Annotated in this window: 111 protein-coding genes, 6 tRNA genes and 1 riboswitch (2 of these 118 cut by a window edge); of the genes, 82 read left to right on the forward strand and 35 right to left on the reverse strand. The window is 60.2% G+C overall.

From position 1 onward, the window contains the following. The 7 genes from dapE to dapC form a co-directional block, all read right to left on the reverse strand. Positions 1–239 carry the beginning of a succinyl-diaminopimelate desuccinylase gene (dapE, locus tag ACPJXG_RS08895; protein ID WP_425253987.1) on the reverse strand. The gene continues 898 nt to the left of window position 1, outside the view, so 239 of the gene's 1137 nt are visible here — the first part of the coding sequence; its start codon is at positions 237–239; the stop codon falls past the left edge of the window. 40 nt (positions 240–279) lie between these two features. After that, on the reverse strand, positions 280–636 hold the full coding sequence (locus ACPJXG_RS08900) for an ArsC family reductase (RefSeq protein WP_425253988.1): 357 nt from the start codon (positions 634–636) through the stop codon (positions 280–282). 138 nt (positions 637–774) lie between these two features. Continuing rightward, positions 775–1383, reverse strand: coding sequence for an RES family NAD+ phosphorylase (locus ACPJXG_RS08905; protein ID WP_425253989.1), 609 nt, complete (start codon positions 1381–1383; stop codon positions 775–777). Positions 1384–1393: 10 nt separating this feature from the next. Beyond that, positions 1394–2110 carry a hypothetical protein gene (locus ACPJXG_RS08910; protein WP_425253990.1) on the reverse strand — a complete coding sequence of 239 codons (717 nt, stop codon included), beginning with the start codon at positions 2108–2110 and terminating at the stop codon, positions 1394–1396. 109 nt (positions 2111–2219) lie between these two features. After that, entirely contained in the window at positions 2220–3767 is a 1548-nt protein-coding gene (locus tag ACPJXG_RS08915; RefSeq protein ID WP_425253991.1) for an FAD-dependent oxidoreductase, read from the reverse strand. A gap of 122 nt (positions 3768–3889) precedes the next feature. Further along, a complete protein-coding gene (gene dapD, locus ACPJXG_RS08920) occupies positions 3890–4717 on the reverse strand; it encodes a 2,3,4,5-tetrahydropyridine-2,6-dicarboxylate N-succinyltransferase (RefSeq protein WP_131687277.1) in 828 nt (275 codons plus the stop codon). A gap of 17 nt (positions 4718–4734) precedes the next feature. Continuing rightward, complete coding sequence (dapC, locus tag ACPJXG_RS08925; protein ID WP_425253992.1) at positions 4735–5964, reverse strand: succinyldiaminopimelate transaminase; 1230 nt, start codon at positions 5962–5964, stop codon at positions 4735–4737. Positions 5965–6150: 186 nt separating this feature from the next. On the opposite strand from dapC, the gene tsaB reads away from it, so the two are divergent. From tsaB to ACPJXG_RS08945, 4 genes are read left to right on the forward strand one after another with little or no spacing between them, the layout of a single operon-like run. Further along, on the forward strand, positions 6151–6876 hold the full coding sequence (gene tsaB / locus ACPJXG_RS08930; protein ID WP_035820375.1) for a tRNA (adenosine(37)-N6)-threonylcarbamoyltransferase complex dimerization subunit type 1 TsaB: 726 nt from the start codon (positions 6151–6153) through the stop codon (positions 6874–6876). Further along, entirely contained in the window at positions 6873–7370 is a 498-nt protein-coding gene (rimI, locus tag ACPJXG_RS08935; RefSeq protein ID WP_051958832.1) for a ribosomal protein S18-alanine N-acetyltransferase, read from the forward strand. Before tsaB ends, rimI begins: the two co-directional genes overlap by 4 nt. Next, positions 7367–8242 (forward strand): uracil-DNA glycosylase, encoded by an 876-nt coding sequence (locus ACPJXG_RS08940; protein WP_278316489.1) that lies wholly within the window; start codon positions 7367–7369, stop codon positions 8240–8242. Before rimI ends, ACPJXG_RS08940 begins: the two co-directional genes overlap by 4 nt. After that, a complete protein-coding gene (locus ACPJXG_RS08945; RefSeq protein WP_423221858.1) occupies positions 8238–9173 on the forward strand; it encodes a DUF1853 family protein in 936 nt (311 codons plus the stop codon). Before ACPJXG_RS08940 ends, ACPJXG_RS08945 begins: the two co-directional genes overlap by 5 nt. Before the next feature lie 62 nt (positions 9174–9235). Here the strand turns inward: ACPJXG_RS08945 and lplT are convergent, their stop codons facing one another. Continuing rightward, the gene (lplT, locus tag ACPJXG_RS08950) at positions 9236–10498 is read right to left on the reverse strand and encodes a lysophospholipid transporter LplT (RefSeq protein ID WP_278316487.1); all 1263 of its coding nucleotides are present in this window, start codon (positions 10496–10498) and stop codon (positions 9236–9238) included. Between the two features lie 247 nt (positions 10499–10745). Between lplT and alr the strand changes: the two genes are divergently transcribed. The 4 genes from alr (at position 10746) to fliD (ending at position 15360) form a co-directional block, all read left to right on the forward strand. Continuing rightward, complete coding sequence (alr, locus tag ACPJXG_RS08955) at positions 10746–11837, forward strand: alanine racemase (RefSeq protein WP_425253993.1); 1092 nt, start codon at positions 10746–10748, stop codon at positions 11835–11837. Positions 11838–11916: 79 nt separating this feature from the next. Beyond that, on the forward strand, positions 11917–13293 hold the full coding sequence (radA, locus tag ACPJXG_RS08960; RefSeq protein WP_425253994.1) for a DNA repair protein RadA: 1377 nt from the start codon (positions 11917–11919) through the stop codon (positions 13291–13293). Positions 13294–13424: 131 nt separating this feature from the next. Continuing rightward, positions 13425–13745, forward strand: coding sequence for a PilZ domain-containing protein (locus ACPJXG_RS08965; RefSeq protein WP_425253995.1), 321 nt, complete (start codon positions 13425–13427; stop codon positions 13743–13745). A 229-nt stretch (positions 13746–13974) separates the two neighbouring features. Then, complete coding sequence (fliD, locus tag ACPJXG_RS08970) at positions 13975–15360, forward strand: flagellar filament capping protein FliD (protein WP_035820362.1); 1386 nt, start codon at positions 13975–13977, stop codon at positions 15358–15360. Here the strand turns inward: fliD and ACPJXG_RS08975 are convergent. Beyond that, entirely contained in the window at positions 15357–16127 is a 771-nt protein-coding gene (locus ACPJXG_RS08975) for an AraC family transcriptional regulator (protein WP_425253996.1), read from the reverse strand. The two genes, fliD and ACPJXG_RS08975, sit on opposite strands and share 4 nt — an antisense overlap. A gap of 130 nt (positions 16128–16257) precedes the next feature. On the opposite strand from ACPJXG_RS08975, the gene ACPJXG_RS08980 reads away from it, so the two are divergent. Beyond that, positions 16258–17493, forward strand: coding sequence for an MFS transporter (locus tag ACPJXG_RS08980; protein WP_425253997.1), 1236 nt, complete (start codon positions 16258–16260; stop codon positions 17491–17493). Between the two features lie 32 nt (positions 17494–17525). Then, positions 17526–18020 (forward strand): ribonuclease E activity regulator RraA, encoded by a 495-nt coding sequence (rraA, locus tag ACPJXG_RS08985; protein WP_099400446.1) that lies wholly within the window; start codon positions 17526–17528, stop codon positions 18018–18020. Here rraA and ACPJXG_RS08990 read toward each other — a convergent pair. Then, positions 18017–18223 carry a DUF4952 domain-containing protein gene (locus ACPJXG_RS08990; protein WP_425253998.1) on the reverse strand — a complete coding sequence of 69 codons (207 nt, stop codon included), beginning with the start codon at positions 18221–18223 and terminating at the stop codon, positions 18017–18019. The genes rraA and ACPJXG_RS08990 overlap by 4 nt on opposite strands. Next, on the reverse strand, positions 18210–18593 hold the full coding sequence (locus ACPJXG_RS08995; RefSeq protein WP_176390012.1) for a MerR family transcriptional regulator: 384 nt from the start codon (positions 18591–18593) through the stop codon (positions 18210–18212). The genes ACPJXG_RS08990 and ACPJXG_RS08995 overlap by 14 nt, the downstream gene beginning before the upstream one ends. A gap of 80 nt (positions 18594–18673) precedes the next feature. Between ACPJXG_RS08995 and ACPJXG_RS09000 the strand changes: the two genes are divergently transcribed. The 6 genes from ACPJXG_RS09000 to ACPJXG_RS09025 all read left to right on the forward strand — a co-directional run bounded on the left by ACPJXG_RS09000 (position 18674) and on the right by ACPJXG_RS09025 (position 25731). Then, complete coding sequence (locus ACPJXG_RS09000) at positions 18674–19111, forward strand: hypothetical protein (protein ID WP_425253999.1); 438 nt, start codon at positions 18674–18676, stop codon at positions 19109–19111. Positions 19112–19213: 102 nt separating this feature from the next. Continuing rightward, positions 19214–21031: a DUF4153 domain-containing protein gene (locus ACPJXG_RS09005; RefSeq protein WP_425254000.1), complete on the forward strand. Its 1818-nt coding sequence runs from the start codon at positions 19214–19216 to the stop codon at positions 21029–21031. Between the two features lie 602 nt (positions 21032–21633). Then, the gene (locus ACPJXG_RS09010) at positions 21634–21954 is read left to right on the forward strand and encodes a toxin-antitoxin system YwqK family antitoxin (protein WP_425254001.1); all 321 of its coding nucleotides are present in this window, start codon (positions 21634–21636) and stop codon (positions 21952–21954) included. Positions 21955–21957: 3 nt separating this feature from the next. Then, a complete protein-coding gene (locus ACPJXG_RS09015) occupies positions 21958–22482 on the forward strand; it encodes a hypothetical protein (protein ID WP_425254002.1) in 525 nt (174 codons plus the stop codon). Between the two features lie 328 nt (positions 22483–22810). Further along, positions 22811–23950, forward strand: coding sequence for a hypothetical protein (locus ACPJXG_RS09020; RefSeq protein WP_425254003.1), 1140 nt, complete (start codon positions 22811–22813; stop codon positions 23948–23950). Then, a complete protein-coding gene (locus tag ACPJXG_RS09025) occupies positions 23947–25731 on the forward strand; it encodes an ATP-binding protein (protein ID WP_425254004.1) in 1785 nt (594 codons plus the stop codon). The genes ACPJXG_RS09020 and ACPJXG_RS09025 overlap by 4 nt, the downstream gene beginning before the upstream one ends. A gap of 592 nt (positions 25732–26323) precedes the next feature. Here the strand turns inward: ACPJXG_RS09025 and ACPJXG_RS09030 are convergent. Continuing rightward, on the reverse strand, positions 26324–27541 hold the full coding sequence (locus ACPJXG_RS09030) for an MFS transporter (RefSeq protein ID WP_425254005.1): 1218 nt from the start codon (positions 27539–27541) through the stop codon (positions 26324–26326). A gap of 59 nt (positions 27542–27600) precedes the next feature. On the opposite strand from ACPJXG_RS09030, the gene ACPJXG_RS09035 reads away from it, so the two are divergent. From ACPJXG_RS09035 to ACPJXG_RS09055, 5 genes are all read left to right on the forward strand, one after another. Next, positions 27601–28596, forward strand: coding sequence for an AraC family transcriptional regulator (locus tag ACPJXG_RS09035; protein WP_425254006.1), 996 nt, complete (start codon positions 27601–27603; stop codon positions 28594–28596). A gap of 210 nt (positions 28597–28806) precedes the next feature. After that, on the forward strand, positions 28807–29118 hold the full coding sequence (locus ACPJXG_RS09040) for a hypothetical protein (RefSeq protein ID WP_152598724.1): 312 nt from the start codon (positions 28807–28809) through the stop codon (positions 29116–29118). Positions 29119–29383: 265 nt separating this feature from the next. Beyond that, on the forward strand, positions 29384–29968 hold the full coding sequence (locus tag ACPJXG_RS09045) for a LysE family translocator (protein ID WP_425254007.1): 585 nt from the start codon (positions 29384–29386) through the stop codon (positions 29966–29968). A 10-nt stretch (positions 29969–29978) separates the two neighbouring features. Continuing rightward, the gene (locus ACPJXG_RS09050) at positions 29979–31421 is read left to right on the forward strand and encodes a PLP-dependent aminotransferase family protein (protein ID WP_425254008.1); all 1443 of its coding nucleotides are present in this window, start codon (positions 29979–29981) and stop codon (positions 31419–31421) included. 58 nt (positions 31422–31479) lie between these two features. Beyond that, positions 31480–31878 carry a VOC family protein gene (locus ACPJXG_RS09055; protein WP_425254009.1) on the forward strand — a complete coding sequence of 133 codons (399 nt, stop codon included), beginning with the start codon at positions 31480–31482 and terminating at the stop codon, positions 31876–31878. Between the two features lie 22 nt (positions 31879–31900). On the opposite strand, the gene motA is transcribed toward ACPJXG_RS09055, so the two are convergent. Together motA and ACPJXG_RS09065 are read right to left on the reverse strand one after the other, a co-directional pair. After that, positions 31901–32764 carry a flagellar motor stator protein MotA gene (gene motA, locus ACPJXG_RS09060; RefSeq protein ID WP_035820336.1) on the reverse strand — a complete coding sequence of 288 codons (864 nt, stop codon included), beginning with the start codon at positions 32762–32764 and terminating at the stop codon, positions 31901–31903. 42 nt (positions 32765–32806) lie between these two features. Continuing rightward, positions 32807–33727, reverse strand: coding sequence for a LysR family transcriptional regulator (locus ACPJXG_RS09065; RefSeq protein ID WP_425254010.1), 921 nt, complete (start codon positions 33725–33727; stop codon positions 32807–32809). A 97-nt stretch (positions 33728–33824) separates the two neighbouring features. On the opposite strand from ACPJXG_RS09065, the gene ACPJXG_RS09070 reads away from it, so the two are divergent. Further along, a complete protein-coding gene (locus tag ACPJXG_RS09070; RefSeq protein ID WP_425254011.1) occupies positions 33825–34994 on the forward strand; it encodes a mandelate racemase/muconate lactonizing enzyme family protein in 1170 nt (389 codons plus the stop codon). Positions 34995–34996: 2 nt separating this feature from the next. On the opposite strand, the gene ACPJXG_RS09075 is transcribed toward ACPJXG_RS09070, so the two are convergent. Beyond that, the gene (locus tag ACPJXG_RS09075) at positions 34997–35701 is read right to left on the reverse strand and encodes a hypothetical protein (RefSeq protein ID WP_425254012.1); all 705 of its coding nucleotides are present in this window, start codon (positions 35699–35701) and stop codon (positions 34997–34999) included. 176 nt (positions 35702–35877) lie between these two features. Here ACPJXG_RS09075 and ACPJXG_RS09080 point away from each other — a divergent pair, with 176 nt between their 5' ends. From ACPJXG_RS09080 to ACPJXG_RS09115, 8 genes are all read left to right on the forward strand, one after another. Then, positions 35878–36936 (forward strand): DUF4105 domain-containing protein, encoded by a 1059-nt coding sequence (locus ACPJXG_RS09080; protein WP_425254013.1) that lies wholly within the window; start codon positions 35878–35880, stop codon positions 36934–36936. Positions 36937–37015: 79 nt separating this feature from the next. Beyond that, positions 37016–38269 carry a DEAD/DEAH box helicase gene (locus ACPJXG_RS09085; RefSeq protein WP_425254014.1) on the forward strand — a complete coding sequence of 418 codons (1254 nt, stop codon included), beginning with the start codon at positions 37016–37018 and terminating at the stop codon, positions 38267–38269. An 81-nt stretch (positions 38270–38350) separates the two neighbouring features. After that, positions 38351–38815 (forward strand): hypothetical protein, encoded by a 465-nt coding sequence (locus ACPJXG_RS09090; RefSeq protein WP_099400460.1) that lies wholly within the window; start codon positions 38351–38353, stop codon positions 38813–38815. A 149-nt stretch (positions 38816–38964) separates the two neighbouring features. Continuing rightward, entirely contained in the window at positions 38965–39807 is an 843-nt protein-coding gene (locus ACPJXG_RS09095) for a response regulator (protein WP_176389515.1), read from the forward strand. After that, a complete protein-coding gene (locus ACPJXG_RS09100) occupies positions 39804–40136 on the forward strand; it encodes a hypothetical protein (protein ID WP_425254015.1) in 333 nt (110 codons plus the stop codon). Before ACPJXG_RS09095 ends, ACPJXG_RS09100 begins: the two co-directional genes overlap by 4 nt. Then, positions 40133–40972 (forward strand): HDOD domain-containing protein, encoded by an 840-nt coding sequence (locus ACPJXG_RS09105; protein WP_425254016.1) that lies wholly within the window; start codon positions 40133–40135, stop codon positions 40970–40972. Before ACPJXG_RS09100 ends, ACPJXG_RS09105 begins: the two co-directional genes overlap by 4 nt. 14 nt (positions 40973–40986) lie before the next feature. After that, positions 40987–42450, forward strand: coding sequence for an ATP-binding protein (locus ACPJXG_RS09110; RefSeq protein WP_425254017.1), 1464 nt, complete (start codon positions 40987–40989; stop codon positions 42448–42450). Then, positions 42447–43778, forward strand: coding sequence for an HD domain-containing phosphohydrolase (locus ACPJXG_RS09115; RefSeq protein WP_425254018.1), 1332 nt, complete (start codon positions 42447–42449; stop codon positions 43776–43778). The genes ACPJXG_RS09110 and ACPJXG_RS09115 overlap by 4 nt, the downstream gene beginning before the upstream one ends. A gap of 86 nt (positions 43779–43864) precedes the next feature. Here the strand turns inward: ACPJXG_RS09115 and ACPJXG_RS09120 are convergent, their stop codons facing one another. Continuing rightward, the gene (locus tag ACPJXG_RS09120) at positions 43865–44206 is read right to left on the reverse strand and encodes a hypothetical protein (protein WP_425254019.1); all 342 of its coding nucleotides are present in this window, start codon (positions 44204–44206) and stop codon (positions 43865–43867) included. A gap of 7 nt (positions 44207–44213) precedes the next feature. Between ACPJXG_RS09120 and ACPJXG_RS09125 the strand changes: the two genes are divergently transcribed. The 5 genes from ACPJXG_RS09125 to ACPJXG_RS09145 all read left to right on the forward strand — a co-directional run bounded on the left by ACPJXG_RS09125 (position 44214) and on the right by ACPJXG_RS09145 (position 52395). After that, positions 44214–44486, forward strand: a complete 273-nt coding sequence (locus tag ACPJXG_RS09125) for a hypothetical protein (RefSeq protein ID WP_425254020.1) — start codon at positions 44214–44216, stop codon at positions 44484–44486. A gap of 802 nt (positions 44487–45288) precedes the next feature. Next, a complete protein-coding gene (locus tag ACPJXG_RS09130) occupies positions 45289–47034 on the forward strand; it encodes a S41 family peptidase (RefSeq protein WP_425254021.1) in 1746 nt (581 codons plus the stop codon). 238 nt (positions 47035–47272) lie between these two features. Further along, positions 47273–48439, forward strand: a complete 1167-nt coding sequence (locus ACPJXG_RS09135; RefSeq protein WP_425254022.1) for a lanthionine synthetase LanC family protein — start codon at positions 47273–47275, stop codon at positions 48437–48439. A gap of 12 nt (positions 48440–48451) precedes the next feature. Beyond that, a complete protein-coding gene (locus ACPJXG_RS09140) occupies positions 48452–51610 on the forward strand; it encodes a lantibiotic dehydratase (RefSeq protein ID WP_425254023.1) in 3159 nt (1052 codons plus the stop codon). A gap of 305 nt (positions 51611–51915) precedes the next feature. Then, positions 51916–52395 carry a transposase gene (locus ACPJXG_RS09145; protein ID WP_425254024.1) on the forward strand — a complete coding sequence of 160 codons (480 nt, stop codon included), beginning with the start codon at positions 51916–51918 and terminating at the stop codon, positions 52393–52395. Between the two features lie 146 nt (positions 52396–52541). Here the strand turns inward: ACPJXG_RS09145 and ACPJXG_RS09150 are convergent, their stop codons facing one another. The 5 genes from ACPJXG_RS09150 to ACPJXG_RS09170 form a co-directional block, all read right to left on the reverse strand. After that, complete coding sequence (locus tag ACPJXG_RS09150; protein ID WP_425254025.1) at positions 52542–53876, reverse strand: ATP-binding protein; 1335 nt, start codon at positions 53874–53876, stop codon at positions 52542–52544. 87 nt (positions 53877–53963) lie between these two features. After that, positions 53964–54644: a hypothetical protein gene (locus ACPJXG_RS09155; RefSeq protein WP_425254026.1), complete on the reverse strand. Its 681-nt coding sequence runs from the start codon at positions 54642–54644 to the stop codon at positions 53964–53966. Then, positions 54641–55651 carry an MlaD family protein gene (locus ACPJXG_RS09160; RefSeq protein ID WP_099400466.1) on the reverse strand — a complete coding sequence of 337 codons (1011 nt, stop codon included), beginning with the start codon at positions 55649–55651 and terminating at the stop codon, positions 54641–54643. The genes ACPJXG_RS09155 and ACPJXG_RS09160 overlap by 4 nt, the downstream gene beginning before the upstream one ends. A gap of 52 nt (positions 55652–55703) precedes the next feature. Beyond that, positions 55704–56519 carry an MlaE family ABC transporter permease gene (locus ACPJXG_RS09165; protein WP_099400686.1) on the reverse strand — a complete coding sequence of 272 codons (816 nt, stop codon included), beginning with the start codon at positions 56517–56519 and terminating at the stop codon, positions 55704–55706. Between the two features lie 72 nt (positions 56520–56591). Further along, on the reverse strand, positions 56592–57458 hold the full coding sequence (locus tag ACPJXG_RS09170; RefSeq protein WP_219307014.1) for a LysR family transcriptional regulator: 867 nt from the start codon (positions 57456–57458) through the stop codon (positions 56592–56594). A gap of 115 nt (positions 57459–57573) precedes the next feature. Here ACPJXG_RS09170 and ACPJXG_RS09175 point away from each other — a divergent pair, with 115 nt between their 5' ends. Continuing rightward, positions 57574–58944 (forward strand): MFS transporter, encoded by a 1371-nt coding sequence (locus tag ACPJXG_RS09175; RefSeq protein WP_425254027.1) that lies wholly within the window; start codon positions 57574–57576, stop codon positions 58942–58944. Positions 58945–58951: 7 nt separating this feature from the next. On the opposite strand, the gene ribB is transcribed toward ACPJXG_RS09175, so the two are convergent. Next, positions 58952–59599: a 3,4-dihydroxy-2-butanone-4-phosphate synthase gene (ribB, locus tag ACPJXG_RS09180; RefSeq protein ID WP_425254028.1), complete on the reverse strand. Its 648-nt coding sequence runs from the start codon at positions 59597–59599 to the stop codon at positions 58952–58954. A gap of 95 nt (positions 59600–59694) precedes the next feature. Continuing rightward, a riboswitch (FMN riboswitch) is annotated at positions 59695–59845 on the reverse strand. Positions 59846–60030: 185 nt separating this feature from the next. Between ribB and ACPJXG_RS09185 the strand changes: the two genes are divergently transcribed. The 5 genes from ACPJXG_RS09185 to ACPJXG_RS09205 all read left to right on the forward strand — a co-directional run bounded on the left by ACPJXG_RS09185 (position 60031) and on the right by ACPJXG_RS09205 (position 66953). Continuing rightward, entirely contained in the window at positions 60031–62865 is a 2835-nt protein-coding gene (locus tag ACPJXG_RS09185; protein WP_425254029.1) for a M16 family metallopeptidase, read from the forward strand. Positions 62866–62960: 95 nt separating this feature from the next. Next, positions 62961–63158, forward strand: a complete 198-nt coding sequence (locus tag ACPJXG_RS09190) for a hypothetical protein (RefSeq protein WP_010399555.1) — start codon at positions 62961–62963, stop codon at positions 63156–63158. Positions 63159–63302: 144 nt separating this feature from the next. Beyond that, on the forward strand, positions 63303–64886 hold the full coding sequence (locus ACPJXG_RS09195; protein WP_425254030.1) for a methyl-accepting chemotaxis protein: 1584 nt from the start codon (positions 63303–63305) through the stop codon (positions 64884–64886). An 87-nt stretch (positions 64887–64973) separates the two neighbouring features. Beyond that, positions 64974–65843, forward strand: coding sequence for a ThiF family adenylyltransferase (locus ACPJXG_RS09200; RefSeq protein ID WP_176389525.1), 870 nt, complete (start codon positions 64974–64976; stop codon positions 65841–65843). Continuing rightward, entirely contained in the window at positions 65844–66953 is a 1110-nt protein-coding gene (locus ACPJXG_RS09205; RefSeq protein ID WP_425254031.1) for a nitroreductase family protein, read from the forward strand. A gap of 14 nt (positions 66954–66967) precedes the next feature. Here the strand turns inward: ACPJXG_RS09205 and ACPJXG_RS09210 are convergent, their stop codons facing one another. The 3 genes from ACPJXG_RS09210 to ACPJXG_RS09220 form a co-directional block, all read right to left on the reverse strand. After that, a complete protein-coding gene (locus tag ACPJXG_RS09210; protein ID WP_425254032.1) occupies positions 66968–67966 on the reverse strand; it encodes an EDSAP-1 family PEP-CTERM protein in 999 nt (332 codons plus the stop codon). A gap of 107 nt (positions 67967–68073) precedes the next feature. After that, entirely contained in the window at positions 68074–69054 is a 981-nt protein-coding gene (locus ACPJXG_RS09215; protein WP_425254033.1) for an EDSAP-1 family PEP-CTERM protein, read from the reverse strand. A gap of 188 nt (positions 69055–69242) precedes the next feature. Further along, positions 69243–70475 carry a glycosyltransferase gene (locus ACPJXG_RS09220; RefSeq protein WP_051959585.1) on the reverse strand — a complete coding sequence of 411 codons (1233 nt, stop codon included), beginning with the start codon at positions 70473–70475 and terminating at the stop codon, positions 69243–69245. A 138-nt stretch (positions 70476–70613) separates the two neighbouring features. Here ACPJXG_RS09220 and ACPJXG_RS09225 point away from each other — a divergent pair, with 138 nt between their 5' ends. From ACPJXG_RS09225 to ACPJXG_RS09240, 4 genes are all read left to right on the forward strand, one after another. Then, positions 70614–70787 (forward strand): hypothetical protein, encoded by a 174-nt coding sequence (locus ACPJXG_RS09225; protein WP_176389529.1) that lies wholly within the window; start codon positions 70614–70616, stop codon positions 70785–70787. Between the two features lie 239 nt (positions 70788–71026). Then, the gene (locus tag ACPJXG_RS09230) at positions 71027–71164 is read left to right on the forward strand and encodes a hypothetical protein (protein ID WP_219307004.1); all 138 of its coding nucleotides are present in this window, start codon (positions 71027–71029) and stop codon (positions 71162–71164) included. A gap of 129 nt (positions 71165–71293) precedes the next feature. Further along, complete coding sequence (locus tag ACPJXG_RS09235; protein WP_035820282.1) at positions 71294–71662, forward strand: hypothetical protein; 369 nt, start codon at positions 71294–71296, stop codon at positions 71660–71662. An 83-nt stretch (positions 71663–71745) separates the two neighbouring features. Next, positions 71746–72204 (forward strand): acyl-CoA thioesterase, encoded by a 459-nt coding sequence (locus tag ACPJXG_RS09240; RefSeq protein ID WP_034750191.1) that lies wholly within the window; start codon positions 71746–71748, stop codon positions 72202–72204. Between the two features lie 57 nt (positions 72205–72261). Here the strand turns inward: ACPJXG_RS09240 and ACPJXG_RS09245 are convergent, their stop codons facing one another. From ACPJXG_RS09245 to ACPJXG_RS09270, 6 genes are all read right to left on the reverse strand, one after another. Then, entirely contained in the window at positions 72262–73473 is a 1212-nt protein-coding gene (locus tag ACPJXG_RS09245) for an ISL3 family transposase (RefSeq protein WP_425254727.1), read from the reverse strand. Between the two features lie 168 nt (positions 73474–73641). Continuing rightward, the gene (locus ACPJXG_RS09250) at positions 73642–75048 is read right to left on the reverse strand and encodes a DEAD/DEAH box helicase (RefSeq protein WP_035820280.1); all 1407 of its coding nucleotides are present in this window, start codon (positions 75046–75048) and stop codon (positions 73642–73644) included. Positions 75049–75428: 380 nt separating this feature from the next. After that, a complete protein-coding gene (locus ACPJXG_RS09255; protein WP_099400476.1) occupies positions 75429–75950 on the reverse strand; it encodes a helix-turn-helix transcriptional regulator in 522 nt (173 codons plus the stop codon). Positions 75951–75955: 5 nt separating this feature from the next. Further along, positions 75956–76234 (reverse strand): hypothetical protein, encoded by a 279-nt coding sequence (locus tag ACPJXG_RS09260; RefSeq protein WP_425254034.1) that lies wholly within the window; start codon positions 76232–76234, stop codon positions 75956–75958. Between the two features lie 72 nt (positions 76235–76306). Next, positions 76307–77095, reverse strand: coding sequence for an enoyl-ACP reductase FabI (gene fabI / locus ACPJXG_RS09265; protein ID WP_176389533.1), 789 nt, complete (start codon positions 77093–77095; stop codon positions 76307–76309). A gap of 100 nt (positions 77096–77195) precedes the next feature. Further along, the gene (locus ACPJXG_RS09270; protein WP_034779271.1) at positions 77196–78608 is read right to left on the reverse strand and encodes a transglycosylase SLT domain-containing protein; all 1413 of its coding nucleotides are present in this window, start codon (positions 78606–78608) and stop codon (positions 77196–77198) included. 338 nt (positions 78609–78946) lie between these two features. Here ACPJXG_RS09270 and ACPJXG_RS09275 point away from each other — a divergent pair, with 338 nt between their 5' ends. Together ACPJXG_RS09275 and ACPJXG_RS09280 are read left to right on the forward strand one after the other, a co-directional pair. Next, complete coding sequence (locus ACPJXG_RS09275; RefSeq protein ID WP_035820273.1) at positions 78947–79519, forward strand: DUF1415 domain-containing protein; 573 nt, start codon at positions 78947–78949, stop codon at positions 79517–79519. After that, complete coding sequence (locus tag ACPJXG_RS09280) at positions 79519–79713, forward strand: DUF1289 domain-containing protein (protein ID WP_425254035.1); 195 nt, start codon at positions 79519–79521, stop codon at positions 79711–79713. Before ACPJXG_RS09275 ends, ACPJXG_RS09280 begins: the two co-directional genes overlap by 1 nt. A 106-nt stretch (positions 79714–79819) precedes the next feature. Here the strand turns inward: ACPJXG_RS09280 and ACPJXG_RS09285 are convergent, their stop codons facing one another. Further along, positions 79820–80326 carry a DUF1993 domain-containing protein gene (locus ACPJXG_RS09285; RefSeq protein WP_425254036.1) on the reverse strand — a complete coding sequence of 169 codons (507 nt, stop codon included), beginning with the start codon at positions 80324–80326 and terminating at the stop codon, positions 79820–79822. Between the two features lie 259 nt (positions 80327–80585). Between ACPJXG_RS09285 and ACPJXG_RS09290 the strand changes: the two genes are divergently transcribed. Beyond that, positions 80586–83702 carry an EAL domain-containing protein gene (locus ACPJXG_RS09290; RefSeq protein WP_425254037.1) on the forward strand — a complete coding sequence of 1039 codons (3117 nt, stop codon included), beginning with the start codon at positions 80586–80588 and terminating at the stop codon, positions 83700–83702. A gap of 17 nt (positions 83703–83719) precedes the next feature. Continuing rightward, positions 83720–85993, forward strand: a complete 2274-nt coding sequence (locus ACPJXG_RS09295) for a molybdopterin cofactor-binding domain-containing protein (protein WP_425254038.1) — start codon at positions 83720–83722, stop codon at positions 85991–85993. Positions 85994–85996: 3 nt separating this feature from the next. Here the strand turns inward: ACPJXG_RS09295 and ACPJXG_RS09300 are convergent, their stop codons facing one another. Next, positions 85997–86428, reverse strand: coding sequence for a thioredoxin family protein (locus tag ACPJXG_RS09300; protein WP_425254039.1), 432 nt, complete (start codon positions 86426–86428; stop codon positions 85997–85999). Between the two features lie 278 nt (positions 86429–86706). Here ACPJXG_RS09300 and ACPJXG_RS09305 point away from each other — a divergent pair, with 278 nt between their 5' ends. Beyond that, positions 86707–87624: a 23S rRNA (adenine(2030)-N(6))-methyltransferase RlmJ gene (locus ACPJXG_RS09305; protein ID WP_034749665.1), complete on the forward strand. Its 918-nt coding sequence runs from the start codon at positions 86707–86709 to the stop codon at positions 87622–87624. Between the two features lie 76 nt (positions 87625–87700). Here the strand turns inward: ACPJXG_RS09305 and ACPJXG_RS09310 are convergent, their stop codons facing one another. Further along, the gene (locus tag ACPJXG_RS09310; protein WP_425254040.1) at positions 87701–88450 is read right to left on the reverse strand and encodes an SAM-dependent methyltransferase; all 750 of its coding nucleotides are present in this window, start codon (positions 88448–88450) and stop codon (positions 87701–87703) included. 18 nt (positions 88451–88468) lie between these two features. Further along, positions 88469–89077, reverse strand: a complete 609-nt coding sequence (locus ACPJXG_RS09315) for a Maf-like protein (RefSeq protein WP_425254041.1) — start codon at positions 89075–89077, stop codon at positions 88469–88471. 221 nt (positions 89078–89298) lie between these two features. Here ACPJXG_RS09315 and ACPJXG_RS09320 point away from each other — a divergent pair, with 221 nt between their 5' ends. From ACPJXG_RS09320 to ACPJXG_RS09475, 32 genes are all read left to right on the forward strand, one after another. Beyond that, positions 89299–89796: a YceD family protein gene (locus ACPJXG_RS09320; RefSeq protein ID WP_034779242.1), complete on the forward strand. Its 498-nt coding sequence runs from the start codon at positions 89299–89301 to the stop codon at positions 89794–89796. A gap of 202 nt (positions 89797–89998) precedes the next feature. Next, positions 89999–90181: a 50S ribosomal protein L32 gene (rpmF, locus tag ACPJXG_RS09325; protein ID WP_034749653.1), complete on the forward strand. Its 183-nt coding sequence runs from the start codon at positions 89999–90001 to the stop codon at positions 90179–90181. A gap of 210 nt (positions 90182–90391) precedes the next feature. Further along, on the forward strand, positions 90392–91459 hold the full coding sequence (plsX, locus tag ACPJXG_RS09330) for a phosphate acyltransferase PlsX (RefSeq protein WP_076566622.1): 1068 nt from the start codon (positions 90392–90394) through the stop codon (positions 91457–91459). Between the two features lie 15 nt (positions 91460–91474). Next, entirely contained in the window at positions 91475–92473 is a 999-nt protein-coding gene (locus ACPJXG_RS09335) for a beta-ketoacyl-ACP synthase III (protein WP_425254042.1), read from the forward strand. 94 nt (positions 92474–92567) lie between these two features. Continuing rightward, positions 92568–93509, forward strand: coding sequence for an ACP S-malonyltransferase (gene fabD, locus ACPJXG_RS09340; protein ID WP_425254043.1), 942 nt, complete (start codon positions 92568–92570; stop codon positions 93507–93509). Between the two features lie 53 nt (positions 93510–93562). After that, positions 93563–94306, forward strand: coding sequence for a 3-oxoacyl-ACP reductase FabG (gene fabG, locus ACPJXG_RS09345; protein ID WP_035820245.1), 744 nt, complete (start codon positions 93563–93565; stop codon positions 94304–94306). Positions 94307–94484: 178 nt separating this feature from the next. Beyond that, positions 94485–94724 (forward strand): acyl carrier protein, encoded by a 240-nt coding sequence (gene acpP / locus ACPJXG_RS09350; protein WP_008449912.1) that lies wholly within the window; start codon positions 94485–94487, stop codon positions 94722–94724. A 29-nt stretch (positions 94725–94753) separates the two neighbouring features. Beyond that, on the forward strand, positions 94754–96004 hold the full coding sequence (gene fabF / locus ACPJXG_RS09355) for a beta-ketoacyl-ACP synthase II (protein ID WP_035820244.1): 1251 nt from the start codon (positions 94754–94756) through the stop codon (positions 96002–96004). A gap of 136 nt (positions 96005–96140) precedes the next feature. Next, positions 96141–96644 carry a hypothetical protein gene (locus ACPJXG_RS09360; protein ID WP_425254044.1) on the forward strand — a complete coding sequence of 168 codons (504 nt, stop codon included), beginning with the start codon at positions 96141–96143 and terminating at the stop codon, positions 96642–96644. A 66-nt stretch (positions 96645–96710) separates the two neighbouring features. Beyond that, positions 96711–97334, forward strand: a complete 624-nt coding sequence (gene rpoE, locus ACPJXG_RS09365; protein ID WP_035820241.1) for an RNA polymerase sigma factor RpoE — start codon at positions 96711–96713, stop codon at positions 97332–97334. A gap of 72 nt (positions 97335–97406) precedes the next feature. Further along, positions 97407–97712 carry an RseA family anti-sigma factor gene (locus tag ACPJXG_RS09370; protein WP_425254045.1) on the forward strand — a complete coding sequence of 102 codons (306 nt, stop codon included), beginning with the start codon at positions 97407–97409 and terminating at the stop codon, positions 97710–97712. Between the two features lie 237 nt (positions 97713–97949). Then, entirely contained in the window at positions 97950–99452 is a 1503-nt protein-coding gene (locus tag ACPJXG_RS09375; protein WP_402718816.1) for a DegQ family serine endoprotease, read from the forward strand. Positions 99453–99510: 58 nt separating this feature from the next. Beyond that, a complete protein-coding gene (locus tag ACPJXG_RS09380) occupies positions 99511–99756 on the forward strand; it encodes a glutaredoxin family protein (RefSeq protein WP_035820236.1) in 246 nt (81 codons plus the stop codon). A gap of 318 nt (positions 99757–100074) precedes the next feature. Beyond that, the gene (gene lepA, locus ACPJXG_RS09385; RefSeq protein WP_099400486.1) at positions 100075–101865 is read left to right on the forward strand and encodes a translation elongation factor 4; all 1791 of its coding nucleotides are present in this window, start codon (positions 100075–100077) and stop codon (positions 101863–101865) included. A 3-nt stretch (positions 101866–101868) separates the two neighbouring features. Further along, positions 101869–102786, forward strand: a complete 918-nt coding sequence (lepB, locus tag ACPJXG_RS09390) for a signal peptidase I (protein WP_425254046.1) — start codon at positions 101869–101871, stop codon at positions 102784–102786. 74 nt (positions 102787–102860) lie between these two features. Beyond that, on the forward strand, positions 102861–103676 hold the full coding sequence (rnc, locus tag ACPJXG_RS09395; RefSeq protein ID WP_425254047.1) for a ribonuclease III: 816 nt from the start codon (positions 102861–102863) through the stop codon (positions 103674–103676). Position 103677: 1 nt separating this feature from the next. Beyond that, entirely contained in the window at positions 103678–104580 is a 903-nt protein-coding gene (era, locus tag ACPJXG_RS09400) for a GTPase Era (protein ID WP_046683972.1), read from the forward strand. Between the two features lie 28 nt (positions 104581–104608). After that, positions 104609–105442 (forward strand): DNA repair protein RecO, encoded by an 834-nt coding sequence (recO, locus tag ACPJXG_RS09405; RefSeq protein ID WP_425254048.1) that lies wholly within the window; start codon positions 104609–104611, stop codon positions 105440–105442. Positions 105443–105484: 42 nt separating this feature from the next. Next, positions 105485–106246: a pyridoxine 5'-phosphate synthase gene (pdxJ, locus tag ACPJXG_RS09410; RefSeq protein WP_425254049.1), complete on the forward strand. Its 762-nt coding sequence runs from the start codon at positions 105485–105487 to the stop codon at positions 106244–106246. A 22-nt stretch (positions 106247–106268) separates the two neighbouring features. Beyond that, positions 106269–106664 (forward strand): holo-ACP synthase, encoded by a 396-nt coding sequence (gene acpS, locus ACPJXG_RS09415; protein ID WP_176389542.1) that lies wholly within the window; start codon positions 106269–106271, stop codon positions 106662–106664. A gap of 24 nt (positions 106665–106688) precedes the next feature. Continuing rightward, entirely contained in the window at positions 106689–108569 is a 1881-nt protein-coding gene (uvrC, locus tag ACPJXG_RS09420) for an excinuclease ABC subunit UvrC (protein ID WP_425254050.1), read from the forward strand. An 81-nt stretch (positions 108570–108650) separates the two neighbouring features. Continuing rightward, positions 108651–108764, forward strand: coding sequence for a hypothetical protein (locus ACPJXG_RS09425; protein ID WP_425254051.1), 114 nt, complete (start codon positions 108651–108653; stop codon positions 108762–108764). A 126-nt stretch (positions 108765–108890) separates the two neighbouring features. After that, entirely contained in the window at positions 108891–109475 is a 585-nt protein-coding gene (gene pgsA / locus ACPJXG_RS09430) for a CDP-diacylglycerol--glycerol-3-phosphate 3-phosphatidyltransferase (protein WP_034749601.1), read from the forward strand. Positions 109476–109638: 163 nt separating this feature from the next. Beyond that, positions 109639–109714: transfer RNA gene (locus ACPJXG_RS09435), tRNA-Gly, on the forward strand. Positions 109715–109806: 92 nt separating this feature from the next. Further along, a tRNA-Gly gene (locus ACPJXG_RS09440) sits at positions 109807–109882 on the forward strand. Between the two features lie 71 nt (positions 109883–109953). Then, positions 109954–110029: transfer RNA gene (locus tag ACPJXG_RS09445), tRNA-Gly, on the forward strand. A gap of 55 nt (positions 110030–110084) precedes the next feature. After that, a tRNA-Gly gene (locus tag ACPJXG_RS09450) sits at positions 110085–110160 on the forward strand. A gap of 83 nt (positions 110161–110243) precedes the next feature. Then, positions 110244–110319 (forward strand) — tRNA-Gly (locus ACPJXG_RS09455). Between the two features lie 41 nt (positions 110320–110360). Further along, a tRNA-Cys gene (locus ACPJXG_RS09460) sits at positions 110361–110434 on the forward strand. A 408-nt stretch (positions 110435–110842) separates the two neighbouring features. After that, entirely contained in the window at positions 110843–111724 is an 882-nt protein-coding gene (locus ACPJXG_RS09465) for an ATP-binding protein (RefSeq protein WP_425254052.1), read from the forward strand. 12 nt (positions 111725–111736) lie between these two features. Continuing rightward, entirely contained in the window at positions 111737–112975 is a 1239-nt protein-coding gene (locus tag ACPJXG_RS09470) for a hypothetical protein (protein WP_425254053.1), read from the forward strand. Continuing rightward, positions 112968–113206, forward strand: partial view of a hypothetical protein gene (locus ACPJXG_RS09475; protein ID WP_425254054.1) — the 5' portion only. 1561 nt of this gene lie beyond the right edge of the window; the window shows 239 of its 1800 coding nt (coding positions 1–239); it begins with the start codon at positions 112968–112970; its stop codon lies off the right edge, out of view. The genes ACPJXG_RS09470 and ACPJXG_RS09475 overlap by 8 nt, the downstream gene beginning before the upstream one ends.

The raw sequence follows: 113206 nt of genomic DNA on the forward strand, positions 1-113206 counted from the left end.
CATTGCTCGACGGGACCGGTCGGCACCACGTCCGTATGGCCGGCAAAGACGAACACGGGCGACGTCGTGCCGCGGCGCGCCCACAGGTTGGTGACGTCGTTCGACTGTATCGTCTCGCAGACAAAGCCCAGCGGCGTGAGGATGTCGATCAGGTGCTGCTGGCAGCCCTTGTCGTCGGGCGTGACCGAGGACAGGGCGATCAGTTTTTCGGTCAGGGCGAGGGTTTTGGAGGTGGTCATGGGTATGGTCGTGCCGGCAACATCGTGGTCAACTAGGGGGTTACAGCGAGAAAATGGTTTTGTACTGCGCATCCGAAAACGCGACGCTGAACTTGCCATCCTTGTCCAGCACAGGGCGCTTGATGATGGACGGGTTTTCCAGCATCAGCTCCAAAGCGCTGGCCGCATCGACGGTGGACGCCTTGCGCTCGTCGGACAGGGCGCGCCAGGTCGTGCCTTTCTTGTTGACCAGCACATCCCATGGCAATTGCGCCAGCCAGGCCTCGACCGTGGCGCGTTCCAGGCCCTGCTTCTTGAAGTCGTGGAAGGTGAAATCGAGTTGCTGCGCGGCCAGCCAGGTGCGGGCCTTTTTGACGGTATCGCAGTTGGGGATACCGTAGAGTGTAATGGTCGTCATGGGTAGGGCTAAGGGGAATGAATGCGGTTCGCTTGATCGCGGCGCTTGCGCCAGGGAAAAATACGATGTTAGCCGACATTATACAGTCGATGCGCTGTCGATGCGGCAGTGCAACAAGGTTGCATGATCCTGGCAGATTCAGTGCCAGGCGCTGCGGATGCCAAGCAGTGTGGCGACCTGGCCGAAGTCCGGATGGACAGAAAGCGGCGTGGCGGACTTCATCGCGAGCTTGGGCGCGGCGCGGTGGAACAATACCAGCGCCGTTTCATCATTCTTGTGGCGTGACATGTAGAGCATGCCGTCGACCGCGTCCGGATGCGCATGGATGGCGGCCGACCAGGCCTTGGTCGTTTGATACGACGACGTGCCGCTGAGCCCCGCATGGCCACCCAGTTGCCTGAGGGCGGCACCAGTCAGATCAGCCACGATAAGCGGTTTGCCGGCCAAGCGAATCACAAAGCGTGCCTGTATCACGGCCAGCTCGATCACGAAGCGGTTATGGATGGGTTTGCGGTCATGCAGCAAGGTTTCGGCAAGCGCCACAGCCAGCGACGTGCCCAGGTAGCAGGTGCCGAAGCGGGCCGCCGCCTGTGGGTGGGGATCGTCGAAGCGGTAGGTGTTCGCCCTGCCGAAATACGGTTCGCCCGTGGCGTGGCCGGACACACGGTACAGCGCTGCGGGATCGCAGCGCACCGTCTGTAGCGCTGCGGGCAGTTGCGGCAGACGGGGCAGGCGCAAGGTTGCCACGGCCGCGCGGTTATTCGTCAGCGTAGGCGCGGGCGGCCGCCATCACGGCATCGAGTTTGCCTTTGGCCAGGGCTTCCAGCGGCGACTTGCCGCCCAGCGACAGGCGCGGAGCGATAAAAAAATCCCATTTGGCGGTGCCCGGCAAGTCGCCGAGGATTTTGCTGATTTTTTCCAGGATGTGTCGGTCGTGGCGGGGATCGGCGAAAAATGCCGGATAGACATATTCGCCCGAAGCGCCGCGCAAGGCGAACAGGCGTCTGGCTTTGAGTGCCGCACTGAGCGCCTGCGGCGTGACTTCCAGCCGGGCGCGCAGTTCGGGGCCAGACAGCAAGCTGTGCGAGGCCAGGTCTTTTTGACGCTGCTGCCGCTCCTGCTCTTCCAGGCCGCGCATGAATTGCCGGGTATTGATGTGTCCTGCATGCGCGCCGATATCAGAGGCCCGGTTCAGCTCGCGTTCGGCGACGATATCGAGGTCGCGCCGCATTTGCGCCAGCAGCGCGGGCCGGTCGTCGCGCGGCACGGCGTCCAGCAGCGATGCATAGGCTTCCTGGAACGTATCTTGTGCAATGTTAAAACGCAAGCCCGTGGCATTGGGAGCGAGTGCATTCGCCAGCTGCCTGGCCAGCGATGGCGCGGCTGAAGCATGCCCGCTGCCGGTGGCGGCCTCATCAATCGTGCTGGTGTCGCCATCGCTGACAGGGGAGCGTGTGTTCGATGTGTTCGACATGGCTGTCTCCTTGAAACGCATGTTTCAGCATAGGACACGAAGTCAAACAAAGCAAACAAAGCAAGGAAATTAAATTCCCCACTTTGATTTGCCACAAACCTTGGCTGGCCTACACAGGCCGTGGCGCCGCCTTGCTCGAGTCGGCCGGACCGAAATGCAGGCCCAGCCGCAAGGCCAGGGCGCGCAAGGCGCCGCTTTCCTGCAGGTGCAAGGCCAGCGCGATGTGGCCGTCGGGGCGCACCAGGTAGGCCGCGTCGCGGCCCAGGCCGGCCAGTTTGGCGGCGACATTGAAGGTGTAGCAGTGTACGGGCAGTTTCAGCACGCGCGCCTCGTCCAGCAGTTCGGGCGCCGCTTCGCCATAGATGTGCAATTGCCAATCCATGCTGCGCAGGGCCGTAAAATTGTCTTGCGTGCCGTCGGAAAACCACGGCAGGCGGTCGCCCCCGCGCAGGTATTCCGCGTGGCCTGCGGACAGGGCGCTGTCTTCATAGCTGATCTGGATTTGCGACACGGTCTGGAACAGCAAACGGCGCGCCCGCGCGAAGCCCGAGAGGAAGGGCAGCGCGTGCGGCACCAGCCAGCGCCGCAGGAATTGCCCGGCGATGCCTTGCGCGACGATGGCCTGGAAGGCGCGGTCGGTGGTGGCGACGAGCTTGCGGGCAAACACGATGCGCTCGCTTTCATAGGTGTCGAGCAGGGCGTCGTTGCTTTGTCCGCGCAGCTTTTGCGCCAGTTTCCACGCCAGGTTGACGGCGTCGCCCAGGCCCGTGTTCATGCCCTGGCCGCCCACGGGGCTGTGCAAATGGGCCGCGTCGCCGAGGATGAAACAGCGGCGTTCGCGGAACTGCCCCGCCACCCGGTGGTGGACTTTATACGTGGAAAACCAGTTGATTTGTTCGACCTGGATATTCAGCAAACTTTCCACCTGTTCCCGCACGTCGTCGAAGACGGGTGACGGCGCGCCATCGGGACGGTCGGGCAGGATGCCGATCAGGCGCTGCATGCCGCTGGTGCGCACGGGCAACATCAGCGCAAACGAGTTCGCGCCCAGATGGGCGTGCAAATCCGTGTTCTTGCCCGCCACTTGCGCGTCGGCCACGTAATACAGGTGGTCGTAGGTGCCGCCGGAGAATTCAAAGCCGGCGATTTCGCGTACCTTGCTGCGGGCGCCGTCGCAGCCACAAATATAGTTAAACGTGCAATATTGACGTTCGCCATCTTTCAGCAGGATGGCTTGCACTTCGCTATCGTCCTGCGTCCACAGGTCCAGCGCCACGTTCCATTCCACGTGCACGCCGGCAGCCGCCAGCTTGCTGATGAGGAAGCGTTCATGCTCGTCCTGCGGCAGGCTCAGCACAAAAGGGTAGGGGCTCAGCCCTTCGCCGATCTCGCCCAGCGCCAGTTTCACCAACTCCTCGCCACCTTCATGGATGTGCATGGCATTGATCTTGATGCCCAGGCTGACCAGCTCGTCGGCAAAGCCCAGCTGCTGGTAAAACTCCAAGGTGCGCGCATGCACGGCCATGGCCCGCGACGCCTGGCCCGGACCGCTATTCTTGTCGATGATGCGGCAATCGACACCATGGCGCGCCAGGCGCAAGGCAAGCATGAGGCCGGTAGGACCGGCGCCGACGATCAGGACGGGAGGTGTATTCATGCCATCCAGTATAGGACAGGATGGGGGATGGCTCCACGACGATTGAAGTTGCCAGTCGGAAATGAAAATGTCCCGCCAAAGCGGGACATTCAGGGTGCTGCGTGCGCCTCGCGGCGCAGTGATTAAATCCCGCGCAGCAACTCGTTGATACCGGTCTTGGCGCGGGTTTTTGCGTCCACGCGCTTGACGATCACGGCGCAGTACAGCGAGTACTTGCCGTCTTCCGAAGGCAGGTTGCCGGACACCACGACGGAACCGGCTGGCACGCGGCCGTAGGTGACTTCGCCCGTGGCGCGGTCGTAGATCTTGGTCGACTGGCCGATGTAGACGCCCATCGAGATGACCGAGTTTTCTTCGACGATCACGCCTTCGACGATTTCCGAACGGGCGCCGATGAAGCAGTTGTCTTCGATGATGGTCGGGTTCGCTTGCATAGGTTCCAGCACGCCGCCGATGCCGACGCCGCCGGACAGGTGGACGTTCTTGCCGATCTGCGCGCAGGAGCCGACGGTGGCCCAGGTGTCGACCATGGCGCCTTCATCGACGTAGGCGCCGATGTTGACGTAGGACGGCATCAGCACGACGTTCTTGGCGATGAAGCTGCCGCGGCGGGCGACGGCTGGCGGCACCACGCGGAAACCGCCCTTGGCGAAGTCTTCCTTGGTGTAGTTGGCGAACTTGGTCGGGACTTTGTCGTAGAACTGCATCGTGCCGTCGGACGGCAGGACGACATTGTCTTCCAGGCGGAACGACAGCAGCACGGCTTTCTTGACCCACTGGTTGACCACCCAGTCGCCCGAGGTTTTCTCGGCCACGCGGATGCTGCCGTTGTCCAGGCCATTGATGACGTGGGAAACGGCGTCGCGCAGTTCGGCCGTGCCGTTGCCTGGATTGATTTCGGCGCGGTTTTCCCAGGCCTGGTCGATGATGGTTTGCAGTTGTTGGCTCATGATGATGTCTTGTTTATTTAGTTGGTTGATGCGGATGCGGAAAGCTGCTGGCAGAATTTTACTATGCGCAGTGCGGCTTCCAGCCCTTCGGCCGTTTCGGCCACCAGGGCCATGCGGATACGGTTGCGGCCCGGATTGATGCCGTGCGCGTCGCGCGCCAGGTAACTGCCAGGCAATACCGTCACATTATATTCGGCGTACAGGCGTTGCGCGAATTCGGTGTCGGACAGTCCCGTGCGGCTGACGTCGGCCCACAGGTAGAAGCCGGCGTCCGGCAATTGTACGTCCATCACCGATTGCAGCAGTGGCGTGATGGCGTCGAACTTGGCGCGGTACTTGGCGCGATTTTCCTCGACATGGGTTTCGTCGTTCCAGGCCGCGACGGAGGCCGCCTGCACGGCGGGGCTCATGGCGCCGCCGTGGTAGGTTCGGTAGAGCAGGAATTTTTTCAATACTTCGGCATCGCCGGCCACAAAGCCCGAGCGCATACCCGGCACGTTCGAGCGCTTCGACAGGCTGGAAAACACCACCAGGCGCGCATACGGGCGCTCGATGGTGGACAGGCCCAGCATGTGCGCCGCCTGCAGCGCGCCCAGCGGTGGCGTGTCGCCGTGGTAAATCTCGGAATAGCACTCGTCGGCGGCGATGACGAAATCGTAGCGTTCGGACAGGGCGAACAGGTGTTCCCAGTCCGTCAGAGTCAGCACGGCGCCAGTCGGGTTGCCCGGCGAACACAGGAACAGCAACTTGACCTTTTCCCACACGCTGGTCGGTACGCTGTCGTAGTCGCAGCCGAAATTGCGCGCCGGGTCGGAATTGACGAAATACGGTTCGGCGCCGGCCAGATAGGCCGCGCCTTCATAGATCTGGTAGAACGGATTCGGGCTGATCACGAGCGAACCGGCCGATGGATCGATTACCGTTTGCGCCAGCGCAAACAGCGCTTCGCGCGAACCGTTCACGGGCAGGATTTGTGTGGCAGGATTGAGCTTGGGGATGCCATAGCGGCGCTCGAGCCAGCCGGCGATGGCGCTGCGTAACGCTTCCGAACCGATGGTGGTCGGATAGCTGGCCAGGCCGTGGATATTGTCGGTCAATGCCTGCTCGATGAAGGCCGGCGTCGGGTGCTTGGGTTCGCCCATGCCCAGGCTGATGGGCGCATATTCGGGATTGACCGTCACGCCGGCAAACAGCTGGCGCAGCTTTTCAAACGGGTATGGTTGCAGTTTAGCAAGAAGTGGATTCACGGAACGGACCAGGGCAAGAGTGGGGTGATAGTGTCGCGTATGGATTGCCGGGCATGGCGCAATGACGCCGGTCAAGCAATCAGCTTAGCCTTTTATTATAGCCGTCCTCGCGCACGGGCTGTGCAAGTAGGCTGTTGTTGACCTGCACGGCATGCCGCTTCCGGGCCTGGCAAGGTAAAATACGCTATGTCTACCTTACTTCCCACCCTGCTTGCTATTGAAACTTCGTCCGAACTCGCCTCCTGCGCCTTGTTGCGCGGCGATGTCGTCCTGTCCCGCGCCTCGTCGGGCGTGCGCACGCATTCCCAGTCCATCTTGCCCATGGTGCAGGAATTGCTGGCCGAAGCGGGCGTGACCCTGGCCGACGTCGACGCCGTCGCCTACGGCTCCGGCCCCGGCTCGTTTACGGGCGTGCGCACGGCTTGCGGCATCGCGCAAGGCCTGGCCTACGGCGCCAATCTGCCCGTCGTTCCCGTCGTCACGCTCGACGCCATGGCCCTCGCGTGCCACCAGCAGCATGGCGCGCAACGCATCGTGACCGTGCTCGACGCCCGCATGAGCGAAGTGTACTGGGCGCAATACGATTACCAGGATGGCTTGCAGATTGTTTCGCCACCGGCCCTGAGCGCGCCGGCCGGCGTGGCGCCGCAAGGCGAGGTCACAGGTTGCGGCAACGGTTTTAGCGCCTATGCCGACGCCCTGGCCGCGCTGCCATGTGCCGCCAGCGCGGACGCGGCCATCATGCCGCACGCCGTGCAAGTGGCGCAGCTGGCGCGCATCGCATTTACTTCCGGGCAGTTCGTGACGGCGGCCGAGGCGCAGCCTTTGTATTTGCGCAACAAGATCGCCTACACGAGTGCGGAACGCCTCGACATGCAGGCCGCCAAGGCCGCTGCGGAGTCGGCGCAATGATGGAAGCGGGCAAGGACAAGGACAGCGCGGCAGGCTGGGACTTGCTGCGCCTCGACTATCAGCCGATGCAGGAAGCGGACCTGTTTGAAGTGCTGGCGCTGGAACAGCGCGTGTATCCGCATCCCTGGACGCATGGCAATTTCGTTGATTCGCTCAAGAGCGGCTACCCTGCCTGGGTGCTGCGCGACGTGGATGGCACCTTGCTTGGCTACTTCTTGCTGATGCTGGTTGTCGACGAGGCGCACTTGCTCAACGTGGCCGTCGAGGGCGCCATCCAGGGTCAGGGACTGGGTCGCTTCCTGCTGAACCAGTCCTGCGCCTGCGCGCGTCAGCTGGGCATGGAATCGATGCTGCTGGAAGTGCGCCCGTCGAACGTGCGCGCGCTCGACATCTACCAGCGTTATGGATTTGAACAGATCGGCCGGCGCAAGGGATACTATCCGGCCAGTAACTCGCAACGTGAGGACGCCATCGTGATGCGTTATACCTTATGAGCCGCAGCGCCGTTTTCCTCGATGAAATGGGCGTCGGTCCCCTGTGGCGCTTGCGCCAGGGTGCCGCAGCCGAGGCCGTTGATGTCGTCGAAGCTCCCGTGGAGGTGGAAGTCGTCGTGGCGGCGCCTGTGGCAGAAGCCGTAGAAGCCGTGAATGAGGTGGTTGCTGAGGCGGTCGCCGAGGTGCCGGCCGAAGCGCCAGTCGCTGTTGCCGTGCTGCCAGTTCCCGCCGCCGAGCCGGACGACACGGCCTGGTTCGACGATGCGCCACCACCTCCGCCCGTCAAACAGTTGAGCGATGCCGATATCGCCGCCCTCGACTGGGATGGTTTGACGGCGGCCGTCGCCAAGTGCGCGCGCTGCGACTTGTGCAAGACGCGCAAGGGCGTCGTCATGGGCCGTGGCGACCGCCAGGGTGCCTGGCTGATGCTGGCCAGCAGTCCCTCGCGCCTGGAAGAGCGCGAAGGGCGCGCCTTGCCGGGCGAGCAGGGCAAATTGCTCGACAATATGCTCAAGGCCATCGAAGTCGACGCCGGCAGCGGCGTGTACATCACGCACTTGCTGAAATGCCGTCCGCTCGACGAGGCGGGGCAGGAGCGCCTACCCACTGAATCGGAGTCCGCCGCTTGCCGTCCGTACTTCGAGCGCGAACTGGCCCTGCTGCAGCCGCGCACCATCGTCACCCTGGGTTCCATGGCCGCCGCCGGCATCAATCCCGGCGAAAAGCCCGTGCGCGGCACGGTGCGCCAGCTGGGCAATGCGTCCGTCGTGGCCACCTTCCATCCGGAAATGTTGCTGCAGGACGAGACGGGCAAGGCCAAGGCCCGTGCCTGGACCGACCTGTGCCTGGCGAAAAGCACGCACGGTGATTGAGGCGGACGTCGGCAGCTTCCAGGCCCGTTTCGAGCGCCGCTGGGGACATTTGACGCATCCTCGCGTGCGCGCGCTGGCCTGGCTGCTCGACTCGCCCGATTTGCTCGATCCGTCCAGCCCCCACTGGGGCGGACGCATCGCCAGCCTTGCGCCCGTCACGCCTGCCGTGGCTGTCTGGCTGGGGGCGCTGCAGGATGACCCGTCGCCGCTCGATGCGGCGCTGGGGCCGAAATTCTATTCTCGCCTGGGCCTGTATGCTGAAAAGCTGCTGGCCTTTTATTTCGAGCAGCACGGCGTGCTCGCTGCGCATGGCTTGCAAGTGCAGGTCAACCGCAACGACACGGTGGGCGAATTCGATTTTCTGCTGCATGATGGAGATGGCTTGCTGCACTGGGAATTCGCCACCAAGTTCTACCTGCTCGAAGGCGCGCCCGATCCGGGTGTCTTCAACCACTTGATCGGCCCCAACCTGGCCGATACCCTGGGCTTGAAGATGCGCAAGATTCTCGACAAGCAATTGGCCTTGTCCCGCCATCCGGCCGCACAAAGCTTGCTGTCGCAGCCCGTGCGCGCGGCGCAGGCGCTGGTCAAAGGCTGGCTGTTTTATGCACCGGGCGCCACGCCCGCCATGGACGGTATTTCCCCGGAACATGGACACGGCTTCTGGTGCACGCCGGCGCAACTGCCGCAGCAGCGCTACGTCGTGCTGCCGCGATTGCAATGGCTGGCGCCATTCAAGGGGCGCGACGAGGAAGTGCTGGACGTGGATGCCTTGCGGGCGCGCTTGTTTGATCTGGCGCAACCGGTGATGGTGGCCACAGTGGATACTATCGAAGGCTGGGAAGTGGAGCGCACGCGCGGTTTTGTCGTGCCCGCTACCTGGATTGAGCAGGCTGCCGCGCGGCGGATTACCGGCGCGCTACCAGCTTAGGTCGTGTAGGTCGTGTAGGTCGGATTAGCGGCGGCACGCCGCGTAATCCGACACCACTCTAATTAATGTTTCTGCTCGCCAATCAGCGACAGATTGTCGTGCTCCAGCTGGTTCAGCTTGTGCCTGCGCATGATCATGTACATGGTGCCGGCGACGAACAGGCCGAACAGGGTGATGATGATGTTCAGCGGCAGGTGCAGACGGATCATGATGGAGTACACGGCCAGCATGGTCAGAATCGACAGGTTTTCGTTGAAGTTCTGCACGGCGATGGAATGACCTGCGCTCATCAGCACGTGGCCGCGGTGTTGCAGCAGCGCATTCATGGGCACGACGAAGAAGCCGGACAGGGCGCCGATCAGTATCAGCAGCGGGTAGGCGATCCACACGGAATGCACTTGCGTCATCATCATGACGATGACGCCCATGGCGATGCCCAGCGGAATGACGGTCAGCGATTTGCGCAGCGGAATGAAGCGCGCCGACAGCACGGCGCCGGCGGCCACGCCGATGGCGACCACGCCCACCAGGCTGGTCGCCTTGTCGAATGGCATGTTCAACGATTGCTTGGCCCACTCCAGCACGATCAGCTGCAAGGTGGCGCCGGCGCCCCAGAACAGGGTCGTCACGGCCAGGGTGATCTGGCCCAGCTTGTCTTTCCACAGGATGGAATAGCAATTGGCAAAATCGGTAATCAGTTTGATAGGATTGCGTTCCTGGTGCGGATACACGCAGCCCGTGTCGGGAATCTTCAGGTTGGCCAGGGTTGCCAGCACATAAATGCCGACCACCACACACAGGGCCGCTTCCGTCTTGTTGGTGATGCCCGTGTCGATCAGGGGGAAGTCGAAGGACAGCAGCATGTCGGACACGTGGCCGCTGACGAGTGCGCCGCCCATGACGGTGCCGAGGATGATGGAGGTGACGGTCAAGCCTTCGATCCAGCCATTCGCCGCCACCAGTTTTTCCGGCGGCAGCAGTTCCGTCAGGATGCCGTACTTGGCGGGCGAGTACACGGCCGCGCCAAAACCGACGACGGCGTAGGCCAGCAGCGGGTGTACGTGGAAGAAGACGAGGGCGCAGCCGAAAATCTTGACCATGTTGGCGATGAACATGACCTTGCCTTTTGGCAAAGCATCTGCGAAGGCGCCGACAAAAGCGGCCAACAGCACGTAAAACAGCACGAATGACAGTTTGAGTAGCGGCGTGATCCACGCCGGTGATTTCATGGACACCAATAAATCGACGGCGACAAAAAAGAGGGCGTTATCTGCCAGCGAGGAAAAGAACTGCGCCGCCATGATGGTATAAAAACCACGATTCATTCTGGAATGCCTGAAATCATATCTGGCTTGCTTTATACCACGAAAAAACGGCAAACCCCAAGTTTGGAAGGGGCTGCTTTGCATACTCTTGTCTAAGTGAACCTTAATTTTTCTGCCGTAGAAAAATACACATACATGTAAGCATTTTATAAATGATGTCCTCTGCACACGACCGTCGGCGACTGCCATGTCACCATACGGTGCATCCGGTAAAATACGGCTTTCCCACTCGCCGTACACGAAGCATATGCCCAGGCCCCTCATCGCCACCATCCATCTCGATGCCATGCAACACAATCTGGCGCGCGCCCGTGCCGGCGCCCGCGGCGCCAAGGTGTGGGCCGTCGTCAAGGCGAACGCCTATGGTCACGGCCTGGAACGGGCCATGCGGGGCTTTGTCGAAGCCGATGGTCTGGCGCTGGTCGAGGTCGACTACGCCGTGTGCTTGCGCGAGCTGGGCTGGACCAAGCCCATCTTGCTGCTGGAAGGGTTTTTCGACGCCAGCGATTTGCTGGTCATGGCGCAGCACAAACTGAATGGCAGCGTGCATTGCGAAGAACAGATCGCGATGCTGGCAGCGGCGCGCCTGCCGCACTCCATCGATGTGCACCTGAAAATGAACACGGGCATGAACCGCCTGGGTTTCACGCCGGATGCCGTGGCGGGTGCGTATGCGCGCCTGCGCGCCATCCCGCACGTCGGCACGATCACCCTGATGACGCACTTCGCCAATGCGGACGAGGCGGCGCCCGCGCGCTTGCCGTTGGAGCAGCAGATGCTGCGTTTTGAAGCCGGTGCGGCCAGCATTGGCACAGCCTTGCCGCGCAGCCTGTGCAATTCGGCCGGCCTGCTGATGCACCATCTGGACAGCGACTGGGTACGTCCCGGCATCATGCTGTATGGCGGCACGCCCAGTGGCGCTCCAGGCGGCACGTCGGCGCAGGCGTTTGGCTTGCTGCCCACCATGACCTTGCGCAGCAGCATCATCGGCATCCAGGATATCGCCGCTGGCGACGTGGTCGGCTATGGCAGCCGTTACGAAGCGGCCGGCAATATCAAGGTGGGCGTGGTGGCGTGCGGCTATGCGGACGGTTACCCGCGCCACGCGCCCGAAGGCACGCCCGTGCTGGTCGACGGCGTGCGCACTGGACTCATCGGCAGGGTGTCGATGGACATGCTGATGGTCGATCTGACGCAGGTTCCTGGCGCAAAAGTCGGCAGTGCCGTCACCCTGTGGGGCCAGGGCATGCCGATCGACGAGGTGGCCCTGGCCGCCGGCACCATCGGCTACGAGCTGATGTGCGCACTGGCGCCCCGCGTTCCGGTGATCGAGGCGTGACCTCGCCGCCTTGTTTGTATATACTGTGAATCTACTGTATATATAAACAGCATTATTCCTTACCCGGGCAAAGTACACCATGGCAAAAGTCAAGACCGTCTACACCTGCAGCGACTGCGGCGCCGTCAGCAATAAATGGATGGGGCAATGCACCTCGTGCAATCAGTGGAATACCATGGTGGAAAGCCTGCCCGAAACGGGCGGCAACAACCGCTATTCGAATCCGCAGCACATGTCGCTGGCCCAGACGGCGCCCGTGCTGTCGCTTGACGATATCGACGCCATCGACGTGCCCCGTTTCGGCACGGGCATCGAGGAATTCGACCGCGTGCTGGGCGGCGGCATGGTGGCTGGCGGCGTCGTGCTGATCGGCGGTGACCCCGGCATCGGCAAGTCGACCCTGCTGCTGCAGGCGCTGGCGAACATGTCGCACCACAAGCGCGTGCTGTACGTCAGCGGCGAAGAGTCCGGCGCCCAGATCGCCCTGCGCGCCAAGCGCCTCGTCATCGACGCCAAGGAACTCAAATTGCAGGCCGAGATCCAGCTGGAAAAGATACTGTCCACCTTGAACGACCTGAAACCGGAAGTGGTGGTGATCGATTCGATCCAGACCGTGTATTCGGACGCGCTCAGCTCGGCGCCCGGTTCCGTGGCGCAAGTGCGCGAATGCGCTGCCCAGCTCACGCGGGCGGCCAAGCAGACGGGCGTGACCATCATCTTAGTCGGCCACGTGACGAAAGAGGGCGCGCTGGCCGGCCCCCGCGTGCTCGAGCACATCGTCGACACGGTGCTGTATTTCGAGGGTGACGCCCATTCCAGCTTCCGTCTCGTGCGCGCCATCAAGAACCGTTTCGGCGCCGTCAACGAACTGGGTGTGTTTGCCATGACGGAAAAGGGCTTGAAGGGGGTGTCGAACCCGTCCGCGCTGTTCCTGTCGCAGCACGATAACCAGGTGCCCGGTTCCTGCGTGATGGTGACGCAGGAGGGCACACGCCCCTTGCTGGTGGAAATCCAGGCCCTCGTCGATACGAGCCACTTGCCGAATGCGCGCCGCCTGTCCGTCGGCCTGGAGCAGAACCGCCTGGCCATGCTGCTGGCCGTCGCGCACCGCCATGCGGGCATCGCCGCCTTTGACCAGGATGTGTTCATCAATGCCGTCGGCGGCGTCAAAATCACGGAGCCGGCGGCCGACCTGGCCGTGTTACTGGCGATTAACTCGTCGATGCGCAACAAGCCGCTGCCACGGGGGTTGGTTGTGTTTGGCGAGGTGGGTCTGGCCGGCGAAATCCGCCCCGCGCCACGAGGGCAGGAGCGCTTGCGCGAAGCGGCCAAGCTGGGCTTTACCCTGGCCGTGGTGCCGAAGTCGAACTTGCCCAAGCAGGTGATCGAAGGCCTCAAGGTCATCGGCGTTGAGCGCATCGACGAAGCATTCAATGAATTGCGCGATCTGGAGTAAAAGTTGGTATGGTTTAAATGCCAAGCTTGAGACAAGTCAAACAAAATTTCCGTTTGGAACTATAATATTTGTCCGATGGATTCACCCCGTGAATCCGCATCGACAATGCATAGTTAGAGAAGCGGAATATAGTGTCAGTTGAGCAAAGGCAGGGCGCACGCAAGATATTGCGTGCCAAGGCAATGTTGGTAATGGATGGCGCGGGTCCCGTGGCGGCGCGCACGCTTGATGTGGGGCAGGGCGGGATGGCGGCCGTCATCGCGGAGCCGGTGCCGACAGGCAAGCAGGGCAAGGTGTTGTTCGAGCTGTTTTACGATGGCGCGGCGCACATCATCGAGGCGCGCGTGTCCGTCTCGCACTGCATTTTCAGCAGCGCAGGTTTCAAGGTGGGACTCACTTTTCTGCAACTGGACATGGCCGTCAGCAGCGCCATTTCGAAATTCATGCGCTGAGGAAAGCCAGGAGCGTGCTGCAGGTGAAATGCGCTAAAATGGTGCATATGGGTTTGCAGTCAGGAAAAACTTGTTCTGTTCGCTGTTTTGATATTCCGGTAATACTGCATAATTATCAACCAGAAGAGGGACGCCGCCGCGCCATGCGCGCCTGCCGTCCGTCTCCAGCGCAGCACGGTCACGACCTGAACCGTGCGCCTTGACCTTACACCCGACGGGAACGCCTACCATGTTTAATTCGACCATCAACAGCAGGGCTTACACCAACAACACGCAGCAGACGACGCAGGGCAATATCTCGGCCGATGTGTATGCGAAGGTGGAGCGCCAGATGCAGTCGCAGAACACGGGCGTCGTCAAGCTCAACGCCAGCCTGGCGCGCGACCAGGCCAAGTTCTCGGGCCTGGGCCAACTGCAATCGGCGCTGGCAAAATTCCAGACCGTGGCCAAGAACATGGCCGGCAGCGGCCTGGCCACGTCGGCCACGTCCAGCGCCAAGGATGTGCTGAGCGCCACCACCACCGACAAGGCCGCCAGCGGCAGCCATGAACTGAACGTCAAGCAACTGGCGCAGGGACAGACCCTGCTCAGCGGCGCGCAGAAATCCTCGAGCGCGCCGATCGGCACCGGTGCGCCCGCGCTGGTCAAGATTGAAGTAGGTTCGGCCGACGGCAAGCAATTTACGCCCGGCAGCGGCAAGATCATTTCGCTGACGATTGACAGCAGCAACAATAGCCTCGACGGCATCGCCGCCGCGCTCAAGCAGCAGGGCATCGACGCCAGCGTGGTCAAGGGCCCCGATGGCTACTCGCTGGCCTTGAACGGCAAGAGCGGCGCCGACAGCAGCATGCGCATCAGCGTGTCCGGCGACGCGGCCGTCAGCAACCTGCTCAGCTATGCGCCCGGCGCAGGCAAGGGCATGCAGCAGACCGCCGCGGCGCAGGACGCGCTGCTGACCGTCGACGGCAAGGAGATCAAGAGCGCCACGAATACCCTGACGACGGCCGTCGAGGGCGCCACCATTGAATTGAAGAAAAAGGGTGTGACGGATCTCGTCATCGCCAAGGACAGCAGCCAGATCGCGACCAACGTGGCCAGCTTCGTCACGGCCTACAATGAACTCAACAGCAAGCTGCAGAGCTTGCAGCAGGGCGACTTGAAGTCCGACACGGCCCTGGGCCAGGTGCGTTCGCAGATGGAGCAAGTACTGCGCACGGCCAGCACGGGCGTGCCATCGTCGGTGCTGGGCAGCGCTGGCGTGACCTTGGGCAAGAGTGGCGAGCTGGTGCTCGACGATAAAAAACTCAAGGCGGCCATCGCGGCCGATCCGGACGCCGTCAGCAAGATGTTTACCAATAACGGCAAGGGTGTGGCGGATCAGTTCGTCAGCAAGATCGGCGAGCTGACGGGCGAAACGAGCATCATCCGCAAGGAAGTGCAGACGGTCGGCAAGGACATCACCACCCTGACCAACAAGAAAGCCGTGCTGGCCAAGGCGCTGACGGCCCAGGCGCAGGCGCTGGTGAAAGCGTATTCGGCGCAGGAACAGATGGGCACGAACTCGGCCTTGCCGGGTTACACGGGCAAGAACTCGCTCTTCGACTTCATGGCCTAAGGACGCTCGCCCTGGGCAAAGAAGGCTGACGGCGAGCTGCCGAAAGTCTTCTTGAACATGGCGGAAAAGGCCGACTGGCTGGCGTAGCCCAGTTCTTCGGCCACCTGCGACAGCGGCACGCCGCGCGCGATCAGGGGCGCCGCGTGCGCCAGGCGCACCTGCTGGCGCCACTGGCCAAAACTCATGCCCAATTCCCGTTCGAACAGCCGCGCCAGGGTACGCTCCGAGGCGCCGACCTGCTGCGCCCAGTGTTCCAGCGTCTGGTTCAAGCCCGGTTTCTCGATCAGGCTGTCGCACAGGGTTTTCAGGCGCTTGTCGCTGGGCAAGGGCACGCGGATGGGATGCGTGGCCGAGCGTTTCAATTCATCGAGGATCAGTTCGGCCAGCAGCGCCTCGCGCGCCGGTTCCTGGCCCGGGTCCAATTGCTCCAGCGCCATGATCAGCTGGCGCAGCAGGTTCGATACTTCCAGCACCTTGCAGTCCTGGCCCGCGAACGGCGCGCGCGCGGCATGGATGCATAGTGGCCGCAAACGGGTTTTTTCCAGTATCGTGACGGCATGCTCCACGTTGGGCGCGATCCAGATGGCGCGCATGGGCGGCAGCACCCAGCTGCTGTTGTTGGCGGTGATGCGCAGCACGCCTTCGAGCGCCATCGTGACCTGGCCCCAAGGATGGCTGTGCGGCAAGAGAAATTCATCGGTTTGCAAGTCGCGCGCGACCATCGTCACGGGGATGGTCGCGCTGGGCGCTTCCCGTGGCGGACACATGCGGGTATGGTGGAGGATAGGTACACCCATCAGCTTGGCCTTAATTCGATAAATTATGTCGTTCTGTCGGAAAACAGACGATGGTATTTTGCATACACTTGAGCTTCACCAGTATAAGACAGGGTATGACATGATCACAACTCACTCGGCATCCGAAATTCCCACCTTGCGCAGCGATGCCCGCGTCATCGGCCTGGTGGGGCTGGCGCATGGCGTGTCGCACTTCTACCATTTGATCCTCGCGGCCCTGTTCGTCTGGCTGAAACCGGCCTTCGGCCTGTCGTATGCCGAGCTGGGCCTGCTGATGACGGTGTTCTTCATCATCTCGGGCGTGGGGCAGGCGCTGGCCGGCTTTGTCGTCGACCGCTTCGGCGCGCGTGCCGTATTGTTTTCCGGCATCTTCTTGCTGGGCGTGTCGGCGCTGGCCCTGTCCACCGCGCACAGCTATGCGGCGCTGATGCTGGGTGCCATGCTGGCAGGCATGGGCAACAGCGTGTTCCATCCGGCCGATTACACCATCCTCAACCAGCGCGTGTCGGCGGCCCGCGTGGCTTACGGCTTTTCCGTGCATGGCATCAGCGGCAACATCGGCTGGGCCCTGGCGCCCCTGTTCATGACATACGTTGCCACCCATTATGACTGGCGGGTGGCGCTGCAATGCGCGGCCGTGCTGCCGTTTGGCGTGCTGTTGATCCTGTTCCTGAACCGCCACGCCATCCGTCCCGAGCCCGTGAAAAAGGCCGCGCCGGGTCAGGCGGCTGGCGGCGAAGGCACCTTGGATTTCCTGCGCCTGCCTGCCGTGTGGATGTGTTTTGCCTTCTTTTTCATTACCGCCATCGCCCTGGGCGGCATCCAGAGCTTTGCCAGCGTGGCCCTCGTCAAGCTGTATGGCATGAGCCTGGCGCTGGCCACCAGCGCCTACACGGCCTATATGCTGGCCTCGGCCGTGGGCATGCTGGCCGGCGGCGTGGTGGGTGCGCGCAGCAAGCAGCCGGACCGCAACGTGGCGATCGCCTTTTCCGCCGCCGCGCTGCTGGCCGTGCTGCTGGCCATGGCCGTCGTGCCAGCCTGGGGCGCGGTGGTGCTGATGGGCGCCATCGGCTTGACGTCGGGCGTGGCGGGGCCGTCGCGCGACCTGATGATACGCGCGGCGGCGCCGAAAAATGCCACCGGGCGCGTGTACGGCGTCGTGTATTCGGGCCTCGACAGCGGCCTGGCCGTCGGCCCCCTGTTCTTTGGCGCGCTGATGGATGGCGACCATCCGGCCCTGCTGTTCGTCTTCATCGGCGTGTTCCAGGCGCTGGCGATTGCCACGGCCGTGGGCGTGGGCGGCAAAACCCGTGCCGCGGCGCTGCAAAAGGCATAGAATCGTTGCCATCTGCCACGAAAGGAATTCCCATGACCTTTGCCACCACCGACCTGTGCGACGACTATGCAGCCATGCTGGACGATGGCACCCTGGCCGTGCTGCCGCCCGTGTACCGCGCCTTTGGCCAGCGCGTGCGTTTCAGCGGCCCCGCCACCACCTTGCACGTGTTCGAAGACAACGCCCTCGTGCGCAGCACCCTGGAAACGCCGGGCCAGGGCCATGTGCTGGTGATTGATGGCGGCGGCAGCCTGCGCCGCGCGCTGGTGGGCGGCCAGCTGGGTGTGCTGGCCGAAAGCAACGGCTGGGCCGGCATCGTCGTCGATGGCTGCATCCGCGACAGCGAGGAACTCAATGTCTGCCAGATCGGCGTGCGCGCCCTGGCCACGCATCCGCGCAAGAGCAACAAGACGGGCGCCGGCCAGCGCGACGTGCGCGTGCAGATCAGCGGCGTGGCCGTGCATCCGGGCGACTGGATCTACGCCGATGCGGACGGCATCCTGGTGGCGCGGCAGGAACTCGACTAAGGGCCTGTCCCACCAGGGCAGCGCCGCAGATACGCTTCCGTCTGCTGCGCATGCTTGCCACCGACTTCATGGCGCTCCCTGTTTTGCTGGCAACCCTGGTAGACGAGATACGCGGGTTTCTTGCCCAGCCGGGACAGCAAGTCGCCGCAGGCCAGCTCGGCGCCCAACAGGTAAAGCCACGGCAGTAATTTAGTGCGCTGCACCGGCATCGCCCCGCAATGGACAATCGGCCGCCTGCGGCCCCATACGCAGCACCAGTTCGCCGCGCAATTGCGTCAATCCCGCGATGCGCGCATCGATTTCGCCCAGCTTGCGCGCCAGCGCCGCGCGCAGCAGGTCCGCCGTGGCGGGATCGCCGGCACTGGCTAGCAGCGGCATGTCGGCCTCGATTTCGGCCAGCGTAAAACCCAGTTGCTGCGCCGTGCGCAGGTAGCGCAGCCAGTCGGCCGCCTCGGGCGGGTAGTCGCGGTAGCCATTCGCGCCGCGCCGCGCGCGCAGCAAGCCCCGCTTTTCGTAAAAGCGCAGGGTATCGCGGCTCAAGCCCGTCGCCTGCGCCATCTCGCCGATCTGCATGGAATTTCTTTCATAAAATGCTTGACCATGGAGTGTACTCCAAGCTCGATCATGGGTGCTTTCCATAACCAGGAGTTCCCATGTTGTCCATTTCCGCTTTTCGCCGCGTGGTGCGCGCCAGTGCCATTTATGATGTGCTCATGATTGCCCCGTTTACCACGCCGTGGACGTTTTTGCTGCTGCGCGAACACTTGAACGCGCTCAACGTGAGCCTGGGCGGCCTGCCGCTGCCCGTCTTCGGACCGTTTCATCTGCTGATCAGCAGTTTGTTTGGCAGCGTGGTGATGGTCTGGTCGGTGCTGCGCATGCTGGACCCGCAGCCGCGTTTCGGCCGCTACGACGCGGCGGCGCGCTACCTGTTTTCCATGTGGATGGCATGGGCGCTGCTGGTGACGGGCCAACCCGTGCTGTGGCTGTTCCTCGTGCCGGAACTGGCCTGGGGCCTGGCGCAAAGCCTGCCATTGCGCCGCAGTGAAGACGCGGGGGAAGGGCGTGCGCGTGAATCGCTGTTGAGATGACGATAACGAAATGCAATAATGGCCGTGCTCGCAGTACAGCAATGACTGCAATGAACGACTATTAAGAGGATGATTATGCAGCAGGATGTCGCAGGAAAAAACATGGCGTTGCTCGATCCGGTGGTGGCACCGCGCATCGCGGTGACGCGCCTGGTGACGGGCCTGCTGCAAGGCTTGCTGCTGTACTGGCTGTACAGCACGGCGCAGGACAAGGTGTGGCCCGCCACGGAAGCCTATCTGCTGGCGCCGCTGATGCTGATCAGCCTGCTGCTACCGATCCTGCTGGTCTCCAGCCTGGGCCATATGTCGGTCAAGCGCATCGGGCTGTGGATGGCGGGCGCGGCCGTCGTGATGGCCGTGCTGGCCTGGCATGACGTGGCGCGCGGCGCCGAGCACGTGATCTGGGGCAACTACAAGCCGGGCGCGCCCCTGCGCGTCATTTCCGCCCAGCTGTTCGGTTTTTGCGTCGTGGGTTTTTATATCGCCCACGCGCTGGTGCTGGCCAGCGCCCAGGATGGCCAGCGCATCGCCCGTTATCCCACCTACTTTGAAATCGCCTGGAAGCTCGGCATCCAGCTGCTGTTTTCCCTGCTGTTCGTGCTGGGCCTGTGGCTGGTGCTGTGGCTGGGTGGACAATTGTTCCTGCTCATCAAACTGAGTTTCCTGAAAAAACTGCTGGGCCAGGCCTGGTTCGTGATTCCCGTCATCTGTTTCGCGTTTTCGTTTGCCATCCACATCACGGACGTGCGTCCGTCCATCGTGCGCGGCATCCGCACCTTGCTGCTGGTGCTGCTGTCGTGGCTGATGCCGATCGCCGCCGTGCTCGTCTCCGGTTTCCTGCTGACCTTGCCCTTCATCGGCTTCGAGCGCCTGTGGGCCACGCGCCATGCGGCGTCCGTGCTGCTGGGCATGGCCGGCGTGCTGGTGGTGCTGATCAATGCCGCCTTCCAGAATGGCGAAGTGGGCCATGGCGTGGCGCGCGGCATCCGCCTGGGCACGCGCCTGGCTTGCCTGCTGCTGCCGTGGGTGGTGGGCATCGCCATCTATGCGCTGACCCTGCGCGTGATGTCGCATGGCTGGACGTCCGACCGCCTGATCGCTGCCGCCTGCCTGCTGGTCGCCACCTGCTACGCCGCCGGTTACGCCTGGGCGGCCAGCAAGTATGGCGATTGGCTGCATCTGATCGCCAACGTCAACGTGGCTACCGCCGGCGTCACCCTGCTGGTGCTGTTCGCCCTGTTCTCGCCGCTGGCGGACCCAGCCCGCATTTCCGTGGCCAGCCAGATGGCGCGCCTGGACAGCGGCAAGATCGGCGTGGACAAGTTCGATTTCGAATACCTTCGCTTCCAGGGCGCCCGCTACGGCCAGGCAGCCTTGCAGGAGTTGACGAAACGCACGACGGGGCCAGACGCGGCCATCGTGCGGGCCCGTGCCGAAGCCATGCTCAAGCGCCAGAACCGCCTCGACGAGACGGGGGCGCTGAGCGACGTGTCGATCAACCTGACCCTGCGTCCGGCCACGGCGAAGTTGCCGGAGAGTTTCCTGCGCCAGGACTGGACGCAAGTGAGCCCTGCCTGGCGCCTGCCCGCCTGCCTGAAGCGGGCAGGGCCGCAGTGCGACGCCTACCTGCTCGATTTCGATGGCGATGGCAAGCAGGATGTGCTGCTGATCAGCAATGACCCGCGTGCCTCGTCAGTGTTGCTGGCGGAAAAGGAAGACGGCAGCTGGACCGCGCGCGGACAAATTCCCACCGATGCCCTGCGCTGCAAACCCCTGCGCGAGAAACTGCAGGCGGGCGAGTTCCAGCTGGTGCCGCCGAAAGTGCGCGAACTGGAAGTCGACGGCCAGCGCGTGCCGATGACCCTATATACGCCAGAGGACGAGGTCAGCTGCCCGGATGAGACGGCGCCGGGCCCGTAAGTGACAGTGAGAGGACTTGGTGCACCGGACCAAACCTCTTGCTGGCGCTGAAGGCAGTAACTTCGTGCACTGAATCATTTTGACTGTGCGGTATCGGCCAATACCAGACGTTCCACAACAGAGCTTCGGACAATCAAGGTGTGAAGTTTATGTGCAAATGCAAAGAAGTCCCGCTGGCGATTGCTAACCTCACGTACTGGCAAAAACGCTTTGAATACAAAGGAGCGGAGGAGTTTTCTACCTATTTTCAAGATTTGGATACAGAGACTTTTTCACCCCCACTCGATTATGAAATTTCAAATTATGAGTGCAAGATTTGCTCACAAAAATGGTATGTAGAATGCGCACCTGAACAAACAAATTGGGCTGTGTTTGCCATGAAAGATGCTACGGGTGACTTGACTTGGAAGTCACTTAGCATAGCGGCGCAGCGAGCTTTCCTTGAGCTGCTAGCACACCGTGGATTTTCTGAGGACAGGTGTCTGTTCAAAAACTGCACCGGTCTGGCCTTAAACGGGCGGTTGGTCTGCTATGCTCACCTTCCGTAATCGGCCAGAAGCAGCCATTCAGTCATCGACACCAATTTTGGGAACCAACAGCCAGTGGACTTAAATATTGCCGAGATTTTTTATGAGACCGGTGATGTCAGATTTCGGTATGCCCGGTACTTGTCTCCCGACGGGGCTAGATGGATCCGCCATGGACTCTTCACCGAATTCCACAGGAATGGGCAGTTGGCTTCGCAAGGGATGTACGCGGACGGAGTGGAAGAAGGAAGCTGGCAGGACTTCTACGAGAGCGGTCAGATTGCAGCAGAAGGTATGTACTACCGAGGTGCCGAGGTTGGAATCTGGCGATATTGGAACTATGACGGTATAGAAGAACTTCCTGAGAACCGAGGTGACGGTTCTCTTGTTGAGTAAATTGTGGCTTTCATGATGTGCTGCCTCTCGTTCCGAAAGACCGGTATGGGGCGGCACCTGCCAACAGCGGCAACCGGCCAATACCCGACGTTCCACAACAGAGCATCGGACAATCAAGGTGTGAAGTTTATGTGCAAGTGCAAAGAAGTCCCGCTGGCGATTGCCAACCTCACGTACTGGCAAAAACGCTTTGAATACAAAGGAGCGGAGGAGTTTTCTACCTATTTTCAAGATTTGGATACAGAGACTTTTTTACCCCCACTCGATTATGAAATTTCAAATTATGAATGCACGATTTGCTCACAAAAATGGTACGTGGAATGCGCACCTGAACAAACAACTTGGGCTGTGTTTGCCATGAAAGATGCTGCGGGTGACTTGACTTGGAAGTCACCTAGCGTAGCGGCGCAGAGAGCTTTCCTTGAGCTGCTAGCACACCGTGGATTTTCTGAGGACAGGTGTCTGTTCAAAAACTGCACCGCTCTGGCCTTAAACGGGCGGTGGGTCTGCTATGCTCACCTTCCGTAATCGGCCAGAAGCGGTCGTTGGACGCAGTCAGTGATGAACTGTCACTCTGTCCATGGTGTTTGAGGTGGCTGCTTGATGAGTTCAAGTTGATCTCCAGGAAGAGCAAGTGTCGATTTCTATATATTCCTTTACTGCTTGTCGGGAGCTTTGACCCTAGACAAGCTGGTGCGCCTGTTGCGAGGATGAGAGCACCAGAAGACAAAAATGGGGAAGTCATGTAGCCCTCTGCCTGCTAGAACGGAGCCGCCCATAAAATCTGCTGGGAAGCCTCCTGACGGACGCCACAAGTGGAAGCCGGAATTTCCACTTCGCAATAATAGGAGAAGAGATGTTTGAGTCAATCGAACCGCTGGACGCATACAACAAAAATATTAACATTCTCATTGGCTCTGGAGCTTCAGCCGACTTGTTTCCGACATTGGGCTTGGCAATCAAGAACGCCAAGGATGAGTGGGAAACCGTGGAGACGCTTGCCACGAGGTACGAGAACAATCCTGACAAGAAGACCGCGCTCTTCATGCACTACTACAACATGTGCATCCTGCCCGTGCAGACCTTCAACCCCGCAAATGTCACAACGGCAAAAGGGAAAATTAATCTTGAAAACTACGAAGTTTTCTTGAAGACCTTGCTAGGCTTGCTTGACCGAAGAAAAGACCTGAACCGCAAAATCAATATTTTCACGACCAACTATGACGGATGCCTGGCTCATAGTGCCGACAACATCCTCATGAAGGGTGCGCATGATTTCGTGGTGAACGATGGAACATCAGGATTTCATTGCAAGCATCTTCATGCAAAGAACTTCAACACGTTCCAATGCCAGACCGGTATTTTTGAGCGGAGCAATTATGGAGTGCCTCAACTCAACATCATCCATCTGCATGGATCTGTGTATTGGTCAAAGAGTGGAGACAAGATTGAAGTCAAGTACAAAAACGACTTCAAGAACATCATCCACGTGAAGACACTTGCAAAGATTGGGAAATTCTCAGACTACATCACAACTGAGGGGGGAGTCTCTTCCAAAGTTCCCTCAGTTAGTTTCACGTCCACTCAGCGAGGAAACTTCTGGCGCGAGTACAACAAGCTTCCAATCGTCAACCCGACCAAGTGGAAGTTTCATGAGACGGTGTTTGAGGAGCACTACTACCAGATGCTGAGATTCTTGAGCTATGAGCTTGAGAAGCCAAACTCCATCCTCATCAGCTTCGGGTTTTCGTTTGCAGATGAACACATCAGAAAGCTGGTCCAACGCTCACTGTCAAACCCACAGCTCCAGACCTTCATTTGCTGCTACAGCCAAAGCAGTGCTGAGAGCATGCGCGAGGAATTCAAGCTTTGGAAAAATGTGACCATCATCGGTCCGCCTGAGGGCGAGAAGCTGGACTTCACAAACTTCAACAAGTACATCTTCTCTCTGAAGGCCGAAAAGTACGAGGCTCCTGAAGATAAGGACGGTCTATGAGCATCGTCGTTGGCGAAGTCATTGCAGTCTCAGGCATCCGCATCTCATTACGCATTTTTGAAGACTCCAGCCAGGAGACGATCTTCTATAACGGTGTGAAGTACAGAGGCGTGTCGCTCAGGGAGCACATCTCCATTCAGCGCGGCTTCATTGACATCGTCTGCCTGGTAGAGGGCGAGTACCTCGATGAGCGCCGCATGGAAGCTGATGCGGAGAAGACCCAGTACATCCGAAAAGTGGATGTGCGTCCCATCGGCTACATCGTGGATGACAAGTTCTTTGAGGGTGTGAAGTACATGCCCATGATCAGGGACAAGGCATCCCTACTCAGTGAGCGCATGGTCGGCAAGATCTACGGGACTGAGGGGACAACCAGCTTCTCCATTGGAGCTATGCTCAAGGAGAACGTGTCCATAAACCTGCCATGGACTCGCATCTTCAACAGCCACCTTGGAATCTTTGGTAACACGGGCAGTGGCAAGTCAAACACACTGGCGAAGCTCTACACCACACTTTTCAATGAGAAGCTGGCTGGCCTAAAAAGCAAAAGCCAGTTTGTCATTATTGACTTCAACGGCGAATATGTTGAAGACCAGATCCTTCCTGCTAAACAGAAGAAGATAACGATTCTAGATTCCAAAAAGGCAAAGCACAAATTCAAGATTGAAGCCTCGCATTTTTGGGACGCTGAAACTTTAAGTCTTCTATTTCAAGCCACGACCAACACACAGCAACCGTTTCTGCGAAGAGTGCTGACAGGCAAAGAGCGGTTTAAAGATGTGCCACTTGAACGCTATATTGAAAAGACTTTGGAAAGAGCCTTTAGTTCTGGCGAACCAAAACCAGATGCACTTGAACTTGCTAGGGAGATTGCCAGGATTATTGATTGCGAAGAGCTTCAAGACCATTTGAAGGGCATCACATACAACGGCAAGAACAAATACTTTAGAGCCGCCGAGGGCCACTATTATAATTCCGACAGCGGTGGCTTTGTTGAGTTCATGAAGCCACTATTGGATGAGCACGTTGATGTCGATGACTTAGACCAGTTCACAGAGCTGATTCTCAGATGCTATCTGCAACTATGCTCAGATGTCGTCCTAGGTTATGCCCAGTATGAGCACATCCAGCCGGTACTTGCCCGCACCAAGTCCTCCATCACAGCTCTTCGCAATGTGCTTGAAATCGTAGATGAGCCACCTCCGACACATCTTTTGCAAGTTATCTCTTTGAAGAAGTGCAAGAACGAAATTAAGAAAATCTTGCCTCTGCTAATAGCCAAAAATTTCTACACGAGCCACAAGGACAATGAGAACCTAAAGAGCCCACCTACGAGGACATTGCACCTAATCATTGATGAGGCTCACAATATCCTTTCAGAGCAATCCACCCGCGAGCATGAAATCTGGAAGGATTATAGGCTTGAGCTATTTGAGGAGATCATCAAGGAGGGGCGCAAGTACGGGGTCTACCTCACACTCTCCAGTCAGCGGCCTGCCGACATCTCGCCCACCATCGTTTCGCAGATCCACAACTTTTTCATCCACCGGCTGGTGAACGAGCGCGACCTCATGCTGCTGGACAACACCATCAGCACCTTGGACTCCAGTTCCAAGGCTCTCATCCCAACCTTGGCCAAGGGCTGCTGTGTCGTCACGGGGACGGCCTTCGAACTACCTATGATCTTGAAGATTGACCCGCTCCTGAAGGTGCACCGCCCGAGCAGTGACGATGTGAACCTTGAAGAGCTTTGGGCATTACCTGACGAGGAGCTATGGTGAAACACTGAATCGACTAGAGTTTTGTCGATGGTTTTCAGTTGGTTTTGCAGTCATTTGCTCTTCGCCATTGATAAGTCTTCCAAGAAAAAGCTTAAAGGCTAGCTAGCGAGTTGTGCCTATCGAACTTCCGCTTTGGGGCGGAAGCGGACCGTGCTACCGGGGCAAAACGCCACTGGTAGCTTAGGCTTTCCATATCCATGGTTCTTGCAGGATGAAAAACCGAAGGATCGTGTTGAGGGCCTGGCTGTGTTGCCAGGCTCCTGGTGTGAGATCTCGTAGCTGCCTGATCCAACAGCGAGACCGGGTCTGACTTGTCTAGCTCCTACCCGGCAGAGACTTCTGCCGCGCTCAAGCAAAAGCTGGATTTCCTTCGTCATCATGTACGGCGAAGGATGTCACTGCGACTGAGGCCGCCGCGGTAGAGCCCCTGCTTCTGAGCCCTACATCGGCACAGTTGTCTATGACAGCCTAGCCCATCCTCTGCTTTGAACGCTCGGTGAGGCCGAGAATATCGTACGCTGGCGGTGGACTGGTCATCAGCGAAAAGCAGTATTTTGATCGCCTGAAGAGCGTCTGGCGAACTCGTGGCGGGTCACTGCGGCAGTTCGACTCGAACTTTTAAAGCGATAACGAGAGCAGCGAACAGCATCACCACGCCAGCAATAATGAAAACGCCTGTCACTCCACCAAACCCGAACATCATGCCACCCAATGCAGCGCCGGCAGCTATTGACGATTGCACCGCGGCGACAACCATGCCACCAGCTGTCTCCGCTTGATCAGGGACAGCACGGGCAACCCAGTTGGACCAGGCGACAGGTACGCCGCCGAACGCCAGGCCCCACAGAGCGACCAAAAGCATCAGGCCTGTTCCTTGGACTGGCAGTAAGATCATGCCGAATGCCGTCAAGCCCACCAGCGCAGGCATGAGCACTAAAGTAGCACGCAGGCTACGCTCCATTAACCAGCCGGCCAGCAGCGTGCCAACGAAGTTGGCGACACCAAAACCCAGGAGCATCAGAGACAAACCGTTTACATCGATATGGACAACGCTTTCAAGAGCGGGGCGAATATAGGTGAACAATGCATATTGCCCGGTATGGGCAAGTACGCAGCCCAACATCCCGATCCCAATTCCCGGGCGACGGAGCAATTGCAGTACCGATGTCGTGCGCATCATCGTGCGCGGCGCCATACGGGGCAGCGTGAACAATTGAAACAAAAGTGTCAGCCCTCCGACAGCCGCGGCTGCTATAAATGCACTGCGCCAGCCATATAGTCCCCCCAGGTAGCTGCCCAACGGTACGGAAACGACCGTCCCGATGGCGATGCCGCTGAATATGATGGATAGCGCTCGCGGCACCAACTTTGCCGGTACCAGCCGCATAGCCACGGCTGCCGCCATGCTCCAAAAGCCCCCTAACGCGACGCCCAGAAGAATGCGCATCACCAACAATACTGTCAAGCTAGAGGACAACGCCACTAGCAAATTGGAGGCGATCATCAGCACTGTGAAAGCCAACAAGACGACACGCCGGTCAAAATGACGCGTGAGACCTGGCACCGACAGCCCGGCGAACATGGCCACGACGGCCGTCACCGTCACTGCCTGACCAGCTAGTGCCTCCGATACACCAAGATCGAAGGCCATCGGGGTCAACAGACTGGCTGGCAGGTACTCCGCCGTCAGTAAACCGAAAACCCCCATGGCCAGTGAAAACACGGCCATCCATGCTGCTGTCGCTGGCTCTAGAACAGACACATCGTTCGCGTTGGGCGTTTGCTTGGTAGCAAAAACATCGTTGTTCATCTCTACAATCCCTAAAACAATCGGAGTCGAAAGTCTAGAGGTAAAATCCAGGATGATCTATGATGGCAACTCCTGATGTTTTGACCGAAACACCTAAAATGAGCAAGCAAAATCAAATTTTTCCATCGTCTAATCTCGTCAGCGAACTATTGACAGGTATGCGCCTGCGTGGAGTCCAGTACCGCCGTATTCAGACCGGCCCAGCTTTCGGCATAGGCTTTGAAGACAAGCCAGGCCATGCCTACTTCCACTTCCTGGCCGTTGGCACTGCCTTCATATGTACCGATGATGGTGAGTTGCACAAGCTGTCCGCCGGTAGCGCGGCGTTCATGCCTCACGGTAGGAGACATCAGCTTCTGTCGGATGCGGATATTGCATTTCAGGACATCGCAAAGTTCGATGCCGCGCCCCTCGGTGAATCCGTTAGCGGAGTCGACACATGTCCCAGTACGCACCCCATGCCCAGTGCGGTTATTTTTTACGGCTGCATGGAATTCGATCTCGGCGGGATGCAAGGGATCGGCAAGCTGATGCCAACCGTCATGGTGGCTGACACGCAAGCGCAAGGCTATCCTGGCTTACTGCCTGTTCTTGATTCAATGAAGCGTGAAATCTGCGCCGGCCGTATTGGCTTTGCAGGCATTCTGGCTCGCCTCGCGGAGGTCGCGGCAGCAATGATCGTGCGCGGCTGGATTGAATGCGGTTGTGAAAACGCTTCTGGTCTCCTCGCCGCATTGCGGGATCCGCGCCTTGCTCTTGCCATATTGGCGCTGCACCGCCAGCCTGGTCGTGAATGGACAGTTGCACAGTTGGCTGCGGAGTGTTATATCTCTCGCTCTGTCTTCGCGCGACGCTTTGAAACCACCATCGGCGTGCCGCCCCTGCGCTATGCCACGGAATTGAGAATGCGTCTTGCCACACAATTGCTCACTCATGAAAGAGTGTCCATCGACGTCGTCGCCCGACGCCTTGGCTATACATCTCAAGCCGCGTTCAGTCGTGCTTTCAAGCGCGTCATCGGCAAGCCGCCGGGTGCCTGTCGGCAAATGCTTTGAGGAGAATAGCTGAGGGAAGCGCTGATCAATCCATTTTTTCAGCGACATTGGCGCGCGAAGTGGCCGAACAGCACGTCGATCAAGCGCATTTCTCGACGATTTGACGCGATTTGTTCGCGCCTTTCTGTAATCAAGACGGACCACGGGATTCAGTGATCTTACAACGCCGGCCGGCCAATACAAGATTGGCATAGGCGAACAGGAAATATCATGTCCATTGCAAGAAAAGGAAGCCGCCGAATTATTGTCGATTCTTTACCATATCGATGGTCGGTCAGTCTGCCCACCTATACACAGGCCATGGGGGAAGCGAATCTGTCTTTCGCAGTGGAATCTGAAAGCGGTGGCCGAACCACCCTTCTGGTGAGAACAGATATCGCACGTCCGGATATTTGGCTGGGTAATTTCACGCGTGCTATCACGCCCTCAGTTGTGGAACACGCTATTCGACAGGCATTGATGAAGGGGTGGTATCCCGGCCAATGTGGAAGCGCCTTTGAAATGACAATTCGACTCGCTTGAGCCCACTGGCAATCCGCCAGTTGCGTTGTGCGCCTGCGGTGGACGCTGAAGTCCGTTATCAACATTGACAATGCCTTCGACGCTGTCGGCCGCAACCGGACAGAAACAGCACTTTCCAAATGCTTGTCCGGGCGGGGCTGCCTGTATCGCCGCTGTAGCAGTCGTTCGACTGATACAGCATGTGCCTGTATGCGGCGCCTTGTGTCTTGTCCCTGCCGTGCCACGCTTTTAGACTGGGGCCTTCTCCACGCTGCGACTGCCTGCCATGACCGAACTCCTGCCTCTGATGAGCTACTGCTTTGTGATGTCCGCCACGCCGGGGCCGAACAACGTCATGCTGGCCACCACCGGCGCCAATTTCGGCTATCGCGGTGCGCTGCCGGTGATCCTCGGCATCCAGGCCGGCATTTTTGTGCAGACCATGCTCATGTGCGTGGGGCTGGGCAGCGTGTTCGTCGCGTATCCGATGGCGCAGCAGGTGCTGCGCATCGCGGGCGCGCTGTACCTGATGTTCCTGGCCTGGAAGCTTGCCGGCGCCTCGGTGGCGGGAGGCAGCACAGCGAAAGCCGTGTCGTTTGCGCAGGCCGCGCTGTTTCAGGCGCTCAACCCCAAGAGCTGGCTCAAGGCGGTCACCATGGCGTCGGTCTTCATGCCGGCGCAGGGCAATATGCTCGCCAACGCGCTGCTGGTGTCGCTGATCGGCACCGTGGTGGGCGCGCCTTGCAACGCCATGTGGGCGCTGTTCGGCGTCTCGATTCGCAGCGTGCTGAAAGCGCCCCGCAACCAGCGCATCTTCAATCTCACGATGGGCGCCATCCTGCTGGTCCTCGCCGTGACGTTTTTACGCTAGACTTCCACCCATGCTCGCCATCGACCGCTCCTCCCCCATTGCCCTGTTCAAGCAGATCGAAGCCGCATTGCGCCTGCAGATCGCGCAACGCGTCCTGCCTGGCGGCACCAGGCTGCCGTCGATCCGCCAGCTCGCCACGCAGCTCGCGGTCAGCACCAACACCGTGGTGGTGGCGTATGACAGGCTGGTGGCCGCAGGCGTCATCGATACGCACGGTACGACGGGCTTCTTCGTGTGCGCACCCACTGACGCCAGCCGCGCCATTCCCGACGAGGTGGCGCTGGAAGCGGGCCAGGAGCAGGAACCGGTCTGGCTGAGCCAGCAAGTCAATGACCAGCGGCCGGGCGTGCTGCTGGCCAGCAGCGGCGCCTTGCCGCCCACCTGGCTGCAGGACGCGCTGCCGGCGGCCGCCGTGCAGCGTGGCCTGGCGCGCAGCGTGGCCGGCATGGCCTCGCGCTGTCCGCCGCAAGGGCTGGCCGAACTGCGCGAGCAGATCGCGCTGCTGTTGCGCGGCATCGGCATCGCCGCGGACGCCAGCCACATCCTCACCACTTTCGGCGGCACCCATGCCATCGATCTGATCTGCCGCACGTTTCTGCAGCCCGGCGATACGGTGCTGGTGGAAGACCCCGGATACTTCCTGATGTTCGGCAGGCTGCGCCAGGACGGCGTGCGCCTGGTGCCCATCAAGCGCCGCCCCGATGGCCTCGACCTGGACGAACTGGACGCGGCTTGCCGCGCGCACCGTCCGCGTCTGCTGTTCATGCAGACGGCCTTGCACAATCCCACCGGGTGGAGCAGCAGCGCCGCGAACCTGCACAAGGTGCTGATCATGGCGCAGCAGTACGGCTTCCTGATCGCCGAAGACGACGTGCACGGCCATTTCCAGCCGGGCCACAGTACGCGGTTGGCGTCGTTGTCCGGACTCGATGGCGTGATCTATTATTCGAGCCTGTGCAAGGCGCTGAGTCCGGCCCTGCGCATGGGCTACCTGGCCGCGGCGCCCAACCTGCTCAAGCTGCTGATGCGCACCAAGATCCATTCCATCATGACCTTGCCGGCGCTGAACGAATACGTGCTGCTGGAAGTGCTCAAGGCCGGCAACCTGCGCAAGCACCTGGAGCGGCTGCAACGCAAGATCATGGTGGCGCGCAACGCCAGCACGCGGCAACTGAACGCGGCCGGCGTGCTGTTCGAGCAGCCCGGCGACGCAGGCATTTTCCTGTGGGGCAGCATGCCCGAAGGGCTGGACGTGGACTTGCTGGTGCAGGACGCCTACCGCAACAAGATCCTGCTGATGCGCGGCGCCGCGTTCTCGGCCAACGACACGCCCGACCAGCACATCCGCTTCAACGTCGCCTTCAGCCAGCATCCCCGCGTGAGCGCCTACCTTGAAGAACGCCTGCGCGCGGTGGCTGGCGCGCGCTCAAGCCTGGCCCGCGCCTTTCTTTAGTTTTTATTGGTATTCTAGGGGAACGATTTTTTCGTCAACGTGTGAGCAAGGAAGCGCCATGCACAAACAGATCATCCTCAACCTGCCCGTCAAGGACCTGGATAAATCCAAGGCCTTCTTTTCCGCCCTTGGCTTTACCTTCGATCCCCGCTTCAGCGGCGAGAACGCGGCCTTCATGAACATCGTCGACGGCAGCATCCAGGCCATGCTGACGACGGAAGCCTTCTTCCAGTCGCTGATCGGCAAGCCGGTGGCGAAGGCGAAGGAGGCCAATGAAGTCGTCATTTGCCTCAGTTGCGAAAGCCGGGAAGAGGTGGACGGCCTGATCGCCAAAGCGGCCGCCGCCGGTGGCCGCATACCGCATCCGCCCGAGGACCATGGCTTCATGTATGACCAGGGCTTCGAGGATATCGATGGCCACCTGTGGAACCTGGTCTGGACGGCGCCGGAAGCCTGACGATTGAGGCTAACCGGCCGTATCAGTTCTTCGTGCGCACCTGGCGCACGTGGTTTTCCAGTTCGCTGAACGACGGGCGTTCCGTGGCGGAAATGACCTTGCGGCCGAATTCCACGGCCAGCGCCGGCGCATAGCCGTTCAGGCTGGCCAGCAGGGTCACTTTCACGCACTGGTACATCTTCGCCGTTTCATGGTGCTTGCGGCGCAGCAAGCTGGCCAGCGGCGCAATGAAACCGTAGGCCAGCAGGATGCCGATGAAGGTGCCCACCAGCGCCTGCGCGATCAGCACGCCCAGCTCGGCCGGCGGCAAGCCGACGGAAGCCATCGTGTGCACCACGCCCATCACGGCGGCCACGATGCCGAAGGCGGGCATGGCGTCGGCCAGCTGCGAAATCGTCTGGATCGGCATTTCCGCATCTTCATGGTGCGTCTCGATCTCGTTATCCATCAGATTTTCGATCTGGTAAGCGTCCATATTGCCCGACACCATCAGGCGCAGGTAATCGGTGATGAATTCCAGGATGTGCTCGTCACCGAGCGTGTACGGGTATTTCACGAAGATGGCGCTGCGGTAGGGGTCGTCGATATCGTCCTCGACCGACATCAGGCCTTCCTTGCGGATCTTGCTGAGGATTTCATACATCAGGCCCATCAGCTCCATGTAGCGCGCTTTCGTGTATTGCGAGCCGTGGAACAGGGTGGGCAGGGCGGCGAACGTGGCGCGGATGGCCTTGGCGTCATTGCCGACAAAGAAGGTGCCCAGCGCGGCGCCGCCGATCATCAGCAGTTCCAGCGGCTGGAACAGGGCGCCCAAATGCCCCCCCTGCATGGCGAAGCCGCCAAAGACGGAAAACAGCACGACGAGAAATCCGAGTATGACTAGCAAAACCTACTCCTTCATAATATTGCCATATCGCAATATTGTAGTTTAACCTGATTTGGCCGCTGTGGCCGCTTCCGGCTGCAACTGCTCGATGAGAAAATTGATAAAAGCGCGCACTTTGGCGGGCAGCTGGTGGCGGCTCGGGTAGTAGGCGTACAGGTCGGCCGGCGCCAGCGCATAGTCTTCCAGCACCACGCGCAGGCGGCCGCTGTCGAGGTAACGCGTCAGGTCCCATTCCGAGCGCAGCAGGATGCCGTGCCCGTCCAGCGCCCAGCCCAGCACCACGTCGCCATCATTGCTGGCCACCGTGCCGCGCACCTTCACCGTGTGGGTGGCGCGGCCCCGGCTCAAACGCCAGATGCCGTAGGCGTCGTCATTCTGCCGATGCACGATGCAGCGGTGCTGCGCCAGCTCGTCCGGGGTGTGCGGCGTGCCGTGCGCCTGCAGGTAGGCGGGCGAGGCGCACAGGAAGCGCCGGTTCGACATGATGCGCCGCGCCGACAGCCGCGTGTCGGGCAGGTCGCCGAAGCGGATGCCCAGGTCGTACGCCTGCTCGACCAGGTTGATGGGGCTGTCCGTCAGTTGCAGCTGCACTTCCAGCTGCGGGTGGTGCAGGGCGAATTGCGACAGCAGGGGCGCGATCACCGTGCGCCCGAAACCCAGGGTGGCATTCACGCGCAGCAACCCGCGCGGTTCCGCGCTGCCGCTGGCCAGGGATTCTTCCATGGTGCGGATGTCGTCGAGGATTTGCCGCGCCTGTTGCAAATAGTTTTCGCCATCGCCCGTCAGGCTGATGCGCCGCGTGCTGCGATTGAGCAAACGCACGCCCAGGCGCTGTTCCATCAGTTGCAATCGTTTGCTGACGGCCGGCGGCGTGATGCCCAGTTCGCGCGCCGTGGCCGACAGGCTGCCCAGCTTGGCCAGCAGCACAAAGAAGGCCATTTCCGTGGTGGCGTCGCTTTTCATTATTAACTTCAAGTGAAGAATGGTTTAAATTACTATCGATTATACGACTGCTTATCGCGGTTAAGCTGGCGTCACCATTCAAGCACAGGAGACCCGCATGAAAATCGTTGAAATCCGCGAAAAGACCATCCCCATCTCTTCCCCCATCCGCAACGCCTACATCGACTTCACCAAGATGACCCTGAGCCTAGTGGCCGTCGTCACCGATGTGATGCGTGACGGCAAGCCTGTCGTCGGCTACGGCTTCAATTCGAATGGCCGCTACGGCCAGGGCATGCTGATGCGCGAGCGCTTCATCCCGCGCATCCTCGACGCTGATCCGGCCAGCCTCGTGACGGCTGACGGCGCCAACCTCGACCCGCACAAGGTGTGGGACTGCATGTACACCAATGAAAAGCCGGGCGGCCATGGCGAGCGTTCGGTGGCCATCGGCACCATCGACATGGCCATCTGGGATGCCGTGGCGAAGATCGACAACAAGCCCTTGTTCCAGCTGCTGGCCGAGCGCCATGGCACGGGCGTGCCGGACAAAAAAGTCTTCGTGTATGCGGCCGGCGGCTATTACTATCCGGGCCAGAGCTTGAGTGCCCTGCAGGACGAAATGCGCAGCTATATCGACCGTGGTTACACGGTGGTCAAGAAAAAGATCGGCGGCGCTTCGCTCGATGACGACTTGCGCCGCATCGACGCCATTATGGAAGTGCTGCAGGATGGGCAAAAGCTGTGCGTGGACGCCAACGGCCGCTTCGACCTCGACACGTCGATCGCCTACGCCAAGGCGCTGCGCCAGTACGACCTGTTCTGGTACGAAGAGGCGGGCGACCCGCTCGACTTCGAGCTGCAAGCGACCCTGCGCAGCTATTACGACAAGCCTATGGCGACGGGCGAAAACCTGTTTTCCATGCAGGATGCGCGCAACCTGATCCGCTACGGCGGCATGCGCGCCGACCGCGACTGGCTGCAGTTCGACTGCGCCCTCAGCTACGGCCTGGTGGAATACCTGCGCACGCTGGACATGCTGCAGCAGCACGGCTGGTCGCGCAGCCGCTGCATCCCGCACGGCGGCCACCAGATGTCCCTGAATATCGCGGCAGGGCTGGGCCTGGGCGGCAATGAATCGTACCCGGATTTATTCCAGCCGTTCGGCGGCTTCCCCGACGGCGTGCGCGTCGAAAACGGCCACATCACCATGCCGGACCTGGTCGGCATCGGCTTCGAGGGCAAGGCGAACCTGTATGCGGAAATGCGCGCGCTGAGCGGGCAGTAAGCTCAGGCCAGCGCCTGGCGTTTCACCTGCGCGGCGGGGCTGGTCTTCTCCCAGCGGAACAGCCACATGATGATCAGCTTGGTCGTGGCGCTGACGCAGGCCAGCAGCAGCAAGGGCCAGCCCGTCGACAGGCCCATGACGCAGGCAAAGAAGATGGTGCTGACATCCATCGCCAGGATGAACTGGCTCATCTTTAACGACACGGCGCCCGTCCTGCCCGAGCGCCAGATCAGGCCGATCTGGTGCGCGTAGCCCTGCGCCAGCAGCACGGTGACGGCGACGATCAGGCTTTGCGAGATCACGCGCTTTTCATCCGTGAAGGTGGGGCCGAAGGCCAGGCCCGCCACGCCCGCGCACAGCAACATTGCGCAGGCCAGCAGCGCATTGCGCGATGCCCGGCTGCGCCGGTCGCGGTAAATCTCGAACAGGATGGCCAGCGCGATCAAGGACGCGATCAGGCGCGGCCAGACGATGTAGTGGTTGAATGGCGTGATCGAATAGCCGTACACAAAAAACGCGCAATACGCGAGGAAGCTGACGGTGAACTGGTTGATGGACAAAATGTCCGTCGTCTTGCCGGCGCCGATGCCGGCATCGCGCTTGCGCTGCCAGATTTTTTGCAGCTGCGACCACAGGCCAAACAGGCTGACGACAATGAAAAGGGAATTGAGGCTGCCGGCGAGGGCGTAGAGGGAAGGGGACTGCAAGGTATCTCCTGGAATGGCCAAGGCAGCGCTGCCGTGACAGAGCGCCTTGTCTATACATTTATCTGGATAGCATGCTCTCATGAAACAAATTGGCAGGCAAGCAATGCTGTTGCAGCCTGTTGCATCGAAACCTGTCTGAACTCACCTGTTCCTGAGCTTGCCCTTATAATCAGGGCATGACTTTCTTATCACATCGTGCCCGCTCCGTGCTGGGCACCTTCGGCAAAATGGCCGTTTCCCTGATTCTCCTGTTGACTGCACTGTGGGGCGCGCTGGCGCTGTGGTACCAGCTGTCCGGCGGCACGGCCGCGCAAGGCATCGGCGCGCTGCTGTGGGGTGCGCTGGGCGTGGCCAGCATCGCGCTGTGGTGGATGCGCGGCGACGCGCGCGTGCTGCTGCCGTATGCGGCCGGATTTATCCTGCTGCTCGTATGGTGGAGTTTCATCACGCCGAAACAGCAGCGCGTGTGGGCCGACGACGTGGCGCGCAATGTCACCGGCAAGGTGGCTGGCAATCTCGTCACCCTGGACAATGTGCGCAATTTCGACTGGCGCAGCGATGACGACTACACGGTCAAGTGGGAGCAGCGCAGCTACGACCTCGACGAACTGCGCACGGTGGACACGGCGCTGTCGTACTGGACGGGGCCCCACATCGCGCACACGCTGATCTCGTTCGGCTTTGCGGACGGGCGTTTTTTGACGTTTTCCATCGAGATCCGCAAGGAGAAGGGCGAGAGCTTTTCCGCCATCGGGGGTTTCTTCAAGCATTTCGAGATGAGCCTGATCGCCGCCGACGAGCGCGACATCCTGCGCGTGCGCACGAATGCGCGCGGCGAGGACATGCATCTGTACCGCGTCATGATGCCGAAAGCTGCCATGCGCTCGCTGTTCCTCGCCTACCTGGACGAGGCGCAAGCGCTGAAGAACCAGCCGCGGTTCTACAACACCCTGACGGCCAACTGCACCACCATCGTCTTCGAGATGGTGCGCCGCATCGTGCCTGGCCTGCCGCTCGACTACCGGCTGATGGCCTCGGGCTACCTGGACCGCTACCTGTTCGACGTCAAGGGCCTGGTGCCCGGCCTGAGCTTCCAGCAGCTGCGCGATGGCGGCCACGTCACGGCGCGCGCGCGTGCGGCCAACGACGATCCGGATTTTTCGCACGCCATCCGCCGCGCCATGCCCGGCTATGACGAAGCGGGCTTTTCGAAGCTGCAAATGCCACGTCAGTAGCCGTCTGCCTTATACTGTCGCAATTCCGACCGGCCGCCTTTCGCGGCCGGTCTCACTTTACGAATAAAGAAGGCCCGCTATGCCATTTTCCTCACTGGGTCTGATTCCCGCCCTGGTCCGTGCCGTCGACAAGGCCGGCTATGCCGCGCCGACGGCCATCCAGGCAGCCGCCATTCCCGCCATCCTGCGCGGCAGCGACGTGCTGGGCGCGGCCCAGACGGGGTCCGGCAAGACGGCAGCCTACGCGCTGCCGCTGCTGCAGGCGCTGATGGCGCCCGTTTCCGGCCCGCGCCAGGTGCGCGCGCTGATCCTCGTGCCCACGCGCGAGCTGGCGGCGCAGGTGGGGCAGACCGTGCACGCGCTGGCCAAGCCGCTGCCGATCAAACTGAAGATTTCCGTGCTGTTCGGCGGCGTGTCGATCAATCCGCAGATGATGGACTTGCGCGGCGGCGCCGACATCGTCGTCGCCACGCCGGGCCGTTTGCTGGACCTGGTGCGCCAGAACGCCGTGAAACTGGGCGGCGTGTCGCTGTGCGTGCTCGACGAGGCCGACCGTTTGCTCGACATGGGTTTTAGCGAGGAAATCAACGCCATCCTGGCGCTGCTGCCGGGCAAGCGGCAAAACCTGTTCTTCTCCGCCACCTTCCCCGACAGCGTGCAGGCGCTGGCCGACAGCCTGCTCAAGGAACCCGTGCGCATCGAAGTGGCGTCCGAAGCGCAGGACAAACCCGACATCGTGCAGCGCGCCATCACGGTCGACGTGCCGCGCCGCACGCAGCTGCTGCGCTACCTGATCCTGCAGCAGCAGTGGGAGCGCGTGCTGGTGTTCGTCGCCACCAAGTACGCGGCCGAACACGTGGCCGACAAGCTGCAGCGCGCCGGCTTGCACGTGGGCGCCTTCCATGGCGAATTCAGCCAGGGTACGCGCAGCCAGCTGCTGGCCGACTTCAAGGCCTGCCGCTTGCAGGTGCTGGTGGCCACCGACGTGGCCGCGCGCGGCATCGACATCGCCGGCTTGCCGGCCGTCGTCAACTATGACTTGCCCCGCTCGGCCGTCGACTACACGCACCGCATCGGCCGCACGGGCCGCGCCGGCGAAAGCGGCACGGCCATCAGTTTCGTGACGGCCGACACGGAAGCGCATTTCCGCCTGATCGAGAACCGCAACGACTTGCGCATCGTGCGCGAAGTGGTGGCCGGTTTCGAGCCGACGGAATTGCCCGCGCCCGTGCATCCCGTCACCGATACGGTGAATGGCGGCGTGAAGGGCGCGCGCAAGAGCAAGAAGGACAAATTGCGCGAAGCGGCTGCGAAGGCGGCCGAGGGCAATTAAATCCCCCTTATGTGCGCTAGCCGCTTGAACGGCTGGCCGTCCCGCTTTAAGATGATGTTTCTATAAAGCAAGGGGACGGCAATGCACATGACCTTCATCACGCGCGCGGGCGCTCTGGCTTGCGCGCTGGCGCTGGCCGGTTGCGCCGGCATGGGCGGAAAAAATGACAGCACCGGCATGCAGATGCCGGGCAAGACGCCGGCCGACGCCGCCGTGGCCGCCACCTGGTACAACCCGCCCAGCGAATTTCCCGGCATTTGCCTGACCCAGTTCAAGGATGGCAGCCTGCGTTTCGACGGCGGCTTTGCCTTTTTCAATCCGGGCCGCTGGGCCTACGATGCGGCCACGTCCGAGCTGCGTTTGCAACTGGCGCCGACGCCGTCGCTGGAACTGTCGCATGCGCAAACGGTGCTGCACAAGAACCTGCTGAGGGTCGAGGCCGCCAAAAATACGCTGGTCTACGCCGTGAAGGCCGACACGCAAGCCATCGGCCTGGGCGGCTTTGTGTTTTACCGCGACACGCCTTGTCCTGTACAGCGCGGATAAGTGGCGGATAAGTGCCGGATTAGTGTTATACGGGAATATTTAGTCGTATAATTTCAGCGCAAGCTGGCTGCCGCGCAAGATGGTCTCGCGCGGCAAATTCTCCCTCCAGGCAAGCTCCGATATCGCTGCGGCGATGAGAGGATGGTCCGATGGATGTGCACGACGAGCATGACATGCCAGGGACGGCGGTGCCTGCGGCGGCGCCGCGCACCTTGCTGCTGGTCGATGACGAACCGAATATCCTCGCTTCCCTCAAGCGCCTGCTGCGGCGCGACGGCTACCATATCCTGACGGCCAACGGCGGCCAGGAAGGGCTGGACGTGCTGGCCAGCCATGCCGTCGACGTGATCGTCTCGGACCAGCGCATGCCCGGCATGCTGGGCGCCGACTTCCTGCGCAAGGCCAAGCTGCTGCGCCCGCAAACCATCCGCATCATGCTGTCGGGCTATACCGAATTGCAGGCCGTCACGGACGCCGTCAACGAGGGCGCCATTTTCAAATTCCTCACCAAGCCCTGGGAAGACCACCAGCTGCGCGAGCATATCGCCGAAGCCTTTCGCCTGAAAGGCATCGATGACGACAATGTGCGTCTCAATGCGCAGCTGCGCGACGCCAACCAGGCGCTGGCGGCCGCCAATGCCGCCATGCAGGCGCTGGTGCGCCAGCAGCAGCACCAGATCAGCCGCGATGAAGTCAGCCTGGGCATCGCGCGTGAATTGCTGCAATTTCTGCCGCTGCCCGTGATCGGGCTTGATGAGGACGGCATGATCGCCTTTATCAACGCGGCGGCGGCCAACCTGTTCGAACGGGGCGCGGCCCTGCTGGGCAACGAGGCGGCGATCGTCTTGCCGCAATTGTTCGACGGGCAGGGCGCCCCCCGTCTGGCCGCCATCGATGGCCAGCCGTACGCCGTGGCCGTCCATCCGATGGGCCTGCATTCGCGCTCGCGCGGCAGCCTCGTCACCCTGAGTCGTCATGGAGCAGATACATGAGTGAAAGCGGACGCGAGATTTCGATGGAGCAGGCGCAGGAAGGCATGGTGCTGGCGCAGGCCTTGAACGACGCCAGCGGCGCCGTGCTGCTGGCCCAGGGCGCCACTCTGACGGCGGCGAACCTGACGGCTCTGCGCCGGCGCAATGTGGAGCGCTGCCGCGTCGTCATGGACGAGGCGGTCGACCCCGCCGCGCAGGCGCATGCCGAGCAGGAACGCTTGCGCCGCCTGGAACGGCTGGCCGTGCTGTTCCGCGCCACGCCGCCCGATTCCGCCGGGGCCGAACTGCTGGCGCTGCTGCAGCGCTACCGGCAAGGGGGCGCGGCATGACACGGCTCAGTTTTGAACACATCATCCGCCAGATCCAGGAACTGCCTTCGCTGCCGGTGGTGGTGCTGGAACTGCTGTCGAGCATGGACCAGGATGACACGGACGTGCACGTGCTGGCGCAAAAGATCGAGCTGGACCAGGCCCTGGCGGCGAAGACCCTGCGCATCGCCAACTCCTCGTTCTACGGCATGCAATCGAAGGTCACCAGTATTCCGCAAGCCGTGTCCGTGCTGGGCTTTCACAGCATCCGCACCGTCGTCACGGCGTGCGCCCTGACGGGCAGCTTCGCGCCGGTGGCCGGCGGCTTCGATTTCCAGGCCTTCTGGCGCCACTCGCTGGCCACGGCCATTGCCGCGCGCCTGCTGGCGCCGCACCTGCGCGTCAATCCCGAAACGGCGTTCACGGCCGGCCTGCTGCACGACCTGGGCACCCTGGTGCTGGTGACGCGCTTCCCGGCCGAACACGCGCTCGTGCGCAGCTACCGCCAGGCGCATGATTGCCAGATGGCCGAGGCGGAACTGGCCGTCATCGGCATCGATCACGCACAGGTGGGCAGCGCCCTTGCCGCCTACTGGAAGTTTCCCGAGGCGATACAGCAGGCGGTGGCCGACCACCACGCCATCGACCGCCTGGAAGCGGGCGGCCTGCCGCTGGCCGTGCACCTGGCCAATGCCGTCGCCCTGGCGCTCGACCTGGCTGGCGTCGACGATGCGCTGGTGCCGCCCCTGTCGCCGACGGGCTGGCGCAGCGTCGCGCTGGACGAGCCCGCCTGGCTGGCGCTGCTGGGGCAAACGGAACACACCTTCGATGAAATGTCGCGGATCATGCTGGCATGAACAGGATAGAGGCCATGGAAACAGATGCAGGGCAGGTGCTGCCGGCCAAGCCGGAACGCCGTCAGGGCGACACCATCGCGCTGTCGGCATTTTTCGACGGCCATCCCGTGGCCACTTTCGCCATCGACACGAATCACGTGGTAACGCACTGGAACAGCGCCTGCGAGCAGTTGCTGGGCTTTGCGGCCGCCGAGATGGTCGGCACGCGCGACCACTGGAAGGCGTTTTATCCGCAGCCGCGCGCCTGCCTGGCCGACCTGCTGGTGGCCGACGATATCGCGCTGGGCGAAAACGACCGCTACCTTGGCAAGCTCAAGCGCTCTTCCGTGATCCCCGGCGCTTACGAGGCCGAGGATTTCTTTGCCGATATCGGCCCCGACGGCCACTGGCTGCATTTCACGGCGGCGCCCCTGCGCGATCGCCAGGGACGCCTGGTGGGCGCCATCGAAACCCTGCGCGATGTGAGCGAACGGCGCCTGGCGGAACTGGCGCTGCGCAAGGCGCACGACAACCTGGAACATCTGGTGGCCGAGCGCACGGCCCAGCTGGCGGAGATGAACGAACGCCTGGCCGACGATATCCGCCAGCGCCAGATCGCCGATCTGGAATTGCGCGAGCGTAACCTGGCCCTGACGGAATTGAACAGCAAGCTGTCGCTGGCCCAGCAAAAGCTGCTGCAGTCGGAAAAACTGGCCTCGATCGGCCAGCTGGCCGCCGGCGTGGCGCACGAGATCAACAATCCCATCGGCTATGTGTTTTCCAATGTCGGCACCCTGGAAGGTTACCTGGACGACCTGTTCAGCATGCTCGACGCCTATGAGGAAGCCGAGCCGGCCGTCGCCGACCCCGTGGTGGCGGCGCGCCTGCGGGCGCTGCGCGAACAGATCGACCTGGACTTCCTGCGCACCGACATCCCCATGCTGATGGGCGAGTCGAAGGAGGGCATTTCGCGCGTGCGCCGCATCGTGCAGGACCTGAAGGATTTTTCGCGCACGGATGCGCACCAGGAGTGGGTCTGGGCCGACCTGCGCCAGGGCATCAATACCACGCTCAATATCGTGAATAACGAGGTCAAGTACAAGGCCGACGTGGTGCGCGAATATGGCGACATTCCCGACATCGAATGCCAGCCTTCCGAGCTGAACCAGGTGATCATGAACCTGGTCGTCAACGCGGCCCACGCCATGGGCGAGGCGCACGGACGCATCACCCTGCGCACGGGCAGCGACAACGCGACGGAAGTGTGGATCGAGGTCGAGGATACGGGCGGCGGCATCGCGCCCGAGCACCTGTCGCGCATCTTCGACCCCTTCTTTACCACCAAGGCCGTCGGCAAGGGCACGGGGCTGGGCCTGTCGCTGGCCTACACGACGGTGCAGAAACACCATGGCCGCATCGACGTGCGCAGCGTCATCGGCAGCGGCACCACCTTTCGCATCACCTTGCCCGTGCGCCAGGCGCAGGCCGTCGCACCATGACCGAACAGGACAGCATGCATACGAGCACCAGCACCGCGCCGCCCACCATCCTGTGCGTCGATGACGAGCCGAATATCCTGTCGTCGCTGCGGCGGCTGTTCCGCCCGCACGGCTACCGCGTGCTGACGGCCGATGGCGGCGCGGCCGGCTTGGCCCTGCTCGAGAGCGAGACGGTGGACCTGGTCATTTCCGACATGCGCATGCCGCAGATGGACGGCGCGCAGTTCCTGGCCCAGGTGCGCCAGCGCTGGCCCGGCACCATCCGCTTGCTGCTGACCGGCTATGCCGACATCCAGTCCATCCTCGACGCCATCAACCAGGGCGAGATCTACCGCTACGTGACCAAGCCGTGGGACGAGAACGATATCGTGCTGGTGGTGCGCCACGCGCTGGAACGGCGCGCGCTGGAGCAGGAAAAACTGCGCCTCGAAGCGTTGACGGCCAGCCAGAACGTGGAGCTGCAGGCGCTCAATGCCAGCCTGGAAGCGAAGGTGGCCACGCGCACGCAGCAGCTGAAGCAGTCGCACGACGAAGTGCAGGCGGCCAATGAGCGCCTGAAAGCCACGTTCGTGACGACCATCAAGGTGTTTTCCAACCTGATCGAAATGCGTGGCGGCAAGCTGGCCGGCCATGCGCGGCGGGTGGCCGAGCTGTCGCGCAAGCTGGCGCAGGCGCTGGGCCTGGAAGGGCAGGAGGCGCGCGACGTGTTCATCGCGGCCCTGCTCAAGGATATTGGCAAGCTCAGCTTGAGCGACGACGTGCTGGAACTGCCGGCCAGCGCCTGGAATGGCGAGCAACTGGCCGCCTTCCGCAAGCATCCGCTGCGCGCCGAACAATTGCTGATGGCGCTCGACGAGCTGCGGGCCGTCTCCGTGATCCTGCGCTCGCAGCTCGAGCGCTTCGACGGCGGCGGCTTCCCGGATGGCCTGGTGGGCCTGGCCATTCCCATGGGCGCGCGCATCCTGGCGCTGGCGTCCGACTACGACGGCTTGCAGATCGGCGCCATGGTGCAGCGCAGCCTGCGCGCCGACGAGGCCCGCACCCTGATCTACGACAGCGTCGGCAAGCGCTACGACCCGGCCGTGGTGGCCGCTTTCCGCGGCATCATGGAAGAGACGGAGCCGCCGGCGCGCGACCTGACGGTGCTGTCGGGCCAGCTGGAGCCGGGCATGGTGCTGTCGCGCGACCTGATCAGCCGCGATGGCCTGATGCTGCTGGCGGCCGAACACGTGCTGACGGCCCGCGTGATTGCCCAGCTGCTCGACTTCGAAGGCAAGAATGGCGGGCGCCTGAGCATCCGCGTGTACGCGCCGTCGAAGGATAGCTGAACGCCTGACAAAAACGTAGCGCGGCCGTGGGGCTCGCATTGAGCGTGACGCGCTACGCTTACTCTGTACTCATAAGAAACACGCCGTTAGCCGGTGTAAGTCGCCATTGAGCAATGTCCACGCTCAGCGCGTGTATCACTGCCCCCATCATGCTGCATTCGGTGCTCTCTGCCGTGATGTCCGCGTATCGCATGTGCATTTGGCGCTGAATGTGGACCGTACTGCCATCCGTCAAGATTTTTTTGACCGGCGTTTTGCAGTAAAAGAATCCTGCTATCCATCCTGGCTGCAGAAGGGCGACGCATCGCTTCAATTCGAGAAAAAGCGCGGCCGATCAATTTGGCATTTGAATATTTGGTGCGTGGTGTCGCTAGGAAAACAAAATGATTAGCACATTCATCACATTGTTTCAGCGACTTATCCATCATCAGAAATATGAACCTACCGGTACTTTCCCGGTGTTCTCAACGCTGTGAAGGAGGGCACCATGCCGCTAGGCTGGAAGCCACACCGCGCGCCCGCGTCGAACACGTGTTTGGCGCGCTGGCGCAAATGGGCGGCAAGCTGGTGCGTTGCCTGGATATCGTGCGCGTCACCTTCGCCTTGCACCTCAAGGCGCCGAGCGACAAGCTGCTGAACAGTCAATTTTTAAGACTAGTCCTATGTACGAAGCAGTTGCAAGACGGTAAATTTATTGAGCCGCCATGATGGATTTATTTCGTGAAGGTGAGTAAAATTTTCGTAGTTAGAAAATTAAATAGCTGTTAAATAGTTAAAAGCTAAATAGAAATTAATTTTTATTTTTTTTATGATGTTATTTTTTTGCCTAAAATTTTAAAGGCATGAATGAAAAATATTTCAATCAATTTTTGGGAAAATCTTATGTCGAAAAAAATCGAGTTGAACAAAAAAACTCTACGTGCACTAACGTCTGATGAAATTAAAGCTATTTCGGGTGGAAAATCTTCCTTAACCGGCGGTTTAAATTCTTCCTTAGACGGCGGTGTAAGCCTCGGGTATACCAATAGCTATACGTCTTGTATCTGCGACGATCCAATTAATCCAGGCCATATGTGGACCGACCAGTGTGATCTCTCACTATAATCGTTTCCCAAAATAGGGGGCGCATGGAAATGTGGCCTCTATCTATATTTATGAATAAAACTTATGATGTCCCAGTTTTTAAAAAATAGCTATGCGGCGCTTGCCGTGGTTTTAATTTTCCATTTAAAAATAGAGATCGTAGGATATATATAGTTAGGGATATTTTTAGTTTGTTTGATCGAGTATATATCATCGGATTCCGGATGTTATACGGAAAAAATTTTGAAGAAATGATATTTGTCTTCTGTAGCACTGTAATGGCATATAATCGTTGTGTGAAAAGGTTTTTCAATGAAAAATGTAAAATAAAAATTATTAAAAAAATTTATTGTTTTTTTCTCTCCTTTCAAAAATTAATCTCCGGCCCATTCGGAGTTCAGCTTTTACGAAATGAATTTTTTGGTGCATGCAGATGACAAAAAAAACATTACATTTAATTTTAATTTTGTGCTTTTTCCTGCATGGATTTGCATTTTCTAAAAATGATAAAAAAAACATACTGGATAGTGATGCTGAATTTAACAATGGATCACACATTATGTTAGAGCACCTAACGGAAAATCAAATCGAAAATCTCGTTCTGCTCAGTAAAGTTTGGGGATTCGTCAAGTATCACCATCCGATAATAACCACTGGCCAACTGCATTGGGACTATGCTCTGTTTCGCGTGATGCCGAAAATTTTGGCTGCGCCCGATCGTGACGCCGCAAATGCCATTTTACATATGTGGATCGTTAATATTGGTGCAGTAACAAAATGCCAATCTTGCGCTAGTTTGAAAATTGCCGATATACAATTGCAACCAAGACTTCAATGGATAAACGGTCCATCTTCTTCATTGAATGCCTCCCTTAAGAGCGATTTGGTAGAAATTTATTTAAACCGTAGTGCAGCCGCAGAGCAATTTTATGTTGCCCAGACGCCGGGTATTGGTAACCCAAAATTTATCCATGAGCTTGATTACAATAACATACTATTTCCAGATTCTGGTTTTCAGCTCCTCGCGCTTTTTCGATTCTGGAATATAGTGGAATATTGGGCGCCTTACCGAGATCAAATAGGAGAAGACTGGGATGGCGTTCTTCGGGAATCCATAGTAAAGGTCGGATTAGCAAAGGAGCGTGCGACCTATCAATTGGAATTGATGGCCGTTATCGCACGTATCAACGATACGCACGCTAATTTATGGGGCTCACTTAGTTTACGTCCGCCGGTTGGATTTTGCAGTCTTCCTATTATTACTCGTTTTATTGAAGGACGCGCTCTCGTAACCGATTATGCGAACAATGAGATTGGCAAAGAGAGTGGCCTTCAAGTTGGAGATATTATTGAAGCGATAGATGGTAATTCTGTCGATAACCTGGTCCGAACTTGGCGTCCTTATTACGCAGCCTCTAACGAAGCAACACGACTGCGCGATATTGCCAGGGGCCTTAGTGTGGGAAATTGCGGATTAACTAAAGTCAAATTTCAACGTAAGAGCGGCTCAAAAGAAATTCTTGTGAATCGTGTTTCAACTACCATATTAAGAAGTCGTACCACTCATGATAGAGCGGGTGCTACATTTCAACTTCTTTTCGACGACATCGCCTACATAAAACTTTCATCTATTAGGCAGGCCGATATCGATGGTTACTTGAAGATGGCTGCAGGGACCAAAGGAATGATTATTGACATTCGAAATTATCCTTCCGATTTTGTCCCATTTGCGCTTGGTAAACATTTTGTTGATAAGCCGACCGAATTTGTTCGGTTCACTGTTGGAGATCTTAGCAATCCAGGTTCCTTTCACTGGGGACCTTTGCTAAAAATTGATCCGCATCCGCAGCAATATGAAGGAAAGGTCATGATACTTCTTGATGAGACTTCTCAAAGTCAGGCGGAATATACAGCAATGGCATTACGCACAGGAGTTCGCGCAAAAGTGATCGGTAGTACTACAGCTGGAGCCGATGGAAATGTGTCACTAATCCCATTACCAGGCGGTTTGACTTCAAAAATTAGTGGTATAGGAGTTTTCTATCCTGATAAACGACCGACTCAACGGATAGGCATCGTTCCAGACATAGAAGTTATACCGACAATTCACGGAATTCGGGCTGGTTTGGATGAGGTTTTAGAGACGGCGATTGTTGAAATACGCAAAAATTGAAAATGACTTATTGCAAAAAATAAATATTTTAATCTATTGGATTTGGAAATCTAAATCCAAAAAACTAAACTATAAAAGAACAAAATTATAATCCATCGTGAGTTATCCAATTACGAGGCTATTGAGGACTTTTTCTGCGGTTTTATGAACACTTAAAATTATTTTCTAGTAATTTTTATAAAATATGGATAGGCAAACACATCCCTCTTCTTCGATTTTTAATTTTGATTTGGAGGCCATGGAAGATCGTTTGATGGACGCAGCTTTTCGCGCCCCTGACAATATTCTACTGACTAATGGTTTCGCCTCATTGCTAGTTATGCAGGCGCGACTGTATCAAATTTTCCCAAGTGACTTACGCGTAGAACGTGCGCGCCAACTTACCTTCGCAATTGTAGATGGTTTGGTTCGCTGTCCAATGCAAATTGGTCTATGGACCGGTTTGACTGGCGTTCTCTACGCATTGGAATATGCGCGCTCGGTTAGTTCAGAACTACTTGGAGATAAGAGCGACGCAATAGCTGAGCTTGTCTTTGAAACCGATACAACTCTGATCAATTTTCTACGTCAGAGTGCGACTGATAAACATTTTGATTTAATAAGCGGAATATGCGGTATTGGCGCGTACGCGCTTATGCGAACTGACCCCGCCGCAGCCACTCATATATTTTCGGCCGTGGAGAATTCGCTGCTCCAATGTGCGGAACGTGTTAATTTGAGTTGCACTTGGCGGACCCGCGCTCCATATATATATATTGGTAATATCGAAGAGCGACGGCGCGAACGTTATGACTTGGGCGTTGCCCACGGCATACCAGGAATAATTGGATTGCTGTCTCATGCCAAGCGCCTAGGTTTAGCTACTCCAGAGACATCTGAAATCCTCACGGACAGCATAAGTTGGCTGCAAAAGAAAGAGGAATCCGGATTGAGATATTCCAATTTTCAGTCAATGATAAGTGTGAGTGATCCTCCTTTCAATCCTCGGGGGACTCGTCTTGCTTGGTGCTATGGTGATCTTGGGGTTGCGGCGATGCTAGCAGTGTCCGACGAGGAATATTCTGATCGGACGCAACAGAAATGGTGGCGTAGATTGGTTGAAAGTAGGTTGGCGCAGCCGGAAGTTTCATTTCAACTTAATACGACCGGACTGTGCCACGGAAGCGCAGGAGTATTACACATTCTGCGCGGCTTGTTAGCACAAGGATGGCATTGCCCAGATGTCGAAGTATTAGCAACTCGACTGGAAAACGAGCTTACTCAAGCAGTTAATGCATTGAATGGAATTCCATCTCATTGCCTGCTGGAAGGATGGACTGGCAGCCTTTTAGCTTTAGTTGAATCGGTTGTACAAGATCGCCATCCCGGGAGGCCTTGGAACCTTTGCCTCCTTACCCCTGCTTAAAATATATCCGTTATGACGAAACAAACTTCTAACTTGCGGCACATGGGTTTCGCATTTATAAGAATGCCTACGCTACCGATTCACGACTGGGCTAAACATGCTAATAGCGCATGGACCTGCGGAAATCGAGAGCTGGCATGGCAACGCCGCGCGGACAGCGGACACGTGCTTTTCCATCGGTCGAATATATCTGAGGCGATTCACATCGCAAGCATCGGATTTCATAAGCGTTTAACCGAATGGGACTGGATCATACGCAGTAAGGATGATCGTAAGATGCTTACTTCATTCGAACGCTATTTTAACAGGATGTGTTTTCGTAGTACCCCTTTCGGTATGTTCTCCACTGTAAGCTATGCTCATCTTAAAGCTAATCAAGCATGGACTCTGGATAAAGTTTCCGAAGATGCATCAATCGAACGAGCAATCCGAATCGATGGTGAGGCATTGAACGCACTTTGCGAAAGAATTAATAACGAACCGGATCCAGCTACTCGCTATGCTGTTAACGCATCGCTATACCGAATTGGAGATCGTTATCGCTTTACCGACTGGAAGATTCGTTCTAATCTAGATCGTCATTATGAACTTTCGGAAATCAATCATCATCCTGTGATTGAGAGTCTGATCGCCCGAATTGATCGAAAAGTCTTAACCGTGCTCCAGATAAAAGATCTGTGCGCGGAAATTAATATGGTGGAAGAGATTGACTTGCATAGTTTGATTAAAGATTTGATCGAGGCAAAAGTATTAATTTCCAATGTTTCGCTCGATCCATTGAATATGGATCCAACCCTGAACTTAGCTTCTATCCTGAATGAGTGCACTGCACATGAGATTTACAGTGAACGCTTACGAGAAATTGATGCACAACTAAAGAATATTGGATCTGAAAATCCTTTATTATATTATGCCAGATTAGACAAGCAGATACGAGAATTGACTGGATCTGATCCCAAGAGAATGGCTATTCAAGTTGATGCTTTTCGGAAGAGCGATAATTTTTCAATTAATTCTAATTCTGTGAGCGTAGCCGTAGAGGCCATAAATTATCTCAGTAATTATTTTAACTATCGCATCGAAACATTAGATGCATTTTGCGATGAGTTTACCAAGCAATATGGAAGTGGTACCATTCCATTGATGGAGGCTCTAGACAATGAGGCTGGAATTGGATACCAACGCAATGCGCTTCCCAATAACCTTCTTCATAAGGTAGGAATCAAAAGAAAAATCCCCACTAATTCCAATGTAGTTACAACATCTTTTGATCAATTTTTACTGATTCTAATTCAGAAGGATCCTAATATATTAATCGGACGTGAAATAAAATTCACACGTAAAGATATGCTCCATCTCGCTATGGAACGGCGCGGTATTGAGCCGTCCGGTATGCAATTATCATTGTCTTTTCCCATGATGCGAAATGCAGCTGGAAATCGTGAACGTACTACTGCGCTCGCTGGAATAGTTACCGGTGGGCCAATGAATTGGATGTCACGCTTCTGTTATGGGGACGATGGTTTACACCAAGCCTCGCGTGATTATGCCAAAATGGTAGAAACTGAGAGTGGTGCGCACGTGATTCATGCCGAAGTTTCATATCTTCCTGCAGCTCGTCAAGCAAACGTCCTGACTCGCCCTCGGATCTGGACATATCGTATCAATTTGGTTGATCCGTCGGTAGTCGCCGGTGAATATGACATTAATATATCTGACTTAATGCTATCCGTTAATGGTAAGAGTATACAGCTTTGGTCCCGCCGTTTCGGAAAGCGAGTAATTCCGCACCTAACAACGGCCCACAATGCGAATCTAGAGCCTAATCTCCCCGCCTACAAATTCCTATCTGCCTTGCAGAATCACGGGGTGCGGGCTCCTAAATTTGGTTGGGGACCGATGTTCCAGTCATTTGCCTATCGACCACGATTGGTTTTCGAAGAATTAGTATTGGTACCAGCCCGTTGGCGAGTGAAATCCGCATCGTTTGAAGCTCTCGTCCATTTGACAGACCAAGAACAGCGTCAATGCCTACGGGACGTTCTTTTGACGAGTAAGATTCCGAGTCGGATCGAATTAGAAGATCAAGACAACACATTAGTTCTAGATCTGGAGGATGAAATTGACTTTGAGCAATTATTACGCTACGCAAAAAAAGGCAGAGAACTGAATTTTTCGGAGGTATTGGAAGATTTTGATGCGGATGGATTGGAGGATGGCAATTTAAGTTGGCGTCATGAGATTGTTGTGCCTGTACACAATGCCGAAAATCGAGAAACTTTCAAATTACAAACTCCTTTCTTTCAAAGAGACTTGATTAAAGTGCCGATTTCTGAAGTGGTCTATATTAAGTTTTATGGCGGTGCTGAAGCAATCGATAGCGAGCTCCTTACATTAATGCTTGAATGGCTAACCGGAAAGCAGCACACCGGATTGATTAATCAGTGGTTTTTCATTCGCTACAGTGATCCAGATTGGCATCTTCGCTTGCGAATATTCCCAGCCGCCGATCGTCACGACCAAGTTATATCTGAAATTATCATTCTTGCTGAGCGCATGCAGCTGAGTAAAATTATTAGCAGGTACGAATTATGTCCCTATGAGCGAGAAATCATCCGTTATGGTGGAAATAGTGGTATCAGCGCCAGTGAGAGTCTATTTTGCATCGATAGCGAATTGATCTGCGCCATGCTAACCGGTCCAACGTTTAGTGGGGCGCGGCCAACACGTTGGGCAATGGCAATGTTATCGATTAATGCCTTGTTAACTGATTTTGGTTTATGTCTGCAAACCAAGTTTGCAATAATGACCAGTTTGTCGAATGCATTTAAACATGAATTTTCTGTTACTAAGGAACAAGCTATTCGCTTAGGTGCAGAACACCGACAACACGCGCGCTGGCTACTAAAGGCTTTGGGGCGATCAAATGAGGCACCAACTTGGTCGAAAGAATTGCATTTCTTACTCGATGCATCCTCGACTAAACGCCGCCGAGCCGCTGCACTGATTGTGCCCACCAAACATGCTACACCAGACGAGTTATCAATAGTGTCGAATCATGTCCACATGTTATGCAACCGTTTATTCCCAGAGCAGGGGAGAGAGCATGAGGTACTTGTCTACGATTATCTAATGAGAAGCTACAGATCAATGCTCGCTATGTCCGAGTAAAAGCGTACCGAGTCTAAAATGCGTTCAACGATACATTATCACTATTTCGACATGAGGGTACCTCACATTGCCGATGATTTTGACCAAACATTGAAAATATAGCGCCCCAAAAGGCGGCGGCACCAGCGAAACTGATTTGGTAGTTATTTTACGAGCCGAATCTGCCGTTTTCGGCAGCCAAAACGGACTTCGGGCGTTAAAACGCCACGAGCTCGGCTTCCTTCATGTGACCTCTAAAAACCTGTCACCCGCTGGGTCTGAGCCGGTAAAACTTCGGTATCCCCAAGCTCCAGCGAGTACACGCGATGATGAAACCCCGGATCAGCCTGTTTGCCGAACATGAACGCGAGCATCGTCGTACAAAGATCGGCGATCCGCTGGTCGGCTTGAACAAACATGTGGACTTCGAGACGGCGCTGACGGTCAAGATACTGGTGCTGCAACAACTCTACAACTTGGCCGACGACGCGCTGGAATATCAATTGCTCGACCGCCGCAGCTTCCTGCAATTTCTTGATCTAACCGAAAGCAGCAGTATCCCCGACGCCAAAACGATCTGGCTGTTCCATGACCGCTTGGCCCAAGCCGGCGTGAGCAATCAGATCTTTGAACAGCTCCAGCGGCAATTGCAGCTGCACTGCTACATGGCGCGCTGCGAAATGGGCGGCAAGCTGGTGCGTTGCTTGGACATCGTGCGCGTCACCTTCGCCTTGCACCTCAAGTCGGCGAGCGACAACCTGAAACGATTGGTATTCCTGATGGAAGGCGGTTTGGCACCGTTCTGAATGACCATGGCGGCCTGAACCGCCCGCAGGGCGCCAGGTTTATCCTCTTGCCACGTCATCTGCTCGTATCCCTGTCTCGCCTAATCGACCGCCCAAATTTATAATACCCTGCTTGTACACCGCCTCACATCGTCAGAAATGAGTTATTAGAGGTGGCCTAAAGCGCCGGCCGCTGGGGGACTTACGGGCAGGTGCACGGTAAAGCGCGTGCCGCGGCCCACTTCCGAGGCCACCTCGATGCGTCCGCCGTGCTTGTTGACGATGCCGTACGACAGCGACAGGCCCAGGCCGGTGCCGCTGCCCACGGCCTTGGTGGTGAAGAATGGTTCGAAGATGCGGTTCAGGTGCTCGGGCGCGATGCCGGCGCCCGTGTCGCCGATCTCCACCCACACCCAGTCGCCCGCGTGGCCCGTGCGGATGCTGATCACGCCGTCGCTGCTGATGGCCTGGCCCGCGTTGACGAGCAGGTTCATGAAGACCTGGTTCAGCTGCGACGCCAGGCACAGTATCTGCGGCAGTTCGCCATAGTGTTTCTCGATGCGCGCCTTGTATTTCAATTCGTTGGCGACGATATTGAGGGTGCTGTCCAGGCCCGCATGCAGGCTGGCCACTTGCCAGTCCGTCTCGCCCACGTGGGAAAAATCCTTCAGCGCCTGCACGATGTCGCGCACGCGTTTCAAGCCATCCATCGATTCGCGCACCAGGTCGCCGATGTCGTCCTGCAGGAAAGCCAGGTCGGCCTGCGCGCGCACCTGCGCCACTTTTTCGGCCCGGGCCGGGCCATCGAGCGGCTCGCCCATCGCCGCTTCATACTGGGCGATGACGTCGAACAGGGTGCCGACATAGCCTTGCAGCGAGCTCATGTTCGAATTGACGAAGCCGATCGGGTTGTTGATTTCATGCGCGATGCCGGCCGCCAGCTGGCCGATGGAGGCCATCTTTTCCGATTGCAGCAGCTGGTCGTGCGCTTCCTGCAACTTGCTGATCAGTAGTTGCTGCTCTTCGCCGCGCGCCTGCAGCATCGCTTCCATGCCCTTGCGTTCCGTGATGTCCGTCAGCGAACCGATCACCTCGAACGGCACGCCGTGATCGTCGCGCACGAGGCGCAGGCTGTCGTGCATCCACAGATAGCTGCCGTCGCGTACGCGGAAGCGGTACTCGTAGGCGCGCGCGCCTTCGACGAAGATCTGCGCCAGGCTGGAAAAGATGCCGGGCGCATCGTCGGGGTGGATGTGGTCGAACCAGAAATTGGGATCGGCCACCATCTCCTCGGGCTGGTAGCCCAACACGTTGAGGGCATTGTTGCTGACAAAGGTCATCTTGAAGTCGCCGCTGGGCACGGTGCAATAGATGATGGAAGGTGTATTGTCGAGCAGGTATTGCAGGCGCACGGCCGTGGCGGCCGATGCGTCATCGCCAGGCGCCGTCCCGGCATGCCGGCCGGTATCGGGAGTGGAAAGGTCGAAATCCTCGAACTGCATCGTCACACCTCGCTGCCTGCACGGCCTTGATGTCATCCTCGTTCGATTATGCCTGATTCCGCCTGCTTTGGGCCGCCATCTGAGCGCTCAGGGCGCCAGCGGCTGCTCGACGATCGCCATGCGCCGCGCGATGCGCTGCGCCGCTTGGGTGTCGCCCGCCTGTTCGGCGCGCAGGCGCTGCACGCCCAGCCAGGCCAGCAGCGGACGGCGCCAACCCTGGTCCGATGCCGTGGCGACGGCCGTATCGAGCAGTTCCGGTGTGGCGCGGCCCGAGCGCAGCAGCACGCCGGCCGCCACCAGCTGCGACAGCGGATCCTTGATGGCGGCCACGGCGCTGGCGGCGGCCGTGTCGGCGCTGGCGCCGGCGGCCGCGCGCTGCGTTTCCGGCAGCAGGGCGACGTCGGCCGCCTGCGCCTTGCCGGCCAGCCAGGCCGCATACGCGCGGTCGGCGTCTGTCGCGTCGGCCTGCAGTGCGTCAAAGCCGGCGCAGTCCTCGAAGGCCAGGCTGGCCACGCGCGCGGCGCAGCGCAGCAGTTCGATGCGCGCCACGAGGTCAAGCTTGCCCGTGCCGGCCACCTGGCTGCGGGCGCGCCGGAATTCCGTCTGCTCGACCAGGGCGTTGCCATTCAAATAGGCCGCTTGAAAACGTTCGACGGAACTTTGCGCATTCATTTTCCAGTCCGGCACGGGCGGGCCGCTGGAGCAGGCGGCGAGCGTGGTGCACAACAATGCGGCCAGGGCGGACAAGGAGGAGTTGAGTTTTCTCATGGCAGTTTGATCTCCGGATTGCGCTTGAACGGCCATTTGCGGTTGATGTCATTGACCAGTTGCTCGACCTTGCGCAGATTGCTTTCCACGTCGGCGCGCAGCGGGCCCAGGTCGGCGGTGGCCGCCCTGGCGTTGGCGCCCACGGCTTGCGCCTCGACCAGCACGGCGTCGACTTTTTTCAGGCTGTTGCGTGTGTCGGCCAGCAGGGCGTTCAGCTGCACGATGGTCGCCTGCGCATCCGTCATCACGCCCTTGTCGCCGAAGACGCGCGTATCGGCATTGGCCACCAGGCCATCCGTGCGGCGCGCCAGCTGGTCGGCCGTGATCAGCAGGGCGTTGGCCCGCTCGATCAGCAGGCGCGACTGCTTGTCGTCGCCCGTCAGCAAGCCCATGGCGCCGCCCGGACCGCTGAGCTTGCCGGTGACGGCCTGCACATTGCGCATGGTGCCGTCGAGCGCTGAATCGCTGCCCGTCAGGTTGCCCAGGTTGTTCAGCAAATCCTTGGCGGCGGCCAGCAGGCGGGGAATTTCCGCCGCCATGTCGCCCACCAGCAAGTCGCGCGTGGCGTCGTCGGGCAGCGGCGGGTCCGTCAGGATGCCGCTGTAGGCGCGCAGCTTGGCGCCGCCGACGATGCCCCGTTCCAGGGTGAAGATGGAGCTGGTGCGCAGCCAGTGCGCGTCTTTGCGCGGCACGTCGATGATGACGCGCGCGCGGCCGTCCGGCGCCAGCTCGATGCGCTGCACGCGGCCGATGGGAAAGCCGGAAAAGGTCAGGTCGGCGCCCACGCCGACGCCGTCGGAATCGTCGGCCGTCAGCACCAGCGTTTGCGTGGCTTCGAAGGCGCCGCGCGCATACATCAGGTAGACGACGGAGCCGACCACCAGCACGAACATGAAGACGAGCAGGATGGCCGCCTTCAGTTCGGCGTGGCGCACGGGCGGCGGGGCGGGCAGCACAGCGTCGGGCGCCGTGACGTCGGTCTGGTCGGGATTTTGAGGTTGGCTCATGGCTTCTGGCTCTGGTATGGGTGATTCAAGATTGGCTGGCGGTGGCGGGGCATCAGTAGTAATTGCCCATCAGCGAAGCCACTTCGACCAGCAGGATGACGGAAAACAGGCGCAGCATTTCGGACAGGCCGTGCGCGGCCCACAGCCGGTTGCGCCGCCCATGCGGCTCTTCCGGATAGTACGACGAGGCGAGCGGGATCAGGGCCACGGCAAAGCTGAAGAAGATGACTTTGAGCATCAGGATCAGGGCCACGGCCGGATTGAAGATCTGCCCCACGACGCGTGTGTAGCCTTGCAGCGCCCATGGGGTAAAACCGTAGATGGTGAGGTAGGCGAGCACCAGCGAAGTGACGCAGCTGACGATGGCCAGCATCCACACGGCAAAGATGCCGGACATGACGCGCGGAAAGTATTCGCGGCGCAGCAGGTCGACGCCCTGGCGCTGCATGGTATCGAGCATGCCGGACGAGCGCATTTGCGCGAACGCAATGCCGTCTGGCAAGGTCAGGCGCAGCGCGACGAACAGGGCGGCCGTCAGCGGTATCAGTTCCAGCACCAGCACGCGCACCACCATTTCCAGCGCATAGCGCGACAGGCCGTAGCTTTGCGCGCTGACGACGACGATGCGTATCAGCACCAGGCTAACGAGCGCGCAGGCCACGCTGAACCAGACCAGGTTCGGCGCCGTGTTCGTCACCAGGCGGTGGGCGAGGATGGGGCGGTTGTCGCGGTTATAGCTCGACGGCGACAGGGCCAGCGAAAACACGAGGATGGCGAAATGCAGCATGCGCCACCAGCTGACCAGCCAGGCCATGGTGGCCCGGTGCAGGCGGCGCAGGCTGATGATGAGGGAGACGGATAGGGTCATCATGGCATCTTAACATTGGATGCGTTCGATACAAGCGATTGTCCAGCCGTGCGGCCGTGCACGGCAAGCCCGCTATTCGCCGGCCACGCTGGCGATGATGGCGTCGGCCGCCGCGCGCACGCGGGCAGAGCGGTTCAGGTCGGCATGCATGACCAGCCACACGTCGTAGCTTTCCGCCCGCTCGGGCCAGATGCGCACGAGTAGCGGGTCGATGTCGCCCAGGTGGGTGGCCAGCTCGGCCACGCCCAGGCCTGCCCGCGTGGCTTCCTGCAGCATCGCCGCCGAATTGACTTCCATGGCGACGCGGGCGTTGGCGACGGACTCGCCGGCGATTTTGTCGCCATGGCGCGGCGTGACGGAATGGTGGTAGATGACGATGTCGTGCCCGGCCAGCGCCGTGCCGCGCACGGGTTCGCCCCGCTCGGCCAGGTAGCTTTTTGACGCGTACAGGCCCAGGCTGCGCTTGACGAGGTGGCGCGAAATGAGGTCCGGGTCGGTGGGGCGCACGCCGCGCACGGCCAGGTCCGCTTCGCGCCGCGTCAGGCTGGCCAATGCCGGCGCCACGTTGAGCACGATGCGGATGTCCGGGTGGGCCGCATGCAGCTGCTGCATGGCGCGGATGACGAAATGGCTGGCCATGGTGTCGGTGGTGGCCACGCGCACCAGGCCGCTTAAACGGTTGTCGACGCCCTGCATCTCGCGCTGCAGCTTGTCGGCCGCCCGCTCCATCGCTTCGGCCGCCGTCAGCGCCAGCTCGCCGGCGGGCGTGGGCACGTAGCCCGATGGCGTGCGCAGAAACAGGGTGGCGCCCAGCGAGCTTTCCAGCGCGGCCAGGCGGCGCCCGCAGGTGGCCTGGTCGATGCGCAGCAGGGCGGCCGCACCGCGCAGGGTGCCGGCCCGGCCGATGGCGAGAAAGATGCGCGCGTTATCCCAGTCCATCCGTTTCCTTGTGATTGGTGATGCATTTTTGCATCAAGTTGCCGATTTTATGCCTGTTTACTGCATCCTGCAACGCTCGCATAATGGCTGCCCCGCTGTCCCTGCAAGGAATTCCATGTCTGTCCCCACACCGCGCCGCGCCAGCGGCTTGATTCTGCTGACCCTGGCCTTCGGCTTCGTCATGGCCATGCTCGACGTCACGGCCGTCAACGTGGCCTTGTCCGATATCGCGCTGGACTTGCGTATTCCGCTGACGGGCCTGGTCTGGGTGGTCGACGGCTACACCTTGACGTTTGCCGCGCTGCTGCTGGCCGGCGGCGCGCTGGCCGACCGCTACGGGCCGAAAGCCGTGTACCAGGGCGGCCTCGGCGTTTTCATTCTCGGCTCGGTGCTGTGCGGCGCCGCGCCCGACGGGCATTTTTTGACGGCCGCGCGACTGCTGCAAGGGGCGGGCGCGGCCCTGTTCATGCCCAGTTCCCTGAGCCTGCTGACGCACAGCTTTGACGACGAGCGCGAGCGCACGCGCATGCTGGGCGCCTGGTCGGCGCTGGTGGGCGTGGCCGGTGCGTCCGGCCCCCTGATCGGCGGCATCCTCGTGCACCAGTTCGGCTGGCGCAGCGTGTTCTGGGTGAATGTGCCGCTGGGCGTGCTGGCCATCGTCATGGCGCAAGCGCTCTTGGCCGCGCCGGCGCGCCAGCCGCGCGATTTATCGCTGTTCAGCCATGCGCTGGGCGTGGCGGCGCTGGCGGGTCTCAGTTTCGTGCTGATCGAAGGGCCCGTGCTGGGCTGGCTGTCGCCCGGTGTGCTGGCGGCGGGGGCCTTGACGGTGCTGTCGGCCGGGCAATTGCTGCGGCGCGAACGCAGCGGCAGCCATCCGCTGTTGCCGCGTGCACTGTTTCATAGCAGCAGCTTTGGCGCGGCCAATGGCGTGGGTTTTTTGATCAATTTCTGCGTGTTTGGCCAACTGTTCTTATTGAGTCTGTTCCTGCAGCAATCGGGCGGCGCCGACGCCTTGCAGTCGGGCTTGCGCCTGCTGCCCATGATGGCGGCCTACACGGTAGGAAATTTCATGGCGGGAAGTATTGCGGCCCGTCATGGCACGCGCCGACCCATGCTGCTAGGCTTGCTGGTAGGGGCCGTCATGGCCGTATTGTTGATGGGCTTGCGTCCAGGCACGCCGTACGCGCTGCTGGCGCTGGGCACGGCCGTCATGAACGTGGCCATCGGCATCGTGATTCCCGCCATGACGGCCACCGTGATGCGGGTGGCCGGCAAGCAGCATGCGAACAGTGCGGCGGCGGCCTTGAATGCTAACCGGCAAATCGGCGCCCTGGTGGGCGTGGCCCTGATCGGCAGCATCCTGCACATGGTGCAGGACTGGTCGCTGCGCTTGCCGCTGGCCTACGCGACGATTGCCGTCGCGTATGGCCTGGCGGCGGGACTCGTCTACCGGCACGTGCATCCGCCGAAGGCCGTGGCCGCCTGAAGATGGCTTACTGTTCGCGCGTGCTGCGCCATTCCACCAGTTCTTCGATGGTCAGGATCGGCATGCCGTGCAGCTCGGCGAAGCGTTCGATATCGTCGCCGCGCATCATGGTGCCGTCCGGATTCATCAGCTCGCACAGCACGGCGGCCGGGTTCAGGCCCGCCATGCGCGACAGGTCGACGGAGCCTTCCGTGTGGCCACGGCGCTCGAGCACGCCACCGGGCGCGGCGCGCAGGGGAAATACGTGGCCGGGGCGCACCAGGTCGGCTGGCTTCGCATTTGGCGCGATGGCGGCGCGGATGGTGGTGACCCTGTCGGCGGCCGACACGCCCGTCGTGACGCCTTCGCGCGCCTCGATGGACACCGTGAACGGCGTGCCGTAGCGGCTGCCGTTGTCGGACGACATGGGTGGCAATTCCAGCGCGCTGACGACGTCCGTCGGCAGGCACAGGCAGACGATGCCGCTGCATTCGCGGATCAAGAGGGCCATGGTTTCGTTGGTGAGTTTCTCGGCAGACAGGATCAGGTCGGCTTCGTTTTCACGGTCGAAATCGTCGAGCAGGATGACGGGAATGCCGGCGCGCATGGCGGCCAGGGCGGATTGAATGCGACCTTCCAGGTCGTTGGAAAGCAGGGTATAGCTGTTGACTAACATGGTGAAACGCTCCTCGCATAGGCGAAAAACGCTGCAGGGCAAGCGAATAGACGCAGCCGGCCGCATCGACAGGTCGAGCGGACATCGCGTTTACTGCACATCTTCTTTCATCCGGACTATACCGTCGGCTCTGGAGTCACACCAGATCTGCTGACCCTGCCAAACGAAGTTTGACAGGCGCTCGCGGGCTTGACCGTTGCCGGTCTTACCGCCGGTGGGGAATCGCACCCCGCCCCGAAGACGTATTGTTGTGCCGGTCCACATGACCGGCGGCAATACTTTAGCACAATTGACAAAAGCTGGCAGGGCACTGTTGAGTTTGTTATTCGGCAAAGTTGCCTGGGGAAAGCAGTTTTTCCTAAGCTGTTTTTAATGGCGGAAAGACGATTTCAGTGTAAGGTACGCTTACTGAATCTTACCGTTGAGAATACATGAATCTGAGTAAATTACGCCTGATCTCGGGCGCCGTCTTGCTGGCGTGCGCCTGCATGGCCCAGGCGGAAATCCGTTTGAGCGATCCCTTGCCGCTGGCACCAGAAGTTACCGTTGGAAAACTGCCGAACGGCTTGACCTATTACATCAAGAAAAATGCCCGTCCCGCGCAGAAAGTGGAATTGCGCCTGGTGGTGAAAGCCGGTTCCATCCTGGAAGATGACGACCAGCAAGGCCTGGCGCATTTCACGGAACACATGGCCTTCAATGGCTCCACGCATTTCAAGCGCAATGAACTGATTTCATACCTGCAATCGATCGGCGTGAAGTTCGGCGCCGACTTGAACGCCTACACGAGCTTTGATGAAACCGTGTACGTGCTGCCGATTCCGACCAACAAGAAGGAAAACCTGGAAAAGGGTTTTCTCGTACTGGAAGACTGGGCGCATGGCTTGAAATTCAATCCGGCCGACATCAACAGCGAGCGCGGCATCGTGCTGGAAGAGGCGCGCCTGGGCAAGGGTGCCAGCGACCGCATGAACAAGGTGCTGTATCCGAAGCTGCTGAACGGTTCGCGCTACGCGGAACGCATGCCGATCGGCAAGGAATCCGTGCTGAAAACCTTCAAGCCGGAAGCCATCAAGCGTTTCTACAAGGATTGGTACCGTCCCGACCTGATGGCCGTGGTGGTGGTCGGTGATGTGGAGCCGAAACAGGCTGAAGCGATGATCCGCCAGCATTTCGGCAAGCTGAAAAATCCCGCGAAACCGCGTCCGCGCCTGTATGCGGAAGTGCCGCAGCGCTCGCAAACGGAAGCGCTGGTGATCACGGACAAGGAAGCGCCGGACGACACGGTCTTCATCCGCTACCCGATCCGCGCCGCGCAGGAACCCGTCACCATCGCCGACTACCGCCGCCAGATGATCGAAAACCTGTACGGGCAAATGCTCAGCGCGCGCATGCAGGAATTGACGCAGCAGGCGAACCCGCCGTTCATCCAGGGCGGCAGCAGCAAGGGCAAGCTGGTGCGCGGCTATGAATCGTTCAGCGCGTACGCCTTGCTGGGCAAGGGCGGCGTGCAGCCGGCCGTCGATGCGCTGGTGCAGGAAGACGAGCGGGCGCGCCGCTTCGGTTTCAGCCAGGATGAGCTGGACCGCGCGCGCAAGAATATGCTGCGCAATTACGAGCGCGCGTACAGCGAGCGCGACAAGTCCGATTCGGCCGGTTTCGTGGCCGAATATTCGCGCAACTTCCTGGAGCAGGAAGCCATCCCCGGCATCGCCAATGAATTGCTGTACGCGCAGGAACTCTTGCCGCAGGTAACCTTGCAGGAAATCAACGAGACGGTGGCCAAGGTGATTCCTGACCAGCAAAAGAAACTCGTGGTCTTCATGGGCGCCGAGCCGAAGGCGGGCGCCAGCGTCCCGACGCAGCAGCAATTGCTCGACGCCGTGGCGAAAGCCGAGCAGCAAACCATCGAGCCGCGCACGGAAAAAGTGCTGGCCAGCAAGCTGATGGACGGCCCGCCGGCCGGTGGCAGCATCGTGTCGGAAAAGTTGAACAGCGCCATCGGCGTGACGGAACTGACCCTGGGCAATGGCGTGCGCGTGCTGCTGAAACCCACGGACTTCAAGAATGACCAGGTGCTGATGGGCTCGACGCGCTTCGGCGGCCAGTCGCTGTTCGGCGACGCCGATATCTATAACGCCCGCTATGCGAGCGCCGTGGTCGGCAGCATGGGCCTGAAAGACCTGGCGCCGCTGGACTTGCAAAAAGTGCTGGCTGGCAAGACGGTCAACGTGGGCGCTTCGCTGGGCGAACTGAGCGAAGGCTTTGGCGGCTCGGCCAGCAGCGCCGACGTGGAAGCCATGCTGCAACTGGTCTATCTGTATTTCAACGACGTGCGCAAGGATGCGGGCCTGTACCAGTCCTTCATCGGCAAGCAGCAGGACCTGGCGAAAAACAGCATGGCGCAGCCGGAAGCCGTGTTTTACGATGCCATCCAGCACGCCATGTTTGGCGACAACCCGCGCGTCGATGGCGTGCCGCGCGCGGCCGACTTCGACAAGGTGGGCCTGGACCGTTCGCTGGACATCTTCCGCCAGCGCTTTTCCAGCGCACGCGGCATGACCTTCATCTTCGCGGGCAGCTTCGAGCTCGACAAGATCAAGCCGCTGATCGCCAGCTACCTGGGCACCTTGCCCGTGGCCGACGTGCCGCACGCCTACCGCGACGTGGGCATGCGTCCGGTGACCGGGGTCGTCAAGAAGGATATCTACATGGGCAGCGAGCCGAAAAGCACGATTTCCATCACCTTCAATGGCGACGTGGCGTATTCGGACGAGCAAAAGCTGACCCTGCAGGCGCTGGGCGAGGTGCTGAACCTGAAAGTCATCGAAGTGCTGCGCGAAAAGATGAGCATGATCTATGGCGGCGGCTTTGAAACGTCGATGGGCCAGCATCCGTACGGCCACTATTCCGTGGCCTTGAACTTGCCGACCGGACCGGAAAACGTGGACAAGGTGATCGCCGCCGCCTTTGCCGAAATCAACAAGATGAAGACGGACGGGCCATCGGCGGCCGACCTGGAAAAGGTCAAGCTGAACTGGATTACGCGCCAGCAAAAGTCGCTGCGCGAAAACCGCTACTGGATGAGCCAGTTGATGGGTTCGGTGACGCAGGGGCGCGACCCGGCGCACATCCTGCGCTACGAGCAGCGCGTGCGCGCCATCACGCCGCAAGCCGTCAAACTGGCGGCGCAGCGCTACCTGGACATGCACAATTATGTGCAGGTGGTGCTGTATCCGGAACGTAAAAACGTTGCAGCCAAGTAATCCTCGTGTTTCATCTGCATGGGCGGCAAGGTGACGAAGCTGTTAAACTGCCGCTTATTGATGTGATATCGCAATTTAACAAGCAAGGAAATACGATGGCTAAGAAAGAAGAGCTCGATCCGGAAACCCTGGAGTTGATCAACTGGTGTATCGAGGTCGAAGGCTTCCTCGTGGCTGGCGGCGCCACCGTGGCGCAGGCGCAGGACCACATCGAAGAGCAGGTCGAGTGGTTTACCGACCAGTTCTACGACGGCTTGACGCCGGAAGAGGCAGCCAAGGAAGCCTTGGCCTGACCTTTCAGCAAGACTTCAGCAAGACATATGCGGGCGGTGCCTGCCGGGCATCAGCCTGGTAGCGCCGCCCGCTTTGCTTTTCTGAAAAGATTTCCACATGGAAATTGTTTATAATTCCACATTTTATTCTTTACCCAGGCTCCCATGACTCTCCGTTCGCGCATTCTCCTCTTGTGTTTCAGCACCTTGCTGGGCATCGTCCTCATCGCTTCATTCTCCTTGTATTCGCTGCGCCAGACCATGATGGCGGAAAGGGTCGAGCAATTGACGGTGCTGGTGGAACTGGCCAATGCCTCGGTGGAAAAGGCATATGCGCTGGAACAGTCGGGCAAGCTCACGCGTGAGCAGGCCCAGCAGCAGGCCAAGCTGGCCATCGGCAGCTTCGTCAAGGACGAGATGTATTATTTCGTGCGCGATTTCAGCACCGACTTGCTGTATGTGCACCCGAATCCCGCGCGCATCGGCACGCCGCAAAAGAACATGAAGCAGTCGGGCGACCGCTACCGCTTGGCCCTGGCCAACAGCCGCATCGGCCTGGTGCAGGCGGATGGCTCGCGTCCCGGTGTGAAGGACCCGGTGGCAAAGATGTATGCCGTGGTGAAATTTGCGCCGTGGGACTGGCTCATCGGCACGGGCACGTATATCGATGACATCAACCACAAGTTCTGGGCCCAGGCGGGCGTGCTGCTGGCCATCGGCGGCGCGCTGATGGTGGTGGTGGGCGCCCTGGCGGCCCTGATGCTGCGCCGTATCCTGGGCCAGCTCGGCGGCGAACCCGACTATGCGGCAGACATCGTGGCGCAAATCGCCCAGGGCGACCTGACCACGCACATCGATACGCGTCCCGGCGACACGTCCAGTCTGTTGATGGCGATCAAGGCCATGCGCGACAACCTGGCCCATCTGGTGAGCCAGGTGCGCACCGATGCGGAATCCATTTCCACGGCGTCGGGCGAGATCGCTTCGGGCAACCACGACCTGTCGGCGCGCACGGAACAGCAGGCGGGATCGCTGGAAGAAACAGCCTCGACCATGGAAGAAATGACCTCGACCGTGCGCCAGAATGCGGACAATGCGCGCCAGGCCAACCAGCTGGCCATTTCTGCTTCGCAAGTGGCGACGCAGGCGGGCGGCGTGGTGAGCCAGGTGGTCGACACCATGGGCGCCATCAATGCCTCGTCGAAGAAGATCGGCGACATCATCGCCGTCATCGACGGCATCGCCTTCCAGACGAATATCCTGGCCCTGAATGCGGCCGTGGAAGCGGCGCGGGCGGGCGAGCAGGGCCGTGGTTTCGCCGTTGTCGCCAGCGAAGTGCGCAATCTGGCGCAGCGTTCGGCCGCGGCCGCCAAAGAAATCAAGCAGTTGATCGACAGTTCCGCCGAGCAAGTGGGCGCCGGTGAAAAACTGGTGGCGCTGGCGGGCGAGACGATGGAAAAAGTCGTCTCCAGCGTGCAGCACGTGACCGATATCGTGGCCGAGATTTCCTCTGCCAGCGCCGAGCAGAGCGCCGGCATCGAGCAGATCAACCAGGCCATCGTCGAGATGGACAACATGACGCAGCAAAACTCCGCCCTGGTCGAGCAGGCCTCGGCGGCGGCGCAGGCGATGAACGAGCAGGCGGCGGGTCTGGCGCAGATCGTCAGCGTGTTCAAGGTGGGCGCGGTGGCGCCGGCAGCGGCAACGCTACAGCGCGGCGTGCCTGCGGCGCGGCGCCTGACGCGCTAAGCGCTTTTTTCTGTCATACGGGGAACTTATCCCCGGCTCACCTGTCCAAACTTTTTCGTCCGCAAGGGATGCACAGAAGAGGTGAGCATGACAGACGGTTTTTCGTATCACGCGGCGTTCGCCCGCAACCTGGGCTGGGTCACGCAGGCGGAGCAAAATAGCTTGCGCGGCAAGCGCGTGGCCATCGCCGGCATGGGCGGCGTGGGCGGCGTGCACTTGCTGACCCTGGCGCGGCTCGGCATCGGCGCCTTCCACATCGCCGATTTCGACACCTTCGATATCGCCAACTTCAACCGCCAGGCCGGCGCCATGGTGTCCACCCTGGGCCAGCCCAAGGTGGCCGTGCTGGCGCAGATGGCGCGTGACATCAATCCTGAACTTGAGATTAAACAATTTCCCGACGGCATACACGACAGCAACCTGGCCGAGTTCTTCGCCGGTGTCGACCTGTATGTGGATGGCCTGGATTTTTTCGCCTTCCCCGCGCGCCAGGCCACTTTCGCCACGTGCGCCCGCCTGGGCATCCCCGCCATCACGGCCGCGCCGCTGGGCATGGGCACGGCCGTGCTCAGCTTCATGCCGGGCGGCATGACGTTCGAAGAGTATTTCGGCTGGGGCGACTTGCCCGAGGAAGAAAAAGCCCTGCGCTTTCTCGTCGGCCTGGCGCCGGCCGGCTTGCACGCTCCCTACCTGGTCGACCCGTCGGCCATTAATCTGAAAGAGCGGCGCGGGCCGTCGACCATCATGGGCTGCCAGTTGTGCGCGGGCGCGGCCGCCACGGAAGCCTTGAAGATATTGTTAAAGCGGGGCAAGGTGATGGCGGCGCCGCACGGCATGCATTTCGACGCCTATCGCAACAAGCTCGTGCATACCTGGCGTCCCGGCGGCAACCGTCATCCGCTGCAGCGCCTGACGATGGCCATCATCAAGCGGCGCCGCGCGGCGCAGGGGGCATAAATGGCGCAAGCACCGCAGATCGCGCAGATCGATTCTGTGCTGGAAAACATCCTCGACCAGGCGCGCTGGGCTCCCAGCGGCGACAACACGCAGCCGTGGCGCTTTGAAGTCGCGGGCCCGCGCCACGTGGTCGTGCATGGCTTCGATACGCGCAGCCACTGCGTGTACGACCTCGACGGCCATCCCAGCCAGTTGTCGCTCGGTGCCTTGCTCGAAAGCATGGCGCTGGCGGCCAGTAGCCACGGCTTGCGCATGGAAGCGCGCCGGCGCCTGTCGATGCCCGACACCTTGCCCACCTTCGATGTGCGTCTGCTCGACAGCCCCGGCATGCCGCCCGATCCGCTGGCGGCCTTCTTGCCGCAGCGCAGCGTGCAGCGGCGCCGGCTCAGCACGCGCCGCTTGCGCGCCAGCGAAAAGGCGGCGCTGGCGGCCAGTTTGCCGCCCGGCTACGGCGTGCAGTGGTTTGAAGGCGGACGCGCGCGCCTGGCCTGTGCGCGCCTGATGTTCGACAATGCGAAGCTGCGCCTGACCATGCCCGAGGCGCACAAGGTACACCGCGACGTGATCGAATGGGGGGCGCGCTACAGCGCCGACCGCATCCCGGAGCAGGCGCTCGGCGTCGATCCGATGACGGCGCGCCTGATGCGCTGGGTCATGCACAGCTGGCGCCGCGTGGATTTTTTCAATACCTGGCTGGCGGGCACCGTCGCGCCGCGCCTGCAGATGGATTTGCTGCCGGGCCTGTATTGCGGCGCGCATTTCGTGTTGCTGGCCGAGGCGCCGCCGCGCCATATCGACGATTACGTGGCGGCCGGCCGCGCCATGCAGCGTTTCTGGCTGACGGCCACGCAGCTGGGCCTGCAGTTGCAGCCGGAACTGACGCCGCTGATCTTTGCCCGCTATGTGCGCGAACGGCGCACTTTTTCACGCACCGATGGCATGCAGGAAATGGCGCAGGAGCTGGCCGTGCAATGCCAGGCCGTGCTGGGGGCGGCGGCGTTTGACCGGGCCGTGTTTCTCGGACGCATAGGCGCGGGGCCGGCCGCCAGTGCGCGCTCGCTGCGCCGTCCGCTGCAGGACTTGCTGGTGGCGCCCACGGCGGGGCAGTGAGGCGCGCGCCAGCATCAGCGTCTGCGTCGGCGCCGTGGCGCGAGGCAAGCCAGCGCTGCCAGGCCAGCCGCCAATAGCGGCAAGGTGCCGGGCAGCGCCACTGGCGTGACGCCTGGCACGTAGGCCAGTTCGGAACTGTTCAGCATGTTCAACACGAGGGTGTAGTTGCCCGCCGCCAGGTTATCCGTGACGGCGCCGTACTGCCCGCCGCAGGTCGTGCCGACGCCGGTGCCGGTGGGCGCGCCGCAGCCGCTGGGGTCGTAGGTAAACATGCTGCCGCTGGTGAGCGGCGTTTGCGCGTAGCCCGTATTGAGGTTGGCGGCATCGGCCAGTTCGGTGCCGCCCAGGATGCCGGTGCCGAGGTTGCCATCGGGTGCCCAGTTGAAGACGATCTGGCCATTTTCATCGATGATGGTAAATGTCAGCGCCATGTTGGTGGTGGCCGCCGAGCCCGTGCCGGCCAGCGCGTCCAGGTACAGCTGCATGAAGGGCAGGGCCTGGAAGTCGAAGGCCAGGGTTGCGCCAGGCTGGCCGACGACGAAATTGACCGTCATCGCGGTGCTGGAGCCATTGCGTCCCGAGGCGTCGGCGCTGCCGCCGCCCGTCAGAAAGGTTTCCGCCGCATTCACCGTATGCGTGCTGGTCGAGCCCGGTGGGAAAGGGGGAATTTGCGAAGTGACGATCTGCGCCTCGCCGCGCGCATACGAGGCGTTGCCCATGCCTTGCCGGGTAAAGTCGTTTTCTCCCTTGGTAACGGCGCCGCGCTTCGCTTGCAGCGCGTCGATCTCGTTGCTGCCGCCATTGATGATGCTGCTGCCGTTGAGCGTGGCGGTGGTGCGCGACAGGTCGATATTGCTGAGCAAGCTGGTGGAACCGGTGGGATTGCTGATGACCAGGCCAAAGACACTGGTGTACGAATAGCCGTAGGCGGCGGCACTGGCAGTGCCGCTGCTGGCCAGCAGCAGAAAAGCTAACAGGACTGTTGGCAGCCGGGTGCAAGAAAATATAGTCATGAAAATCCTCATCTCCTGATCGGCCGCGTTGTAAGGAAAACCGACAGGTTTGCCACATAAAAAAGGCGAGGAAACTCCCTCGCCTGTGAATCCCCCTGTTGCCTGATTCAGGCGGCAACCTTGCGGCGGCGGGCATAGCCCAGGCCAGCCAGACCCAGGCCCAGCAAGGCCAGGGTGCCCGGTTCCGGTGTCGCTTGCTGTTTCACCAGATCCACGCTTTCCACCGCATTCAGGGTCAGCGTGTAATTGCCGGCCGTCAAGGCATTGCTGACGGAGCTGAAATTGCTGCCGCACACCGTGCCGACACCGGTGCCCGTGGGCGTGCCGCAGCCGGAAGGGTCGTAGGTGAACAGGTTGCCGCGCGTGAGGAAATTGGTCGCCAGGCTGGTGTTCAGGTTGGCGCCATCGGCGTTTTCCGTGCCGCCGAAGATGGAACCGAGCACGCCATCGGGAGCCCAGTTGAACACCGTCAGGCCAGTCGCGTCCGTGATGGTGAAAGTGACGACAATATTGGCCGTCGCCGTGGACAGCTGGCCGACAGTGCTTTGCAGGAAGACTTGCATGAAGGGCGAGGCCAGGAAGTCAAAGCTCAAGGTTGCCGTGGGTGAACCGACGACGAAATCGACGGAAAAGCCCGTGGTCGAGCCGTTGCGTCCGGAGGCATCGGCCGTGCCAGCTGGGCCGTCGAGGTGGGCTTCGGCCACGTTGACGACCTGCGTGGAAGTGGAGCCGGCGGGGAACGAGGGGAATTGCGTGCTGACGATCTGTGCATCGCCACGCGAGTAGTTGCCCAGAGGGCCCTGTTGCGTGAAATCGTTCTGGCCCTTGGTGACGGCGCCGACGTTGGCGCGCGGCGCATCGAGCGAACCGGAGCCACCCTGGATGACGCTGACGCCGTTCAACGTCGCCGTGCTGCGCGAGATGGTGGTGCTGTTGGCCACCGTGATCTGGCCCGTTGGCACGGCGATCACGAGGCCGAAGATGTTGTTGTAGGAATAGCCGTAGGCGCCCGCCTGTGCGCTACCGGCGGCGCACAGCATGGCCAGTGCCGCTGCGGCCGGGAGCAGTTTCAGTTTCGAGAGTTTCATTGTATTCACCTCGTGGTTGAGTGAGTCTGGAAGTCTTGCTTGAGTCCTGTCGGCAGGTGCTCATGGCCAGATCTAAGCGACTTCCATGCCAACGCATGAGGTTCTTTTGAAATCAAGGACTTGGCGTGCTTTTGTTGACGTACTGCAGGTGTTGCCGGACGCTCTGTAAGAAAAACCGACGCCGCCCGTCAAGGCAGGCCGCCTGGTGGCAAAGAGCCCAGCAGGGCGTGCATATGGGGCAGCAAGCGTTGCCCTGGCACATAGTCGCGCATGGCCGTGGCCAGCTGGCGCGCCGCCAACCTGGCTCGGCCATCGTCGAGCATGCGCGTGGCGGCATGGCGCAGGGCGGTTTCCTGGAAGCGGTCGGCGCGCAGCAGCAGGCCGGCGCCGGCCCCGGCGATGCCGTGCATGTTGAGGAATTGATCGAGGTTGCTGGCGATGCCGATGACGGGCACGCCCGCCGTCAGCGCCTGCTGGCTGGTGGGGCTGCCGCCGTTGCAGATCACCAGGCTGGCGCGCCGGGCGGCCGCGTCGCCGGGCAGAAAGGGCGCGACATAGGCATTCGGCGGCACGGCGTCGACGCGGATGGTGCCGGCCGTGGCCGCCAGTACGGTGACGGGCAGGGGCGCCAGCGCGCGCAGCACGCGTGGCAGCAATTGCCCCTGGCCGGAGCTGCCCAGGGTGACATAGATGATGGGCCGTCCGCTGCTCAGTTCCGGGCGCTGCCACCAGTCGGGCAAATCAAGCGGCGGCGCCCAGATGACGGCGCCCAGGTAGTCGTGCGTGGCCGGCATGGCTTGCGGCGGAAACAGTTGCGGAATATCCGCGTACAAGGTGCGGTCGGCATCCGTATAGATGCGCCGCAAGTCGCTGCCCAAGGATGGCAGGCCATGGCGGCGGCGCACGCGGTTCAGGGGCACGGCGTGCGAGGCGAAGGCCAGCGGGCGGATCAGGCGGAACAGGGGATCGGCCAGCCAGATGGGCAGCATGCCTGTCAGAGGCAGGCTGGGCACCGTGTAGTGCTGGCGCACCCAGGGACTCCAGTAGGCATTGCTGACGGTAATGTAGGGAATGCGCTGCAGGCGCGCGCTGACCGACAGCGACAGGCGGAAGTCGCCGATCACGAGATCGGGCTGGACGGCATTGAGCAGGCGCAAGTCGTCTTCCACATACGCGTGCAGCGTACTTTCCGTATAGACGGGCTTGCCGTGCGCCAGCGCCTGCAGAAATTGCAGCGATGAAATACTGTCGATGCGCCAGCGCCGGAAGGGCGCTTGCTTGAAGCAAAAGTCATAGCCGTCGGCACAGGCAAAATGCACCTCGTACTTGTCCTCGTCCAGGCCCTGGGCCAGGCTCAGGGGACGGCCGACGTGGGCCAGGGTCACTGCCTCGGCCATAAAGAGGATTTTCTTGCGCGCCATGGAAATCGCTTGCACTCGTAGCTGGAGGGGATGCTTGTCAAGTTGGAGTGGCGCCACGCCGTTTAGTTCCCTGCAGCGTGCTACTGGCGGGCGCCAGGATTTGGCCGCATCGGCTACAGTGGGGCAAAGGAGGCCACCATGCAGCCACAATTCCATCTTGACCCGTTGCGTGCGCACAGCACGCCCGAACCCGATATGCCGCCACCGCCAGAGGGCGACCCGCTCACGCCGCCGCCGGAACAGCCGCCCCACATCGATCCCGTGCCGGTCGAGGAGCCGACGCCGCCGCCGCCGCCCGTGAAAATGCATTGAGTGGTTTTCGGACCGTTGCACCGCGCCATGGCCTGCGGAGGGGGACGCGCGCCGCGTTTATTTCCTATCGGAAATGGACTGCGGGGCGGCCGCCGGCGCCACGCCATTTAAACAACAAAAACGTCAATAAATGTTGCCGACTGGATAAAAATCAAGCTCTAACTGTCGAGTGTCATGCGGCCGTCACGATTCTGTTCTTATAATGAGACATCATAAAAATTCTTGTACAGGAGACCATCGTGGGCAATTCCTTGCATAACAAAATCTACCTGGGCCGGCGGCCTGTGATGACCAGCAAAAACCTTTTGGCACTGGCGCTGGCGGGCGCCGTGGCGGGTTGCGGTCTGGCATGGTTATTGCTGCGCAGCTATAAATAAGGGCTGTCCAGCCCGTCTTTCAGCCATCCGTTCGCCGCGCGGACGGAGACTGATTCACGTTGCCTGTTGCCGATGCGCAGCGGGGCGCGTACCATGGGGGCCGAACACCTGGCCTTTTATGGAAAAGTAATGAAGAACGAGAAATTAACAACCGATGAATATGACGCGCTGGAGCAAGTTGCACGCGGCATCAAGACCGAGCGCCCCAGTGCTTGCGTGGCCCGCAATGCCAAGCGCCTGTCCGGCCTGAAGCTGCTCAGCTATGCACGCGATGGCCGTCTGTCCATCACCGAGAAAGCACAACAACTGCTGTTCCTGCGCCGCTGCATCATGGGGCTGCGCGCTGTCGCCACCGATCCGCTGACCAAGCTGGAGTCGGACGTGGCGTATTTCCTGGGCAAGAAAGCCCACATCGTGGCGCGCGCCGAAGGCGAAGGCCACGACATTTCCGACAAGGGCCGCGAATCGCTGGCCGACATCGACACCCTGGGTCTGTAAGGCTCACAACCGGCCCTCGTGGCCGGTTTTCACATCTTCCCTCACTTTTAATTTCCCCTTTGGAGAACACTTTGGACAGCGCGATGAACTGGTCGGCCCACGAACTGACGATGACGGTCCTGATGACGCCTGATATGGCCAATTTTTCCGGTAACGTGCACGGTGGCACCATCCTGAAATACCTCGACAGCGTCGCCTATGCCTGCGCCAGCCGCTATTCGGGCAGCTATGTGGTGACCTTGTCCGTGGACCAGGTGATGTTCCTGCAGCCTATCCACGTGGGCGAGCTGGTGACGTTCCTCGCGTCGATCAATTACACGGGCACGACATCGATGGAAGTGGGTATCCGCGTGGTGACGGAAAACATCCAGCAGCGCCTGGTGCGTCATGCCAACAGCTGCTATTTCACGATGGTGGCCGTGGACGCCAACCGCAAGCCCGTGGCCGTGCCGCCACTGGTGCTGGAGACGCCGGAGCAGCACGCGCGCTTCGAGCAGGCCAAGCTGCGCAAGCTGTCGCGCCAGAAAGTGTCGAAAAAATAAATGCGGCGGACATGAAAAAACGGCCACCAGAGTGATCTGGTGGCCGTTTTTTATGGTTCATCGCGTTTTACCGGGGAAGGCATCCTTGATTTTGAGGAAAAAATATGCAGAGTCCCGGAATCCGTAGGCCATCCGTTTGATGACTTTGATGCGGTTGTTGACGCCTTCAAGAATGGACGAATTCATCGGATAGATGGCGGAGGCGATGATGCCCCGGACGTATTTGCGTAAGCGCTTGGCGAATTTAATCACGGGGGCGATCTCGCTCTCGAGGGCGAGGCGCATCCAGCGTTTCCATCGACGCGCACCCTCGCGAACGGATGGCGCGAACCAGATTTCTTTGAGTTCGGTTTTGAGCAAATAGACCGTCGACAGAGGGGCGTTGGCCGCGAGCAGTTCGTCAAGTTTGATAGCACGGTCGTCTTCAAGGTTGTCGCGATTGCGCAGCAGGAGCCAACGGCTACGCTTGATGACCTGGCGCGCTTTGGAATCGTCGCGCAGCGCGTTTGCCTGGTCGACACGCACCCGGTCGACGACTTCACGGCCAAAGCGCGCAACGACATGGAAAAGATCGTAGACGACTTCGGCGTTGGGGCATTGCGCCCGCACTTCGAGATCCATCGCCGTGTTCATATCCATCGCCACAGCCTCGATTCGGGCGCAGCCTTCTGCGCCCAACGCCTCGAAAAACGGACGGATGGCGACCCGGCTATTGCCTTCGCCAACCCAGAGCACACGCATGCGCTGGGCATCGAGAACGACCGTGGCATAACGATGGCCTTTGTGCAAAGCGAATTCATCCATGACGAGGCGCCGCACGTCGCCAGCGGCGAACTGGCCGTGCAGGTGTGCTAAGCGCTGTAGGTCAATGGCCTTGATGGTGTGCCAGTGCAGGCCTGTCAGCTGGGACACGTGCTTGATCGGGATAAGCTGTGCCAGCGCCTCCACCCAGACCCGGACGCGGTGAGTCACCCGCGAGCGCCGGTCCAGCCAGGAGATATGCTCCGTCATCCGGGCATCGCAGTGATGGCAGTCCAGGCGCCGGATTGGCACCTTCAACCAAACCCGTCGATCCAAAATATCCCGATCCCGGATGCGCCGCCAGCGCTGCTCATGAACTAGAGCACAAGGCTGCCGGCAGCTACCGCAAAGCGCGTCGGTAGTGGGGCAGGCGTTGAGAACGATCAGCAGCGATTCGTCGTCCTGTTCGACGACGGAATCGACAATATGCCCTTCCCAAAATGGAAGAGACGACATAGCATTGAGCATGGCGGCGAGAGTGGTAAGGTAATTGGTTTGTTTGGCGACAATCAATTTACCAATTCAAAACCCTTGCCGCCACCCCCTCCCAGCAAAAAACGTCAAGCCCGTCTTTCCCCATCAACCGCGATGAACCTTTTTTATTGCCTGCCGCCTGCTGGCGGCATGGCGCCGTGATTAACGGTCGCCGTAGCTGCGGCGTGCGCCGTCGGTGCTGCGCGGGTTGGAACCCTTGTAGCCGCCGCCGGTGCTCGGTGCGCCGTCTTTGCGTGGTGCGCCTGGCTTGCTGAACGTGCGTTGGCCTGGCTTCGCGCCGCCACGGTTGTCGCCTGGTTTCCAGCCGCCTGGACGGGCGCTCGAACGTGGTGCCGACGCCGTTTTCTTAGGCTCGAAACCTTCGATGACATTGACAGGGATCAATTGCTTGGTGAAGCGTTCGATGCGCTTGACGTTCATGCCTTCAGCGTGGTTCACCAGCGAGATGGCCAGGCCATTGCGGCCAGCGCGGCCGGTACGGCCGATGCGGTGGACGTAGTCTTCCGGGAACTTCGGCAGGTCGTAGTTGAACACGTGGGTGATCGTTGGCACGTCGATACCGCGGGCGGCAACGTCGGTGGCAACCAGCACTTTGACCTGGCCGCGGCGCATGCCGTCCAGGGTGCGGTTACGCGCGCCCTGATGCATGTCGCCGTGCAAGGCGGCAGCCGAGAAACCGGCGATGTTCAGACGGTCGGCGATGGTGTCGGCGTCACGCTTGGTGGCGGTAAACACAACAGCCTGGTCCAGCGATTCGTCGCGCAGCAGGTGGTCCAGCAGGCGATTCTTGTGCGACAGGTCGTCGACGAAGTGCACGCGCTGGGTGATGTTTTCATGCTTGTTGCTCGAGCTAGCCACTTGAATGACCAGCGGGTTCTTCGTGATGCGGCGGGCCATGTTGCCAACGACGCCGTCCAGGGTTGCCGAGAACAGCATGGTTTGACGGCCTTCTGGCGTCGCTTCCACGATTTTTTCGATGTCGTCGATGAAACCCATGTCCAGCATGCGGTCGGCTTCGTCCAGCACCAGGATTTCCAGTTGCGAGAAGTCGATCTTGCCCGAATCCATGTGGTCGATCAGACGGCCAGGGGTCGCGACCAGAATCTCGGGATTCTTGGCCAGCAATTGCATCTGTTTAGGGTAAGGCATGCCGCCCAGGATCGACACAGCCTTGATGCGGCGGATGCCGGTGCTGTACTTGTCGGTATTGGTGGTCACTTGCAGGGCCAGTTCGCGCGTTGGCGTCAGCACCAGCATTTTTGGCTGGGCAGCCTTGAAACGTGGACGCTCGCCGCGGGCGCGCGATGCTTGCATTTCCTGGTTCGGCGTCTTGCCGGCGGCGCTTTGTTCGGCGCTGGCCAGTTTGTGCAGCGATGGCAGCATGAAAGCTGCCGTCTTGCCCGAACCGGTCTGCGACGAGACCAGCAGGTCACGGCCTTCGATCGCGGCTGGAATCGCTTGCGACTGTACCGCGGTTGGCGCGGTGTAGCCCGATTCGGTCAGAGCGGCGATGATGGACGGATGCAGGCCTAAGGATTCAAATGTCATTCTTTTCTTTCGTAAAAATCAGCGTTCTTGCAAAAAGCAGAACGCAAAATAGCAACGCCAACCAAAACGAAATGACTCAACTAAAAAGAAATTTCGGCACAAAAGCTTTGCGCCGGGACGGTGTCAGGTGCGACACACAAGGCGGGAGGGCTTTATAAGCGGCATCCTGTGGATGCGCTAAGGCTTGCGAAGCTGCTAAGTTTGTAGTGCTGGACTGCGGTGTTGTCTTCGCTTCAAGGAAACATATTGCAGCGCACAACGACACTATACCGTATTTGATGCCGTTTTGCACGGTCTAAATGGGAAGAAACGACAGTCCTACCACGTTTTGATGATGTTTCCTATGTGAAATCAGTAGGAATACGTAGATTTTGCGCGTTTTAATTGAGCATGGCCACGATGTCGGCGGGCAGCGGTGGCGCCTGTCGCGTTTCTCTGGCCAGGTTGATTTGCCGGGTGACCTGTGCCAGTTCGACCAGGCTGCGTTCCAGTTGATACGTCCCCTTGGCATGCAGCCACGCCAGCACGTCGGCCAGGTGCCAGATGGTGGCGCTGCCCTCATGCACGGGCACGGGGAAACTGTGGCGGTATTTGCTCATCAGTTTATGCAGGTTTTGCCGGGACAGGCCGAGTACCTGCGCCACATCGCTCAAACCCACGAGGTCGGGCGATGCCTCGACCAGCACGGCATCGGGCACGATGGCCTTGACGTCGGCCAGGGCGCTGAGCAGTGCTTCCCTGGCATTGCTGGCCTCGCGCGTGAATTCCAGCGCCAGGCGTCCTGCTTGCCCGATGCCGACCAGGGCGTCGTCGCAACCGCCGCTGCCGAGGCGCTCGGCCAGCGCGTCGAGATCGGTTTCGTGGTCGGGTAGGCGGTACTTGAGAGTAAAGATGTAATCCATAATTGTTACCCCCTGGGTTTGCGTTGCATGCAGTCGTGGATCAGTTTATTGAAGGTGCAATTGTCGACCACTCGCCGGATCCCCCGCGCGTGGTTGCCGGGATTCCTTGGCGTGCTCCAGATGCAGGCGATGCAGAATTCACCGCAGCGGCAGCCGTCGTCATTGTAGGGGCAATAGACCTTGCCCCAGGCATGGCTGCCGCCGACTTCCACGCGCCATCCCTGGCTTTCCGCGTGGCGCAGCGCCGCTTCGATTTCTTTCTTCGGGTGCGAGGAGCGCGCCATGTGATGCCTCCAATGTATGTCAACTTCTTTGGGTTGTCAAGTGACAACCGAAAAATATCGACCATCACCGCATCACTCTACTTCGGGATTGACGGCCATCACTTGCGAAAAGCCGCCATCGACGTAGGTAATCTCGCCCGTGATGCCGGAGGCCAGGTCGGACAGCAAGAAGGCGGCCGTGTTGCCCACCTCTTCGATGGTGACGTTGCGCCGCAGCGGGGCGTGTTCGGCCACAAAGCCCAGGAGTTTGCTGAAATCCTTGATGCCGGAAGCGGCCAGGGTCTTGATGGGGCCGGCGGAAATGCCGTTGGCGCGGATGCCGCGCGGACCCAGCGATTCGGCCAGGTAGCGCACGGACGCTTCCAGCGATGCCTTGGCCAGCCCCATGGTGTTGTAGTAGGGCACGGCGCGCACGGCGCCCAGGTAGGTCAGGGTCAGAACCGAGGCGCCCGGATGCAGCAGCGGCAAGGCGGCCTTGGCCATGGCGGGAAAACTGTAGGCGGAAATGTCGTGCGCGATGCGGAAGCTGTCGCGCGACAGACCGTCGAGGAAGTCGCCGGCGATCGCTTCGCGCGGCGCGAAGCCGATGGCGTGCACCAGGCCGTCCAATTGATCCCAGTGGCGCGCCAGGTCGCTGAAGACGGCGTTGATCTGTTCATCGCTGGACACGTCGCAGTCAAACACCAGTTCGCTGCCGAATTCGGCCGCGAATTCCGTGATGCGCTCCTTGAAGCGCTCGCCCACATACGTGAAGGCGAGGGTGGCGCCTTCGCGGTGGCAAGCCTTGGCGATGCCATAGGCGATGGAGCGGTTCGACAGCAAGCCCGTGATGAGGATTTTTTTGCCTTGCAAGAAAGCCATGACGACTCCTGTCTGGGTGGTGGACGGGTAAGGCGGATGTGCAACCGGCCGCGACAGCAAAGCTGTGGCGGCCGGTGCGGTGCGTCAATAACTCAGGCGATCAGTGACGCGCTTTGGCCCGGCTATTGCCGCCGCCACGCTGGATGCGCGGTTTCACCAGGGAAATTGGCGCGGCTTGCACCTTGCCACCCTTGGCGGCGCGGCGCAGTGCCTTGGCGGCCCGTTCCGGACGGTCCGCTTCCAGCAGCATGGTGGCGCTGTCGGCGATTTCCTGGGTGATGTCCTTGTTCATCGTGGCCGAGGTTTTCGGCACGAGGATGGTGGAGCCGGCGCGCAGGCTGGTGCGCTGGGGAATGTTATTGGCCTGGCGCAGCACGTCGGCCGTGGTGCCGAATTTCGACGCCAGGGTTTCGATGCGTTCACGCGCATTGGTGATCTTGTGCGTCGTCCAGCTCGACAAGGCATGGCCCCATTGCGCCAGGTTGGTGGTGAACTTGGCGGCGTTTTCCTGTGGCAACAGAATCTTGGTCTTTTCGCCGCCGATGATGACGGGGCGGTTAAATTGCGGATTCAAGGCCTTGAATTCATCCATCGACAGTTCGGCCAGCTGGGCGGCAACGGTGATGTCGATGTCGCTGGTCTTGTCGATGGCCGTGAAATACGGCTGGTTGTCGACCACGGGCAGGGTCAGGCCGAACTGGGCTGGATTGGCGATGATGTTTTTCACCGCTTGCAGTTTCGGCACGTAGTTGCGCGTTTCGGCCGGCATCAGGTCGGCCAGGCTTTCGAAGTCGGTCGGCTTGCCCAGCGCCTGGTTTTTCTTGATGGCGCGCTGCACCGAGCCTTCGCCCCAGTTGTAGGCGGCCAGAGCCAGCTGCCAGTCGCCAAACATGTCATACAGGCGCTGCAGGTACGTCAATGCCGCATCCGTCGAGGCCAGCACACCGCGGCGCTCGTCCTTGAACATGTTTTGCTTGAGGTTGAAATCGCGCCCGGTGGCGGGCACGAATTGCCACATGCCGGCTGCATTGGCGCTCGAGAATGCTTGCGGGTTGAAGGCGGACTCGATGAACGGCAGCAGGGCCAGTTCCGTCGGCATGCCGCGCTTTTCCAGTTCCTGCACCACGTGGAAGATGTAGCGCGAGGCGCGCGCCGTGGTGCGGGCGATGTAGTCGGGGCGGGTGGCGTACCAGTTGACGTGGTTCGCCACCAGCTGGTTGTTGATGTCGGGAATCGCATAGCCGCTGCGGATGCGGCCCCAGACGTCGGCTTCGCGCAGCGGATCGGAATTGTCGCTGAGGTTTTTCAGCAGACGGTCGGTCTTTTGCAGGCGGTTGTCGAGGGTGGGGAGTTTCGCCGTGACCTGGGCGGTCATCGGGATCAGGGCGGGTGCGGCGGCGGCGACTGGCGCGTTATCGCTCTCAACACCGGCTTCGTACGCCTGGCTGAGGGCGGGCGCAAGCGCCAGGGCCAACGCCGCCAGGACGGTAGATTTAAAGGAGTTTTCGTGCATAGTGTTCCATTGTTGTCGTCGGAGAAACATCGGACAGACCCATGATTCAGCAGCGAGTGTACGTATATCCACATGCCGGAGTCAAGAATTATGTCAGCATGATGACAGGAAATAAGCGGCAATAAGTCGGAAACGGCTGAGTTTCCATTCGCAAATGCTGTCATTATTGCAAATTTAATTTGCCCAATGCGTGATTCGGCCGCTGTTATAGCATACATGGCGAGAAGGCTGGCGCAAGCCTGGATGGCGCCCGGCATGAGGCAGCGCAAAAGTGCGTACAATTTGGCTTTGGCCGGCCATTCAGCCGCCGGTCGCCATATTGATAGAGAGTCAAGTATATGAACACCCCGCCGCGCCACGACGACGACAACGCCGTCATCATCGCCAATACCGTTGCCTGGCTGGAAAAGGCCGTGATCGGCCTGAACCTGTGCCCGTTCGCCAAGGCCGTGCACGTCAAGAAGCAGATCCGCTATGTGGTGTGCGAATCGAGCAATCCCGAAGATCTGCTGGCGATGCTGATGGACGAGCTGCAAACCCTGGCCGACACGGATCCCGAGCAAATCGACACGACCCTGCTGATCCATCCGTACACCCTGAACGATTTCCTCGACTACAACGAGTTTCTCGACGTGGCCGACGCGGCCGTGGAAGACATGCACCTGGCCGGCGAGCTGCAAGTGGCCAGTTTCCATCCGAACTACCAGTTTGCCGAGACGTTCGAGGACGACATCAGCAACTACACCAACCGTTCGCCGTACCCGACCTTGCACCTGCTGCGCGAAGACAGCATCGAGCGCGCCGTCGAGGCCTTCCCGGAGGCGTCGGAAATTTTCGACAAGAATATCGCCACCCTGGAAGCGCTGGGCAACGAAGGCTGGGAAAAGCTCGGCTTGCCGAAGGTGTCCTGATGGGTGACAAGGAATTGCCGCCGCGTCCCGATACGCCCTGCGTGGCAGTGTGCTCGACGACTTTCGATGAAATCTGCCGTGGCTGTGGCCGCAGCGTCGTGGAAGTGGCCCACTGGGTGTCGATGACGGATGAGGAGAAGGAAGTGGTGTGGGTGAGGATATTGGCGCAGGGGTATCCGCGCCGGAATGCTTAGCCCACCCAAGGGCAACTGCTGGGGTCAGACCCGACGGGGGAATGCTTCCCAATGGGAAGCATTCCGATTCCGAAGGAACTGACCCCGGTACTGTTGACGCTAGCGATTAATAGCTGCCGATAAAATCTTTCTTGCCCACTTCGATACCGTTGTGGCGCAGGATGTCGTACGCCGTCGTCGCGTGGAAGAAGAAGTGCGGCAGTGCGTAGTGGAACAGATAGGTCTGGCCCGTGAAGTGCTTGGTCTTTTCGCCGCTGCCGGTGGTGATGGCGCGCGTTTCGCTGCCGTCGATGTCCGCTTGCGGCAGGCTTTCCAGGAAGGCGACGGTTTTCACGATGCGCGCTTTCAGTTCCGCAAAGCTCTGTTCGCTATCTTCATACGGTGGCACGGCCACGCCGGCCAGGCGCGCGCCGCAGCCCTTGGCGAAGTCGGTGGCGATCTGGATCTGGCGCACGAACGGCAGCATGTCCGGGAATAAACGGAATTGCAGCAGGGCGTTCGGGTCGATTTTCTTGTCTTGCGCGTGCGTTTCCGCCTTGTCCAGGATGGCGGCCAGGCTGCCCAGGATCTGTTTGAAGACGGGGATCGAAGCGGAGTAGATGGAGAAGGTCATGGTGGTTCCTCTAGGTAAAGTGGCGCGATGATAGCAAGCCGTGCGTTTTTCTGCTGGCGCCGGTCGGGCGCGCCGGCCCGCGTGTGGTTTTTCCACCCTGTTTATATGACACGAGGACACCGCTGGCGTGTGTTTATTGGTGACTTTCCCCGCTTTTTGCATGCATAATTGCTCCTCATAAAGTTTCTTCCCGCCTGACCACCCGATTCCCCTGTAAAGTCAATGATCGCCCGCCTGATCCCTGTTGCCCTGTTGCCGCATGTTTAATTCACCTTACCAGCGCCTGCGCGCCAGCCTGCGCGTGCTGTACGGCTCGTCGATCTATGGCGCCTTGCTGCTGGTGGTATTTGGCGGCCTCGTCGTGCCCGCCACCTTCGGCAGCTATGTGCTGGTCGGCGTGCATGAGCGCCAGTCGGCGCGCACCAGCCTGAACGAAGCCTTGCAGCGCAATGCCGACATCCTGGCGCTGGGCATGCAGGAGTCGCTGTGGAACATGAATGCGGAATCGGCCCACTCGCTGGTCGAGTCGGTGATGCGCGACCGCTCCGTGCTGCTGGTGAAAGTGCTGGGGCAGGGCGACACGGAATTCATCAGCCTGCAGGCGCCGCAGCGGCCCGTGGGCAATCTGTACCGCGCCGAGCGCGACATCCTCGTGCGCGGCGAACGCATCGGCCACGTCGTCGTCGAGATGGACGATGCGCGCAGCCAGCAGGAGCTGCGCGAAAAGCAGATGTCGTATATTTTCGTGCTGGGTGCGCAGCTGGCCGTGTCGATGGCGCTGATCGTGCTGTTCCTGAACCGCCGTCTGTTGAAGCCGCTGCGCCGCCTGACGCGCTTTTCCGACCGCCTGTCGCACGGCGATTTCGACACGCCGCTGGCCTCGCACAGCAATGACGAGTTGGGTCGCCTGACGGCCCAGCTTGAGCAAATGCGCGCGGCCATCGGCCAGCTGTTCGAGGATGTGGGCCAGCGCGAGGAACGTTTCCGCACCATCGTCACGCAGGTGCCGGGCGCCGTCTTCCGCTACCGTCCCGACGGCCCCATCGATTTCGTCAGCGACGCCATCGAAGACATTTCCGGCTATTCGGCGCGCCAGTTCATGCGCGGCACCACGCATGCCTGGGCCGACCTGATCTGCCCGGAAGACCGCCGCGAGCACCGCCGCGCCGTGCGCCAGGCGGTGCTTGATGTGCGGCCGTATGCGCTGGAATACCGCATCATCGATGCCTTCGGCATCGAACGCTGGGTGGCCGAGAATGGCCAGCCGCAGGCGGGCGAACAGGGCGTCACCTGGGTCGATGGCATCATCGCCGACATCAGCCAGCGCAAGCACCACGAGATGCGCATCGAAGCGCTGCTGACCGAGCAGAGCGCGATTCTCGACAACGTGATGTTCGGCGTGATGTTCGTGCGCCACCGCCGCATCATTTCCGTCAACCGCCGCTGCGAGGAACTGTTCGGCTATGACCATGCCGAGATGACGGGCAGTTCGACGGCCATCGTGTTCATGACCTCGTATGACTTCGAAGAGGCGGGCGAGCGCCAGTATCCGGCGCTGGCCATGGGCGGCGACTTCAGCGAGGAGCGCCAGTACCAGCGCCGCGACGGCAGCCTGTTCTGGGCGCTGGTCAGCGGCTGCGCGCTCGATCCGCTGCGCCCCAATGAAGGCAGTATCTGGGTGTATGCGGACATCACGGCGCGCAAGGAAGCCGAGGAAAAACTGCGTTTGTCGGCCACCGTGCTCGAACATATCGCCGACGGCGTGATGGTGGTCGATGCCGGCGGCATCATCGTCACCGTCAACCCCGCCTTCACGCAAATCACCGGCTATACCGAGGCCGAAGCGGTGGGCCAGCACTCGTCGCTGACACGCTCGGCGCGCCATGACTCGGCATTCTACGAGGCCATGTGGAACGAGCTGAAAACCAGCGGTTTCTGGCGCGGCGAAATCTGGCACCAGCGCAAGAATGGCGAACTGTACCTGGAATGGCTGACCATCAGCGCCGTGCGCGACGCGCGCGCCGGCACCACGCATTACGTGGGCGTGTTCAGCGACATCACGCTGATCAAGGAGTCGCAGGAAAAGCTCGACCACATGGCCCACCACGATCCGCTGACGGCGCTGCCGAACCGCCTGCTGTTCCACGACCGCCTGCAGCACGCGCTGCTGCGCGCCGCGCGCGACCAGGAGCAGCTGGCCGTGCTGTTCATCGACCTGGACCGCTTCAAGAATGTCAACGACACCCTGGGCCACCATGTGGGCGACGAATTGCTGCAAAAGGTGGCGGGCCAGCTGGCGGCCCGCCTGCGCGAAGGAGATACGCTGGCGCGTCTGGGCGGCGACGAGTTCATCGTCCTGCTCGAACGCGTCGACGGCGAGTATGGCGCGACGCAGGTGGCGGAAAAGCTGATGACCATGTTCGACCAGCCGTTCACGGTGGCCGATCACGAACTGTTCGTCACCTGCAGCGTGGGCATCAGCCTGTATCCGGATGATGCGCTGGACTTGAACATGTTGATCCGCAATGCCGACGTGGCCATGTACCAGGCCAAGGCGCGCGGGCGCAACGGCTACCGCTTCTATGCGCCGTCGATGACGGGCGAGGGCGTCGAGCGCCTGCGCCTGGAAACCTTTTTGCGCCGCTCGATCGAGAAGAACGAGATGTTCCTCAATTACCAGCCGCAGGTGGAAATCGACACGGGCCGGCTGGTCGGCGTCGAGGCGCTGGTGCGCTGGAACCATCCCGAACTGGGCCTGGTGCCGCCGGCGCGCTTCATTCCGCTGGCCGAGGACAGCGGTTTCATCAACCAGCTGGGCAAATGGGTGCTCGACGAGGCGTGCCGCCAGATGATGCGCTGGCAGGCGCAGGGCTTGCACGTGCCGAAGATGGCCGTGAATTTATCGGTAAAACAGTTCGAGCGGGGCAGCATCGCCGGCATGGTGGCCGACATTCTGAAAGAAACGGGGCTGGAACCCCAGCGGCTGCAACTGGAAGTGACGGAGTCCGTCATCATGAACACGGGCGACGCGCTCGGTTTCATCAACGACTTGCACGCCATCGGCGTGGGCCTGGCCATCGACGATTTCGGCACCGGCTATTCCTCGCTCGCGTATCTGAAACAGCTGCCTGTGCAAACCCTGAAGATCGACCGTTCCTTCATCAAGGATATCTCGACCGACGTCAATGATGAAGCGATTGCGATTGCCATCATCCAGTTGGGCAAGAGCATGCAATTGTCCGTGATCGCCGAAGGCGTGGAGACGGAAGAGCAGGCCGCTTTCCTGCTGCGCCATGGCTGCAAGCTGGCGCAAGGTTATTTTTATAGCCGTCCGGTGCTGGCACAGGATATGCTGGAGCGCTGGATCGATCACTAACTAATAAAGGGTATCCCATGGCCGCAGAAAAAAACACCTCGCGCCGCCGTTTCCTGCTCGGCGGTCTGGGGCTCGGCGTGGCCGGCGTGGGCGCCCTGGTGCTGGGCTGGGGCGTGCTGCCGCCGCGCCAGCGCCTGCATGGCAGCGCGCCGCTGCCGGTGACTGATGGCGCCGTGGCGCTCAATGGCTGGCTGGCCGTTCAAACCGACGGCAGCGTCATTCTGGCCATGCCGCGCAGCGAGATGGGGCAGGGCGTGCACACGGCCTTGCCGATGCTGGTGGCCGAGGAACTCGACGTGCCGCTGGCCAGCGTCAAGCTGATCCAGGCGCCCATGGATAAAATCTTCGGCAATGTGGCCATGCTCCAGGATGGCCTGCCATTCCACCCGGACGACCACGGACGCGTCAAAGCGCTGGCCCAGTGGACGGTCGCCAAGGCGGCGCGCGAACTGGGCGTGATCGTCACGGGCGGTTCGTCAAGCGTGAAGGATGGCTGGGGCCCCATGCGCGAGGCGGGCGCGTCGGCCCGCGCCATGCTGGTGGGGGCCGCTGCCGCGCTGTGGCAGGTGCCGGCCGCGCAATGCCGCACGGAAAATGGCGAAGTGCTGCACCCGGACGGCCGGCGCGCCAGCTACGCCAGCCTGGCGCAGCGCGCCGCCGGCATAGCCCCAGGTACGCCCGTGCTGAAGTCGCCCAAGGATTTCAAACTGATCGGCCAGCCGGCGCCGCGCCGCGACACGCCATCGAAAGTCAATGGCAGCGCGCGTTTCGGCATCGATGCGCGCCCGCCCGGCATGCTGTACGCGGCCCTGCATCTGCCGCCGCGCCTGGGCGATACCCTGTCCGCCTTCGACGCGGCGCCGGTGCTGGCCATGCCCGGCGTGAAAAAGGTGCTGGACCTGACGCCGCAGCTGGCCCAGCGCAGCGTCTCGTGCGCCGCCGTGGTGGCCAACACCTGGTGGCGCGCCAAGCAGGCGGCCGCCGCCTTGCCGACGCAATGGAAGGCTGGCCCGCAGGCGAATTTGTCCAGCGCCGGGGTGTATGCGGAGTTTGCCCGCCTGCTCGATAGTGAAGCCGGTTATGCCTACCACGCCAGCGGCGAGGTGGAAAGTAAAGCCGTGCAGGGCATGCGCCAGGTCAGCGCCGAGTACCGCGCGCCGTTCCTCGCGCACGCCGCCATGGAACCCGTCAACTGCACCGCGCAGGTGAAAAATGGCAAGGTGATGCTGTGGGTCTCGACGCAGGCGCTAGGCATCGCCGTCGATGTGGCGGCGAAAGTGGCCGGCGTCGACGCGAAGGACGTCAGCATCGAGGTGCTGCTGCTCGGTGGTGGTTTCGGCCGCCGCCTGGAAGTGGACATGATCGCGCAAGCCGTCGCTATCGCGCTGCAGTGCGGCGGCGCGCCGGTGCAGCTGGTGTGGACGCGCGAACAGGATACCAGGCACGATATGTACCGTCCCGCCGCGCTGGCCCGCTTTGCGGCCCGCCTCGACGAGCATGGCCGCATCGCTTCTTGGGACAATAAATCCGTCAGCGGCTCCATCACGCACCAGTTTTTGCAGCGCAATTTCGGCTTGCCCGGTGCGGGCCCGGACAAGACCACGGCCGAAGGCGAATTCGACATGCCGTATGAAATCGCCAACCAGCGCATCGCCCACGTGATCGCCGACAGCCCCGTGCCGATCGGCTACTGGCGCTCGGTGGGCCACTCGCACAACGCGTTCTTCAAGGAAAGCTTTATCGACGAACTGGCGCACGCGGCGGGACAAGACGGCATCGCCTTCCGCCGCGCCATGCTGGTGAAGCATCCGCGCCATTTGGCCGTGCTCGACGCGGCCGTTGCCAGGGCAGGCACTCCGCCGCCCGGCCATGCGCATGGCGTGGCCTTGCACCAGTCGTTCGGCAGCATCGTTGCGCAAGTGGCGCAGGTGTCGGTGGAAAACGGCGAAATCCGCGTGCAGCGCGTGGTGTGCGCCATCGATTGCGGCATCGCCGTCAATCCGAACATCATCGCCCAGCAGATGGAATCGGCCGTGCTGTTCGGCCTGTCGGCGGCGCTGGGCGGCGAGATCACCTTCAAGGAGGGCAAAGTCGAGCAGAGCAATTTCCACGACTATCCCGTGCTGCGCATGGGGCAAACGCCCGATGTGGAAACCATCATCATCGCCAGCGCGGAACACCCGGAAGGCGTGGGCGAACCCGGTACGCCGCCGATTGCGCCGGCCGTGGCCAACGCCGTGTTCAGTTTGACGGGGAAAAGGCTGCGCAGCCTGCCGCTGCGGCTGGCGTGACTTTTACTCTGCCAGGGTGGCGGCCAGTAAATGACGCAGATTGCAGTCGCGTTGCCAGTCGCGCCGTTCCTGCGTGCTGCCGGCCAGCGCCGCCAGTTCCTCGGCGCTGAGCGCCTGCTGCGCCTGCACCATGCGGTGCGCCAGGCCGCCGTCGGGCAGCACGGTGCCGAAGAAGGCCACGTTGTCCTCGCGCTGTATCAGCAGGGTGGGGAAGTTGTCGATGTCGAGGTCGCCCACCACGTCGGCCTGGTCTTCGATGTCGATCCAGACGAAGACGGTGTCCGGGTGGCGCGCGGCCAGTTCCTCGAACGTGGCGCGGTAGCTGCCGCAAGTGCCGCACCACAGCGCGCACAGGCAGGCCACCGTCCAGCGCGTGCCGGCCAGGGCTGTGGCGACGTCGGCGCGGTTGTCGGTCGTGAGGGTCAGACTGTGCATGGTCGTATCTATATAGTAGGGCGGATGGGCGCCGGGCGCCCGATGCGCGTATTCTACCGCGCCCGGCGACGCCAGTCCTGGTAATGCATGAGCTTGTTTAGCCGTGTTTTTTGATGCAATCGACCTTTCTGGTGGATAATGCTGGTAATTGCGCGCTGATTACGCTGGTCCATGCTGTTTCCTGGCCCCGCAGCCTGACCCCTCCAGTCTGTTTTCATGCCCTGCCCGGTGTCAGCGCTCCCGCCTTTATTTATTTTTATTATGGAATTAGCCAGCTTATGTTGAGTTACCGCCACGCCTTTCACGCGGGTAATCACGCCGATGTGTTGAAGCATTATGTGCAGATTCAGTTGTTGCAATATCTGAATCAAAAAGATACCGCCTATAGTTATATCGATACCCACTCCGGCGCGGGCGTGTATGCGCTCGACGGCGGTTATGCCTCGAAAAACGCCGAGTACGAAACGGGCATCGCGCCCCTGTGGGACCGCACGGACCTGCCGGCCTCGCTGGCCGAGTACATGAAGCTGATCAAGGAAATGAATCCGAGCGGCAAGATGCGCTACTACCCGGGTTCGCCGTACTGCGCCGACAAGGTCAGCCGCGAGCAAGACCGTCTGCGCCTGTTCGAGCTGCATCCAGCCGATGCCAAGATTCTGGCCGACAACTTCCGCAAGGTCGAGGCGCATGCGCTGGCCCAGGGCGAGCGTCCGACCGTGCGCGGCAAGCGCGTGCTCATCACCAAGGCGGACGGCTTCCAGAGCCTGAAAGCCCTGCTGCCGCCGCCATCGCGCCGCGCGCTGGTGCTGATCGACCCGCCGTATGAAGACAAGATGGATTACCGCAAGGTCAAGGACACCCTGGCCGACGCCCTCGTGCGTTTCCCGTCCGGCATGTATGCCGTCTGGTACCCGGTGCTGCAGCGCATGGAATCGCGCCAGTTCGCCGACAAGCTCAAGCAATTGCCCAGCTCGGACTGGCTGCACGTGACCCTGACGGTCAACACCCCGTCACCGGACGGTTTCGGCTTGCACAGCAGCGGCATGTTCATCTTGAATCCGCCGTACACGCTGGAGCCGATGTTGCGCGAAGTCATGCCCTACCTGGTCAAAGTGTTGGGCCGCGACGATGGCGCGAAGTTTGTATTGGAAACGGGCAAGGGCGGACAGAAAAATACGGGCACAAGAAGAGTGTAGTCATACTCGGCTTGGTAGCGCCGCAATAAAAAACGCCACGATCATTCGATCGTGGCGTTTTTTTATGGTCGGGAGATTACTGTCCCAACAACAGGAACACAGTCGGTTTCTTGTGGAAGTCCGGCGTCTTGCCGGCGGCTAATTGTTTTTTCCACTGGCCGCCATTCCACGTCTGCACGCTTTCCGTGTCCAGGCTCAGGTCGGTGGCGACGCAGATCAGGGTGGACGGTGCGCATTGCGCCACCAGCGCTTCGAGCATGGCGGCGTTGCGGTACGGCGTTTCGATGAACAACTGGGTCTGCTTTTCATTGCGCGAGCGGCTTTCCAGTTCTTTGATGCGTTTGGCGCGCAGAGCCGCATCCGTAGGCAGGTAGCCGTTGAAGGCGAAACTCTGGCCGTTCAAGCCGCTGGCCATCACGGCCAGCAGGATCGACGACGGGCCCACCAGCGGACGCACTTTGATGCCGTGCTGATGCGCCAGGCGCACGAGGTCGGCGCCCGGGTCGGCCACGGCGGGCACGCCCGCTTCCGACACGAGGCCCGCATCGCGTCCCGCCAGCAGGGGCGCCAGCAAGCCGGCCAGCGCTTGCGCGGGGGTATTCACGTTGAGTTCGGAAATCGTGATTTCCTGCAGCGGCTTGGCCAGCGGATGCTGGTTGCCGATCAATTTCAGAAAGGCGCGCGCCGTTTTGGCGTTTTCCGCAACGAAATAATCGAGCTGCGACGTGATCTGCCGTACTTGCTCTGGAATGATGTGGGCCAGCGGGTCGCTTGCGCCGTCGGACAGGCCGAGGTGGTTGGGAATCAGGTACAGGGTGCCGGTCATATTGTTATTGTCGATACATTAAAGAGTGAAAAACGTGACGCCAGCCTTGCGCAGCATGCCGGTGAGGGCGATCAGCGGCAAGCCGGTCAGGGCGGTCGGGTCGGTGGTGGCGATGCGTTCGAGCAGGGCGATGCCCAGGCCTTCGTTCTTGGCGCTGCCGGCGCAGTCGTATGGTTGCTCGATGCGCAGGTAGGCGTCTAGCTCGGCATCGGGCAAGTCGCGCACGGTGACGAGGGTCTGGACGTCTTCCACTTGCGCCACGGGAGGATTCTGGCGGCCGTCGAGCAGGCACAGTGCCGTGTGGAACACGGTCTGGCGCCCGCGCATGGTTTGCAGTTGCAGCAAGGCATACGCATGGTTGCCGGGCTTGCCGATCTGCGCGCCGTCCAGGGTGGCGACCTGGTCGGAGCCGATGACGAGGCTGCCGGGGTAGCGGTCGAGCACTGCTTGCGCCTTGGCCTGGGCCAGGCGCAGGGCCGTGGCGCTGGGGCTTTCACCGGGCAGGGGGCTTTCGTCGAGATCGGGCACGGCCACCTCGAAAGGCAGGCGCAGGCGTTCCAGCAATTCCTTGCGGTAGGTCGAACTCGATGCAAGAATCAAGCGCAATGGGGCGGAAGTTGGTATCATTCGGTAGTGGATAGCGGCCGGCATGGCCGCGCTGGTCGATGTCAGTGGAATTTCACGTGGTTCCAGGGCGCAGAGCCCACAACGAGGCTCCATGCGGCATGACGGTGTTGATGAAGTTGTCATGTTGATGGCAATGATTGCGTCAAAAAAGATGCTTAGCCTTTGACTCCGTGCTAAAAACCCTGTTATTATCGCAGGTTTTCCGGGGAAATTTTCTACCAATGAATGCTTTTGTGATCGACGCCTTTGATTTTTGTCGTATCAGCGGGAGCCGCGAGGGTGTAACTCCTGTCGCTGAAATGACCCGGTTGACCAAGGATTGTGCAGATAGTTCCGGCGAGATCGCCTGGAAGATCGTCGGCGGCACCAGCAAGCTGGGCTACCCACAACTGACCTTGTCGGTCAACGGCACCGTTCAGCTGGTTTGCCAGCGCTGCCTGACTCCGTATGCTTACGCAATTGATTCGACGACCACTCTGATGCTGGGCAAGGATGACGAGCACGCGGACGAGATCGAAGAAATCATCAACGATGAATCGATCGACGTGATCGTCGGCAGCCGCAGCATGGATGCCGCGGCCCTGATCGAAGATGAAGCCTTGCTGGCCCTGCCGCAGGTACCCAAACACGATGTCTGCCCCGATACGGCGCAGCTCGATGCTCTCAAGACTGAAAAGAAGTCGCCGTTTGCGGCACTGAAAGACTTGAAGCCAGAATAAAGTAGTAAAGGGGTTTTCCCCATCAAGGAACGTGTCAAACGCGTGTTGTAATCGAGTATGGCAAGTGTAGTGAAATGTAATTGTAATAAACGATGTCGGTCCGGGCTATTTTCGGGTAGTCTTTGCCGCTGGGATACTCGATTCGCATGTATTTGCCAATCGATTGTGCTAAAATTTTAGAACTTATGTATTAGGAGTCATCATGGCAGTTCAACAGAACAAGAAAACCCCTTCCAAGCGCGGCATGCACCGTTCGCACGACTTCCTGGTCGCGCCGCAATTGAGCGTCGAGCCAGTTACCGGCGAAACACACATGCGTCACCATATCAGCCCTAACGGCTTCTATCGTGGCCGTAAAGTGTTGAAGACCAAAAACGACGAGTAATCGACGTTTTTGTTGGGTAAGATGAAAGCGGTGTTGCGTGGTTATTCGGCGTGGCGCCGCTTCTTCTTTTTTATCGGCTGCAATTCATCTTGCGCACCCGTCATTTTGAATCAAGCTTGCTCAGGCGGTGCATGACATGCTGCGCCCTGCATATGCTCCAGTCCGATTCACATCTTGCCGCACGCCCGCAGCGGTATTGAATCAACACAAATGACAATCAAAATTTCTATCGACTGCATGGGCGGAGATCACGGTCCCTCAGTCACTATCCCCGCAGCAATTTCCTTCGTAAAACATGAGCCTGAAGCCGAACTGATCCTTGTTGGATTGGAAGACGTGATCCGTGCCGAACTGAAAAAACATAAAGCCGACACGCATCCGCGCCTGTCGGTATTGCATGCCTCCGAACAAGTCACCATGGACGATCCCCTGGAAGTGGCCCTGCGCCGCAAGAAGGATTCCTCCATGCGCGTGGCCATCGAACAGGTCAAGAACGGCGTGGCGCAAGCCTCCGTTTCCGCCGGCAATACGGCAGCCCTGATGGCCGTGTCGCGCTACGTACTGAAAACCATGTCCGGCGTCGACCGTCCGGCCATCTGCAGCATCTTGCCGAATCAAAAGAACGGCCCGACCTACATGCTGGACCTGGGCGCGAACGTCGATTGCGAACCGCATCACTTGCACCAGTTCGCCATCATGGGTTCCGTGCTCGTGTCCGCCATGGAAGGTATCGAACGCCCGACGATCGGCTTGCTGAACGTGGGCACGGAAGATATCAAGGGCAATGAAGTGGTGAAACTCACTTCGAAGCTGCTGCAGGCCGACCACGAGCGTGGCGCGCTGAACTTCTACGGCAACGTGGAAGGCAACGATATCTTCAAGGGCACGACCGATATCGTCGTCTGCGACGGTTTTGTCGGCAATGTGACCCTGAAAGCCATCGAAGGCCTGGCGCGCTTCATGAAAGACGTGCTCACTTCCGAATTCAAGCGCAATCCGATTACCATGCTGGGCGCGCTGATCGCCCGCGGGGCCCTGAAAGCCATCGGCAACCGCCTGAATCCTTCGCGTTACAACGGCGCCAGCCTGCTGGGCTTGCGTGGTCTCGTCTTCAAGAGCCATGGCAGCGCCGATGCCTATTCGTTCGAATGGGCCTTGCGCCGCGCCTTTGATGCGGCAAAAAATGACGTGCAAGCACACCTGGCCAGCCTGATCGCCGAGCTGATGCCGCGCACGCCAGTACCGGACGAACCTACATCAACAAGCTCTACCATTTAGTGGACGGGTATTTGCATGACTGTTTTTAGCAAAACTTACAGCAAAATTATCGGTACCGGCAGCTACTTGCCGGAGAAGCGCGTCACCAACCAGGATTTGACCGAACAGCTCGCCGCCAAGGGCATCGAGACGTCGGATGAATGGATTGTGTCGCGCAGCGGCATTTCGGCGCGCCATTACGCGGCGCCAACGCAAAATTCTTCGGACCTGGGCGTGGAAGCGGCCAAAAAGGCTCTGGAAATGGCCGGTTTGAACGGCAACGACCTGGACCTGATCATCGTCGCCAGCTCGACCCCCGATTTCTTCGGCAGCTTCCCCAGCACCGCCTGCATCGTGCAAAACAAGCTGGGCATCACGAATAACTGCGCCGCCGTCGACGTGCAAGCCGTCTGCAGCGGTTTCGTGTATGCGGTGGCCACGGCCGACAGCTTCATCCAGTCGGGCATGCATAAAAACGTGCTGGTGATCGGCGCCGAAGTGTTTTCGCGCATTCTCAATTTCGAAGACCGCGGCACTTGCGTGCTGTTCGGCGACGGCGCCGGCGCCATCGTCATGACGGCGTCAAAAGAGCCGGGCATCCTGGCCACCAAGCTGCACGCGGATGGCCGCCACTCGAACATCCTCAGCGTTCCCGGCAGCCTGGCTGGCGGCGCGCTGGACGGCAGCGCCTTCCTCTATATGGATGGCCCGGCCGTGTTCAAGCTGGCCGTGTCCGTGCTGGAGAAAGTTGCGCACGAAGCCCTGGAGCACGCCAACATGACGTCGGACCAGATCGACTGGCTGATCCCGCACCAGGCGAACATCCGCATCATGAACAGTACGGCCAAGAAACTCGGCTTGCCGTTGGAAAAGATGGTCGTCACCGTCGACCAGCATGGCAACACCTCGGCCGCCTCGATCCCGCTGGCGCTCGACATCGCCGTGCGCGATGGCAGAGTCAAGAAGGGTGACAATGTCATGATGGAAGGCGTGGGCGGCGGCTTTACCTGGGGCGCTGTGCTGGCAAAGATGTGATGGCCGAAGGCTGATTTCGGGGTCCGACCCGGCGGGTCGTACCCCAGCAGTTGCATTTGGTTCTCTGAATAAATAGTAAAAAAACGGAGTCGACATGACACAATTTGCATTTGTTTTCCCAGGCCAAGGCTCGCAAGCGATTGCGATGCTCGACGGTTTCGCCGGCAACCCTGTGGTGGCGCAGACCGTCGCCGAAGCGTCGGACGCCCTGCAATTCGACCTGGGCAAGCTGATCGCCGATGGTCCGAAGGAAGAGCTGGATCTGACCACCAACACGCAACCGGTGATGCTGACGGCGGCCGTGGCCTTCTATCGCGCCTGGCTGGCGGCTGGCGGCCCCGTGCCGACGGTCGTGGCCGGTCACAGTCTCGGTGAATATTCGGCGCTGGTCGCCGCCGGCGTCATCTCGTTCAAGGACGCCGTGCCGCTCGTGCGTTTCCGCGCGCAAGCGATGCAGGAAGCCGTGCCGGTGGGGCAGGGCACGATGGCTGTCGTGCTGGGCCTGTCGGACGACGACGTGCGCGCCGCCTGTACGGAAGCGGCGGCGGAAAACCCGGCCCTGGTGGTCGAGCCCGTCAATTTCAATGCGCCAGCGCAAGTCGTCATCGCTGGCCATACGGCCGCCGTCGAGCGCGCCTGCGAACTGGCCAAGGCCAAGGGCGCCAAGCGCGCCATGAAGCTGCCCGTCTCCGCGCCATTCCACTCGTCGCTGCTGAAGCCGGCATCGGACCGCTTGCGCGAGTACATGGCCGGCTTGACGTTCTCGGCGCCGCAAATCGCCCTGATCAACAACGTCGATGTGGCCATCGTCAACGACGTGGCCGGCATCAAGGATGCGCTCGTGCGCCAGGCGGCCAGCCCCGTGCGCTGGGTGGAAACCATGCAAAAAGTGGCAGCGGACGGCATCACGCAAGTGATCGAATGCGGTCCGGGCAAGGTCCTGATGGGCCTGGCCAAGCGCATCGATCCGGTGCTGGTGGGCGACGCCATCGTCGACCAGGCATCGCTGGAACGCATTTTGACGCAGCTCAAGTAAACAGCAGACGGCAGTGCAGCTGTGGCTGCCGTCAGCCATCTTTAAGGATACTCATGAATTTAGCAAATCAAGTCGTGCTGGTCACGGGCGCCTCGCGCGGCATCGGCCGCGCCATCGCCACCGAACTGGGCAAGCAGGGCGCCACCGTGGTTGGCACCGCCACCTCGGAAAGCGGCGCGCAAGCCATCACCGATTACCTGGCCGCCGAAGGCGTGGCGGGCAAGGGGCTGGTCCTGAACGTGACCGATGCGGCGCGCTGCGCGGCCGTCGTCGATGAAGTGCAGAAAACCTACGGCAGCCTGTCGATCCTGGTCAACAATGCGGGCATCACGCAAGACCAGCTGGCCATGCGCATGAAGGATGAAGAGTGGGACAGCGTCATTTCCACGAACCTGTCGGCCGTCGGCCGTTTGTCGCGGGCGGTACTGCGCGGCATGATGAAAGCCAAAACTGGGCGTATCATTAATATCACGTCGGTGGTGGCGTCGTCGGGCAATCCGGGGCAAATGAATTACGCGGCGGCCAAGGCTGGCGTGGAAGGCATGAGCCGCGCCCTGGCGCGCGAAATCGGCAGCCGCAACATTACCGTGAACTGCATCGCGCCGGGCTTCATCGATACCGACATGACCAAGGCCCTGAGCGAAGAGCAGCACGCGGCCCTGTTGACGCAAATTCCCCTGTCCCGCCTGGGCAAACCGGAAGACGTGGCGGCGGCGGTGGCCTTTCTGGCTTCGCCGCAAGCGGCATATATCACGGGCACGACCCTGCACGTGAACGGTGGAATGTACATGAATTGATGTGAAAGGTAGACGGGACGGGCGTTTGTGGCATGATTCAACGGTCGTTTTTGTCTATAATCGCATCTTTTAGCAGCAGCTTCGGTCGAATTAGCAGCAGACACCGAAATTAGTATTCGGACGCGCAAACCTGATAAAATGCGCGCACTTTCCGTAACACACACTTTGGAGCCATAACATGTCGGATATCGAACAACGCGTTAAGAAAATCGTCGCTGAGCAACTGGGCGTTGCAGAAGCAGACATCAAAATCGAATCCTCCTTCGTCGACGATCTCGGCGCCGATTCCCTGGACACCGTGGAACTGGTCATGGCCCTGGAAGACGAATTCGAAATGGAAATCCCTGACGAACAAGCTGAAAAAATCACCACCGTGCAACAGGCGATCGACTACGCCACCGCACACGTCAAGGCCTAAGCCTGTCTGACCGACTTCAGGAGAATCGCTTGAGCCGTTCTAAAAACCGTCGTGTTGTTGTCACCGGCCTGGGCTGCGTTTCACCTGTCGGCAATACTATTGCCGAGGCGTGGGGCGCAATCGTTGAAGGTAAATCCGGCATTGCCACGATTACCAAGTTTGATGCACAGCCATTCACCACGCATTTTGCCGGTGAAGTCAAAGGTTTCAATATCGAAGAGTACATCTCCGGTAAGGAAGCCCGCCATATGGATACCTTTATCCATTACGGCATGGCTGCGGGCATCCAGGCGATCCAGGACTCCGGTCTGGAAGTCACCGAAGAAAACGCCGAGCGCATCGGCGTGATCATCGGTTCCGGTATCGGTGGCTTGCCGCTGATCGAAGACACCAAGTCCGAGTACGAAAAGCGCGGTCCGCGCCGTATCTCGCCATTTTTCGTGCCTGCCTCGATCATTAACATGATCTCTGGCAACCTTTCGATCAAATATGGTCTGAAGGGCCCGAACCTGGCGATCGTTACAGCGTGTACCACCGGTCTGCACAGCATCGGTGCCGCAGCGCGCATGATCGAGTACGGCGATGCCGACGTCATGATCGCCGGCGGTGCTGAATCGACCGTGTCGCCACTGGGCCTGGGCGGTTTCGCTTCGGCGCGTGCCTTGTCGACCCGCAACGACGATCCGGCAACGGCATCGCGTCCGTGGGACGCCGACCGCGACGGCTTCGTGCTGGGCGAGGGTGCTGGCGTCATGGTGCTGGAAGAGTACGAGCACGCGGTGGCCCGTGGTGCCAAGATCTATGCCGAAGTGCATGGTTTCGGGATGAGCGCAGATGCTTATCACATGACCTCGCCGCTGGAAGACGGTAGCGGCGGCAGCAAATCGGTGATCGCGGCCCTCGACAACGCAGGCTTGAACCCGGATCAGATTCAATACCTGAACGCGCACGGCACATCGACCCCGCAAGGCGACGTGGCGGAAGTGATGGGCATCAAGCGCACCTTCGGTGATCACGCCAAGCATATTGTCGTCAACTCGACCAAGTCGATGACGGGCCATTTGCTGGGCGGCGCGGGCGGTCTGGAAGCGGTATTTACGGTCCTGGCATTGCACCATCAGGTGTCGCCACCGACCATCAATATCTTCAACCAGGATCCGGCGTGCGATCTCGATTTCTGTGCCAACACGGCGCGTGATATGAAGATCGATTATGCAGTGAAGAATTCGTTCGGCTTCGGCGGAACGAATGGCACGCTGATTTTCGGTAAAGCGAAATAAGCAGGAACTTTCAAGCGCTCGCTACGGTCAAATCGTAGTGAGCGCTGATTCGGCGCCAACGTTCGTTGGCGCCTGAATTTGCCCGGCATGTTGCCGGCGCGCCTTTTTTTTCCCATGAAGTATGTCGATCGCGGTAGTGGCTGTCATTCGCACGCCTGTCTGTTTGCGCCTGTTGCAAGCGGTGCTGGGGCTGTGCGCCTTGCTGGCTGTCTGGCCATTGAGTGGTGTCTGGCGCAGCCTGCCCGCGCCTGGCCAACTGGTGGGTGGCTATGCGCTGGGCTTGTTTGCAGCCTTGCTGAGTGCGGCTGGCGGCGTGTTTTTGCTGGCCTTGCTGCGCTGGCGCAGAAAGCCGCAGGCGCTTGATATTTCGCCGGTTGGCCAGTTGCGGCTGGCGGTATATCTGGAGCATGGCGGGGTGCCTGGAAGCGGTGCTGCCGGGGTGACTGAGGCGGCTGAGGCGGCGCCGGGGCTGCGCCTGTTGCCGGGCTCGACCTTGTGGTCGTCGCTGCTGGTGCTGTGCCTGGCGGATGCCGCCGGGCGTCGCACGGAAGTGCTGGTACAGCGCGGCGGCAGTTGCGCCGCCTTCCGCCCGCTGGCCGTGGCTTGCCGGGCTATCGCGGCGCGGAACAGGGAAGAATAAAAGTGGGGCGAACACTGAACTTCTTGCAGCGGGCCAACTCTATATCCATACAGGCGCCCACGCTGCATGACTACAGGGACATTGGGCGTGAGGACAGAGCGCGAGTATGATCAGTTACTGGTCGAGCGGGTGCAGGCTGGCGACAAACGGGCATTCGATGTGCTGGTATCGAAATATCAGCGCCGCTTGATGCGCCTTGTGTCGCGGCTGGTGCATGACCCGGCGGAGGCCGAAGATGTGGTGCAGGAAACCTTTATCAAGGCATACCGGGCGCTGCGCCATTTTCGCGGCGAGGCCGCCTTTTATACCTGGCTGTATCGCATCGGCATCAATACGGCCAAGAATTATCTCGTCACGCAGGGGCGGCGCGCCGCCACATCCAGCGATGCCGACGCCGAACAGGCGGAGTCCTTCGATGATGGCAATAAATTGCGAGACAACAATACGCCCGAATCGGTGCTGGCCAGCAAGCAGATCGCGGCCACCGTCAATGCGGCCATGGATGTGCTGCCCATCGAGTTGCGCACGGCCATCGTGCTGCGCGAAATCGAGGGCCTGAGCTATGAAGAGATATCGGAAATCATGGCGTGCCCCATCGGCACCGTGCGCAGCCGGATTTTTCGTGCACGCGAAGTGATCGCGGAGAAATTGAAACCGTTGTTGGACATGCCGATTGACAAGCGCTGGTAATCTGGGGAGTATGAGGCTGGCATGGCTGCGTCCGGTTTCCGCACCGATCCTTTTGAAATGGCAGGACCCATCATGGATACGCATACACGATTGCACGAGACTATTTCCGCCCTGGCCGATGGCGAGCTGGCGGCGAGCGAACTCGAACTGGCTTTTGCCGCTCTCGATACGCCATCGGGGCGGCAGGCCTGGGATGCCTATCGCCATATCGGTGACGTGCTGCGCTCGGAGCAGTACTGCCATGCACTGAGCGCCCACTTCGATGCGCGCATGGCCAGCCGTCTGGCCGCGGAGCCGTCGCCTGAGGGGACAGCTCATGTGGAGCCGTTGCCGCCCCTCGTGCCGCCGGGCGTGGCCGAGCCGCTGGCGCAGCGCTAGCTGTCGCGTTTTCCATCTTATGCCAGGCTTAACATCCTCTTCGCCCCCTTGACACTGGCCTTCGGTACGATTGACACTGTGGGCAGGCAATATCTTGCTTTTGCGATATATTGTTGCTGCCATGCGCGTTGTCGGGTGGGTTTGCCCCTGGATTGCCGTCATGATGGCCAATCATGCGCGCAGGCAATCGCCTGATTCGCGTTTTGATCCGTTTATATATTCGAAAAGATCCTTTCCATGAAAAAAACCATGTGTGCCGCCAGCAAGTCGTTTTCAGTGAAGACGCTTTCCGCTTTATTGTTCGGTACGGCTGGCGTCTTCCTTGCTCCCACCATGCTGGGCCTGGCGCCACAGGCGCAGGCTGCCGTGCCCGCCATAAAACTGCCTGATTTCTCGGATCTGGTCGACGCCGTCGGCCCGGCCGTGGTGAATATCCGCACCACCGAGCGCTTGAAGATGGGCGCCGCCGGAGCTGGCGCGGGCGGCCAGGACGAGCAGGAAATGCAGGAATTCCTGCGCCGCTTCTTTGGCGGCGCCATGCCGACACCGCGCCAGCAGGCGCCACGCGGCGGCCGTCGCGCCGTGCCGCAGGAGCAGGAAGTGCAGCGCGGTGTGGGTTCCGGCTTCATCATTTCGGCCGATGGCTACGTGCTGAGCAATGCCCACGTGGTCGACGGCGCCGACGAGGTGTACGTGACCCTGACGGACAAGCGCGAATTCAAGGCCAAGGTGATCGGCGCCGATGCGCGCACCGACGTGGCCCTGCTGAAAATCGAAGGCGGCAACCTGCCGCGCCTGACCATTGGCGACTCGGACAAGATCCGCGTGGGCGAATGGGTCATCGCCATCGGCTCGCCGTTCAACCTGGAAAACACGGTGACGGCCGGCATCATTTCCGCCAAATCACGCGACACGGGCGACTACTTGCCTCTGATCCAGAGCGACGTGGCCGTCAATCCTGGCAACTCCGGTGGTCCCTTGATCAATATGCGCGGCGAAGTGATCGGCATCAATTCGCAGATCGCCACCTTGTCCGGCGCCTACAATGGCATTTCGTTTGCCGTGCCCATCGATGAAGCCATGCGCGTGGGCGAGCAGCTGAAAAAGACGGGCAAGGTCGTGCGCGGACGCATCGGCGTGCAGATCGGCGAAGTGAGCAAGGACGTGGCGGAATCGCTGGGCTTGCCGAACGCCAAGGGCGCGCAAGTATCGATGGTGGAACCGGGCGGCCCGGCCGACAAGGCGGGCATCAAGCCGGGCGACATCATCCTGAAATTCAACGGCGCCCAGATCGAGCGTTCATCCGACCTGCCGCGCCTGGTTGGCGGCGCCGCCGTCAACGGCAAATCCACGATCACCGTCTGGCGCAAGGGTGCGCAGCAGGATGTTCCCGTCACCGTCGTCGAGCTCGAAAGCGAGAAAACGGCGAAGAAGGGCGCCAAGGAGCCGGAAGCGCAAGCCGTCAATGCGCTGGGGCTGAAGGTCAGTGACGTGCCGGCCGCCAAGAAGCAGGAATTGAAGATCGACGCGGGCGTGCTGGTCGACGATGCCGATGGCGTGGCGGCCCAGGCCGGCCTGCAGCCTGGCGACGTGATCTTGCAGTTGAACAACGTTGCCGTGAAAGACGCCAAGCAGTTCAACGCCCTGGTCGCCAAGCTCGATCCGAAGAAGACGTCGGCCGTGCTGGTGCGCCGTGGCGACGTGGCGCAATTCGTTTCGCTGCGTCCGTCGGCGAAGTAAAATTTGGGGTCAGACCCGTCGGGTCTGACCCCAGCCTTCTTTTGCGCCGCCACAAAAAATGCACTTCACCCTCTATTCCCGCAGTTATTGCCACCTTTGCCAGGACATGCTCGACGCCTTGCTCCTGCTGCAGCCGCCCGGAAAACCGTTCACGGTGGACGTGATCGACATCGATGCGTCGCCCGACGCTTCGCTGCTGGCCCGTTTCGATGAGCTGGTGCCGGTGCTGTTTGGCGATCTGGCGCAGCCCGAGCTATGCCATTATTTCCTTGACGAAGCGGCCGTGCGCCGCCGCCTGGCGTAGCTTAAATGTCAATATTGACACTGCATTGCACCATTCTGGTGCCGAAAACCGCCGAAAATGTCGGCTTGCCCCCGTGCCGGCCTCATAAGACGGGCTTTCTACTCTGAAATCCGGTAAAATGGGGAGGTCGAAAAAGCTACTGTCCGAGGCAGCAGCTTCTGTCGCTTCAAAAGCGCTCGCCTGGGCATGCAGATGTCCTGCCCGGAGCGCTTTTTTTCATCATGAGTGGGGCGCCCGGTTTTGGCCCTGTTTGGCCCGAGCATGATCCCCATGATTCCTGTTAAAGCAGTGTCGTCAACTTCGCACTTATATTAGTTAATGAACAACATACGCAACTTCTCCATCATCGCCCATATTGACCACGGTAAATCGACCCTGGCTGACCGCATCATTCAATTGTGCGGCGGCTTGTCCGACCGCGAGATGGAGGCGCAGGTGCTCGATTCGATGGATCTGGAGCGCGAGCGCGGCATTACCATCAAGGCGCAAACGGCGGCCTTGCACTACAAGGCGCGCGATGGCCAGATCTACAACCTGAACCTGATCGATACGCCGGGCCACGTCGACTTCAGCTATGAAGTGTCGCGCTCGCTGTCGGCGTGCGAAGGCGCGCTGCTGGTGGTTGACGCGTCGCAAGGCGTGGAAGCGCAAACGGTGGCCAACTGCTACACGGCGCTGGATCTGGGCGTGGAAGTGGTGCCCGTCCTGAACAAGATCGACTTGCCGAACGCGGACCCGCCGAACGCCATTGCCGAGATCGAAGACGTGATCGGCATCGACGCGGCCGACGCCGTGCATTGCTCGGCCAAGACGGGCTTCGGCGTGCTGGACGTGCTCGAACAACTGATCGTCAAGGTACCGCCACCGAAGGGCGATCCGGACGCGCCGCTGCAGGCGCTGATCGTTGACTCCTGGTATGACGCCTATGTGGGCGTGGTCATGCTGGTGCGCGTGGTCAACGGCACCCTGAAACCGAAAGACAAGATCCGCCTGATGGCCACCGATTCGGTGCAGCTGGTGGAAGACATCGGCGTGTTTTCGCCCCGTTCGCAATCCTTGCCGCAGTTGTCGGCAGGCCAGGTGGGTTTCATCATCGCCGGCATCAAGGAATTGAAAGCGGCGAAAGTGGGCGACACCGTCACCCTGGCCAGCCGTCCTGCCGCCGCGCCATTGCCTGGCTTCAAGGAAGTGCAGCCGCAAGTGTTCGCCGGCCTGTTCCCTGTGGAAGCGAACCAGTACGACGCGCTGCGCGACTCGCTGGAAAAACTGAAACTGAACGACGCGGCCTTGATGTACGAGCCGGAAGTGTCGCAGGCGCTGGGCTTCGGCTTCCGCTGCGGTTTCCTGGGCTTGCTGCACATGGAAATCGTGCAGGAACGCCTCGAGCGCGAATTCGACATGGACCTGATCACGACGGCGCCGACCGTGGTGTACGAGGTGATCCAGCGCGACGGCACCATGATCAACGTCGACAATCCATCGAAGATGCCCGATCCGTCGCGCATCGAGGAAGTACGCGAGCCTATCGTCACGGTCAATCTGTACATGCCGCAGGAATACGTCGGCTCCGTGATTACCTTGTGTATCGGCAAGCGCGGCATCCAGATGGACATGAGCTACCACGGCCGCCAGGTCAAGCTCGTGTATGAAATGCCGATGGCCGAGATCGTGCTGGACTTCTTCGACCGTCTGAAATCGACGTCGCGCGGCTATGCCTCGATGGATTACGAGTTCAAGGAATACCGCGCGGCCGACGTGGTCAAGGTCGACATGCTGATCAACAGCGAAAAAGTCGATGCGCTGGCCATCATCGTCCACCGTTCGAACAGCCAGTACCGTGGCCGCCAGGTGGCCGCCAAGATGCGCGAACTGATCCCGCGCCAGATGTTCGACGTGGCCATTCAGGCGACCATCGGCGCCAACATCATTTCGCGTGAGAACGTGAAAGCCTTGCGCAAGAATGTGCTGGCCAAGTGCTATGGCGGCGACATCAGCCGCAAGAAAAAATTGCTGGAAAAACAAAAGGCGGGTAAGAAGCGCATGAAGCAAGTGGGTTCCGTGGAGATCCCGCAAGAGGCATTCCTGGCAATTTTACAAGTGGATGGTTAATCAATGAACCTGCAAGTGATTTTAGGAAATTTCGCTTTAATCCTGTTCGTGCTGATGGTGTTGACGGGCCTGGTCTGGTGCCTGGATGTGTTTTATCTGTCCAAGCAGCGCCGCAAGGCGGCCGACCGCGCCCTGGCTGAATTCGATGCGCGCCAGTCCAAGCTGGCCGCCGAGGGCATCAAGTCCGATGCGGGTGGCAGCCGCGCAACCATCGAAGCGGCCCTGTTGCGTCAGCCGACCTGGGTCGAGTATTCGGGCAGTTTCTTCCCCGTCATTGCTCTCGTGTTCTGCCTGCGTTCGTTCCTGTACGAGCCGTTCAAGATCCCGTCGAGCTCGATGGTGCCGACCTTGCTGGTGGGCGATCTGATCCTGGTGAACAAGTTTACTTATGGCATTCGTCTGCCTATCGTCAACAAGCGCATCATTGAAGTCAACGATCCGCAGCGCGGCGACGTGATGGTGTTCAAGTACCCGAAAGATATGTCGCAAGACTATATCAAGCGCGTGATCGGTGTGCCCGGTGATAAAATTACCTATGAAAACAAGCGCTTGACGGTCAATGGCAAGGAAGTGGCGTACACGCCGCTCGACGACTACCTGGACGATGAAAGCACGGTCTACCACAAGCAATTGGAAGAAAACCTGACGGGCGTGAGCCACCGCATCCTCAACGACGAGCCTGCTCCTACGTTGAATTTGCGCGAAGTGAAGGATTTCCCGCACAAGGATGCGTGCAACTACAACGAAGACGGTTTTACGTGTGTAGTGCCACAAGGCAATTACTTCATGATGGGCGACAACCGCGACAATAGTGCGGACAGCCGCTACTGGGGCTTCGTGCCGAACGAGAACATCGTCGGCAAGGCTTTCCTGGTGTGGATGAACTTCAGCAATCCGAAAAGAGTGGGCGGCATACACTAAGCCGCCCGCATGGCTGCCGCGCCAATTCCCCGCGCGGCGGCCAGCCGAATTACTCAGATGACACAGAAACAACAATGAATCTTCAGTTATTGCAAACCCGTTTAGGCTATACGTTCCAGGATGCTGGCCTGTTGCAGCAAGCCTTGACGCATCGTAGCCACAGCAGTTTGCATAACGAGCGGCTGGAATTTCTCGGCGACTCCATCCTCAACTGCGTGGTCGCGTCCATCCTGTACGAACGCTTCAAGTCCATCGATGAGGGCGATTTGTCGCGCCTGCGCGCCAATCTGGTGAAGCAGCAGTCGCTGTATGAAATCGCGCAAAAGCTGGAATTGTCGCAATTTTTGCGCCTGGGCGAAGGCGAACTCAAATCGGGCGGTTTCCGCCGTCCATCGATTCTTGCCGACACCCTGGAAGCCTTGCTGGGCGCGATTTTCCTCGACACGGGGTTTGACGCCGCCAGCACGGTGATCCGCGCCTTCTACATCCCCATCCTCGACTCGGTCGACCCGCAAACCCTGGGCAAGGATGCCAAGACCCTGCTGCAGGAGTTTTTGCAAAGCAAGAAAATTTCGCTGCCACAGTACAACGTGGTGGCCACCCACGGCGCCGCCCACAGCCAGGAATTCGAGATCGAATGCCTGGTGCCAAAATTGAACATCCAGGTCTACGGTCGTGGCGGAAGCCGCCGCGCCGGTGAGCAAGCCGCCGCCAAACTGGCGCTGGACGTGGCCGAGCAGGCGCTGTTGAAGTCGCCTGCCGCCAGCCGCAAGCCGAAACCGCGCGCCGCCCAGCTCAAGCTGGCCGGCATTGCCACCATCCAGAGCGACGACGCGCAAGCCCCGGCAGCCCCGGCGAACGCCGCTCACACTAAACAGAATCGACACTAGCATGACAGCCACCAAAATGCCCGACAACTTCCGCTGTGGCTATATCGCCATCGTGGGCCGCCCCAACGTGGGCAAATCGACCCTGATGAACGTGCTGATCGGCGCGAAGGTCAGCATCACTTCGCGCAAGGCGCAAACGACGCGCCACCGCATCACGGGCATCCAGACGGTGCCGGACGCGCAATTCATCTACGTCGACACGCCTGGCTTCCAGACGCGCCACTCGAACGCGCTGAACAAGACGCTGAACAAGACCGTCACGAACACCCTGATTTCTTCGGACGTCATTCTGTACGTGATCGAGGCGGGCACGTTCGGCCCGGCCGACCAGCAAGTGATGGATCTGCTGCCGAAGGAAGTGCCATGCATCCTCGTCATCAACAAATCCGACCGTGTGAAAGACAAGGCCGTGCTGCTGCCGTTCGCGCAAAAGGTCGCCGCCATGCGCGACTTCGCCGCCATCGTGCCCGTCTCGGCCAAGCTGCACTTCCAGCTGGAAGGCTTGCAGAACGAAATCAAGCGCTTCCTGCCGGAAAACCAGCCAATCTTTGGACCGGACGACATCACGGACCGCAGCGAGAAATTCCTCGCCTCGGAAATCGTGCGCGAAAAACTGTTCCGCTTCGTCGGCGACGAACTGCCGTACACGAGCACCGTGCTGATCGAGAAATTCGAGCAGGAAGGCGATTTGCGCCGCGTGTTCGCCGCCATCCTGGTCGAACGCGATACGCACAAGTCCATGATTATCGGCAACAAGGGCGCGCGCCTGAAGGAAGTGTCCACCCAGGCCCGCCTGGATATGGAAAAGCTGTTCGGCGGCCCCGTGTACCTGGAAATCTGGGTCAAGGTCAAGTCGGGCTGGGCCGACAACGAGGCGGGCTTGCGCGCCTACGGCTACGAGTAATCCGCAACCCGGGGGCGACGCCACACGCATGAGCACCACCACGCCAGCGCTGCACCATCCTGCGCCAGCCTCCATCGTTGTCCCTGCGCCGGTGGCCATTCCGCCGCCGGCCGCATCCGCCGCGCCTCGCCGCAGCCGTCCGCCCGCGCGCGACGGCCGCATCACGGGACAGCCAGCCTTCGTGCTGCACAGCTATCCGCATAAAGAAACCAGCCTCATCGTCGACGTATTTACGCGCGAATACGGCCGCATCGCGCTCGTCGCCAAGGGCGCCAAGCGGCCCCATTCACAGTTGCGCGGCGTGCTGCAGACCTTCCAGCCGTTGCAGGCGGGCTGGACGGGCAAGTCCGAACTGCGCATCCTCACCGGCGCGGAATGGGTGGGGGGCATGTTGCCGCTCGAAAAGACCGCCTTGCTGTGCGGCTTTTATCTGAACGAGTTGCTGGTGAAATTGCTGGCGCGCGACGATCCGCATCCCGTCCTGTTCGACCACTACGTTGCCACCTTGAATCAACTGGCGCACAATGAGCCGCCGCCCATCGTGCTGCGCAAGTTCGAGCGCGCCTTGCTCAAGGAAACGGGCGTGGCGGCGGACTTGACGCGCTGCACGGGCACGCGCCAGGCAGTCGAGGCGGGGCAGGTGTACGTGGTCGACCCGGAACGCGGGCCGCGCCCGGCGCGCGCCAGCGATGCCTGGCCGAAGATCACGGGCAAGACCCTGCTCGACATGGAGCGCGAAGATTATCTTGACGTGGCCACGCAGGCGCAAAGCAAGCTGCTGATGCGCTTTTTGCTGGCCCATCAACTGGGCGGCGCCACCTTGAATACGCGCCAGATACTGATCGATTTAATGCAGCTGTAGCGGCAGTTTGCCGCACGACAGCACTTTACGGATACCATCACTATGAGCTTTTTGCAGCCTTCCGGCCCCGTCATCGACCTGGGCGTCAATATCGACCACGTGGCCACCTTGCGCAATGCGCGCGGCACCGCCTATCCGGACCCGGTCCGCGCGGCCCTGCTGGCCGAGCAGGCCGGCGCCGACGCCATCACCCTGCATCTGCGCGAAGACCGCCGCCACATCAAGGATGCGGACGTCATCGCCATCGCACCGCAGTTGCTCACACGCATGAACCTGGAAGCGGCCGTCACGGCCGAGATGATCGATTTCGCCTGCCGCATCAAGCCGGCGGATGTCTGCCTGGTACCGGAAAAACGCACGGAAGTGACGACCGAAGGGGGCCTGGACGTGGTGCGCTACTTCAAGGAAGTGCAGGCGGCCGTGCGGCAATTGCAGGGCGAGGGCATCCGCGTGAGCCTGTTCATCGATGCGGACGAGCAGCAGATCGCCGCCGCCGCCGAGCTCGGCGCGCCCGTGATCGAGCTGCACACGGGCCGCTATGCCGATACGCAAGGCGCCGAGCAGCTGGCGGAGCTGGAGCGCATCAAGGCGGGCGTGCTGTTCGGCGTGGGGCGCGGCTTGAAGGTCAATGCGGGCCACGGCTTGCATTACACCAATGTGCAGGCCATCGCCGCCATTCCCGATATTGCTGAATTGAACATCGGCCACGCCATCGTCGCGCACGCCGTGTTTGTCGGCTGGGAAAACGCCGTGCGCGAAATGAAGGCCATCATGGTGGCTACGCGCCTCGGGCACAGGGCCTGATAACAGATAGCAAGGAGGCAGCATGATCTACGGCATCGGCACCGATATCTGCAAGATACCCCGCATCGAGGCGGCGTTGGCGCTTCATGGCGAGCGTTTCGCCAAAAAAATACTGGGGCCGCAGGAGCTGGAAAAATTCCGCGCCCGCAGCGCCAGGAATGCCGTGCGCGGCGTGCGCTTCCTCGCCACGCGCTTCGCGGCAAAAGAGGCGTTTTCCAAGGCCATCGGCCTGGGCTTGCGCATGCCGATGACCTGGCCCGCCGCGCAGATGCTGAACCACCCCAGCGGCAAGCCGATGATCGTCTGCAGCGGCGTGCTGGCCGAGTTCATGGAAAAGCACAGGCTGAGCGCGCAAGTGACCATCAGCGATGAAGAAGAATATGCGGTCGCGTTTGTGATCGTGGAGCAAGCAGGGTAACTATAAGTGCGCAATGAGCCAGCAATGACCGAAGCAAGCCCAGAATCTTCCTTGGCGGAGACGCCGCCCGACCCGCGCGCGCAGGTGCTGGCCACCGTCGCCAAGCTGCCGAACCTGCCCGGCGTGTACCGCTATTTCGACGCCGCCGACAAGGTGCTGTACGTCGGCAAGGCGCGTGACCTGAAAAAGCGCGTCTCCAGCTACTTCCAGAAAAACCTGGCCAGCCCCCGCATCGCCATGATGGTGGAGCGCATCGCGCGCCTGGAAACGACCGTCACGCACAGCGAGGCGGAAGCACTGATCCTGGAAAACAACCTGATCAAGGCGCTGCAACCGCGCTACAACATCCTGTTCCGCGACGACAAGTCGTATCCATATCTGAAAATCACCAACGGCGATGCGCCGCGCATGGTGTATTACCGGGGCGCGGTGGACAAGAAAAACCAGTATTTCGGGCCGTTCCCCAGTTCCTGGGCCGTCAAGGAATCGATGCAGATCCTGCAAAAGGTGTTTCTCATCCGCACCTGCGAAGACAGCGTCTATGCGAACCGCACGCGGCCGTGCCTGCTGCACCAGATCGGCCGTTGCAGCGCGCCGTGCGTGGATCTGATCAGCAAGGAAGATTACAAGAACGACGTGGAAAACGCGGCGCGCTTCCTGCGCGGGCGCCAGAGCGAAGTGATGGCGGACCTGGAAAAGAAGATGCACGCGTTTGCCGCCGAGCTGAAGTTCGAGCAGGCCGTGGTGGTGCGCAACCAGATCGCCTCGCTGTCGCGCGTGCTGCACCAGCAAAGCATGGAAACGACGGGCGACGCCGACGTCGACATCCTCGCCGTGCTGGTGCAGGGCGGGCGCGCCTGCGTCAATCTGGCCATGGTGCGCGGCGGACGCCACCTGGGCGACCGGGCCTACTTCCCCAGCCAGCTCAGCGATGCGGCGGCGATTGCCGAGGAAGCCATCGAGGTGGAAGTGCTGGCCGCCTTCCTGGCCCAGCACTACACGGAAAAATTCATCCCCGGCACCCTGATCCTGAATATCGAATTCGACCAGCCAGCCCTGATGGTGGCACTGATGGAGCAGTGCGGCCACCGCATCAACCTGATCTTCCAGCCGCAGGGGCAACGCCGCCAGTGGCTGGAAATGGCGCAGAAGGGTGCCGAGATTTCGCTGGCGCGCTTGTTGTCCGAGCAGGGCTCGCAGCAGTCGCGCACGCGCGCGCTGGCCGAAGCGCTGCGCCTCGAAACGGAAGACCTCGACAGCCTGCGCGTCGAGTGTTTCGACATCAGCCACACGCAGGGCGAGGCGACGCAGGCCTCGTGCGTCGTGTTCCACCATCACGCCATGCAGAACGGCGAATACCGGCGCTACAACATCAACGACATCACCCCCGGCGACGATTACGCGGCCATGCGCCAGGTCCTCATGCGCCGTTATGAAAAGGTGGCGAATGGCGATGGCGTGATGCCCGATGTGGTGCTGATCGACGGCGGCAAGGGGCAGATCGAAATGGCGCGCCAGGTGTTCGCCGAGTTGGGGCTCGATATCAGCCTGATCGTCGGCGTGGCCAAGGGGGAAGGGCGCAAGGTTGGCCTGGAAACCCTGTTGTTCGTCGATGGACGCGCGGCGCAGGAACTGGGCAAGGAATCGGCGGCCCTGATGCTGATCGCGCAGATTCGCGACGAGGCGCACCGCTTTGCGATTACCGGCATGCGCGCCAAGCGGGCCAAGACGCGCCAGACCTCGCGCCTGGAAGAAATCGAGGGCATCGGCGCCAAGCGCCGTCAGAAACTGTTGTCGCGCTTTGGCGGCTTGCGCGGCGTGGTCGACGCCAGCGTCGAGGACCTGATGTCGGTGGAGGGGATTTCGACTCAACTTGCGGAAGAGATATATAAGCAGTTGCATTAATGCTCGAACGGGCGCGCCAGACCTCGCGCCTGGAAGAGATCGAAAGGGGCACAATGCGGCGCCAAGCGCCGTCAGAAACTGTTGTCGCGCTTTGGCGGCTTGCGCGGCGTGGTCGACGCCAGTGTCGAGGACCTGATGTCGGTCGAGGGGATTTCCACGCAACTGGCGGAAGAAATCTACAAGCAGTTGCATTGATGGATGGATGGCCTGGTCCGGTGCTGCGGCAACCGGACTAGGCTAATACCCCTGGGCCATGTAGACTAGTGCCGCTTGCTTCACGCTTTCTCATATTCAATTTACCCGTCGGCCGATTGCACCCTTATGCCTTTTAATATTCCCATCCTTTTGACGTGGCTGCGCGTGGCCCTGATACCGCTCGTCGTCGGCGTGTTTTATTTGCCGCCGTCGATGCTGCTGCATGGCGACCAGAACCTGGTTGCCACCCTGGTCTTCATCGTTGCGGCCGTGACCGACTGGTTCGATGGTTTCCTCGCGCGGCGCTGGAACCAGACCTCGGCTTTCGGCGCCTTTCTCGACCCTGTGGCCGACAAGCTGATGGTGGCGGGCGCCTTGCTGGTGCTGGTGCAGCTGGACCGCGTCAATGCCGTGCTGGCCTTCATCATCATCGGCCGTGAAATCACGATTTCCGCGCTGCGCGAATGGATGGCGCAGATCGGCGCATCGAAATCGGTAGCCGTCAGCTCGATCGGCAAGATCAAGACGGCCGCGCAAATGACGGCCATTCCATTGCTGCTGTACCACGAAGTGATTTTCGGCGCGATCGACACCCACGTGTGGGGCGAGAAGCTGCTGTGGATCGCCTGCGTGCTGACCGTGTGGTCGATGTTCTATTACTTGCGCCTGGCATGGCCGCTGATCAAGGAAAAAGCGGGTAACCTGCATTAGGGCGGGTGGGGCTTGATGGTGTTGGGCTGGCGTTCTTTCAGCCCAAACGCAAGAGCTGGGGTCAGACCCGACGGGTCTGACCCCAAATATTTTGCAAAAGACCAGATATTGCCCGTTGACAGCCCCTGTAATCCCTCTATAATGCTGGCCTGTTGTTGATGACGCGGGAGTAGCTCAGTTGGTAGAGCGCAACCTTGCCAAGGTTGAGGTCGAGAGTTCGAGACTCTTCTCCCGCTCCAGTTTTCTGGATCGTGTCATAGGTAAAAACAGCGTATGCAGTAAAAAGTAGTACTGGCGATGTAGTAGAGCTTCTGATACAATGTTGTCCACTGCGGGAGTAGCTCAGTTGGTAGAGCGCAACCTTGCCAAGGTTGAGGTCGAGAGTTCGAGACTCTTCTCCCGCTCCAGTGAATACTGGATCAGCAGTAAAGCAGCACTGGTAAACGGTAGTAAAAAGCAGTAAAATAGCGGTTCGTATGCGGGAGTAGCTCAGTTGGTAGAGCGCAACCTTGCCAAGGTTGAGGTCGAGAGTTCGAGACTCTTCTCCCGCTCCAGCGAAAGCTGAAGCAGTACAGCAAGATGGCAGTAGCAGAAAATAGAAGCTCCAATGCGGGAGTAGCTCAGTTGGTAGAGCGCAACCTTGCCAAGGTTGAGGTCGAGAGTTCGAGACTCTTCTCCCGCTCCAGAATTCTAAAGGGAAGCTAAGCTGGCTTCCTTTTTTTATCCGCTGAAGTAGCAGGCGTGATTAAGTAGTAACCAAGCTCCAATGCGGGAGTAGCTCAGTTGGTAGAGCGCAACCTTGCCAAGGTTGAGGTCGAGAGTTCGAGACTCTTCTCCCGCTCCAGTTTTCAAGGTGGGCCGCAAGGCGCACCTAGCAGTTCCTCTGGCGAGGTAGCAAAGAGGTTATGCAGCGGCCTGCAAAGCCGTTTAGACGGGTTCGATTCCCGTCCTCGCCTCCAGATGAAAAAAATAGCCCACTTTCGAGTGGGCTATTTTTTTGTCCACACCGTATTCCTGCGTACTGCGGGTGTTGCGCGAGTCCGCTGCCGCATGTCACTCTGGCTTCTCTGATTTCTCTCTATTAGCATCTCCTGGTGTCAGCCCGTCTCGTATGACTGTGCTGCATATTTCTGCGCCGCGCATTCCCGCACAAGATTCTCACTACTCCGCCTGCCTGTTTCGTGTCTTGGTCATTTTCAGTGCTAACGCCAGTTTGGTTTTCATGGTGTTATGCAATAAATATTTCCATAATGAAAATTTTATTGATATAATAGTTAATAAATATTTATTGCAATTCCCCTCGGCAAACGACGCGAGATGTCGCAATGGAGTGGATCATGCGGTGAATCAAAACTTAAGGAAAAACTTTGTCATTCCCAACTTATAGTCCGCGTTACAAGCTTGGTAACGACGTGATCTTGTCTGAGGCTACAGCATTGCAGTTGAAAGAGTGTCTGGCGAAATTGCGTTTTCGCCGGACGATCTATGTTGACTGGAATTTTGCGTCCGTCGACCCGATGGGCCTATGCACGGTCATCAATTTTTACGGTCCTCCCGGTACCGGTAAAACGCTCTCGGCCGAAGCGGTGGCCGGAGAGTTGGGGTTGCGTTTTTTGCCTCTGGGTATCGCTGAACTGGAGAGCAAGTTCTTGGGCGACACGGCCAAAAATATCCAGAAGGCCTTTGAAAGTGCGCGCGAAGACCTAGCAGTTCTGTTTTTCGACGAAGCCGATACGTTGCTGGGAAAGCGGCTCTCCTCTGTCACCCAGGGCGTGGATAACGAAGTTAATGCCATGCGTTCCACCTTGCTGATCGAGCTGGAGCGCTTCGATGGCATCGTCATTTTTGCCAGCAATTTCGAGCGCAACTACGACACGGCTTTCCGCAGCCGGATTGGCTATCACATTCGTTTTGATAATCCGGATTTTGCGGCACGCCGCCGCTTGTGGGATCGTTTGATGGTCGATGGCATTCCGCTTGGCGCTGATCGCGCGCAATTGCTGACGCATTGCGCCGAACTGAGCGAAGGTTTTTCCGGCCGCGATATTCGTACCTGCATGCGCCTGGCATTGCCGAAGACGCTGCTGGCGGCGGAAGCGGCGGATGAGGCACCTGCGCTACAGCGTGTTCATCTGGATGAAGCGATTGCCGAGTTGACTCGGGCAATCAACGAAGTTGCTGTGGCGCCAGGCAACAGTAAAACGCATAACGATACGATGACAGCACGCCGCCTGTTGGGCGTGAATTAAAAAAGGGAGTGAATGATGGGGTGGTTCGATGATGTTGTTTCGACTGTTCGTAATGTTGCCACCAAGGTGGTCAAGGTGGTGCGCGATGCGATCAGGGTGATCGCGGAAAAGGGGGAGGCATTCATCGGGGCGGTAAAAGAGACATATGCAAAGGTCAAGCCGTACCTGCAGAAGCTGAGTCCTTACCTGAAATCCATTGCGGCAGCTGCGGAAGCAATACATCCCTGGCTTGGCAAGGCGATCCTGGCGATCGATAAGGCGATCAGCGCCTTGTTGGCCCTGGAAAATAGTCCCATCCTGCATCAGCTGGAAAAGGCGATGCGCTGGGTGGTTGAACTCGCGAAGCGCCTCGATGAACGGCTTTCGGCGATGGACGAAGCGCTGGCGCGCGAGCATGAGGCCGTATTCCGTGCCGCCAAGGCGCACGAATATTCCGCCGAGCATGTCAAGGCCTTCGATCTTGCCGCCATGATCAATGAACTGGCGCTGGTGAAAACGGGCATCGCCAACCTGATCGATGACGGTGGTTTCATTGGTTTTGAACATTATCTGCGTTTGCGTGCGACACAAAAGCTGATCCGCACAGTGGAAGAGGTGCTGGCCCGTGCCACGACGATGGAGGAGATTTCAGCCGACGACATTTTCCTTGTGCAGATCGGCGCAATGTTGTTGTCCGATGCGCCTGAAATGAGCGATGCCGAGGCCGCGCGTCTTGATGCCATCGTGTTTTCCCGCTATGGAAAGAAGCTCACGCCGTTTGTGTTCGAAGAGATGAGCAAGATGTGGCAACTGGCGTTGACGGATGACAAGCGTCTGTGGAAGCGCACGGCGGAAACGTTGGCGGTTGCCCAAGCCAAGTTGAGTCGCTTGAAGCTGGAAGCGCTGCTGTCGCCGCTGTCGGCGCAAGACCAGGGCGAGCTTGAAAGCCTGGAAGCGGTGTTGCCGGTGGAGCTTGCAGCGAACAAGGCATTGATGAAACGCAATGTGGAGCGGGAATATTATGTCTATGCGACAGAAGGTTTCTTGCAGCTGCTTGAAAAAACACCGGAGCAAATACAGGCAGATGATCAGGATTTCCTGTTGGAACTGGGCGAAGAAGTGGGCTTGCTGCTGACCGATTGCGCGCATCGCGATTTGCGCTGGGCCGACATGTCCGCCGAGCAGCAGGCGCTGATTGCCGATTTTGCCAATGTGTTCCGCGCCGATAGTATCAAGCGTGGCGAAGAGCTGGAAGTCGAATGCAATGGATAATCAATTGCTGACCTTTCTCCTGCCGACGCTGGATTACACGATCCATTCGGGATTACAACTCATTTTCGCGACCGTCTTCATGCTGGCGGTGGTGTGCGTGCCGATGGCCGTGGCGCGCAGTGCGCGTGCGGGGCGCTGGCAGCGCAACCTGACGCGGCTCGATGCCGAGGATGGCGCGCCGCTTGCCTATGGCTCGGCCGACGAGCTGAGCACCGCAGTTGCCACGCCGGC

The sequence above is a fragment of the Janthinobacterium sp. NFX145 genome, assembly GCF_049810325.1.
Lineage (GTDB): Bacteria > Pseudomonadota > Gammaproteobacteria > Burkholderiales > Burkholderiaceae_D > Janthinobacterium > Janthinobacterium rivuli.

Excerpts from the sequence above, each read along its gene's own strand:
- ACPJXG_RS09335 (WP_425254042.1), top strand. The coding sequence starts at position 91,475 with ATGACTGTTTTTAGCAAAACTTACAGCAAAATTATCGGTACCGGCAGC.
- ACPJXG_RS09030 (WP_425254005.1), bottom strand. The coding sequence starts at position 27,541 with ATGAACAACGATGTTTTTGCTACCAAGCAAACGCCCAACGCGAACGAT.
- ACPJXG_RS09305 (WP_034749665.1), top strand. The coding sequence starts at position 86,707 with ATGTTGAGTTACCGCCACGCCTTTCACGCGGGTAATCACGCCGATGTG.
- ACPJXG_RS09270 (WP_034779271.1), bottom strand. The coding sequence starts at position 78,608 with ATGCACGAAAACTCCTTTAAATCTACCGTCCTGGCGGCGTTGGCCCTG.
- ACPJXG_RS09090 (WP_099400460.1), top strand. The coding sequence starts at position 38,351 with ATGCACATGACCTTCATCACGCGCGCGGGCGCTCTGGCTTGCGCGCTG.
- ACPJXG_RS09165 (WP_099400686.1), bottom strand. The coding sequence starts at position 56,519 with ATGACCCTATCCGTCTCCCTCATCATCAGCCTGCGCCGCCTGCACCGG.
- pdxJ (WP_425254049.1), top strand. The coding sequence starts at position 105,485 with ATGAGCTTTTTGCAGCCTTCCGGCCCCGTCATCGACCTGGGCGTCAAT.
- ACPJXG_RS09150 (WP_425254025.1), bottom strand. The coding sequence starts at position 53,876 with ATGCAGTTCGAGGATTTCGACCTTTCCACTCCCGATACCGGCCGGCAT.
- dapD (WP_131687277.1), bottom strand. The coding sequence starts at position 4,717 with ATGAGCCAACAACTGCAAACCATCATCGACCAGGCCTGGGAAAACCGC.
- ACPJXG_RS09295 (WP_425254038.1), top strand. The coding sequence starts at position 83,720 with ATGGCCGCAGAAAAAAACACCTCGCGCCGCCGTTTCCTGCTCGGCGGT.
- era (WP_046683972.1), top strand. The coding sequence starts at position 103,678 with ATGACAGCCACCAAAATGCCCGACAACTTCCGCTGTGGCTATATCGCC.
- ACPJXG_RS09040 (WP_152598724.1), top strand. The coding sequence starts at position 28,807 with ATGTCCATTGCAAGAAAAGGAAGCCGCCGAATTATTGTCGATTCTTTA.
- alr (WP_425253993.1), top strand. The coding sequence starts at position 10,746 with ATGCCCAGGCCCCTCATCGCCACCATCCATCTCGATGCCATGCAACAC.
- ACPJXG_RS09310 (WP_425254040.1), bottom strand. The coding sequence starts at position 88,450 with ATGACCGGCACCCTGTACCTGATTCCCAACCACCTCGGCCTGTCCGAC.
- ACPJXG_RS08980 (WP_425253997.1), top strand. The coding sequence starts at position 16,258 with ATGATCACAACTCACTCGGCATCCGAAATTCCCACCTTGCGCAGCGAT.
- rimI (WP_051958832.1), top strand. The coding sequence starts at position 6,873 with ATGATGGAAGCGGGCAAGGACAAGGACAGCGCGGCAGGCTGGGACTTG.
- tsaB (WP_035820375.1), top strand. The coding sequence starts at position 6,151 with ATGTCTACCTTACTTCCCACCCTGCTTGCTATTGAAACTTCGTCCGAA.
- ACPJXG_RS09220 (WP_051959585.1), bottom strand. The coding sequence starts at position 70,475 with ATGGCGCGCAAGAAAATCCTCTTTATGGCCGAGGCAGTGACCCTGGCC.
- recO (WP_425254048.1), top strand. The coding sequence starts at position 104,609 with ATGAGCACCACCACGCCAGCGCTGCACCATCCTGCGCCAGCCTCCATC.
- ACPJXG_RS09085 (WP_425254014.1), top strand. The coding sequence starts at position 37,016 with ATGCCATTTTCCTCACTGGGTCTGATTCCCGCCCTGGTCCGTGCCGTC.
- ACPJXG_RS09020 (WP_425254003.1), top strand. The coding sequence starts at position 22,811 with ATGTTTGAGTCAATCGAACCGCTGGACGCATACAACAAAAATATTAAC.
- ACPJXG_RS09105 (WP_425254016.1), top strand. The coding sequence starts at position 40,133 with ATGACACGGCTCAGTTTTGAACACATCATCCGCCAGATCCAGGAACTG.
- uvrC (WP_425254050.1), top strand. The coding sequence starts at position 106,689 with ATGACCGAAGCAAGCCCAGAATCTTCCTTGGCGGAGACGCCGCCCGAC.
- ACPJXG_RS09200 (WP_176389525.1), top strand. The coding sequence starts at position 64,974 with ATGACAGACGGTTTTTCGTATCACGCGGCGTTCGCCCGCAACCTGGGC.
- ACPJXG_RS09095 (WP_176389515.1), top strand. The coding sequence starts at position 38,965 with ATGGATGTGCACGACGAGCATGACATGCCAGGGACGGCGGTGCCTGCG.
- acpS (WP_176389542.1), top strand. The coding sequence starts at position 106,269 with ATGATCTACGGCATCGGCACCGATATCTGCAAGATACCCCGCATCGAG.
- ACPJXG_RS09210 (WP_425254032.1), bottom strand. The coding sequence starts at position 67,966 with ATGACTATATTTTCTTGCACCCGGCTGCCAACAGTCCTGTTAGCTTTT.
- ACPJXG_RS09380 (WP_035820236.1), top strand. The coding sequence starts at position 99,511 with ATGCACTTCACCCTCTATTCCCGCAGTTATTGCCACCTTTGCCAGGAC.
- ACPJXG_RS09300 (WP_425254039.1), bottom strand. The coding sequence starts at position 86,428 with ATGCACAGTCTGACCCTCACGACCGACAACCGCGCCGACGTCGCCACA.
- rnc (WP_425254047.1), top strand. The coding sequence starts at position 102,861 with ATGAATCTTCAGTTATTGCAAACCCGTTTAGGCTATACGTTCCAGGAT.
- ACPJXG_RS09290 (WP_425254037.1), top strand. The coding sequence starts at position 80,586 with ATGTTTAATTCACCTTACCAGCGCCTGCGCGCCAGCCTGCGCGTGCTG.
- rpmF (WP_034749653.1), top strand. The coding sequence starts at position 89,999 with ATGGCAGTTCAACAGAACAAGAAAACCCCTTCCAAGCGCGGCATGCAC.
- ACPJXG_RS09070 (WP_425254011.1), top strand. The coding sequence starts at position 33,825 with ATGAAAATCGTTGAAATCCGCGAAAAGACCATCCCCATCTCTTCCCCC.
- ACPJXG_RS09185 (WP_425254029.1), top strand. The coding sequence starts at position 60,031 with ATGAATCTGAGTAAATTACGCCTGATCTCGGGCGCCGTCTTGCTGGCG.
- ACPJXG_RS09025 (WP_425254004.1), top strand. The coding sequence starts at position 23,947 with ATGAGCATCGTCGTTGGCGAAGTCATTGCAGTCTCAGGCATCCGCATC.
- ACPJXG_RS08995 (WP_176390012.1), bottom strand. The coding sequence starts at position 18,593 with ATGCAGATCGGCGAGATGGCGCAGGCGACGGGCTTGAGCCGCGATACC.
- lepA (WP_099400486.1), top strand. The coding sequence starts at position 100,075 with ATGAACAACATACGCAACTTCTCCATCATCGCCCATATTGACCACGGT.
- ACPJXG_RS09130 (WP_425254021.1), top strand. The coding sequence starts at position 45,289 with ATGCAGATGACAAAAAAAACATTACATTTAATTTTAATTTTGTGCTTT.
- ACPJXG_RS09140 (WP_425254023.1), top strand. The coding sequence starts at position 48,452 with ATGACGAAACAAACTTCTAACTTGCGGCACATGGGTTTCGCATTTATA.
- ACPJXG_RS09375 (WP_402718816.1), top strand. The coding sequence starts at position 97,950 with ATGAAAAAAACCATGTGTGCCGCCAGCAAGTCGTTTTCAGTGAAGACG.
- ACPJXG_RS09035 (WP_425254006.1), top strand. The coding sequence starts at position 27,601 with ATGATGGCAACTCCTGATGTTTTGACCGAAACACCTAAAATGAGCAAG.
- ACPJXG_RS08910 (WP_425253990.1), bottom strand. The coding sequence starts at position 2,110 with ATGTCGAACACATCGAACACACGCTCCCCTGTCAGCGATGGCGACACC.
- rpoE (WP_035820241.1), top strand. The coding sequence starts at position 96,711 with ATGACTACAGGGACATTGGGCGTGAGGACAGAGCGCGAGTATGATCAG.
- radA (WP_425253994.1), top strand. The coding sequence starts at position 11,917 with ATGGCAAAAGTCAAGACCGTCTACACCTGCAGCGACTGCGGCGCCGTC.
- ACPJXG_RS09225 (WP_176389529.1), top strand. The coding sequence starts at position 70,614 with ATGCAGCCACAATTCCATCTTGACCCGTTGCGTGCGCACAGCACGCCC.
- ACPJXG_RS09000 (WP_425253999.1), top strand. The coding sequence starts at position 18,674 with ATGTTGTCCATTTCCGCTTTTCGCCGCGTGGTGCGCGCCAGTGCCATT.
- ACPJXG_RS09250 (WP_035820280.1), bottom strand. The coding sequence starts at position 75,048 with ATGACATTTGAATCCTTAGGCCTGCATCCGTCCATCATCGCCGCTCTG.
- ACPJXG_RS09145 (WP_425254024.1), top strand. The coding sequence starts at position 51,916 with ATGATGAAACCCCGGATCAGCCTGTTTGCCGAACATGAACGCGAGCAT.
- ACPJXG_RS09190 (WP_010399555.1), top strand. The coding sequence starts at position 62,961 with ATGGCTAAGAAAGAAGAGCTCGATCCGGAAACCCTGGAGTTGATCAAC.
- fabG (WP_035820245.1), top strand. The coding sequence starts at position 93,563 with ATGAATTTAGCAAATCAAGTCGTGCTGGTCACGGGCGCCTCGCGCGGC.
- ACPJXG_RS09195 (WP_425254030.1), top strand. The coding sequence starts at position 63,303 with ATGACTCTCCGTTCGCGCATTCTCCTCTTGTGTTTCAGCACCTTGCTG.
- ACPJXG_RS09005 (WP_425254000.1), top strand. The coding sequence starts at position 19,214 with ATGGCGTTGCTCGATCCGGTGGTGGCACCGCGCATCGCGGTGACGCGC.
- ACPJXG_RS09100 (WP_425254015.1), top strand. The coding sequence starts at position 39,804 with ATGAGTGAAAGCGGACGCGAGATTTCGATGGAGCAGGCGCAGGAAGGC.
- rraA (WP_099400446.1), top strand. The coding sequence starts at position 17,526 with ATGACCTTTGCCACCACCGACCTGTGCGACGACTATGCAGCCATGCTG.
- ACPJXG_RS09155 (WP_425254026.1), bottom strand. The coding sequence starts at position 54,644 with ATGAGAAAACTCAACTCCTCCTTGTCCGCCCTGGCCGCATTGTTGTGC.
- ACPJXG_RS09370 (WP_425254045.1), top strand. The coding sequence starts at position 97,407 with ATGGATACGCATACACGATTGCACGAGACTATTTCCGCCCTGGCCGAT.
- ACPJXG_RS09235 (WP_035820282.1), top strand. The coding sequence starts at position 71,294 with ATGAAGAACGAGAAATTAACAACCGATGAATATGACGCGCTGGAGCAA.
- ACPJXG_RS09240 (WP_034750191.1), top strand. The coding sequence starts at position 71,746 with ATGAACTGGTCGGCCCACGAACTGACGATGACGGTCCTGATGACGCCT.
- ACPJXG_RS09205 (WP_425254031.1), top strand. The coding sequence starts at position 65,844 with ATGGCGCAAGCACCGCAGATCGCGCAGATCGATTCTGTGCTGGAAAAC.
- ACPJXG_RS09320 (WP_034779242.1), top strand. The coding sequence starts at position 89,299 with ATGAATGCTTTTGTGATCGACGCCTTTGATTTTTGTCGTATCAGCGGG.
- ACPJXG_RS09215 (WP_425254033.1), bottom strand. The coding sequence starts at position 69,054 with ATGAAACTCTCGAAACTGAAACTGCTCCCGGCCGCAGCGGCACTGGCC.
- lplT (WP_278316487.1), bottom strand. The coding sequence starts at position 10,498 with ATGAATCGTGGTTTTTATACCATCATGGCGGCGCAGTTCTTTTCCTCG.
- pgsA (WP_034749601.1), top strand. The coding sequence starts at position 108,891 with ATGCCTTTTAATATTCCCATCCTTTTGACGTGGCTGCGCGTGGCCCTG.
- ACPJXG_RS08940 (WP_278316489.1), top strand. The coding sequence starts at position 7,367 with ATGAGCCGCAGCGCCGTTTTCCTCGATGAAATGGGCGTCGGTCCCCTG.
- ACPJXG_RS08900 (WP_425253988.1), bottom strand. The coding sequence starts at position 636 with ATGACGACCATTACACTCTACGGTATCCCCAACTGCGATACCGTCAAA.
- fliD (WP_035820362.1), top strand. The coding sequence starts at position 13,975 with ATGTTTAATTCGACCATCAACAGCAGGGCTTACACCAACAACACGCAG.
- ACPJXG_RS09080 (WP_425254013.1), top strand. The coding sequence starts at position 35,878 with ATGACTTTCTTATCACATCGTGCCCGCTCCGTGCTGGGCACCTTCGGC.
- ACPJXG_RS09055 (WP_425254009.1), top strand. The coding sequence starts at position 31,480 with ATGCACAAACAGATCATCCTCAACCTGCCCGTCAAGGACCTGGATAAA.
- ACPJXG_RS08975 (WP_425253996.1), bottom strand. The coding sequence starts at position 16,127 with ATGTGTCCGCCACGGGAAGCGCCCAGCGCGACCATCCCCGTGACGATG.
- fabI (WP_176389533.1), bottom strand. The coding sequence starts at position 77,095 with ATGGCTTTCTTGCAAGGCAAAAAAATCCTCATCACGGGCTTGCTGTCG.
- ACPJXG_RS09315 (WP_425254041.1), bottom strand. The coding sequence starts at position 89,077 with ATGATACCAACTTCCGCCCCATTGCGCTTGATTCTTGCATCGAGTTCG.
- ACPJXG_RS09260 (WP_425254034.1), bottom strand. The coding sequence starts at position 76,234 with ATGGCGCGCTCCTCGCACCCGAAGAAAGAAATCGAAGCGGCGCTGCGC.
- ACPJXG_RS09065 (WP_425254010.1), bottom strand. The coding sequence starts at position 33,727 with ATGAAAAGCGACGCCACCACGGAAATGGCCTTCTTTGTGCTGCTGGCC.
- ACPJXG_RS09275 (WP_035820273.1), top strand. The coding sequence starts at position 78,947 with ATGAACACCCCGCCGCGCCACGACGACGACAACGCCGTCATCATCGCC.
- acpP (WP_008449912.1), top strand. The coding sequence starts at position 94,485 with ATGTCGGATATCGAACAACGCGTTAAGAAAATCGTCGCTGAGCAACTG.
- ACPJXG_RS09135 (WP_425254022.1), top strand. The coding sequence starts at position 47,273 with ATGGAAGATCGTTTGATGGACGCAGCTTTTCGCGCCCCTGACAATATT.
- ACPJXG_RS09175 (WP_425254027.1), top strand. The coding sequence starts at position 57,574 with ATGTCTGTCCCCACACCGCGCCGCGCCAGCGGCTTGATTCTGCTGACC.
- ACPJXG_RS09110 (WP_425254017.1), top strand. The coding sequence starts at position 40,987 with ATGGAAACAGATGCAGGGCAGGTGCTGCCGGCCAAGCCGGAACGCCGT.
- fabD (WP_425254043.1), top strand. The coding sequence starts at position 92,568 with ATGACACAATTTGCATTTGTTTTCCCAGGCCAAGGCTCGCAAGCGATT.
- ACPJXG_RS09160 (WP_099400466.1), bottom strand. The coding sequence starts at position 55,651 with ATGAGCCAACCTCAAAATCCCGACCAGACCGACGTCACGGCGCCCGAC.
- ACPJXG_RS09170 (WP_219307014.1), bottom strand. The coding sequence starts at position 57,458 with ATGGACTGGGATAACGCGCGCATCTTTCTCGCCATCGGCCGGGCCGGC.
- ACPJXG_RS08915 (WP_425253991.1), bottom strand. The coding sequence starts at position 3,767 with ATGAATACACCTCCCGTCCTGATCGTCGGCGCCGGTCCTACCGGCCTC.
- ACPJXG_RS09045 (WP_425254007.1), top strand. The coding sequence starts at position 29,384 with ATGACCGAACTCCTGCCTCTGATGAGCTACTGCTTTGTGATGTCCGCC.
- ACPJXG_RS09115 (WP_425254018.1), top strand. The coding sequence starts at position 42,447 with ATGACCGAACAGGACAGCATGCATACGAGCACCAGCACCGCGCCGCCC.
- ribB (WP_425254028.1), bottom strand. The coding sequence starts at position 59,599 with ATGTTAGTCAACAGCTATACCCTGCTTTCCAACGACCTGGAAGGTCGC.
- ACPJXG_RS09125 (WP_425254020.1), top strand. The coding sequence starts at position 44,214 with ATGAACCTACCGGTACTTTCCCGGTGTTCTCAACGCTGTGAAGGAGGG.
- ACPJXG_RS09285 (WP_425254036.1), bottom strand. The coding sequence starts at position 80,326 with ATGACCTTCTCCATCTACTCCGCTTCGATCCCCGTCTTCAAACAGATC.
- ACPJXG_RS09255 (WP_099400476.1), bottom strand. The coding sequence starts at position 75,950 with ATGGATTACATCTTTACTCTCAAGTACCGCCTACCCGACCACGAAACC.
- ACPJXG_RS09245 (WP_425254727.1), bottom strand. The coding sequence starts at position 73,473 with ATGCTCAATGCTATGTCGTCTCTTCCATTTTGGGAAGGGCATATTGTC.
- ACPJXG_RS09470 (WP_425254053.1), top strand. The coding sequence starts at position 111,737 with ATGATGGGGTGGTTCGATGATGTTGTTTCGACTGTTCGTAATGTTGCC.
- plsX (WP_076566622.1), top strand. The coding sequence starts at position 90,392 with ATGACAATCAAAATTTCTATCGACTGCATGGGCGGAGATCACGGTCCC.
- lepB (WP_425254046.1), top strand. The coding sequence starts at position 101,869 with ATGAACCTGCAAGTGATTTTAGGAAATTTCGCTTTAATCCTGTTCGTG.
- ACPJXG_RS09050 (WP_425254008.1), top strand. The coding sequence starts at position 29,979 with ATGCTCGCCATCGACCGCTCCTCCCCCATTGCCCTGTTCAAGCAGATC.
- ACPJXG_RS09120 (WP_425254019.1), bottom strand. The coding sequence starts at position 44,206 with ATGATGGATAAGTCGCTGAAACAATGTGATGAATGTGCTAATCATTTT.
- ACPJXG_RS09280 (WP_425254035.1), top strand. The coding sequence starts at position 79,519 with ATGGGTGACAAGGAATTGCCGCCGCGTCCCGATACGCCCTGCGTGGCA.